The organism is Pantoea sp. CFSAN033090, assembly GCF_001264395.1.
Lineage (GTDB): Bacteria > Pseudomonadota > Gammaproteobacteria > Enterobacterales > Enterobacteriaceae > Pantoea > Pantoea agglomerans.
In genome coordinates this window covers 1-115,343 of the sequence record NZ_LGYX01000009.1, presented here as the reverse complement: position 1 = coordinate 115,343, position 115,343 = coordinate 1, and the positions used below count along the sequence as shown (strand labels likewise).

102 protein-coding genes and 1 pseudogene (1 of these 103 running past the window's edge) are annotated in these 115,343 nt (G+C 55.2%); 79 read left to right on the top strand and 24 right to left on the bottom strand.

All coding sequences use genetic code 11. The annotated features are described in order from the left end of the window. From AFL22_RS11045 to AFL22_RS24250, 12 genes and pseudogenes are all read left to right on the top strand, one after another. Window positions 1-367, top strand: the 3' portion of a protein-coding gene (locus tag AFL22_RS11045; protein ID WP_052271452.1) for a terminase small subunit. 134 nt of this gene lie to the left of the window's left edge; 367 of the gene's 501 nt are visible here — the last part of the coding sequence; its start codon lies beyond the left edge, outside the window; it ends in the stop codon at window positions 365-367. Between the two features lie 2 nt (window positions 368-369). Continuing rightward, entirely contained in the window at window positions 370-2,031 is a 1,662-nt protein-coding gene (locus AFL22_RS11040; protein WP_052271412.1) for a terminase large subunit, read from the top strand. Window positions 2,032-2,088: 57 nt separating this feature from the next. Beyond that, a pseudogene (locus tag AFL22_RS11035) lies at window positions 2,089-3,864 on the top strand (phage major capsid protein); the annotation flags it as partial. Then, the gene (locus tag AFL22_RS11030) at window positions 3,845-5,695 is read left to right on the top strand and encodes a hypothetical protein (protein WP_241773180.1); all 1,851 of its coding nucleotides are present in this window, start codon (window positions 3,845-3,847) and stop codon (window positions 5,693-5,695) included. The pseudogene AFL22_RS11035 and the gene AFL22_RS11030, both read left to right, overlap by 20 nt. 2 nt (window positions 5,696-5,697) lie before the next feature. After that, on the top strand, window positions 5,698-6,039 hold the full coding sequence (locus AFL22_RS11025) for a phage tail protein (protein ID WP_052271411.1): 342 nt from the start codon (window positions 5,698-5,700) through the stop codon (window positions 6,037-6,039). Window positions 6,040-6,091: 52 nt separating this feature from the next. Further along, window positions 6,092-6,829, top strand: coding sequence for a phage minor tail protein L (locus AFL22_RS11020; RefSeq protein ID WP_052271410.1), 738 nt, complete (start codon window positions 6,092-6,094; stop codon window positions 6,827-6,829). Between the two features lie 2 nt (window positions 6,830-6,831). Then, the gene (locus tag AFL22_RS11015) at window positions 6,832-7,551 is read left to right on the top strand and encodes a C40 family peptidase (RefSeq protein ID WP_052271409.1); all 720 of its coding nucleotides are present in this window, start codon (window positions 6,832-6,834) and stop codon (window positions 7,549-7,551) included. Further along, the gene (locus AFL22_RS11010; RefSeq protein WP_052271408.1) at window positions 7,544-8,167 is read left to right on the top strand and encodes a tail assembly protein; all 624 of its coding nucleotides are present in this window, start codon (window positions 7,544-7,546) and stop codon (window positions 8,165-8,167) included. Before AFL22_RS11015 ends, AFL22_RS11010 begins: the two co-directional genes overlap by 8 nt. A 55-nt stretch (window positions 8,168-8,222) precedes the next feature. Then, window positions 8,223-11,435: a host specificity protein J gene (locus tag AFL22_RS11005; RefSeq protein WP_052271407.1), complete on the top strand. Its 3,213-nt coding sequence runs from the start codon at window positions 8,223-8,225 to the stop codon at window positions 11,433-11,435. Then, complete coding sequence (locus AFL22_RS11000) at window positions 11,435-11,737, top strand: hypothetical protein (RefSeq protein ID WP_052271406.1); 303 nt, start codon at window positions 11,435-11,437, stop codon at window positions 11,735-11,737. Before AFL22_RS11005 ends, AFL22_RS11000 begins: the two co-directional genes overlap by 1 nt. 1 nt (window position 11,738) lies before the next feature. Then, a complete protein-coding gene (locus AFL22_RS10995; protein WP_052271405.1) occupies window positions 11,739-12,419 on the top strand; it encodes a hypothetical protein in 681 nt (226 codons plus the stop codon). A 372-nt stretch (window positions 12,420-12,791) separates the two neighbouring features. After that, window positions 12,792-14,204: a hypothetical protein gene (locus AFL22_RS24250; protein WP_052271403.1), complete on the top strand. Its 1,413-nt coding sequence runs from the start codon at window positions 12,792-12,794 to the stop codon at window positions 14,202-14,204. Between the two features lie 265 nt (window positions 14,205-14,469). Here the strand turns inward: AFL22_RS24250 and AFL22_RS10980 are convergent, their stop codons facing one another. Beyond that, entirely contained in the window at window positions 14,470-15,489 is a 1,020-nt protein-coding gene (locus AFL22_RS10980) for a ParA family protein (RefSeq protein ID WP_052271451.1), read from the bottom strand. Window positions 15,490-15,776: 287 nt separating this feature from the next. Here AFL22_RS10980 and AFL22_RS10975 point away from each other — a divergent pair, with 287 nt between their 5' ends. Then, window positions 15,777-16,016, top strand: a complete 240-nt coding sequence (locus AFL22_RS10975; RefSeq protein WP_052271402.1) for a hypothetical protein — start codon at window positions 15,777-15,779, stop codon at window positions 16,014-16,016. Window position 16,017: 1 nt separating this feature from the next. Next, window positions 16,018-16,341: a phage repressor protein gene (locus AFL22_RS10970; RefSeq protein WP_052271401.1), complete on the top strand. Its 324-nt coding sequence runs from the start codon at window positions 16,018-16,020 to the stop codon at window positions 16,339-16,341. A gap of 46 nt (window positions 16,342-16,387) precedes the next feature. Here the strand turns inward: AFL22_RS10970 and AFL22_RS10965 are convergent, their stop codons facing one another. From AFL22_RS10965 to AFL22_RS10955, 3 genes are all read right to left on the bottom strand, one after another. Further along, window positions 16,388-16,675 carry a type II toxin-antitoxin system HicA family toxin gene (locus tag AFL22_RS10965; protein ID WP_052271400.1) on the bottom strand — a complete coding sequence of 96 codons (288 nt, stop codon included), beginning with the start codon at window positions 16,673-16,675 and terminating at the stop codon, window positions 16,388-16,390. An 11-nt stretch (window positions 16,676-16,686) separates the two neighbouring features. Continuing rightward, the gene (locus AFL22_RS10960; protein ID WP_052271399.1) at window positions 16,687-16,986 is read right to left on the bottom strand and encodes a hypothetical protein; all 300 of its coding nucleotides are present in this window, start codon (window positions 16,984-16,986) and stop codon (window positions 16,687-16,689) included. 640 nt (window positions 16,987-17,626) lie between these two features. Then, complete coding sequence (locus tag AFL22_RS10955; protein WP_010671426.1) at window positions 17,627-18,562, bottom strand: formate/nitrite transporter family protein; 936 nt, start codon at window positions 18,560-18,562, stop codon at window positions 17,627-17,629. Window positions 18,563-18,804: 242 nt separating this feature from the next. Between AFL22_RS10955 and ccmA the strand changes: the two genes are divergently transcribed. The 10 genes from ccmA to mlaA all read left to right on the top strand — a co-directional run bounded on the left by ccmA (window position 18,805) and on the right by mlaA (window position 26,686). After that, window positions 18,805-19,422 carry a cytochrome c biogenesis heme-transporting ATPase CcmA gene (gene ccmA, locus AFL22_RS10950; protein ID WP_052271398.1) on the top strand — a complete coding sequence of 206 codons (618 nt, stop codon included), beginning with the start codon at window positions 18,805-18,807 and terminating at the stop codon, window positions 19,420-19,422. Continuing rightward, window positions 19,422-20,081, top strand: a complete 660-nt coding sequence (gene ccmB / locus AFL22_RS10945; RefSeq protein ID WP_010257910.1) for a heme exporter protein CcmB — start codon at window positions 19,422-19,424, stop codon at window positions 20,079-20,081. The genes ccmA and ccmB overlap by 1 nt, the downstream gene beginning before the upstream one ends. 68 nt (window positions 20,082-20,149) lie before the next feature. Continuing rightward, window positions 20,150-20,890 (top strand): heme ABC transporter permease, encoded by a 741-nt coding sequence (locus AFL22_RS10940; RefSeq protein ID WP_031590561.1) that lies wholly within the window; start codon window positions 20,150-20,152, stop codon window positions 20,888-20,890. Then, window positions 20,887-21,120 carry a heme exporter protein CcmD gene (ccmD, locus tag AFL22_RS10935; RefSeq protein WP_052271397.1) on the top strand — a complete coding sequence of 78 codons (234 nt, stop codon included), beginning with the start codon at window positions 20,887-20,889 and terminating at the stop codon, window positions 21,118-21,120. The genes AFL22_RS10940 and ccmD overlap by 4 nt, the downstream gene beginning before the upstream one ends. After that, window positions 21,117-21,602 carry a cytochrome c maturation protein CcmE gene (gene ccmE, locus AFL22_RS10930; protein ID WP_010671430.1) on the top strand — a complete coding sequence of 162 codons (486 nt, stop codon included), beginning with the start codon at window positions 21,117-21,119 and terminating at the stop codon, window positions 21,600-21,602. The genes ccmD and ccmE overlap by 4 nt, the downstream gene beginning before the upstream one ends. Continuing rightward, window positions 21,599-23,557 (top strand): heme lyase CcmF/NrfE family subunit, encoded by a 1,959-nt coding sequence (locus AFL22_RS10925; RefSeq protein ID WP_052271396.1) that lies wholly within the window; start codon window positions 21,599-21,601, stop codon window positions 23,555-23,557. Before ccmE ends, AFL22_RS10925 begins: the two co-directional genes overlap by 4 nt. Beyond that, the gene (locus tag AFL22_RS10920; RefSeq protein WP_052271395.1) at window positions 23,554-24,111 is read left to right on the top strand and encodes a DsbE family thiol:disulfide interchange protein; all 558 of its coding nucleotides are present in this window, start codon (window positions 23,554-23,556) and stop codon (window positions 24,109-24,111) included. Before AFL22_RS10925 ends, AFL22_RS10920 begins: the two co-directional genes overlap by 4 nt. After that, a complete protein-coding gene (locus tag AFL22_RS10915; RefSeq protein ID WP_022625093.1) occupies window positions 24,108-24,560 on the top strand; it encodes a cytochrome c-type biogenesis protein in 453 nt (150 codons plus the stop codon). The genes AFL22_RS10920 and AFL22_RS10915 overlap by 4 nt, the downstream gene beginning before the upstream one ends. After that, a complete protein-coding gene (gene ccmI / locus AFL22_RS10910; RefSeq protein ID WP_052271394.1) occupies window positions 24,560-25,771 on the top strand; it encodes a c-type cytochrome biogenesis protein CcmI in 1,212 nt (403 codons plus the stop codon). The genes AFL22_RS10915 and ccmI overlap by 1 nt, the downstream gene beginning before the upstream one ends. A gap of 150 nt (window positions 25,772-25,921) precedes the next feature. Then, window positions 25,922-26,686, top strand: coding sequence for a phospholipid-binding lipoprotein MlaA (gene mlaA, locus AFL22_RS10905; protein WP_010257927.1), 765 nt, complete (start codon window positions 25,922-25,924; stop codon window positions 26,684-26,686). A 136-nt stretch (window positions 26,687-26,822) separates the two neighbouring features. Here the strand turns inward: mlaA and fadL are convergent, their stop codons facing one another. Next, on the bottom strand, window positions 26,823-28,106 hold the full coding sequence (fadL, locus tag AFL22_RS10900; protein WP_010671434.1) for a long-chain fatty acid transporter FadL: 1,284 nt from the start codon (window positions 28,104-28,106) through the stop codon (window positions 26,823-26,825). 358 nt (window positions 28,107-28,464) lie between these two features. On the opposite strand from fadL, the gene AFL22_RS10895 reads away from it, so the two are divergent. The 4 genes from AFL22_RS10895 to sixA all read left to right on the top strand — a co-directional run bounded on the left by AFL22_RS10895 (window position 28,465) and on the right by sixA (window position 33,033). Continuing rightward, the gene (locus AFL22_RS10895) at window positions 28,465-28,761 is read left to right on the top strand and encodes a YfcZ/YiiS family protein (protein WP_010671435.1); all 297 of its coding nucleotides are present in this window, start codon (window positions 28,465-28,467) and stop codon (window positions 28,759-28,761) included. Between the two features lie 158 nt (window positions 28,762-28,919). Beyond that, window positions 28,920-30,230: an acetyl-CoA C-acyltransferase FadI gene (gene fadI / locus AFL22_RS10890; protein ID WP_052271393.1), complete on the top strand. Its 1,311-nt coding sequence runs from the start codon at window positions 28,920-28,922 to the stop codon at window positions 30,228-30,230. Further along, the gene (gene fadJ, locus AFL22_RS10885; protein WP_052271392.1) at window positions 30,230-32,326 is read left to right on the top strand and encodes a fatty acid oxidation complex subunit alpha FadJ; all 2,097 of its coding nucleotides are present in this window, start codon (window positions 30,230-30,232) and stop codon (window positions 32,324-32,326) included. Before fadI ends, fadJ begins: the two co-directional genes overlap by 1 nt. Window positions 32,327-32,550: 224 nt before the next feature. After that, entirely contained in the window at window positions 32,551-33,033 is a 483-nt protein-coding gene (gene sixA / locus AFL22_RS10880) for a phosphohistidine phosphatase SixA (RefSeq protein ID WP_010257941.1), read from the top strand. Window positions 33,034-33,062: 29 nt separating this feature from the next. Here sixA and smrB read toward each other — a convergent pair whose 3' ends face one another. Next, the gene (smrB, locus tag AFL22_RS10875) at window positions 33,063-33,611 is read right to left on the bottom strand and encodes an endonuclease SmrB (protein ID WP_052271391.1); all 549 of its coding nucleotides are present in this window, start codon (window positions 33,609-33,611) and stop codon (window positions 33,063-33,065) included. 159 nt (window positions 33,612-33,770) lie between these two features. Between smrB and prmB the strand changes: the two genes are divergently transcribed. The 6 genes from prmB to AFL22_RS10845 are packed head-to-tail and all read left to right on the top strand — an operon-like array spanning window position 33,771 to window position 38,357. Then, window positions 33,771-34,703 carry a 50S ribosomal protein L3 N(5)-glutamine methyltransferase gene (prmB, locus tag AFL22_RS10870; RefSeq protein WP_052271390.1) on the top strand — a complete coding sequence of 311 codons (933 nt, stop codon included), beginning with the start codon at window positions 33,771-33,773 and terminating at the stop codon, window positions 34,701-34,703. A gap of 45 nt (window positions 34,704-34,748) precedes the next feature. After that, entirely contained in the window at window positions 34,749-35,834 is a 1,086-nt protein-coding gene (gene aroC, locus AFL22_RS10865) for a chorismate synthase (protein ID WP_010257950.1), read from the top strand. 4 nt (window positions 35,835-35,838) lie between these two features. Beyond that, window positions 35,839-36,663 (top strand): penicillin-insensitive murein endopeptidase, encoded by an 825-nt coding sequence (mepA, locus tag AFL22_RS10860; RefSeq protein ID WP_010257953.1) that lies wholly within the window; start codon window positions 35,839-35,841, stop codon window positions 36,661-36,663. A gap of 8 nt (window positions 36,664-36,671) precedes the next feature. Continuing rightward, the gene (locus AFL22_RS10855) at window positions 36,672-37,475 is read left to right on the top strand and encodes a sulfite exporter TauE/SafE family protein (protein ID WP_010671439.1); all 804 of its coding nucleotides are present in this window, start codon (window positions 36,672-36,674) and stop codon (window positions 37,473-37,475) included. A gap of 19 nt (window positions 37,476-37,494) precedes the next feature. Next, window positions 37,495-38,040 (top strand): elongation factor P hydroxylase, encoded by a 546-nt coding sequence (locus AFL22_RS10850; RefSeq protein ID WP_003854284.1) that lies wholly within the window; start codon window positions 37,495-37,497, stop codon window positions 38,038-38,040. 32 nt (window positions 38,041-38,072) lie between these two features. Continuing rightward, window positions 38,073-38,357, top strand: coding sequence for a YfcL family protein (locus AFL22_RS10845; RefSeq protein ID WP_003854283.1), 285 nt, complete (start codon window positions 38,073-38,075; stop codon window positions 38,355-38,357). Between the two features lie 33 nt (window positions 38,358-38,390). On the opposite strand, the gene mnmC is transcribed toward AFL22_RS10845, so the two are convergent. Then, a complete protein-coding gene (gene mnmC, locus AFL22_RS10840) occupies window positions 38,391-40,397 on the bottom strand; it encodes a bifunctional tRNA (5-methylaminomethyl-2-thiouridine)(34)-methyltransferase MnmD/FAD-dependent 5-carboxymethylaminomethyl-2-thiouridine(34) oxidoreductase MnmC (protein ID WP_031292721.1) in 2,007 nt (668 codons plus the stop codon). 154 nt (window positions 40,398-40,551) lie between these two features. On the opposite strand from mnmC, the gene fabB reads away from it, so the two are divergent. Continuing rightward, complete coding sequence (gene fabB, locus AFL22_RS10835; RefSeq protein ID WP_010257968.1) at window positions 40,552-41,772, top strand: beta-ketoacyl-ACP synthase I; 1,221 nt, start codon at window positions 40,552-40,554, stop codon at window positions 41,770-41,772. An 85-nt stretch (window positions 41,773-41,857) separates the two neighbouring features. On the opposite strand, the gene AFL22_RS10830 is transcribed toward fabB, so the two are convergent. Then, window positions 41,858-43,282, bottom strand: coding sequence for a PLP-dependent aminotransferase family protein (locus AFL22_RS10830; protein ID WP_052271389.1), 1,425 nt, complete (start codon window positions 43,280-43,282; stop codon window positions 41,858-41,860). Window positions 43,283-43,369: 87 nt separating this feature from the next. On the opposite strand from AFL22_RS10830, the gene AFL22_RS10825 reads away from it, so the two are divergent. Beyond that, window positions 43,370-43,813, top strand: a complete 444-nt coding sequence (locus AFL22_RS10825; RefSeq protein ID WP_050679676.1) for a rhodanese-like domain-containing protein — start codon at window positions 43,370-43,372, stop codon at window positions 43,811-43,813. Between the two features lies 1 nt (window position 43,814). Here AFL22_RS10825 and flk read toward each other — a convergent pair whose 3' ends face one another. Together flk and AFL22_RS10815 are read right to left on the bottom strand one after the other, a co-directional pair. Continuing rightward, complete coding sequence (gene flk, locus AFL22_RS10820; RefSeq protein WP_052271388.1) at window positions 43,815-44,864, bottom strand: flagella biosynthesis regulator Flk; 1,050 nt, start codon at window positions 44,862-44,864, stop codon at window positions 43,815-43,817. Between the two features lie 203 nt (window positions 44,865-45,067). Further along, window positions 45,068-45,967, bottom strand: a complete 900-nt coding sequence (locus AFL22_RS10815; RefSeq protein ID WP_052271387.1) for a DMT family transporter — start codon at window positions 45,965-45,967, stop codon at window positions 45,068-45,070. 97 nt (window positions 45,968-46,064) lie between these two features. Between AFL22_RS10815 and AFL22_RS10810 the strand changes: the two genes are divergently transcribed. From AFL22_RS10810 to hisP, 15 genes are all read left to right on the top strand, one after another. Next, window positions 46,065-46,844 carry a helix-turn-helix transcriptional regulator gene (locus AFL22_RS10810; RefSeq protein WP_033772307.1) on the top strand — a complete coding sequence of 260 codons (780 nt, stop codon included), beginning with the start codon at window positions 46,065-46,067 and terminating at the stop codon, window positions 46,842-46,844. A gap of 55 nt (window positions 46,845-46,899) precedes the next feature. Beyond that, window positions 46,900-48,033: a 4-phosphoerythronate dehydrogenase PdxB gene (pdxB, locus tag AFL22_RS10805; protein WP_033778724.1), complete on the top strand. Its 1,134-nt coding sequence runs from the start codon at window positions 46,900-46,902 to the stop codon at window positions 48,031-48,033. 302 nt (window positions 48,034-48,335) lie between these two features. Next, the gene (locus AFL22_RS10800; protein WP_052271386.1) at window positions 48,336-49,343 is read left to right on the top strand and encodes an aspartate-semialdehyde dehydrogenase; all 1,008 of its coding nucleotides are present in this window, start codon (window positions 48,336-48,338) and stop codon (window positions 49,341-49,343) included. Between the two features lie 2 nt (window positions 49,344-49,345). Then, window positions 49,346-50,149, top strand: coding sequence for a tRNA pseudouridine(38-40) synthase TruA (truA, locus tag AFL22_RS10795; protein WP_008926481.1), 804 nt, complete (start codon window positions 49,346-49,348; stop codon window positions 50,147-50,149). A gap of 29 nt (window positions 50,150-50,178) precedes the next feature. After that, window positions 50,179-50,841, top strand: a complete 663-nt coding sequence (locus tag AFL22_RS10790) for a DedA family protein (RefSeq protein WP_052271385.1) — start codon at window positions 50,179-50,181, stop codon at window positions 50,839-50,841. A 144-nt stretch (window positions 50,842-50,985) separates the two neighbouring features. Further along, window positions 50,986-51,900, top strand: a complete 915-nt coding sequence (gene accD, locus AFL22_RS10785) for an acetyl-CoA carboxylase, carboxyltransferase subunit beta (protein ID WP_010257992.1) — start codon at window positions 50,986-50,988, stop codon at window positions 51,898-51,900. Between the two features lie 94 nt (window positions 51,901-51,994). Next, entirely contained in the window at window positions 51,995-53,263 is a 1,269-nt protein-coding gene (gene folC / locus AFL22_RS10780) for a bifunctional tetrahydrofolate synthase/dihydrofolate synthase (protein ID WP_052271384.1), read from the top strand. Then, window positions 53,253-54,035: a cell division protein DedD gene (gene dedD, locus AFL22_RS10775; protein WP_010257997.1), complete on the top strand. Its 783-nt coding sequence runs from the start codon at window positions 53,253-53,255 to the stop codon at window positions 54,033-54,035. Before folC ends, dedD begins: the two co-directional genes overlap by 11 nt. Before the next feature lie 265 nt (window positions 54,036-54,300). After that, window positions 54,301-54,786 (top strand): colicin V production protein, encoded by a 486-nt coding sequence (gene cvpA, locus AFL22_RS10770; RefSeq protein ID WP_003854265.1) that lies wholly within the window; start codon window positions 54,301-54,303, stop codon window positions 54,784-54,786. A gap of 37 nt (window positions 54,787-54,823) precedes the next feature. After that, entirely contained in the window at window positions 54,824-56,341 is a 1,518-nt protein-coding gene (gene purF / locus AFL22_RS10765) for an amidophosphoribosyltransferase (protein ID WP_010258001.1), read from the top strand. Window positions 56,342-56,453: 112 nt separating this feature from the next. After that, window positions 56,454-57,023, top strand: a complete 570-nt coding sequence (locus tag AFL22_RS10760; RefSeq protein ID WP_010258003.1) for a UbiX family flavin prenyltransferase — start codon at window positions 56,454-56,456, stop codon at window positions 57,021-57,023. A 259-nt stretch (window positions 57,024-57,282) separates the two neighbouring features. Further along, on the top strand, window positions 57,283-58,065 hold the full coding sequence (gene argT, locus AFL22_RS10755; RefSeq protein WP_010258004.1) for a lysine/arginine/ornithine ABC transporter substrate-binding protein ArgT: 783 nt from the start codon (window positions 57,283-57,285) through the stop codon (window positions 58,063-58,065). 179 nt (window positions 58,066-58,244) lie between these two features. Continuing rightward, entirely contained in the window at window positions 58,245-58,934 is a 690-nt protein-coding gene (locus AFL22_RS10750) for a histidine ABC transporter permease HisQ (RefSeq protein WP_010258006.1), read from the top strand. Further along, the gene (locus AFL22_RS10745) at window positions 58,927-59,643 is read left to right on the top strand and encodes an ABC transporter permease (protein WP_010258010.1); all 717 of its coding nucleotides are present in this window, start codon (window positions 58,927-58,929) and stop codon (window positions 59,641-59,643) included. Before AFL22_RS10750 ends, AFL22_RS10745 begins: the two co-directional genes overlap by 8 nt. An 8-nt stretch (window positions 59,644-59,651) precedes the next feature. Then, window positions 59,652-60,425 carry a histidine ABC transporter ATP-binding protein HisP gene (gene hisP, locus AFL22_RS10740; protein ID WP_052271383.1) on the top strand — a complete coding sequence of 258 codons (774 nt, stop codon included), beginning with the start codon at window positions 59,652-59,654 and terminating at the stop codon, window positions 60,423-60,425. 135 nt (window positions 60,426-60,560) lie between these two features. On the opposite strand, the gene AFL22_RS10735 is transcribed toward hisP, so the two are convergent. After that, the gene (locus AFL22_RS10735) at window positions 60,561-61,508 is read right to left on the bottom strand and encodes a sugar-binding transcriptional regulator (RefSeq protein ID WP_010258017.1); all 948 of its coding nucleotides are present in this window, start codon (window positions 61,506-61,508) and stop codon (window positions 60,561-60,563) included. A 196-nt stretch (window positions 61,509-61,704) separates the two neighbouring features. On the opposite strand from AFL22_RS10735, the gene dalD reads away from it, so the two are divergent. Genes dalD through AFL22_RS10720 form a run of 3 tightly spaced genes read left to right on the top strand, consistent with a single transcriptional unit; the run spans window position 61,705 to window position 65,873 of the window. Beyond that, entirely contained in the window at window positions 61,705-63,093 is a 1,389-nt protein-coding gene (gene dalD, locus AFL22_RS10730) for a D-arabinitol 4-dehydrogenase (protein ID WP_052271382.1), read from the top strand. 2 nt (window positions 63,094-63,095) lie between these two features. Next, on the top strand, window positions 63,096-64,565 hold the full coding sequence (gene xylB / locus AFL22_RS10725) for a xylulokinase (RefSeq protein WP_052271381.1): 1,470 nt from the start codon (window positions 63,096-63,098) through the stop codon (window positions 64,563-64,565). A 27-nt stretch (window positions 64,566-64,592) separates the two neighbouring features. Beyond that, window positions 64,593-65,873, top strand: a complete 1,281-nt coding sequence (locus tag AFL22_RS10720; RefSeq protein ID WP_010258025.1) for an MFS transporter — start codon at window positions 64,593-64,595, stop codon at window positions 65,871-65,873. Between the two features lie 33 nt (window positions 65,874-65,906). Here the strand turns inward: AFL22_RS10720 and AFL22_RS10715 are convergent, their stop codons facing one another. Then, entirely contained in the window at window positions 65,907-66,803 is an 897-nt protein-coding gene (locus AFL22_RS10715) for a TIGR01777 family oxidoreductase (protein ID WP_010258028.1), read from the bottom strand. Between the two features lie 182 nt (window positions 66,804-66,985). Here AFL22_RS10715 and yfcF point away from each other — a divergent pair, with 182 nt between their 5' ends. Both yfcF and yfcD read left to right on the top strand, forming a co-directional pair. Further along, window positions 66,986-67,627, top strand: a complete 642-nt coding sequence (gene yfcF, locus AFL22_RS10710) for a glutathione transferase (RefSeq protein ID WP_010258032.1) — start codon at window positions 66,986-66,988, stop codon at window positions 67,625-67,627. A gap of 108 nt (window positions 67,628-67,735) precedes the next feature. Continuing rightward, a complete protein-coding gene (gene yfcD, locus AFL22_RS10705; RefSeq protein WP_010258035.1) occupies window positions 67,736-68,260 on the top strand; it encodes an NUDIX hydrolase YfcD in 525 nt (174 codons plus the stop codon). Between the two features lie 108 nt (window positions 68,261-68,368). Here the strand turns inward: yfcD and pta are convergent, their stop codons facing one another. Both pta and ackA read right to left on the bottom strand, forming a co-directional pair. After that, entirely contained in the window at window positions 68,369-70,501 is a 2,133-nt protein-coding gene (gene pta, locus AFL22_RS10700; protein WP_031292718.1) for a phosphate acetyltransferase, read from the bottom strand. Between the two features lie 85 nt (window positions 70,502-70,586). After that, window positions 70,587-71,789, bottom strand: a complete 1,203-nt coding sequence (gene ackA, locus AFL22_RS10695; RefSeq protein ID WP_052271380.1) for an acetate kinase — start codon at window positions 71,787-71,789, stop codon at window positions 70,587-70,589. A 337-nt stretch (window positions 71,790-72,126) separates the two neighbouring features. Between ackA and yfbV the strand changes: the two genes are divergently transcribed. The 3 genes from yfbV (at window position 72,127) to AFL22_RS10680 (ending at window position 73,892) form a co-directional block, all read left to right on the top strand. Continuing rightward, the gene (gene yfbV / locus AFL22_RS10690) at window positions 72,127-72,579 is read left to right on the top strand and encodes a terminus macrodomain insulation protein YfbV (protein ID WP_010258042.1); all 453 of its coding nucleotides are present in this window, start codon (window positions 72,127-72,129) and stop codon (window positions 72,577-72,579) included. 145 nt (window positions 72,580-72,724) lie between these two features. Continuing rightward, the gene (locus AFL22_RS10685; protein ID WP_010671451.1) at window positions 72,725-73,219 is read left to right on the top strand and encodes a YfbU family protein; all 495 of its coding nucleotides are present in this window, start codon (window positions 72,725-72,727) and stop codon (window positions 73,217-73,219) included. A 13-nt stretch (window positions 73,220-73,232) separates the two neighbouring features. After that, window positions 73,233-73,892, top strand: a complete 660-nt coding sequence (locus AFL22_RS10680; protein WP_010258046.1) for a sugar phosphatase — start codon at window positions 73,233-73,235, stop codon at window positions 73,890-73,892. A 29-nt stretch (window positions 73,893-73,921) separates the two neighbouring features. Here the strand turns inward: AFL22_RS10680 and yfbR are convergent, their stop codons facing one another. Together yfbR and AFL22_RS10670 are read right to left on the bottom strand one after the other, a co-directional pair. After that, complete coding sequence (gene yfbR, locus AFL22_RS10675; protein WP_010258048.1) at window positions 73,922-74,521, bottom strand: 5'-deoxynucleotidase; 600 nt, start codon at window positions 74,519-74,521, stop codon at window positions 73,922-73,924. Window positions 74,522-74,596: 75 nt separating this feature from the next. Then, a complete protein-coding gene (locus AFL22_RS10670) occupies window positions 74,597-75,814 on the bottom strand; it encodes a pyridoxal phosphate-dependent aminotransferase (protein WP_010258051.1) in 1,218 nt (405 codons plus the stop codon). Window positions 75,815-76,774: 960 nt separating this feature from the next. On the opposite strand from AFL22_RS10670, the gene lrhA reads away from it, so the two are divergent. The 15 genes from lrhA (at window position 76,775) to AFL22_RS10595 (ending at window position 94,082) form a co-directional block, all read left to right on the top strand. After that, entirely contained in the window at window positions 76,775-77,698 is a 924-nt protein-coding gene (lrhA, locus tag AFL22_RS10665; protein WP_010258055.1) for a transcriptional regulator LrhA, read from the top strand. A gap of 639 nt (window positions 77,699-78,337) precedes the next feature. Then, the gene (locus tag AFL22_RS10660; RefSeq protein ID WP_010258058.1) at window positions 78,338-78,781 is read left to right on the top strand and encodes an NADH-quinone oxidoreductase subunit A; all 444 of its coding nucleotides are present in this window, start codon (window positions 78,338-78,340) and stop codon (window positions 78,779-78,781) included. A gap of 15 nt (window positions 78,782-78,796) precedes the next feature. Next, entirely contained in the window at window positions 78,797-79,474 is a 678-nt protein-coding gene (locus AFL22_RS10655) for an NADH-quinone oxidoreductase subunit B (protein ID WP_003854245.1), read from the top strand. A 113-nt stretch (window positions 79,475-79,587) separates the two neighbouring features. Continuing rightward, window positions 79,588-81,387: an NADH-quinone oxidoreductase subunit C/D gene (nuoC, locus tag AFL22_RS10650; RefSeq protein ID WP_010258063.1), complete on the top strand. Its 1,800-nt coding sequence runs from the start codon at window positions 79,588-79,590 to the stop codon at window positions 81,385-81,387. Window positions 81,388-81,389: 2 nt separating this feature from the next. After that, on the top strand, window positions 81,390-81,905 hold the full coding sequence (gene nuoE / locus AFL22_RS10645; protein WP_010258066.1) for an NADH-quinone oxidoreductase subunit NuoE: 516 nt from the start codon (window positions 81,390-81,392) through the stop codon (window positions 81,903-81,905). Between the two features lie 2 nt (window positions 81,906-81,907). Further along, on the top strand, window positions 81,908-83,248 hold the full coding sequence (gene nuoF, locus AFL22_RS10640) for an NADH-quinone oxidoreductase subunit NuoF (protein WP_029519446.1): 1,341 nt from the start codon (window positions 81,908-81,910) through the stop codon (window positions 83,246-83,248). Window positions 83,249-83,360: 112 nt separating this feature from the next. Beyond that, window positions 83,361-86,084 carry an NADH-quinone oxidoreductase subunit NuoG gene (gene nuoG, locus AFL22_RS10635; RefSeq protein ID WP_022625073.1) on the top strand — a complete coding sequence of 908 codons (2,724 nt, stop codon included), beginning with the start codon at window positions 83,361-83,363 and terminating at the stop codon, window positions 86,082-86,084. Continuing rightward, window positions 86,081-87,058, top strand: coding sequence for an NADH-quinone oxidoreductase subunit NuoH (gene nuoH / locus AFL22_RS10630; RefSeq protein WP_003854240.1), 978 nt, complete (start codon window positions 86,081-86,083; stop codon window positions 87,056-87,058). Before nuoG ends, nuoH begins: the two co-directional genes overlap by 4 nt. Before the next feature lie 11 nt (window positions 87,059-87,069). Then, the gene (gene nuoI, locus AFL22_RS10625; protein WP_003854239.1) at window positions 87,070-87,612 is read left to right on the top strand and encodes an NADH-quinone oxidoreductase subunit NuoI; all 543 of its coding nucleotides are present in this window, start codon (window positions 87,070-87,072) and stop codon (window positions 87,610-87,612) included. 10 nt (window positions 87,613-87,622) lie between these two features. Then, window positions 87,623-88,174: an NADH-quinone oxidoreductase subunit J gene (gene nuoJ, locus AFL22_RS10620; protein ID WP_052271379.1), complete on the top strand. Its 552-nt coding sequence runs from the start codon at window positions 87,623-87,625 to the stop codon at window positions 88,172-88,174. Then, entirely contained in the window at window positions 88,171-88,473 is a 303-nt protein-coding gene (gene nuoK, locus AFL22_RS10615; RefSeq protein ID WP_003854236.1) for an NADH-quinone oxidoreductase subunit NuoK, read from the top strand. Before nuoJ ends, nuoK begins: the two co-directional genes overlap by 4 nt. Continuing rightward, window positions 88,470-90,305 carry an NADH-quinone oxidoreductase subunit L gene (nuoL, locus tag AFL22_RS10610; protein WP_010258078.1) on the top strand — a complete coding sequence of 612 codons (1,836 nt, stop codon included), beginning with the start codon at window positions 88,470-88,472 and terminating at the stop codon, window positions 90,303-90,305. The genes nuoK and nuoL overlap by 4 nt, the downstream gene beginning before the upstream one ends. A gap of 210 nt (window positions 90,306-90,515) precedes the next feature. Further along, the gene (gene nuoM, locus AFL22_RS10605; RefSeq protein ID WP_010258081.1) at window positions 90,516-92,036 is read left to right on the top strand and encodes an NADH-quinone oxidoreductase subunit M; all 1,521 of its coding nucleotides are present in this window, start codon (window positions 90,516-90,518) and stop codon (window positions 92,034-92,036) included. Window positions 92,037-92,042: 6 nt separating this feature from the next. After that, window positions 92,043-93,500, top strand: coding sequence for an NADH-quinone oxidoreductase subunit NuoN (gene nuoN / locus AFL22_RS10600; protein ID WP_010258083.1), 1,458 nt, complete (start codon window positions 92,043-92,045; stop codon window positions 93,498-93,500). Between the two features lie 123 nt (window positions 93,501-93,623). Continuing rightward, the gene (locus tag AFL22_RS10595; protein ID WP_010258085.1) at window positions 93,624-94,082 is read left to right on the top strand and encodes a GNAT family N-acetyltransferase; all 459 of its coding nucleotides are present in this window, start codon (window positions 93,624-93,626) and stop codon (window positions 94,080-94,082) included. Window positions 94,083-94,115: 33 nt separating this feature from the next. Here the strand turns inward: AFL22_RS10595 and AFL22_RS10590 are convergent, their stop codons facing one another. Then, a complete protein-coding gene (locus tag AFL22_RS10590; protein ID WP_052271378.1) occupies window positions 94,116-95,774 on the bottom strand; it encodes a glucan biosynthesis protein in 1,659 nt (552 codons plus the stop codon). A gap of 335 nt (window positions 95,775-96,109) precedes the next feature. On the opposite strand from AFL22_RS10590, the gene elaB reads away from it, so the two are divergent. Both elaB and AFL22_RS10580 read left to right on the top strand, forming a co-directional pair. Further along, a complete protein-coding gene (gene elaB / locus AFL22_RS10585; protein WP_010258091.1) occupies window positions 96,110-96,421 on the top strand; it encodes a stress response protein ElaB in 312 nt (103 codons plus the stop codon). Between the two features lie 239 nt (window positions 96,422-96,660). Continuing rightward, window positions 96,661-97,857 (top strand): nicotinamide mononucleotide deamidase-related protein YfaY, encoded by a 1,197-nt coding sequence (locus tag AFL22_RS10580; RefSeq protein ID WP_052271377.1) that lies wholly within the window; start codon window positions 96,661-96,663, stop codon window positions 97,855-97,857. A 350-nt stretch (window positions 97,858-98,207) separates the two neighbouring features. Here the strand turns inward: AFL22_RS10580 and yfaE are convergent, their stop codons facing one another. The 4 genes from yfaE to ubiG form a co-directional block, all read right to left on the bottom strand. Beyond that, on the bottom strand, window positions 98,208-98,468 hold the full coding sequence (gene yfaE / locus AFL22_RS10575; protein ID WP_010258095.1) for a class I ribonucleotide reductase maintenance protein YfaE: 261 nt from the start codon (window positions 98,466-98,468) through the stop codon (window positions 98,208-98,210). Between the two features lie 2 nt (window positions 98,469-98,470). Next, window positions 98,471-99,601 carry a class Ia ribonucleoside-diphosphate reductase subunit beta gene (gene nrdB / locus AFL22_RS10570; RefSeq protein WP_010258096.1) on the bottom strand — a complete coding sequence of 377 codons (1,131 nt, stop codon included), beginning with the start codon at window positions 99,599-99,601 and terminating at the stop codon, window positions 98,471-98,473. Between the two features lie 72 nt (window positions 99,602-99,673). After that, complete coding sequence (gene nrdA, locus AFL22_RS10565; protein WP_010258098.1) at window positions 99,674-101,959, bottom strand: class 1a ribonucleoside-diphosphate reductase subunit alpha; 2,286 nt, start codon at window positions 101,957-101,959, stop codon at window positions 99,674-99,676. 526 nt (window positions 101,960-102,485) lie between these two features. Beyond that, window positions 102,486-103,211 carry a bifunctional 2-polyprenyl-6-hydroxyphenol methylase/3-demethylubiquinol 3-O-methyltransferase UbiG gene (gene ubiG, locus AFL22_RS10560; RefSeq protein WP_010671459.1) on the bottom strand — a complete coding sequence of 242 codons (726 nt, stop codon included), beginning with the start codon at window positions 103,209-103,211 and terminating at the stop codon, window positions 102,486-102,488. Between the two features lie 177 nt (window positions 103,212-103,388). On the opposite strand from ubiG, the gene gyrA reads away from it, so the two are divergent. After that, window positions 103,389-106,061, top strand: a complete 2,673-nt coding sequence (gene gyrA, locus AFL22_RS10555; RefSeq protein ID WP_022625068.1) for a DNA topoisomerase (ATP-hydrolyzing) subunit A — start codon at window positions 103,389-103,391, stop codon at window positions 106,059-106,061. Between the two features lie 693 nt (window positions 106,062-106,754). Beyond that, window positions 106,755-109,607: a two-component system sensor histidine kinase RcsC gene (rcsC, locus tag AFL22_RS10550; RefSeq protein WP_052271376.1), complete on the top strand. Its 2,853-nt coding sequence runs from the start codon at window positions 106,755-106,757 to the stop codon at window positions 109,605-109,607. A gap of 54 nt (window positions 109,608-109,661) precedes the next feature. Here rcsC and rcsB read toward each other — a convergent pair whose 3' ends face one another. The 3 genes from rcsB to AFL22_RS10535 are packed head-to-tail and all read right to left on the bottom strand — an operon-like array spanning window position 109,662 to window position 114,145. Next, window positions 109,662-110,312: a response regulator transcription factor RcsB gene (gene rcsB / locus AFL22_RS10545; RefSeq protein WP_009089068.1), complete on the bottom strand. Its 651-nt coding sequence runs from the start codon at window positions 110,310-110,312 to the stop codon at window positions 109,662-109,664. A gap of 1 nt (window position 110,313) precedes the next feature. Further along, on the bottom strand, window positions 110,314-112,971 hold the full coding sequence (rcsD, locus tag AFL22_RS10540) for a phosphotransferase RcsD (protein WP_010248389.1): 2,658 nt from the start codon (window positions 112,969-112,971) through the stop codon (window positions 110,314-110,316). Between the two features lie 19 nt (window positions 112,972-112,990). After that, window positions 112,991-114,145: an MFS transporter gene (locus tag AFL22_RS10535; protein WP_022625065.1), complete on the bottom strand. Its 1,155-nt coding sequence runs from the start codon at window positions 114,143-114,145 to the stop codon at window positions 112,991-112,993. A gap of 738 nt (window positions 114,146-114,883) precedes the next feature. On the opposite strand from AFL22_RS10535, the gene AFL22_RS10530 reads away from it, so the two are divergent. Next, window positions 114,884-115,343, top strand: a 460-nt coding sequence (locus tag AFL22_RS10530; RefSeq protein WP_156311592.1) for a BapA prefix-like domain-containing protein, incomplete at its 3' end; no start/stop codon positions are given.

The window sequence follows — 115,343 nt, the reverse complement described above, 5'->3', positions numbered from 1 at the left end:
AGTCATCGCTTTTATGAGCCGCAAAAAGAATGAAAAAGTTGAAGTTGACGACGTGCCAACGCATGGAAAAAAAGTTAATACCCCAGCGATAAACACGCCACTGAATCCTGATCCCGAGCCAGTGCCGGAAATTGTCCGGGCGGCTGGTGAGTATGATGACCCGCTTGAGTTTCTGAAGTCGGTTATGAATGACCGTGCTGAGGATATTGATACCCGCAAAGATGCCGCAAAGGCGATGCTCCCCTACCTACATAGCAAAAAAGGTGAGGGCGGCAAGAAGGATGCGAAGCAGGCTGCTGCTAAGGCGGTTGCCAGCAAGTTCATGGGCATGGCTCCGCCACAGCTGATTGTGAATAACGGGAGATAAAGATGCCTGAGTGGTCCACCGCATGCGCTGACTGGGCCAGCAGGCTCATTAACCGTGAGTCAATAATTCCGCCGCCTATTTTCAGAGATTCTGGTGAGCACGCACTGTCTATCTTTAAAGAACTCAGGGTAACTGACCTGCCTGGAAAGCCGACATTTGGCGAGTGTTCAGAACAGTGGGTGTTTGATTTTGTGCTGGCAATATTCGGCGGCTATGACCAGCAAACCGGCAATCAGATGATCCGGGAGTATGGTCTTCTCATCAGCAAGAAGAACACGAAATCAACTATTGCTGCCGGGATTATGCTGACCGCGCTGATTATCTGCTGGCGTGCTGATGAAGAGCATCTGATTCTGGCACCGACAAAAGAGGTTGCCGACAACTGCTTTAAACCCGCTGCCAGCATGGTCCGTGAAGATGAAGAGCTCTCAGCACTTTTTCACGTTCAGGATCACATTCGCACCATTACCCATCGGGTTAATCGTAACAGCCTGAAGGTCGTGGCTGCTGACAGCGATACGGTGTCGGGCAAAAAGGCCGGTCGAATTCTGGTGGAGGAATTGTGGCTGTTTGGCAAAAATGCCAAAGCGGATGCGATGTTTATTGAGGCGCTGGGCGGGCAGGTGTCGCGTAATGAAGGCTGGGTGATTTACCTGACCACGCAGAGCGATGAGCCGCCTGCAGGTGTCTTCAAAAAGAAACTGGATTACTGGCGTAACGTCCGTGACGGGATCATCAAGGATGGCAAAACGCTCGGCATCCTTTATGAGTTCCCGCCTGAAATGGTGGAAAATGAAGGTTTCCGCAACCCGGATAATTTTTATATCACCAACCCGAACATGGGCCGCTCTGTCAGTAAAGAGTGGCTTGATGATGAGTATCTTAAGCGGTCGCAGGAAGATGAAGGCAGCCTGAGAAAGTTTCTCGCCAAACATCTGAACGTTGAAATCGGCATGAATCTCCGTAACGACCGCTGGGCCGGTGCGGAGTTCTGGGAAACGCAGTCTGATCCGTCTGTGACATTCAAACAGATTTTAACCCGGTGCGAAGTTATCACTGTCGGCATCGACGGGGGCGGGCTGGATGACCTTCTGGGGCTTTCTGTGGCTGGTCGCGATAAGAAAACCCGCGACTGGCTCACCTGGTCTCATGCCTGGTGCCATGAAAAGATGCTGGAGCGCCGCAAAAGCGAAGAAAGCAAACTGCGTGACTTTGAAAAGCAGGGCGATCTTACCATCGTGAAAAGAGTTGGTGATGATGCGGATGAAGTTGCGATGTATGTATCGCAGATTTACGAAGCAGGCCTGCTGGATAAGGTAGGTATGGACCCGGCAGGGATCGGGGTGCTGTTGGATACGCTGATTGATGCAGGAATACCGCAGGATTCAGTTGTGGGTGTCAGTCAGGGCTGGCGGCTGGGCGGCGCATGTAAGACTACTGAGCGCAAACTGGCAGAGGGTGCTTTGAAGCATGCACCTCAGCCCCTGATGAACTGGTGCGTTGGTAACGCCAAAGTTGTCATCAGCGGCAATGCACCACTGGTAACCAAGGGTGCCAGCGGCGTCGGTAAAATCGACCCGCTGATGGCTCTCTTTAATGCCATATATCTGATGGCGCTGAATCCGGCTGCTACCAAAAAAGAATACAGCGTGTTTTTCATTTAGAAATTCCGCTTTCAACGACCCGCTCCGGCGGGTTTTTTCGTTTCTGGAGAAAGGGAAATGAAGAATCAGCACGCCGTCAGCCTTCTGAAGGTAAAGGCGGTCAATGAGGATACGCGGGAAATCACCGGCATCGCGACAACGCCGTCACCGGATCGGTATGGCGACATTGTGATGCCCGAGGGCGCAAAGTTTCAGTTACCCATCCCGCTGCTCTGGCAGCATGACCATCAGTCTCCCATCGGCCAGGTGACCAGCGCCAAGGTTACCGCTGAGGGTATCGAAATCAAAGCCACACTGGCGCAGGCAGATGCACCCAGTCAGCTCGCGGCACGACTTGAAGAAGCATGGCAGAGCATCCGGCTTGGCCTTGTAAAAGGATTGTCGATCGGCTTCCGGCCTATTGAATACGCCTACATCGACGAAGGCGGCATCCGGTTCACGAAGTGGGAGTGGTACGAACTCTCTGTCGTAACGGTGCCGGCCAATGCCGAAGGCACGATCCAGACCGTTAAATCCATCGATGAGAAGCTGCGGGCCGCGTCAGGCGTAGTGCAGAACGACTCGAAAAAAATAAAACCCGCTGGCGCTACAGCAGTTAAAAATTCTCAGACTAAAGGAACCAAGATGAACATTGCCGAGATGATTAAAACTTTCGAAACCAAGCGCGCTACGCTCGATGCTGAGCGTCAAAATGTTATGTCAAAAGCCTTCGATGAAGGCCGCACGCTTGATGCGGAAGAAGAAGATAAGTATGACGAAGTTAGTACGGAAATTAAATCCGTTGATGCGCACCTGGCTCGCCTTCGTGACATGGAATCGACTAAAGCCGCGACCGCTCAACCAGTTCAGAAAGCAGCAGGTGGTACGGTGGTAAACACTGTTGATAACCGCGCTCCTGCTGTGATCCATGTTGAGAAGCCACTGGAAAAAGGGATCGCTTTTGCGCGTTTCGCCAAGTCACTGGCCGCTGCAAATGGCAGCCGTACCGAAGCGCTGGAGATCGCAAAGCGTCAGTATCCGCGAGATGCCAAGCTTCACCACGTTCTGAAAGCTGCTGTAGGTGCAGGTACCACAACTGATCCGCAGTGGGCTGGCAGCCTGGTGGAGTATCAGGAGTACGCTCAGGACTTCGTCGAATTCCTGCGGCCACAGACCATTATCGGCCGCTTTGGTCAGGGGGATATTCCTGCACTGCGTCAGGTTCCATTCAACATCCGCATTCCGGCTCAGACTTCTGGCGGCTCTGCGAACTGGGTTGGTCAGGGTAAAGCTAAGCCCCTGACTAAATTCGATTTTGAATCAATCACCTTTGGCTTCTCCAAAGTCGCTGCCATTGCTGTGCTGACTGATGAGCTGATCCGCTTCTCTAATCCTGCCGCTGATGCACTGGTGCGCAACAGCCTGGCTGAAGCGGTAATCGCCCGACTGGATGCTGACTTTGTCAATCCGGCAAAAGCAGAAGTCGCTAATGTGTCTCCGGCCTCTATCACCAATGGCGCGCAGCAAATTCCAAGTGCAGGCAACCCTGACACCGACAGCACTAACGCATTTCAGGTGTTTATCGATGCGGGTCTGCAACCGACCGGTGGCGTATGGCTGATGTCAAGCACTACAGCGCTGGCGCTGTCAAAACGTAAAAATGCGCTGGGCCAGAGAGAGTATCCGGACATGACCATGTTTGGCGGTACTTTCGAAGGTCTGCCAGCCATCGTCTCTCAGTATGTAGGTAATCTTCTGGTGCTGGTTAACGCGCCGGATATCTACCTGGCAGATGATGGTGGCGTTGCGGTTGATATGTCCCGTGAGGCATCTCTTGAAATGGAGAGCGAACCTATCGCTCATCGGCGGTCCGGTTGGTGCGGCGATGCTTGCCGGTTCCGCGCTGCTTTATTTCCATGAGCAGGCAAAACAGGCGCGTCAGTCTGCACTCGATCTCAAAGGTGCTGTGGTTGAAACTACTGCCGCACTGATGCAGCTTTCGGACAAGCAGCTTTCCGTGAAGCAGCTCGACCTGCAGGACCAGTATGAAAATCAGGTCACGCAGAGAAACCAGCTGATTAAGGAAATTCAGGACGCTGACAGCCGTATGGACAGCCTGAAGGGGTTTGATCCCTTCGGTCAGCTTGCCGGTGTTGAGAAAGGGAAGACCCGCGCAGAAGCCGACCTTGAGTCCGTAAACGTCGGTCTGAAAACGCTTAAAGACAATATGGAGAACGTCGACAAAGCGCGGTTCCTGGTGAAAACGGGCATTGCTGATTCTGCTAAAAACCTCAAAAGCGATGTGCAGGCTGCAACAGCTGCAGCAGCTGAGGCCGGTAAAGTCGCATCGCCGTGGGGCGGAGAGGACCCGGCTAAGGCTGACAAGAAAGGCGCTCAGGCGCTGAAGCAGTTTACTGCGCTGCGTAACGAGATTGAGCAGGCGCACGCCTCAAGCCTGGAAAAAATCAACCTTCAGGAAAAGGTATCGCAGGAAAAAATTCTGAAGGATGCCAAAGCTGCTGGTGTGAGTCAGGCGGAGGTGCAGCGCGTACTGACCCTGAATGCGGCTAATTATCAGCGCCAGCGTCAGGAACTGGCCGAGCAGTACTCACCGGCTAAAGCCATTATCCGTCAGGAGTCCGAAGCCAGCCGCAACCTGAAAGAGCTGTATGACGCCCGCCTGGTCACTGAGCAGGAGTACCAGTCAGCCCGCATTACGCTGGCAAACGATTCTGCTCAGAAGATGATTCAGGCGCAGGCCAGCCAGGCTGCCGCGCCAAAGCTCAACATAGCCGGAGAAGTTGATCCGGTTGCGCAGCTTCAGAATCAGCTGGTGCAGCAGCAGAGCCTTTATACCGCTTACTATGAAAATAGCAGGCTGAATAAGGATCAGTATGAAGCGCTGATGCAGAAGTCATCACGCGATTCGGCAGACGCTCAGTATCAGGCTGCGCTCAATCTGTATGCCGGGCAGAGCACACTGAATAAAGGGATCGTGAGCCTGGCGGAAACGGCGGCGGAGAGAACGACTAACTCCCTGACCGGTTTGCTTACCGGCACGCAGTCTTTCCGGGAAAGCATTTCAAATCTGTTTGCCTCGCTGGCGCAGAGCGTTATCAAAAGCCTGATTGAAATGACCGCGCAGGCACTGCTGACTAAAACAGTGCTGTCATCCTTTATGAGTTTTGGCGGTGCTGCAGTCGGCGCTGCCGGAGCAGCGGGAGCGGGAGCGGGTGCCGCTGCTTCTGCCGGGAGTACCGGTGCAATAGGAATGAGTACCAGCTTTCAGGCATACGATGGCGGCGGATTCACCGGGACCGGTGGCAAATATGACCCGGCTGGTGTGGTTCACAAGGGTGAGTTCGTCTTTACCAAAGAGGCCACCGAGCGTATTGGCGTTGAAAATCTTTACGGGATGATGCGCGGATACGCCAGCGGCGGGCTGGTCGACACTCCCACGGAGCGACCCGCTGCGCTGCCCGCCAGTGGCCGCACGGGTGGCAATACCATTATTCAGGTAGATGCCCCGGTAACGATCATGCAGGAAAGCGGGGCCGGTGACGCATCCGCTACGGGAACCTCGGCGGCAGCCTCACAGCTCAAATCTATCGTTCAGCAGACGATAACGGACAGGCTGAAGAAGGAAATCTCACCGGGCGGAATTCTTTATAGCGGTCGGAGCTGATTATGGCGACAGATACATTTACCTGGGCGACGCGCATACAGGCGAGCGAACAGCTCAGCGTTTCCACCATTCAGGCGCAGTACGGCGATGGTTACAAACAGGTTGCTGGGAAAGGGATCAACGATGCTGCTGAAAGCTGGTCGCTGAGCTGTAACGGTCAGGTCCCCGTTATGGCGTCTGTCCGGGCGTTCCTGAAAACCCACGTCACCACCTCATTCTGGTGGACAAATCCATGGGGCGAGAAAAAAATGTATCGGGTGAAAGCAGATTCGATTAATCCGAAGTTTATCAACGGCGGATTTGCCGAGATCAGTTTTACCTTCGAACAGGCTTTCGCACCGTGACATGTCACGACAGCAACAGGGCGCTTATGCGCCCTTTTTTATTGGGTGAAAAATGAGCTTCAATCAGGACATTCAGGCGCTGGAGCCGGGGAGTCTGGTCCAGCTGATTGAGATTGACGGTACAGCTTTCGGGCTTGATACCGTGCTGCGCTTTCATGCGTATAACCTGCCGACCGAAGGCTGGCAGTCTTTTGCAGCGGAAAACCTGCCATCAATCATCTGGCAGGGCAATGAGTACGATCCGCACCCGTATGAGTTGACCGGCATGGAGATGAGCAGCACAGGGTCACAGCCGACGCCAAAGCTTTCAGTCGGCAACGTAGGCAACTATGTCACGGCGCTCTGCCTGCAGTTTGACGACATGGTGAAGGCGAAGGTGCGTATCCACACCACGCTGGCAAAGTATCTCGATGCGGCAAACTGGACGGCGGGCAACCCGAACGCTAATCCGCAGGAGGAACGCGTTCAACTGTTCTACGTGAACGCTAAAACGTCTGAAACGCGCACCCAGGTGGATTTTGAACTCTGTTCACCGTTTGACATTCAGAGCCTGCAACTGCCATCGCGCCAGATTACGCCGGTATGCACCTGGTGCATGCGTGGCTGGTATCGCACCGGCACCGGATGTGATTACGCGGGCAACCGGTACTTTGCGAAAGATGGCACGCCCACGAATGACCCGTCTAAAGATGTTTGTGGGGGCCGCCTGGCTGACTGTAAGGCCCGGTTTGGTGAAGACCAGCCGCTGCCATTCGGCGGGTTCCCGGCTGCAAACCTTCAGGGCAAATAACTATGCGTAAAAAAATTCTTGAGGCGATACGTGAACACGTCGCTGCTGAATACCCGAAAGAGGCCTGCGGTCTGGTCATTCAGTCTGGCCGGACCCAGACCTACGTCCCCTGCAGGAATATCGCTGAATCGCCGACTGAGCATTTCACGCTGTCGCCGGAGGATAAGCGGGCAGCGGAAGCGCAGGGTGACATTCTGATGGTCATCCATTCTCACCCGGACGTGCCGCAGCTTATCCCGTCAGAACGTGATCGGGTTCAGTGCGACTTTTCCGGCGTGGAGTGGGGGATCATGTCGTGGCCGGATGGCGACTTCTGCACTATCAGCCCGCGTACCGACCGCGACTATACAGGCCGCCCCTGGCTGATTGGCGGTAATGACTGCTGGACACTCATCATGGACTACTACCAGCGTGAGCACGGCATCATCCTGAAAAACTGGTCTGTTGATTATGAGTGGTGGGTGGACGGCAAAGAAAACCTGTATGACGACAACTGGCAGTCGGAGGGGTTTGTGGAGATTGAACCAGCGGAAATGCGTGAGGGCGACATGATCATGATGCGCATCAGCGCCCCGGTAACGAACCACGCCGCAATCTATCTGGGCAACAATATCATTCTTCATCATAACGCCGGGAGCCTGTCTACGCGGGTGCCTTATGGCGAATACTGGCGTAACCGTACCGTGCGCATCGTGCGCCGAAAGGAGCTGATGGATGCTTAAAACCATGCGACTTAAAGGCCGGATGGCAAAAATGTTTGGTCAGGTGCACCAGTTTCACGTCGGCGATTTGCGGGAGCTGCTGCGTGCGATGTGCTCACAGGTGCCGGGGTTCAAAAAGTATGTGTCGAATGCGCATCTTAACGGTGTTCGCTTTGCCTTCTTCAGCGGCAAAGACAACATTGGCCTGCAGGAATTTGATATGTCTTCAGCCGCGACTGAGTTTGAAATGGAGCCGGTTCTGGAGGGTTCGAAGCGGGGCGGCACGCTGCAGATCATCATCGGGGCCGTTGCGATTGTGGCCGCGTTCTTCACAGCGGGTGCGTCACTGGCTGCATATGGTGCTGCTATCGGTACCACGACCGCAGTTGGCCTGGCTACTACAGCACTGACCAGTATCGGTATCAGCATGCTGCTGGGCGGTGTCGTACAGATGCTGACGCCGCAACCCAAGCTCAACGTGGGTGCGTCATCCAGCACGGACAATAAGCCGAACTATGCGTTCGGTGCGCCGGTGAATACCGTTGCCATGGGGTATCCGGTTCCGGTTCTTTACGGGACGCGTGAAGTTGGCGGTGCGATCATCAGCGCAGGTAGCTTTACCAGCGATCAGCAGTAGCCAAACACAGTTAATTCAACAGGCCACCTTCGGGTGGCTTTTTTATGGGTGAAATATGCGACTTCTCGAAGGTGCCGTGATTCAGGGCAGTAAGGGTGGCGGCGGTGGCAGCGCTCATACTCCAGTTGAACAGCCAGACGATCTGCTGTCTATCGCAAAATTAAAAATGCTGCTGGCTATCTCAGAGGGTGAGATTCAGGGGGATTTAACCGCTCAGCAGATTTACCTGAACGATACCCAACTGGCGAACGAAGACGGCACCTACAACTTCACCGGCGTAGTATGGGACTGGCGTAAAGGTACGCAGGACCAGACCTATATTCAGGGCATGCCTGAAGTCGATAATGAGCTTTCTGTTGGTGTTACAGTAACTCAGGCTATTGCCTGGACCCGCCAGTTTTCCAATCTGACCCTTGATGCCATTCGCATTAAGCTGAGCCTGCCGGTGCAGTATCAGTACAAAGATAACGGTGACATGGTTGGTACCGTAACGCAGTATGCCATTGACCTGTCAACTGACGGCGGTTCATGGGTCACGGTGGTGGACGGAAGGTTTGACGGTAAAACCACGTCTGAATATCAGCGCGATCATCGCATCGACTTACCTAAAGCCACGTCCGGCTGGTCAGTCCGGGTGCGCCGCATTACCGCAGATTCCTCATCCTCAAAGCTGATTAACGCTTTCAAAGTATTTTCGTTCGCTGAGGTCATCGACAGCAAACTGCGCTACTCCAATACCGCGCTGCTGTATATCGAGGTTGATGCCAGTCAGTTCAGCGGTCAGGCACCTAAAGTAACGTGCAAGCCAAAAGGGCGGCTGGTTCGCGTTCCGACAACTTATGACCCGGTATCACGCACCTATGCCGGTACGTGGCAGGGTGATTTTAAATATGCCTACACCGATAACCCGGCATGGATTTTCTATGATCTGGTGCTGGATAAAATCTTTGGTATGGGGACGCGTGTCGATGCCACCATGATCGACAAGTGGGAACTCTACAGCATCGCACAGTACTGCGATCAGATGGTGCCTGACGGTGCTGGCGGCACGGAGCCGCGCTTTACCTGTAACGTCTTCATCCAGAGCCAGCAGGATGCTTATACGGTTCTGAAAGACATTGCGGCGATATTCCGTGGTATCACGTTCTGGGGCAACAGCCAGATTTTTGTGAATGCTGACGTGCCGCAGGTTGATTCAGAAGGCAACGTAGACGTTGATTTTGTTTACCATGCCGCGAACGTCATTGATGGTCTGTTCACCTATGCGGGGGGCAGCTATAAAAATCGGTATTCATCGTGCCAGGTAAGCTGGTCCGATCCGATTAATCACTACTCCGACACTGTCGAGGGTGTTTACGATTCTGAACTGGTGCAGCGATATGATGTGCGAGAGATGAGCCTCACGGCCATCGGCTGCACGTCACAGAGCGAGGCGCATCGGCGCGGGCGCTGGGCTATTCTCTCCAATGCCAAAGATGGCACCGTTTCATTTGGCGTCGGCCTGGATGGTTATATTCCGATCCCCGCTGAAATCATCGGTGTGGCTGACCCATTCAGGTCGGGCAAGCAGAATGGCGGCCGTATCAGTTCTGTCAACGGCCTGCGCGTTACTCTTGACCGTCCTGTTGATTACGCAGCCGGTGATCGTCTGGTGGTGAACCTGCCGGACGGTACCGCGCAGACCCGGACGATTGGCAGTATCAGCACTGATAAGAAAACGGTCAGCGTTAACACCTCATTCCGTATCACGCCGGTGGCGGGTGCGGTATGGGCTATCGACAGCAATAATCTGGCAATTCAGTATTTCCGTGTGACCTCCGTGGCCGGGAACGGTGACGGTACGTTTACCATTACCGGCGTGCAACACGACCCGAATAAGTACCGCTACATTGACGATGGCGTGCGCATTGAGCCAGCCCCAATTACGGTTACGCCTATCAGCGTTCTGAAAGCGCCGGCCAACATCAAGATCAGTGAAGTCAGCTTTGTTGAGCAGGGCCTTTCTGTGTCCTCGATGCAGGTTACATGGGATCGTGTTGAGGGTGCAATCAGCTACGTGGCTCAGTGGCGAAAAGACAAAGGCGACTGGGTCAACGTCAGCCAGACCAGCGCACAGGGTTTCAGCATTCAGGGTATCTATACCGGCGTTTATGATGTGCGGGTACGCGGCGTTAACGCGGCGGAGGTTTCCTCCCCGTGGGGTTATGCCGATTCAACCTCTCTCAGTGGCAAAGCAGGTAAGCCAGGCACGCCCGTTAACCTGAAAGCAACGGATAACGTGGTGTGGGCGATTGATGTGACGTGGGCCTTTCCGGATGGATCAGGCGATACCTCATATACAGAAATTCAGGTGGCCACTACGCCGGACGGACAGAATCCACAGTTTCTTGCCTATGTTCCTTATCCCGGCGTCAGCTATCAGCACGGCCCTATGCCCGCTGGTGTTCGTCGCTGGTATCGCGCCCGGCTGGTGGACCGTATCGGCAATACAGGCGACTGGACGACGTATGTTGAAGGCGCAAGCAGCGTAGATGCAACCGCGTTACTGGGCGACATTACCGAACAGGTTCTTAAAACTGATGCCGGTAAGCAGCTCATAGCCAAAGTTGATACCAACATCGATGCCATGCTTCAGAACGCGCTCAACCTCGACGCAACAGTTGATCACCAGATGGCTGAGTCTGGTAAAAACCGTGCTGATATCCTGACGGTCAAACAAACAATCGCCACAAACGATCAGGCTTATGCGCAGAAGTTTGAACAGGTGCAGGCCACAGTTGACCAGAATACTGCCGCAGTTCAGCAGACATCTACCGCGCTGGCCGATACCAACGGCAAGCTGTCAGCGCAGTACTCTGTCAAAGTGGCCGTGGATAGCAACGGGCGACAGTACGCTGCGGGGATGGGGATTGGAGTTGAAAACACACCTGCAGGCATGCAGACACAAGTTCTTTTCCTTGCTGATCGATTTGCTGTGATGTCTCAGGTAGGTGCTACACCGAAAACTTTCTTTGCTATTCAGAACGGCCAAACGATCATCAATCAGGCGTTTATCGGTGACGCGACTATTACGAGTGCAATGATTGCCGCCTATATCGAGTCCACAAACTACGTTGCGGGCGCTACGGGGTGGAGGCTCAGTAAAGACGGAACCTTTGAGAACAACGGCTATGAGCCTGGCAACGGACGAATGGTACAAACGAATAACCAGATTAGCGTTTACGACAGAAATGGAGTATTGCGCGTCAGAATGGGGAAACTCAGCTAATGGCATATGGCTTCGGAACATGGGATGCCAGCGGCCTCGATAATAATACCGGGCTCGTTAAGATAAACGCGCTCGGCGTTATGCCTATTGACGCCACCAGTAATTACAATCAGGCATTCTCATTACCTGCCGGTTATTCCCTTGATTACCTTTTTCAGGCCAGCGGCGACAGGAGCGGTAATGGCAGAAAGAAGATATATGTCAGCGGTTCAAACATTGTAGTAGGTCAGGTATCAGGTTCGGATTACTCGGCTGGAACCTTTCCCAACGTTCCGGGCAATATATTGGTGTTCGTGAGGTAATATGTCCTACGGAGCAATGCTCACAGACTCAGCAGGCGTGCCATTTCATATTGGCGATACAATGCCATTAACCCTTCTTGAAAAGCGCGTGCTTAGTGTACCTGCGTCGTCAGGGACTGGTACCGTTATAAATTTATTTAACAATGACGGGGTCATAAGGTTTATTTTTGTTAACAGCAATGGTGCCCAGGGAAACGCCCAAAGCACGTGTGAAACGCTGGAGTTATCTGGGGGGGTTTGGAGCTTACGATGCGCTGGCGCGACAAGAACAGTCAACGTTTATATTTTCGGCTATCAATTTCAGCCCATTCCTGCATGGGGAATTCAGATAAATGACCCGCAGGGCCGATGCATTCTGACAAATGAAACCAAGGTGTTACGTGATGTCCAGAAACTGGGAGATGAAGGATCTGACGCAGGGTCTGGATTCACCGCCAACTTTACCCTTAATGGAGAGTGGGCTGTAGCACCAGCATATACTGGAAGCTATGTTGGCACAGTAAGCCAGGGCGGGCAGGTTTATCCAGTAGTGGCTCAGTATGCAAGCAGTGCAAGGTTTAACGGTAGCACGACGCAAATCACCAGCGGTTATATAGGCAACCTTAATGCTGGAGGCGGGGGGACCGGCACTCTTACCAACTACAGAAACAGGCTGGTAGCTGTAAATGTTCAAAGGTATTAAGATTTTCGATCTTCATGATTGATAAATAAAGTTGATGATATTTTATGGTGCAGGTATAAGGGAATGAAACAGCCAAGGACGATGAAATGAAAAATACACTCTTAGTGGTAGCTGTAATGTTACTCGCCGGATGCCAGACGCTTCCTCATGTAAAATGCTATGCAACCGCCAGAATTGGCGGGCAGGATGTAGCGGTGCCTATCTATGGTGTTAAGACGGAAGCAAACCAGACTAAGTATTACGCGGGAAATCCTTTTGGATGGAAGTGGGTTTCTAAATCAAACTTCGACGAGAGCACTTGCGAAAAATAGTTAATAACTCAAATCAATGAACCCGGCCCCGCGCCGGGTTTTTTATTGCCCGGAGAAAGCTATGCCAGCAGGCACTATTGCACTAACCAATAACTCTACGACTGTTATCGGTACAGGTACTAATTTCACATCAGAGTTGAAGGCTAACGATTTCCTGGTAGCAATTGTTGGCGGCGTGACTTATACGCTCGGCGTGCAGTCAGTTAATTCGGCCACAGGCCTCACGCTGATCACTGCTTACAATGGACCTACAGCAACAGGTGTGGCGTGGACAGCCGTGCCTAATGCGGCGCTGGTTGGGATTACGGCTCAGGTTGCGGCTGACGTTGCCAAAGCCATTCGCGGGCTCAACCTTGATAAAGCTAACTGGCAGCAGGTCTACAGCGGCAGCGGTAATATCACCATTAACCTGCCTGATGGTAGCCAGTATAGCGGGCCATCATGGAATGCCGTCGCTAACTCCGTCACAGGTAAGATGGATAAAGCGAAAAACCTGGAGGACCTGACAGATAAATCTGCCGCTCGCACAAACCTTGGTTTTGTCGATGAGGTGCTTCCGGTCTCTTTGGGTGGTACTGGAGGTAATAATCAGTCAGCTGCCAGGTCAGGTCTGGGGCTTAAATCGGGCGCTACTACTGATGTTATAGGAAGTAGTGGTACAGCCTCAGCTGTTAACAAAGTGCCATTGATCGGGTCAACATATACCGTCACAAGCGGTGTGAGAGCATTCACATTTGCTTCAAACAACACACCTGCTTTTTCTGCTGCCAATGATGGGCAGTGGACACCACCGCTGGTGATCAGCAATGGTCAAAATAATTCAGCGGCCGCTGCAATGGTATTTATCAGAGACGGTAATTTCGCAAACTATTTTGGGCTCGACGCAGATAATCAATGGGCGCACGGGGGGTGGTCCACGCCGGGGGCTCGCTATCGATTCTGGTCAGAAAGAATTACTACAGTTGACGGTAACGGCTTTATCAAGCGAGCGTCGCCGATAGTGCGCGTTGCAGAGACGGGCGAGACCATGCCGGAAAATTTTGGTGAGGGTAACTTCATCGTCGGTGATTTATGTGCTGTGAACGACGAAGCGGAAGGGGTGACTGTAACCAAAACTGATACTGGAATTTACGAAATCGCAGGCACAAATGGACCGTATCCAGAGGGATGGACAATTGAAATTCCACAGGATGAGAACGGTAATCGTCTTTGCTTTGCTTCTGTGACTTATGAAAGCAAAAAGCTAATATTGAAGATTAATAAACGTAAGTTTGACATTGATACTGCAATGACAGTTGCTGGTGATCCAATGGATATTCCTGCAGGTCGCTGGGTCGATCTGAGGGTTTCTATGCCTGAGTACTCAGTATTCAACCAAAAGGCTGTTGCTGCAAAAGAAAGCTTGGGCAAACAGCTCGAAGGAGAACTAAAGGCTCAAGTAGAGATTGAAAATCCAGAATCTTCAGGTTCGTAAAAAAGCCCCGGCGACGGGGCAGACATGTACCGCGCCCATCTCAGTAGACTGCGGGGTTGGTCTGGTAAGCGTAGGTCAGCAGCTGAACAGGAGCCAAGCGGCAGACACAAAAAAGCCCGCACAGAGCGGGCTGAAGTTTTGCTGTGTTTCATCTTTTTGTTGTTGTCCGTCAGCTTACAGCCTCAGGTGAACATATTATCGGCAAATCCACAGCACACATGATGGTACAGACACTAAAAACCCGGCACGGTGGCCGGGATGATGATTAGAGCTTACTTACCATTCTATCCACTGCATCTAAGCATGACTGCTTATAAGGGCCGTTAACTTTTACCCTACGGTTCATTACTCGAACGCTGCCTGTTGGTAAGGTCGAGAAAGGGCAACCCTTAGCAAATGCTACGACTCCTGTGGTCTGGAAATCTTTAATGTTAACTACACCATCCTCTACCTGAGCGAAATCGAATATTTCCGGATTACTTATAAGCAATTGCTGGACGTCGTTATCAATGGAGTTAAGTACGGCAGCGTAGGCAGAGGCTGGACCCATGTACTGAGTGAGTCTGTTTTTAGCAATCATGTGCACTTTTGGGAGAGGCCTGTCCACAGCATTTAACTTATTCGCAAAAGCATACGAGGCATAAATATCTGATGGAAGCTTTAGCCCATATATCAAAGAGAATGCATTCTGTATTGCCCTGCGTGAAGAATCATCAGCCATTACCGGCAAAATGAGCTTATCCACAGCTGCAAGAGCAATTTGTGTGTAGATTGAGAAACTAGGGTTGCAGTCGATGAACAACACGTCGTACTCGCCATCAAGTCCGTCCACAAGATTGTTTATCCAGTCTATGATGCTAACCCACGCATTTGTCCCTGGAATTTGCTGATTTGCCAGTGTATTTATGGCGTTAGCCTGAAGCTCAAGAAGTGGATCCCCGCACACTAACGAAATGTTGGCAGGTATATTTTCATTGAATGTTCTGGGGTGAGTCAGATAGTCATGTGAGTCGAATGCTGGCTTCTGATACGGAGTTGGAAGGCGCATCTGGAAGTAACCACCTAGCGTGCACCGATTATTTATATCGTGCCGAGTGAGCAAGTTTACGCTGCCATTGCCAACTAGACCGCCGAGGAATAGTTCCGATAAATTTGCCTGCGGACAAACGTCCATGACCAATACGCGCTCAAGAGGTCGGGTTTCGGCATAACGACATATTGCTTGGAAGGAGAGGCTAGTTTTACCCGTGCCGCCCTTATTATTCCATATAGCATATTTTTTCATATCACACTCTCGGTTAACGATGTCACTGCTGGTAGTTGGTTTACCAATGATTACATCGTTAACCATTCAGGTCAATCTATAATGGTAACCTGTTTACCACAAGTGACATCGTTAACTAGTTGAAAACCGCCGCCCTGCATGATTTGCTGAGCATGTTTTTCATTACTCATACTAAAACCCATTCCAAATCAAACCCTTTACAAATCTCTCCACCGCTCCGCCTTGATCAAATCTACCGATCGATATTACTGTTTATCCATACAGTATTTATCAGAGGAGGCAAAATTATGCCGCGCGATTATGAAATTAAACATGCATTTATGAACGCTATGAGGCGAGAGCCGGGGCAAGGCGTTATTGTAACTACTCAGGAGTTTGTCCATCAGCTGGAGTTGCTTAACTGGCATTTCAGCCTGCGTGAGGCTAACCAGTGGATAAAGACAAATACGGTGACGTTCCGCGATGCATCAACGCAGGAGGGTGAGGCTAAGACCTACCGTCAGTTCAACCCGAACGGGGGTATCTGACATGGGATTTCCTTCACCGGCCAATGATTACATTGAGCAGCGCCTTAACCTGAATAACATCCTGATGCCGAACCCGGCCAACATGATTCGTGTTGATACACCAGAAGGATTCGTGCTTGTTGATCGCTCGTTAGCTGCTAAGCCTGGCGACACTGTCGCGTTCCAGTTTGATGACCACCCACAGATTGGGAAATTGTTCAGTTCAGGGGTTATTACTCAGGACGGTGAAACGATTGACGGAGAAGGGCTGGAAGGAATTGTCGTGCTAGGGAAGGTGACTGCTGAGGTTTTAACGGTTTATGAGCCATACAGGCCGATAATCTGAGGGTAAAATTAGATATGCGGTAAAAAGCAGTTCTAAAAACTGCTTTTTACTCAGAAGCAGGCACCACGACATCATCTAAGCTTGCAGTTCCCCTGCACAGAGCATGGAATTTACGGGCATCCATACCAGCTTGCCTCGCCATAGATTTAATCAAATCCCTTGAAAAGGGAGCATGGTGTTTATCTACGGTGACAACCCATTTTGTATTGTCACCGTATTTTATCCATTGCTCGTGGGACGTGCCTGTTTTGGGCTTCATTTCAAAGCCCAGCGCCTTTAAACCGGCTATGACTTCGCTGTATTTGAGGGGTGTTAACTTTTTAGCGAAGAGCATCAATGCAACCTCTAAACAGCAGCGTTACAAGGTTCATTGAAGAGAGTGGCCTGATCCTGCTTACGGAAAAACATGATCGCAGCGATGTACCAATATTTTAACCATAAGGAAACTGGTGCCTTACGGTTTAGCAAAAGTTGTCTTGCGTACTTCGGTTCGGCTTTTGCTTCTTCAATCAAAGCTTCCATATGCTCTTCAAGCTTAACTTTCGCTTCTTCAAGAGTGTCGCCCTGCGCCGCTAAAGACCAATCAAGACAAATGGCAACGAATACGCCATCCTGCCTGTAAGCCATGCAACGTAAAGTTTTCATCTCTAATCTCCTTTCTGACCCACATGTGGGAGTCGGACCGCAATTGTACCGGAACGAAACAACTACGCAAGCGTCTGAACATCAAATGCGACAATTCGCAAAAGCTTCGGTACCTTTAATGTGGGTACCGAGATACATATCGGCGCGCTTCCTTAAAACATTAGCTCAAAATTTCCTGCAAAGCTCAATCCAGCCAGCCATTTGGAAATAATAATTATTATGGAGGATTTTATGTGTACAAGATTGGGTACAATTTTATTGGGATTTATTGAAATAATTTCAGTAAAAAGAGTTAATTATTCCTTTTGGTATCTTAGTCCATTTAACTAAGAGGACAGCGGCGCGCAGTATAGCGCAAACAGGCCGTGAGATTCACTACGTCGCCGTCCGTTTGCTCATTCCGCCAGCAATTCCGGTTTTCTGCACGCGCTAACGTTACGTGCAGAAAGCGGAAACAGCTGTACTGAAGTCCGGGATGTCATCCAGACTGAAGCGGCACCCCGACTCTTAAATCTTCACTCCCTCTTTACAGCAGCCACTTCCAGTAAACGTTTTTCAGACGCCCGCCTGGCAAATCGCCTTCAGCAAACAGACCAGAAAGGCAGACAGAGCGGTTCAATCTGCTCTGCCTGCCCTGGATTTACTCAGCCTTTTCCTGCTCTTCGCGCTGGCGACGTTTCTCCTGCTTCTTCTTCTCAGCCTTGGCTTTAGCCACGGCCGCTTCGCTCATGTCGTTGCGGATCTGCGCGTGGCTGATCAGGGCAAAAATCAGCGTGCCGCCGGTAATGTTGCCGAGCAGCGTCGGCAGGGCAAACGGCCAGAAGAATTCATACCAGCTGATGCTGCCATTAAAGACCAGATAGAGCACTTCCACCGATCCCACCACGATATGCGCCAGATCACCCAGCGCAACCAGCCAGGTCATCATCACAATCACCAGCAGTTTGGCACCCCCCGCCGAGGGGAACATCCAGACCATGGTGGCGATAATCCAGCCGGAGATCACTGCATTGGCAAACATCTCGCCGGGCGTATTTTCCATCACCTTCATACTGATGTTGGTAAACGCCTGACGGGTAGCTTCGTCAAATATCGGCATCTCATTAAACGCCAGCGCACCCAGTGCCGTCCCGATCAGGTTACCCAGCAAGACGATGCCCCATAAACGTAATAGCAGGGCGCCATTACTCCAGGTCGGTTTGTGCATCACCGGCAGGACTGCCGTGACGGTATTTTCGGTAAACAGCTGCTGACGCGCCATGATGACGATAACAAAACCAAAGGTATAACCCAGGTTTTCAAGCAGAAACGCCCCTGGTACGCCATCCAGATGCACCTGAAATATCCCCTTCGCCATCAGCGAGGCGCCCATGGATAAGCCCGCCGCAATGGCTGACCAGAGCAGCGCCATACCATCGCGCTCCAGCTCCTTCTCCCCATCCTGGCGGATCTCTTCATGGATGGCGGCGGCGCGGGAGGGTAAAGCCTCCTCATCGACTTCGATGTCAGTGCCCTTATCCTTCTCTTCACTCTCGACGTCGTTAGGACCCTGTTCATTACCTGATGAAGGCTTCATATTTTCTCCTGGTGATAGTGCTGTCGCGTAATAAGCGTAGCCGTTTTTTATTTGCCGATAATGTAACGATCGATGCGAATAAGCGTAACAACGTTTTTCGGAACTGCATTTTTATTCAGACTGCGGGTGATACCGCACGAATAAACCCATGGCATCGAAACTGAGCGGTGGCTCACACTTCGGCCCACAGCAACATTGTGGTAATATCCCGGCCACTTTTGGCTGGTGCGATTCCCCCCTCGATGTTGGAAATCATTACGCTCACTTGTGCATACGACGAACGTGCGCTGTTCCGGCAGCTCTCATTTCGCGTCTCTGCAGGCGACATTGTGCAGATTGAAGGCCCAAATGGTGCCGGTAAGACCTCACTCTTGCGGCTGCTGGCTGGCCTGAGCCGTCCTGAACAGGGTGAAATACGCTGGCAGCAGCGGCCAATCCTGCGGCAGCGCGAAGCCTGGCATCAGGCGATGCTCTATCTGGGCCATCATCCCGGTGTCAAAGGCGTGCTTACACCGCTGGAAAATCTGCGTTTCTACCATCCTGATTGCAGTGATGCGCAGATCTTTGCTGCGCTGGAAAGCGTCGATCTCACGGGCGACGAAGAGGTGCCGGTTAGCCGGTTATCGGCGGGCCAGCAGCGGCGGGGAGCGCTGGCGCGTCTGTGGCTCAGCCAGGCCCGCATATGGATTCTCGACGAGCCGCTGACCGCCATCGACAAAGCGGGTGTTAAAAAATTAATGGCGAAATTCGCCCGGCATGCCGATAACGGTGGCGCAGTGATCCTGACAACCCATCAGGATTTGCCCGCGGATGCTGCGCGGGTGCGTAAAATTCGCCTCGGCGACGGGGAGGAAGGCTGATGCTGTTTCGCCTCATCCAGCGTGAATTACGCATCGCCTTTCGCAGCGGGGCTGATGTGATCAATCCGCTCTGGTTTTTCCTGATTGTTATTACCCTGTTTCCGCTGGGCATCGGACCTGACCCGCAACAGCTGGCGCGCATTGCACCGGGCGTAGCCTGGGTTGCCGCGCTGCTGGCGTCGCTGCTGGCGCTGGAGCGGCTGTTTCGCGATGACTTCAGCGACGGTTCGCTGGAGCAACTGGTACTGCTGCCGACGCCGCTCCCGGTAACGGTTATCGGTAAAGTAGTGGCGCACTGGCTGGTCACAGGTGTGCCGCTGATTATCCTGTCGCCGCTGGCCGCGCTGCTGCTGTCACTGGATTTTAATGGCTGGCGGGCGATGGCCCTGACGCTGCTGCTCGGCACGCCAACCCTGAGTTTTCTCGGTGCCATTGGTGTAGGTCTCACGGTGGGTTTACGGCGCGGTGGCGTATTGCTTAGCCTGCTGGTGCTGCCGCTGGCCATTCCGGTCTTGATCTTCGCCAGTGCGGCGATGGAGGCGGCTAGTCAGGGGTTGCCGATTAATGGCTATCTGGCGATTCTCGGCGCGATGCTGCTGGGCAGCGCCACGCTCTCCCCGTTTGCCACGGCGGCAGCGCTAAGAATTACTTTGCAATAACAGCCGTTGAAATAACCGCGCGTAAAAGACGCGGCAACACTCTTTTATCGTTAATGTGAGCATTTGATATGTGGAAAGCGTTACATCAGCTGGCCAGGCCCGAACGGCTCTATCAGTTTTCGGGGCGACTGGTGCCGTGGTTCGCCATCTCAGGGCTGGCGACGTTGCTGCTGGGCTGGGCCTGGGGCTTTGGATTTGCTCCCGCTGACTATCAGCAGGGCGACAGTTTCCGCATCATGTACATTCATGTGCCCGCCGCGATGTGGTCGATGGGCATTTATGCCTCGATGGCCATCGCCGCCTTTATCGGCCTTGTGTGGCAGATGAAAATGGCCGATCTGGTTTCCGCCGCCATGGCACCGGTGGGCGCGGTCTTTACCTTTATTGCGCTGGTCACCGGATCCGCATGGGGTAAGCCGATGTGGGGGACCTGGTGGATCTGGGATGCGCGCCTCACTTCGGAGCTGGTGCTGCTGTTCCTCTATATGGGCGTGATTGCGCTCTGGCACGCTTTTGATGACCGCCGCACCGCAGGCCGGGCCGCGGGTGTTCTCATCCTGGTCGGCGTAGTTAATCTGCCGATCATTCACTTCTCAGTGCAGTGGTGGAATACCCTGCATCAGGGCTCGTCGGGCATTCTCCAGCAGGCGATTGCGCCGGTGATGCGAACGCCGCTGCGCTGGGCAATCATCGGTTATCTGCTGGTGTTTATCACGCTGACCCTGATGCGGCTGCGCAACCTGATTCTGTTAACCGAACGTCACCGTCCCTGGGCGATTGATGTGGCGAAGCGGGGAGAGCAGGCATGACACCCGCCTTTTCCTCCTGGCACGCCTTCTTTGAGATGGGGGGCTACGCCTTCTATGTCTGGCTGGCAGTTGCCTGCACGCTGATTCCGCTTGTCGGGCTGACGCTGCATACCCTGTTGCTGCGCCGCCGCCTGCTGGCTGAGATCCGCCAGCGCGACGCGCGGGAATGCCGCATCCGGGCAGCGAAATCTAAAAAAGCCGCGGCTGAAGCGGCAGGAGAGACATTGTGAATACCCGTCGACGCAACCGCCTCTATGCGGCAGTGGCGATTCTGCTCGGCCTCGGCCTGGCCACCGCGCTGGTGATGTATGCGCTGCGCTCAAACATCGATCTGTTCTATACCCCAGGTGAAATCCTTTACGGCAAAGGCGAGGCGCACGAGAAGCCCGAAGCGGGTCAGCGGCTGCGCGTCGGCGGCATGGTGATGCCCGGCAGTGTCCGGCGCGATCCGAATACGCTTGCCGTGTCGTTCAAACTTTATGATGCCCGCGGCGTGGTCAGCGTCAGTTTTGAAGGCATCCTGCCGGATCTGTTCCGTGAAGGGCAGGGCGTCGTCGCACAGGGCGTGCTGGCGGCGGGCAACCAGGTAATCGCCAAAGAAGTGCTGGCGAAACATGATGAGAAATATACGCCGCCGGAGATTGAAGACGCGATGAAGAGTAATCACACCGGCCCGCAGTCGCTGTATCAGGCGGGAAATAAATCATCATGATGCCCGAGATTGGTACTTTTCTGCTCTGTCTGGCGCTGGGGCTCTCCCTGCTGCTGAGCAGCTATCCGCTGTGGGGCGCAGTGCGGCAGGATGCCCGTCTGATGGCGATGGCGCGTCCGCTGGCCTGCGGTCTGTTTATCTGCATCGCGGCGGCTTTTGCGCTGCTGGTCTGGGCCTTTATCAGCAACGATTTTACCGTCGCCTATGTCGTTACAAACTCCAACAGCCTGCTGCCGGTTTACTATCGCATCGCCGCCACCTGGGGCGCGCATGAAGGATCGCTGCTGCTGTGGGTGTTGCTGCTCAGCACCTGGACATTGGCGGTGGCGATATTCAGTCGCGGTATGCCGCAGGATGCGCTGGCACGCGTGCTGGCGGTCATGGGGATGATCAATCTCGGCTTCCTGCTGTTTATCCTGCTGACCTCGAATCCATTTGGCCGCACGCTGCCGGACTTTCCGATAGACGGGCACGACCTGAATCCGATGCTGCAGGATATCGGCCTGATCTTCCATCCGCCGCTGCTCTATATGGGCTATGTCGGCTTTTCGGTGGCGTTTGCTTTTGCTATCGCCTCGCTGATGGCCGGACGGCTGGATACGGCCTGGGCGCGCTGGTCGCGTCCCTGGACCACGGCGGCCTGGGTCTTTCTGACGATTGGTATTGTCCTTGGATCGGCCTGGGCCTATTACGAACTGGGCTGGGGCGGCTGGTGGTTCTGGGACCCGGTTGAAAATGCGTCGTTTATGCCGTGGCTGGCAGGCACCGCCCTGATGCACTCGCTGGCGGTCACGGAAAAGCGAGGCACCTTTAAGGCCTGGACCGTGCTGCTGGCGATTACCGCGTTTTCGCTGAGCCTGCTGGGGACGTTCCTGGTGCGATCCGGGGTGCTGGTGTCGGTGCATTCCTTCGCCTCGGATCCGGCGCGCGGGATGTTTATCCTCGCGTTTCTGGTGATTGTTATCGGCAGTTCGCTCCTGCTCTACGCGATTAAAGGCGGGCAGGTACGTGGTCGGGTGCAGAATGAAACCTGGTCGCGCGAATCGTTTTTGCTGGGTAATAACGTGCTGCTGATTGCCGCGATGCTGGTGGTTCTGCTCGGCACATTGTTGCCGCTGGTGCACAAGCAACTGGGCCTGGGCAGCATTTCGGTCGGTGAGCCGTTCTTCAACACCATGTTCAGCTGGCTGATGGCGCCGTTTGCGCTACTGATGGGGATCGGGCCACTGGTGCGCTGGCGTCGCGATGAGCCGCAGAAGCTGGCAAAGCGGCTGGCGCTGGCACTGATCACGACCCTGGCCTGTTCCGTCATCATTCCCTGGTGGCTGCAGGATCGCATTGAGGCGATGACCGTGGTTGGCCTGCTGATGTCACTCTGGATTATCGTGCTGACGCTGCTGGAACTGCATGAGCGCGCCACTCACCGTCATCCGTTCTTTGCCGGTTTACGTCACCTGTCGCGCAGTCACTGGGGCATGGTACTGGGCCATCTTGGGGTAGGGGTGACGGTGATCGGTATTGCATTCAGCACCCAGTACAGCGTGGAACGCGATGTGCGGATGAAGGCGGGTGATAGCATCGATATTCATCACTATCACTTTGTCTTCCGCGGCGTGCAGAATCTGCAGGGGCCTAACTACAGCGGTGGCATGGGCATCATCGATGTCACGCGCAACGGCAAACATGAAGCGACGCTGCAGGCAGAGAAACGCTTTTATACGGCCGCCCGCACCATGATGACCGAAGCGGCGATTGATGGGGGTTTCAGCCGCGATCTCTATGCGGCGCTGGGCGAAGAGCTGGAGGATGGCGGCTGGGCCGTGCGCATCTACTACAAACCCTTTGTCCGCTGGATCTGGTTCGGTGGCGCGCTGATGGCGCTGGGTGGGCTGTTCTGCCTGTTTGATCCCCGTTATCGTTCGCGCAAAAAAGCGGGAATTGAGGAGCGGACATGAACAAGAAAATCCTGTTTATTCCCCTGATGCTGTTTCTGTTGCTGGCGGCGGCGCTGCTGTGGCAGCTGACACGTAATGCCGATGGCGACGATCCGACCCGTCTCGAATCCGCTCTGATCGGTAAGCCGGTGCCGCTGTTCCGGCTGGAAGCTCTCGACCAGCCAGGCAAAACCTACGACCAGCGCGTGCTGACGGATGGTAAACCGATACTGCTGAACGTCTGGGCGACCTGGTGTCCGACCTGTCGCGCCGAGCATCAGTATCTGAATACGCTGGCGGAGCAGGGCATTCGCGTCGTCGGGCTGAACTACAAAGACGATCGTCATAAGGCGGTTAACTGGCTGAATACGCTGGGCAACCCCTACGCGCTGAGCCTCTATGATGGCAACGGCATGCTGGGACTGGATCTCGGCGTCTATGGCGCGCCGGAAACTTTTCTGATCGACGGTAAAGGGATCATCCGTTATCGCCACGCGGGCGATCTCAATGCGCGCGTCTGGGATCAGGAAGTGAAACCCTTGTGGGTGAAATACAGTGCGGAGGCGGGATTATGAGAACGCTGTTACTGCTGTGCGGCCTGCTGTTCAGCATCAACCTGTGGGCAAGCATCGACACGCTGCAATTTGACTCGGTGGCCCAGGAAGAACAATACCGCGACCTGACCGCTTCACTACGCTGTCCGAAGTGTCAGAACAACAGCATCGCCGACTCAAACGCCATGATTGCCGCCGATATGCGGCTGAAAGTCTATCAGCTGATGAAGCAGGGTCAGAGTCGCCAGCAGATCATCGACTATATGGTGGCGCGTTACGGCAATTTCGTCAGCTATTCGCCACCGGTCACGCCCTCAACCCTGGTTTTGTGGGCTGGTCCGGCGCTGTTTGCGCTGCTGGGCGGCGCGGTGATTATCCTGCGCAGCCGTCAGCGCAAAACCCGCAGTGAGCTGGATGAAGATGAGCAACAGCGTCTTAATGCGCTACTGAAGTCAGACAGGAAGCCGTAATGAGTGCATTTTGGATCACCCTTTTTCTGTTACTGCTGGCGGCCTGTACGCTGTTTCTGGCGGCGGGCTGGCGGCAACGTCAGGCCAGCACAGGCGATCGCGATCGCCTTAATCAGCGCTTCTACCATCAGCGGATAGATGAGCTGGCACAGGATGAAGATCAGGGCGTCGTCACTGAGCGTCCACTGATGGAGCGGGAGTTACAGCAGACACTGCTGGCGGATATTCCACCGGCACAGACGATGAAATCACACAGCAGCAGTCGCTGGATTTTGCTGCCAGGCCTGATCGTGCTGATTGGGGTATCGCTGGGGACTTACCTGAAAACCGGTGGCCTGGCACAACTCACGGGCTGGAAGCAGGTGCAGCAGGCGTATCCTGAGCTGCGTGCCCGACTGATGGACCCTGGCGCTAAACCGCTGAGCATGGAGGAGCTGGCGCGTTTACAGCTCGGATTGCGTACCGCGTTGCAAACGGAACCGGATAATCTTGCTGACTGGACGATGCTGGGACGGCTCGGCATGGTGCTGAATAATGCCGACATCGCCAGCCAGGCATTTGAGCATGCGCTACAGCTTGCTCCCAACGATCTGGCGCTAAAACAGGATTATGCCGAAGTCCTGACGCGATCCCCCGACCCGCAGGATAACCGTCAGGCGTCACTGCTGCTGCAGGCATTGCTTAAAGCGGATCCGCAAAACCTGCGTACGCTGAGCCTGCTGGCATTTAATGCTTACGGACAGCAGCAATATGATCAGGCTATCGACGCATGGCAGACCCTGCTGGGTCTGTTGCCGGCCGGTGATTCGCGACAGGCGATGATCGCCCGCAGCATCGAAAAGGCCAGAAGTGCCGCCGGGCAACAGAGTCGTCAACTGGCACTGACCGTGACGCTGGCACCTAAGGCAGAAAAAATGTTACCGCAGGACGGAGTGTTGTATATTTCGGTTTCTGACGGTGCTTCACCGGTGCCGGTGGCTGTTAAGCGGATGCCGCTCAGTCACTTCCCGCTGTCGCTGACGCTGGATGACAGCAACGCCATGATGCCGGATCGCCTGCTTTCGGCGCAGCATCAGGTCGAGGTCCGGGTGCGTATCTCCCGCGACGGCAGCGCCAATCCCCGGCCGGGTGACTGGCTGGGCCTGAGCGCAGTGACGCCCTGGGATGGGCATCAGCCGATCGCGGTAGAGATTAATCAGCAGCTTCCCTGAACGCATCAACTGACCGCGTTCAGGATGATGCGTGCCATTGCCTGCTGCCTCTGGCACAAAGTCAGCTATGCTCATCGGGTAAGTCGATACGATACCGGGCTGTGACCTGAACGATGGGTAGACCTTTTTCATCCGCACAGGGAGATTGGAATGAATTATCGCCTGACCAGCCTGGCTGTCGCCAGCGTCCTTCTGGTAGGTTGTGCCAGTTCAAAGCCGGCGAATAGCGATCCTGCTCAGCGCAGCGATCCGTTCGAAGGCTTTAACCGCACGATGTTTAACTTTAACTACAACGTGCTGGATCCGTATGTATTGCGTCCGGTCGCTGTGGCCTGGCGTGATTATGTGCCGGTGCCGGCACGTACCGGCCTGAGCAATTTCCTCGGCAACCTGGAAGAACCTGCCAGCATGGTCAACGCCATCCTGATCGGTAACGGACGTGATGCAGGTATTCACTTCACCCGTTTCTTCCTGAACAGCGTGCTGGGACTGGGCGGCTTCATTGACGTTGCCGGTAAAGCGAATCCGGAACTGGCGCGTGAAGAGCCGCACCGTTTCGGTACCACGCTGGGTCACTATGGCGTCGGCTACGGGCCTTACGTTGAGTTGCCTGCTTACGGCAGCTTCACGGTGCGTCAGGATGGCGGCGACTACGTTGATACGCTTTATCCGATCCTTGGCTGGCTGACCTGGCCAATGTCGATTGGTAAATGGACGCTTGAAGGGATTGAGACCCGCGCGCAGCTGCTGGACTCTGATGCAATCCTGAAACAGCAGAGCGATCCGTACGCCTTCATCCGTAACGCTTACTTCCAGCGTCACGACTTCCTGGCGCGCGGCGGCAAGCTCAAGCCGGAAGATAATCCTAACGCAGCCGCGATTCAGGATGACCTGAAGGATATTGACGCCGAGTAATCGCCCGCGATGCGCCGCCAGAGATGGCGGTTTTTGCCTCTTTGCGCAGGGCGTATGCTCCCTGAGCCATTAAGCGATCCACGTCCACAAAAAAGGGCGACTCACCAGAGTCGCCCTTTTTGATCGTAACATCCGGTCAGAACTTGTAGTTAAAGTTCGCGCCGTAGAGCCAGGCCTTGCCTTCAGAGGTAAAGGTATAAGGACCTTCTTTCACCGTCACTTTCTGTCCGTGCATATAAGAGATGCCTAAATCAACTGAGGCATCATCGTTAAAGGCGTAAGAAGTACCGGCACTCAGCCATAAACGATCCTGGTCCGGGATGGAGATAGAGCGCTTATCGGCCGGAACCGGGCTGTCATCAAACGCAATACCGGTACGGAACGTCCAGTTCTTGTCGTAGGAATAGGTCGTACCCAGTGCAATGCGGTAGGCATCGTGGAAGCTTTCATCTTTATAGAACAGTGTCTGGCCGTTAGAGCCAGTGGCTTTCAGCTCCTGGAACTGGCTCCAGCTGGTGTAAGCCATGCTGTAGTGAACCGCCCACTGCGGTGCCACTTTATGCCAGCCCGACACTTCCCACATCTCTGGCAGATTCAGCGTTAACGCGCCTGGAACGGTGGTGCCGTTGGTGCCAAAAGGTACGCCTGACACTTCCGGATTATTCACCGCATTCAGCCGGGATGAGAGATTACTTTTGTAATCGCCATCAAAATCAACTTTCACTTCTGAACGATAGGTAAAGCCGAAGCGGTTATTTTCATCCACTTCATACAGGATGCCAGCATTCCAGCCGTAGCCCCACTCATCGCCTTTCAGATGGGCCACCTGCGTATCAGCCGGAACCCCCAGCCGCGCGCCTGACTCACCGGCATAACGCTCAATTTTGGCTTTAGCGTAAACCGCATCAAAACCGATGCCTGCACTAAAATGTTCATTAAACCGATAAGCGGTGCTGAGATTTAAATTGCCGGTCATCAGGTCAGTTTTACCGCCGTAACCGCCAGCGGTGTAGCCATTATTAAACTCTGTTGCTAAGCCGTAGTTTGAGGTTGCAGATGCGCCAATCCACCACTGATCGTTGATGGGCTGGACGTAGTGAATATTGGGTACCCACTGATTAGGGGCAATATTATTCGCATCCAGGCTGCGGCCACTGGGACTGCGACCACTGATATTTACATCCGGCGCAATATAGACAGCCCCGATAGAAAATTCCGGGCGATCCATTAACGCCATTGTCGCCGGGTTACGGCTGGCAGACGCCGCGGTATCACCCATTGCCCCTTCGCCTGAATATGCGCGACCTAAACCAATCGAAGAGAATTCATTTAACTGAAACCCAGCAGCGTAAACGTGGGAAGAGACAAGCGCCACTGCAGCCGCCACGGCTGACTTTGCAAACAGGTTTTTATGGTTCATGACCACAACCTCATGTGAATTATTATTTAACGCTATAACGTCGCGTAACAAAGGACGGCGGATTGTAGGGACTGATGTAAAGCGCACATATCAGACCAGTGCGGAGAGTATAGGTCCGACCTGTGTGCATGTTGCAATATTGTTTTTAAAATATTTCAGGTTTGATCGCTTAAAATTCGATCTGCATAACAAAAAGCCCCTGATCCTGGACAGCATAACCATTCCAGTTTGTTCTGGATCAATTTTTATTGTGATATTCGTCACTTAGCAACAGGTGCGTGGCGCATCTTTCAGCGAGCAGGTAAGATTTCGTCCATAAAATCGCTCAACCTATGCAATTGCTGGTCTGGAGAATGAAATGACTGATGCCATTAAAAAATGCAGTGCGACCGAAACCGCAGCCTGTTGTTGTGTTGATGTCGGCACGGTAATGGATAACACCGATTGCACCGCCAGCTGGTCAGAATGGTTTGCGCAGCGTGCCGATGCGGAAGCGAAATTAGCGCAACTGACCGAACGTGCCCGCGAGGTTGAATCAGAACCCTGTCTGATTGAATCGCGCTTCAGCGAAGTGGATCAGGGAGTGCAGCTGGATATCGATTTCACCTTCAGTTGCCAGGCTGAAACCATGATTTTTCAGCTCGGTTTGCGTTAAGTCCCATTACGCCGCGTCACTGCGGCGTTTTTCATTTTCGTGTTTCCCTTCGCACTTTTTCCCTTCCGATATTGGCGGCTCACCCGCTTGTGGTTAACACTGATCAGGTCAGACCTCTTCAGGCAATGATGCCACAGTCCCAGCCACAGGTGAGAACAATGAGCAAAGCGCAGCCGCTGCTGACGCGTGATGGTGAACGCATCGCAATAACCCACGGATTACGCACCCCTTTCTTACGCCAGGCGACCGGCTTCCATGGCATTCCCGCCATTGAGCTGGGACGTATGGTGGTCAGCGAATTAATGGCGCGCAGTGAACTGCCGGCTGAGGTGATCGAGCAACTGGTCTTTGGGCAGGTGGTGCAGATGCCGGAAGCGCCGAACATTGCGCGTGAAATTGTATTAAGCAGCGGGCTGAGTGTGCATACCGATGCCTACAGCGTCAGCCGTGCCTGCGCCACCAGCTTTCAGGCGGTAGCGAATGTGGCAGAAAGTCTGCTGGCGGGCACCATCTCTGCTGGTATCGCCGGTGGCGCAGACTCTTCGTCGGTGTTGCCGATTGGGGTCAGTAAAACGCTGGCCCGCGCGCTGGTGGATCTCAATAAAGCCCGCAGCTTCGGTCAAAAACTGCACATCCTGCGGCGTCTGCGTCCGCGTGATCTGCTGCCGGTCCCGCCCGCAGTGGCGGAGTATTCGACCGGCCTGCGCATGGGCGACACTGCGGAGCAGATGGCTAAGAGTCACGGCATCACGCGCGAAGCACAGGATGCGCTGGCGCTGCGATCCCATCAGCATGCCGCAAGGGCCTGGCAATCCGGGGTACTGAATCAGGAAGTCATGGCAGCCTTTGTGCCGCCGTGGAAAAGCGCCATCGATCAGGACAATAACGTGCGGATGAACGCCAAAGCGGAGGATTACGCCCGACTGCGTCCGGCATTTGATCGCCAGCACGGCAGCGTCACCGCGGCCAACAGCACGCCTCTCACCGACGGCGCGGCGGCAGTGATTCTGATGCGCGAGGGCCGCGCCCGTGAACTGGGCATCAGGCCGCTGGGCTATCTGCGCAGCTACGCCTTTACCGCCATTGGTGTGCAGCAGGATATGCTGCTGGGCCCGGCTTACGCTTCACCACTGGCACTGGATCGCGCCGGCATAGCCCTGGCCGATCTGACGCTGATCGATATGCATGAAGCTTTTGCTGCCCAGACGCTGAGCAACCTGCACATGTTTCGCGACGAGCGCTTTGCCCGTGAGGTGCTGAATCGGCCACATGCGCTAGGCGAAGTGAATGAAGAGCGCTTTAACGTGCTGGGCGGATCGATCGCCTATGGTCATCCTTTTGCCGCCACGGGTGCGCGCATGATCACCCAGACGCTGAATGAATTACGCCGTCGCGGTGGCGGGTTAGGACTGGTCACGGCCTGCGCGGCAGGCGGCCTGGGTGCGGCAATGATTCTGGAGGCCGAATAATGGAGCAGAATGCGTTTCATCTGAAGATGCGACTGGATCACGTCGGCATCATTACGATCGATGTCCCTGGTGAGAAGATGAACACCCTGAAAGCGGAATTTGCCGGGCAGATCACCGCCATCATTGCGGAAGCGCGACGCGATCCGCAACTGGCTGGCCTGGTGCTGATTTCCGGCAAAGCGGACAACTTCATCGCGGGCGCAGACATCAGCATGATTGACCGCTGTAAGAGCGCGCAGGAAGCCGAAGCGCTGGCAAAACAGGGCCAGGAAGTAATGGCTGCGCTCGACGCGCTGCCGTTCCCGGTGGTCGCGGCAATCCACGGCGCCTGCCTCGGTGGCGGGCTGGAACTGGCGCTGGCCTGTGATGCCCGTATCTGCTCGCTGGATGATAAAACCCGCCTCGGTTTGCCGGAAGTGCAACTCGGCTTACTGCCAGGCTCTGGCGGCACTCAGCGGCTGCCACGCTTAATCGGCGTGCAGCAGGCGCTGCCACTGATTCTGACTGGCAAAGCCCTGCGGGCGAAACAGGCCCGTAAGCTGGGCGTGGTCGATGACGCGGTGCCGCAGGCGATTCTGCTGGAGACCGCCATTGCCCGGGTGAAAAAGGGCAAGATTAGTGGACGAACGCTGCCGCTGCGCGATCGTCTGCTGCATGGTCCGGTTGGCCGTCAGGCGCTGTTTGCGCTGGCGACCCGACAGACCGCAGCCAAAACGCAGGGTAACTATCCGGCGGCAAAACGCATTATTGAGGTGGTGCGCATCGGGCTGGAGCAGGGAAGTCGGGCCGGACATGAGGCTGAAGCACGCGCTTTTGGTGAGCTGGCGATGACGCCAGAATCTGTTGCGCTGCGCGGGATCTTTTTCGCGACTACGGCCATGAAAAAGGAGCGGGGCGGTGAAGCGGAACCCGGCACCGTTAAGCGTGTTGGTATCCTCGGCGGCGGCCTGATGGGCGGCGGCATCGCCAGCGTCACCGCAATCAATGCCGGGTTGCCGGTACGCATTAAAGATATCAGCCTGGAAGGGGTGAACCATGCGCTGAAAACCAGCTGGGAACTGCTGAGCAAAAAGGTTAAACGCCGCCAGCTCTCTCCGGCACAGCGTCAGCAGCAGATGGCACGTATCACGGGCGGCATCGATTATCAGGGCTTCTCACAGCGCGACGTGGTAATTGAAGCCGTATTCGAAGATTTAGCCCTGAAGCAGCAGATGGTCAGCGAAGTGGAGGCACACTGTCAGCCGCATACGCTGTTTGCCTCAAATACCTCTTCGCTGCCGATTGAGGCGATCGCCGCCGGCGCCCAGCGTCCTGAGAACGTCATCGGGCTGCACTATTTCAGTCCGGTAGAGAAAATGCCGCTGGTGGAGGTGATTCCTCATCTGAATACCTCTACCGCGACGCTGGTGACGATTGTGGCGCTGGCGCGCAGCCAGGGTAAAACTCCGATTGTGGTGGCGGACAAGCCTGGCTTCTATGTTAACCGCATCCTGACGCCCTATATAAATGAAGCGATGCGCTGCCTGCTGGAGGGCGAACCGATTGACCATATTGATCGGGCGCTGGTGAAGTTTGGTTTCCCGGTCGGCCCGATTCAGCTGCTGGATGAGGTCGGTATCGACGTTGGCAGCAAAATCAGCCCCATCCTGTATCAGGCTTATGGTGAACGCTTTGCCGCGCCAGCCGCTTTTGATGCGGTGCTGAAAGATGGCCGCAAGGGACGTAAAAACAGCAAAGGCTTTTATCGCTATGACCAGCCGCGCTGGCAGCGTAAAAAACCGGACGCTTCGCTGTATACGTTGCTGAAAGTCTCGCCGCAGGCCAGGCAGAGTGAAGCGCAGATTGCTGAACGCTGCGTGATGATGATGCTGAACGAAGCGGCACGCTGTCTTGATGAGCAGGTGGTTCGCTGCGCCCGCGATGGGGATATCGGTGCGGTGTTTGGCATCGGCTTTCCGCCTTTCTTAGGCGGCCCGTTCCACTACATGGACAAACTGGGCGCGGCGGAAGTGGTCAACAGATTAACCCGGCTTGCGCAGCAGCATGGCGAACGATTCACACCCTGTGAGGCGCTGATTCAGGCGGCTGCAAAATAGACGAAATTTTACATTTCTGCTGAAAATGGAATAACCAATCCGATTCAGCGGCTTAGAAAAGCGCCGCCAGAGTGTGCGGCGCAGCATGATTCTGAGAAGTGCTTATTTAATAAACAACCGGTTGACTATACTAAAGCCATTAGGGTAAAACACAGCGTTCATTCGCAGAGTGAAGAGTCAGGCGCTACGCGTCGGGCGATGTCGACAAACAACAGCGGTGCTTTATGCAAGTTTTTATCATGCGTCACGGCGATGCGGCTCTGGAAGCAGCAAGTGATTCAGTCAGGCCTTTAACCTTATGTGGCTGCAATGAATCACGTCAGATGGCCAACTGGCTTAACAGCCAGACGCCGGACATTGAGCGTGTCCTGGTGAGTCCCTATTTACGCGCGCAGCAAACGCTCGCGACCGTGCGTGAAGCCTTTCCCCTGCCGGAAAGCCAGGACGTTCTGCCGGAATTAACGCCGGGCGGCGATCCGGAGATGGTCGGGTGTTATCTGCAGGCCCTGGCGAATGAAGGCGTGAAATCGGCTCTGGTGATCTCACATTTACCGTTGGTGGGGTATTTAGTCTCTGAACTGTGCCCGCAGGAAGCACCGCCAATGTTTGCCACTTCCGCTATTGCCTGCGTGGAATTCGATCCCGCGGCGAGTGCCGGTAAACTGCTGTGGCAGGTCAGTCCCAAAAAGCTGGCTAAAGCAATCTGACGTCTGTGGGCCGATCATTCCGGCCCCTCTCAGGGCAATTCAGGCGGTTGCCACTCCTCAATCTCAATCAAAACCAGCAGCGCGGCGTCACCGCCGAACATTTTGGGTGCCTGATGAAAAGCCATCACCCACGGATGCTGGGCCAGCCACAGCGGCGTCTGCTGCTTCAGAATATGCTTTCCATGACCGGTCATGACGCTGGCGCAGAACAGATGTTCACGGCGACAGGCGGCGATCAGTGCACCCAGTTCCTGCTTGGCCTGCTGCTGCGTTAAGCCGTGCAGATCGAGGAAAATCTCTGGCGTATAGTCGCCACGACGTAATTTTTTCAGCTCAAAATGGCTGACATCGGCGCGCACATAACGGGTGGCACCTTCCGTTGAGAGCAGTGGCTGAAACTCATCCGAAAAGTAATGACTGTTGTCCGCCTGCTCTGAAAGCAGACGCTTTACCGGAATGTGGCGGGTTTTAACCGGCGCTTTGTGGACAAACGTGTCCTGTTTTAACTGGCGTGTACCCGTCATTAACTGGCGAAACAGCGCCTGGTCATCCGGGCTTAGTGGTATTTTTTTACTCATGGCAGGTCAGTCATATCAGAAAAGGCTGTCACACAGCAGAGCCGATACCTTACCGTTAAGCGTCATTAAATGTCAGCTTTTTCACCTCGCTGCGCTGAATTCTCCCCGGCTTCATGGCACACTACTGGCCGATTTAGCAAAAGGCCTGCGGAGGGCTACGTGGACAAAATTTTCGTCGATGAGGCAGTGAACGAACTGCACACCATTCAGGACATGCTGCGCTGGGCGGTCAGCCGCTTTTCCGCTGCCGGAATCTGGTACGGACATGGCACAGACAATCCCTGGGACGAAGCCGTTCAACTGGTCCTGCCGTCACTCTGGCTGCCGCTGGATATTCCTGAAGATATGCGCAATGCGCGTCTGACCGCCAGCGAACGTCTTCTGATCGTTGAGCGCGTCATTCGTCGCGTTAACGAGCGCATTCCGGTCGCCTATCTGACCAATAAAGCCTGGTTCTGCGGCCACGAGTTCTTTGTTGATGAGCGCGTGCTGGTGCCGCGTTCACCGATTGGCGAACTGATTGAGAACCGCTTTGCCGGTCTGGTCAGCACGCCACCCCATCATATTCTGGATATGTGTACCGGCAGCGGCTGCATCGCGATTGCCTGCGCCTATGCCTTCCCGGAAGCGGAAGTGGACGCGGTGGATATCTCCACCGGTGCGCTGGCGGTTGCCGAGCAGAACATTGAAGAACATGGCCTGATTCATCAGGTTACGCCGATTCGCGCTGACCTGTTCCGCGAATTGCCACCGCTGAAATATGATCTGATCGTCACCAATCCGCCGTATGTTGATGCGGAAGATATGGATGATCTGCCGAACGAATATCGCCACGAACCGGAGCTGGGGCTGGCGGCAGGCAGCGACGGCCTGAAGCTGGTACGCCGCATTCTGGCCTGTGCACCGGATTATCTCAGCGAGCAGGGCGTCCTGGTCTGCGAAGTGGGCAACAGCATGGTGCACATGATCGAGCAGTATCCCGACGTGCCCTTTACCTGGCTGGAATTCGACAACGGCGGTGATGGCGTCTTTACGCTGACGCGCCAGCAGATTGTCGACGCAAAACAGCATTTCTCTTTTTACAAAGACTAAAAGTGGGGCGAAGCATCGCCCGCCGAACCCTGAGAAGGAAACAGCATGGCCGGAAACAGCATCGGACAATTTTTTCGAGTAACGACCTTTGGCGAGTCCCATGGGCTTGCGCTGGGCTGTATCGTTGATGGTGTGCCGCCAGGTATTCCGCTGACCGAAGCGGATATTCAGCATGATCTTGATCGCCGCCGTCCTGGCACATCGCGCTATACCACGCAGCGCCGCGAGCCGGATCAGGTGAAAATTTTGTCCGGTGTCTTTGAGGGTGTGACTACCGGTACTTCGATTGGCCTGCTGATTGAAAATACCGATCAGCGTTCGCAGGATTACGGCGCTATCAAAGATCTCTTCCGTCCGGGCCATGCTGATTACACCTACGAGCAGAAATATGGTCAGCGCGACTACCGTGGCGGTGGACGCTCGTCGGCGCGCGAAACCGCGATGCGCGTGGCGGCCGGTGCGATTGCCAAGAAATACCTGCAGATGAAACACGGTGTCGTGGTGCGCGGCTATCTGTCACAGATTGGTGACATCGCCTGTGAGCTGAAAGACTGGAGCATCGTGGAAGAGAATCCGTTCTTCTGCCCGGATGCGGACAAGCTGGAGGCGCTGGATGAACTGATGCGCGGCCTGAAAAAAGAGGGCGACTCCATTGGCGCTAAAGTCACGGTCATGGCAGATCACGTGCCGCCAGGCCTGGGCGAGCCGGTATTTGACCGGCTGGATGCCGATCTGGCACATGCGCTGATGAGCATCAATGCCGTTAAAGGCGTTGAAATCGGCGACGGCTTTGCGGTGGTTAACCAGCGCGGCAGCCAGCATCGCGACGAGATCCGCCACGATGGTTTCCAGAGCAACCACGCCGGGGGGATTCTGGGCGGCATCAGCAGCGGCCAGACCATCAGCGCCAATCTGGCGATGAAACCAACCTCCAGCATCACCGTGCCGGGTAAAACCATTACCCGCGACGGCGAAGAAGTGGAGATGATCACCAAAGGCCGCCACGATCCCTGCGTCGGGATCCGCGCAGTGCCGATCGCCGAGGCGATGATGGCGATCGTCCTGATGGATCATCTGCTGCGCCAGCGGGCGCAGAACGGTGACGTTAACAGCTCCGTACCGCGCTGGTGATGCCATGAAGGCTCTTCTGCTTACCCTGAGTGCGCTGTTGATCAGCGCCTCCAGCCTGGCGGCGACGCCGTGGCAACGCATCCAGCAGCCGATTACCGGTGCACCGCAGTCAATCGGCGGCTTTGCCAACGGCTGTATTGTTGGCGCCGAGGCGCTGCCGCTGAATTCACCGCACTATCAGGTGATGCGTCAGGATCAGCGGCGCTACTTTGGTCATCCCGATCTGATTCAGTTTATTCAGCGTCTCAGTACGCAGGTGCATAACCTGCAACTGGGCAACGTGCTGATAGGCGACATGGGCATGGCAGCAGGCGGACGTTTCAGCAGCGGTCACGCCAGCCATCAGACCGGACTGGATGTCGATATCTGGCTGCAACTGCCAAAAACCCGCTGGAGCGCCCAGCAACTGCTGAAGCCGCAGCCGCTCGATCTGGTCGGGCCGGGTGACAAAAATGTGATTGCGCGCCACTGGCAGCCAGAAATTGATAGCCTGATTAAACTGGCCGCCAAAGATGATGATGTGACACGGATCTTCGTCAATCCGGCGATTAAAAAGCAGCTTTGTGCCGATGCGGGTAACGATCGTGACTGGCTGCGTAAAGTGCGCCCGTGGTTTGCTCACCGTGCCCATATGCATGTGCGCCTGCGCTGCCCGGCGGGCAGTATCGGCTGTGAAGATCAGCCTGCACCGCCTGCTGGCGATGGCTGTGGCGCAGAGCTGCAGAGCTGGTTCCTGCCAAAACAGCCTGGCTCGGGCGCGCCGGTGAAACGTGAGCCGCCGCCATTACCGCCTGCCTGTCAGGCCCTGCTGGATAAACATCTACTGTAAGGGATTCCATGGATTGGTTTGTGGTCAGCCCGCTGCTCGTCGGGCTGCTGTTTTTAATCGCCATGCTCGCCGGTTTTATTGATTCAATCGCGGGTGGCGGGGGATTACTTACGGTACCTTCGTTGCTGGCGGCGGGCCTCTCTCCGGCCCAGGCGCTGGCGACCAATAAACTGCAATCGGTCGGCGGATCGTTTTCCGCCAGTCTCTACTTTATCCGGCGTGGTGCGGTCAATCTGAATGAACAGTGGCTGAACATTGCCATGACGCTGCTGGGTTCCGTGCTGGGCGCGATACTGATTCAGCGCCTGCAGGCGGATTTCCTGCGCCAGATGCTGCCGCTGTTTTTAATCGCTATCGGTCTGTGGTTCCTGCTGATGCCGCGACTCGGCGAAGTGGATCGCGCGCGCCGTCTGCAGGGTCTGGCCTTTGCCCTGGTCGGCGGCGGGGCTGTGGGGTTCTATGACGGATTTTTCGGACCGGGCGCAGGCTCTTTTTATGCGCTGGCTTTCGTCACGCTCTGTGGCTACAACCTTGCCAAAGCGACCGCCCATGCCAAGGTCCTCAACTTCACCTCGAACCTCGGCAGCCTGCTGTTCTTTATGTTCGGCGGCAAAGTGGTGTGGGGAACCGGCCTGATCATGATGCTCGGCGCTTTCTGCGGCGCGCGTCTGGGCGCAAGACTGGTGCTAAGCCGCGGACAGAAGCTGATCCGCCCGATGGTGGTGATTGTGTCTGCCGTCATGAGCATTAAATTACTGTGGGACAGCCATGGCAGCGCCGTTATGGCCTGGCTTGCCACGCTGCAATCGTAACCTAAAACCTGATACCGTCATGAACCCGACTCATCATTATGAACAGCTGATCACGCTGTTTGATCGCTGTTTCAGCGATGAATTTCAGACCCGTCTAATTAAAGGCGATGATGAACCGATCTATCTTCCTGCTGATGCCGAATCGCCGTGGAACCGTGTGGTCTTTGCTCACGGCTTCTACGCCAGCGCCCTGCATGAGATCTCTCACTGGTGCATCGCCGGTGAAGCGCGCCGCAAACTGGTCGATTTTGGCTACTGGTACTGTCCGGATGGCCGCGATGCGCTGACCCAGAGTCAGTTTGAAGCGGTGGAAGTGAAGCCACAGGCGCTGGAGTGGATGTTTTGTACGGCGGCAGGCTTTCCCTTCAACGTGAGTTGTGACAATCTCGACGGGGATTGTGAACCGGATCGCATTGCGTTCCAGCGTAAAGTGCATGCTCAGGTCATGAGCTATCTGACGTCGGGCATTCCCGACCGTCCCGCGCGTTTTATTACCGCCCTGGCGGAATTTTATGGCAGGCCTTCATTAACAGCATCGCAGTTTCCCTGGCCGGACGATCTGTGATGCAGAAAGGCATTATTAAAAGAGGAATTGAGATGATCGCAGAATTTGAAGCGCGTATTCTGGCCCTGATTGACGACATGGTCGAGCATGCCAGTGACGATGAGCTGTTCGCCAGCGGTTATCTGCGCGGGCATCTGACACTGGCGGTCGCTGAAGTGGAGCAACTGGGCGAACATACGCCAGAAGCGCTGCAGATTCAGGTGAGCCGCAGTCTGCAAAATGCCATTGCTGCCGGAGAACTCTCGCCGCGCGATCAGGCATTAGTGGTCGGGATGTGGGATAACCTGTTTGTTCAGGCACGCCAGCTCTCCGCGTAATGGTGCAGGGCGGCATGCCGCCCTTAGCGTCCGCTAAACGGCTTTTCCCTTCAGTAATTTCCTCACCCAGTAACGATTCGGATTGAGTGCTGCCAGGGTACTGGCATCCAGAGGCTGCGGCTCGCCCGCCAGCTGAGCTGCCAGTACTTCGGCCGCCAGCGGCGCACTGCACAGGCCGCGCGATCCCAGCGCCCCAAACAGATACAAGCCCGCAAGATCGGGTGCGTCAGCGATATCGCTGCCTGCCGCCTGCTGTGCCGGTAAATCAGCATACTGCGCCAGCGTAGCAGCATAATCCGGCACGCCGCCCACCATCGGCAGGTGATCCCGGGTGGCGCAGCGCACCCCCATTCTTGCCTCTCCGTCACTGACATCCACCGTTTCGGCCCAGCTGCTGTCAGGCAGGCAGTGCAGCAGGCGGCTGCGGTTCTCCTGCTGATCCTCCTCCCGATACGCGGTTGCGGTATCGCCACGGTGATAGCTGGCCCCGATACAGTGCGTACCAAACTGCGGGCTGACAGGCGTCAGATAGCCGTCGTAACAGAGCACCGTTTGCAGCGCGTTGAGGCCCGGCGTGGAGGGAACATGGCTTACCTGACCGGCCACCGGATAGGTCGGCAGCGGGGCGCTTTGCGCAAAGTCAGCAATCGCATGACCGTTTGCCAGTACGACGGTCGGATGACGTACCGCCGGACGATCGCTGAACGTCAGCATCCAGTGATCATCCTCACGGGAAAGCGCGCTCACCCGGTGCAGCCAGTGAATGCGCAATCCCTGGGTTTCGCCATGCGCCAGCATCGCGGTGGTCAGCTCTGCCGGTGAGAGCCAGCCGCCTTGCGGATAGAAAATGCCGCCACAGCCATGTTCAACATTTGCCCGTTTTTCAGCTTCTGCCACATCGACGCCACAGGCGATGATTTCAGGCAGGTCCATCGCCAGCATCTGATCGATCTTCTTACGGCTTTTCTCATCCCAGCCCAGCTGCAGCACACCGCTCCAGTGATGCTCATAGGTGACGGTTAATTGATCATAGAGCCGCCGGGCAAAGCTGAAGGCCGAGGGGAAAAAAGTGGCAAGTGCCGGGTCGTGCTGATTGAGCAGCGGATAGAGCGCTCCCTGACGGTTGCCGGATGCGCCCAGCGCGGGCGCCTCATCGGCGCAATAAAGCGTTACCCGCCAGCCGCGACGCAGCAGCGCCAGCGCCAGGGTGGCACTGGCGACGCCGCCGCCAATCAGGGCTACATCACGCTGCTCCGCAGCCTGACGATGATACCAGGGCTGTGCGGCGGGCAGCGGAGGCGCATCCTGCAACGGCCCGCATAGCATTTCGCGCTTCGGACCAAATCCTTTGCGGCGGATGACCGCAAAGCCCGCCTGCTGCAGACCGCGCCGGACAATGCCTGCGGCGGTAAAGGTCGCGAAGGTCCCCTGCGGCCGCGCCAGTTTTGCCATCATGCCGAACAGCTCCGGCGTCCACATATCCGGGTTCTTTGAGGGCGCGAACCCATCCAGGAACCAGGCATCTACCTGACGATTCAGGCTCTCATCCAGCTGGCCCATCAGCAGGTTAATATCGCCCAGCCACAGGTCGAGCGTGATGCGGCCGCCATCAAACAGCAGACGCTGACAGCCGGGCAGGGCAGCGGGCCACTGCGCCTGCAGCGCCTCCGCCCAGGGGGCCAGTTCGGGCCAGTGCTGCTGCGCCGCAGTTAAATCTTCACGGGTTAACGGAAATTTCTCAAAGCTGATGAAATGCAGACGTTTTAAAGTGGCGTCGGGCTGTTCGCGCTGAAACGCATCGAACGCCTGCCACAGCGTCAGGAAATTAAGACCGGTGCCAAAACCGCTCTCCGCCACGATCAGCAGATCGCGCGGATGCTCAGTAAAACGCTGGGGAAAACCGTTGCCGCCAAGGAAGACATAGCGTGTCTCTTCCAGACCGTTGTCATTAGAGAAATAGACATCGCCAAACGCTCGGGAAACAGGTGTACCCTGTTCATTCCAGTTTAGCTTTGCATGTTCAACCGGGGTCAATTTCACGGTAAAGGCTCGTTTTTCAGGCAGTGGCGCGATTCTAGCGACCCGCGTGACATGACGCAAATTTACAAAAGGAAATAGCTGATCGGACTTGTTCGGCGTACAAGTGTACGCTAGAGTGCATGCCAATTAAGAAGAAGTGGATGAGGAAGATTGAATGAAACGTGCTGTGATTACTGGCTTAGGGATCGTTTCCAGTATTGGTAATAACCAGCAGGAGGTGCTGTCATCTCTGCGTGAAGGACGCTCTGGCATCACCTTTTCTGAAGAGATGAAAGATTCCGGCATGCGTAGTCACGTCTGGGGTAACGTTAAATTAGATACCACCGGCCTCATCGATCGCAAAGTTGTGCGCTTTATGAGTGATGCGTCCATCTATGCTTATCTTTCCATGGAAGAAGCGATTAAAGATTCTGGCCTTAGCGCTGAAGCGTATCAGAGCAACCCACGTGTGGGTCTGATTGCGGGTTCAGGCGGCGGCTCCCCACGTTTCCAGGTATTTGGTGCTGACGCAATGCGCAGCCCACGCGGCCTGAAAGCGGTTGGCCCTTATGTTGTCACCAAAGCGATGGCCTCTGGCGTCTCTGCCTGCCTCGCAACGCCATTCAAAATTCATGGCGTAAACTACTCGATTAGCTCCGCCTGTGCCACCTCTGCGCACTGTATCGGTAACGCCGTTGAGCAGATCCAGCTTGGCAAACAGGATATCGTTTTTGCGGGCGGCGGCGAAGAGCTGTGCTGGGAAATGGCCTGTGAGTTCGACGCCATGGGCGCGCTCTCTACCCGTTACAACGACACGCCAGAAAAAGCGTCACGCACTTATGACAATGAGCGCGACGGCTTTGTTATCGCCGGTGGCGGTGGCATGGTCGTCGTTGAAGAACTGGAGCATGCGCTGGCACGTGGTGCGCATATCTATGCCGAAATCGTCGGTTATGGTGCCACTTCAGACGGTGCAGACATGGTTGCTCCATCAGGTGAAGGCGCAGTGCGCTGCATGAAGATGGCGATGCACGGTGTCGATACCCCAATTGACTATCTGAACAGCCACGGAACCTCTACCCCGGTGGGTGATGTGAAAGAGCTGGGCGCGATTCGTGAAGTGTTTGGCGATAACACGCCATACATCTCAGCAACGAAAGCGATGACCGGCCACTCTCTGGGTGCGGCTGGCGTGCAGGAAGCGATCTACTCGCTGCTGATGCTGGAGCATGGCTTTATCGCGCCAAGCATCAACATCACCTCGCTTGACGCGGCAGCAACCGGTATGAACATCGTCACTGAGCCGATGGAAAAAGAGCTGACTACCGTGATGTCTAACAGCTTTGGTTTTGGCGGTACCAACGCCACATTGACCATGCGTAAATATCAGGCGTAATTATTACGTCAGCACTCTGAAGGGCCGGCTTGCCGGCCCTTTTTGTTTTACAGCCCATCCGCTTTACCTCGTTCAACCCTCCGTTTTAGCCCTCCCGCTGCAGCAGCCGCAGCAATGTATCGCATCCTGCCACAATCTCGTCAGGCGTCAGTGCGGCAAAGCCCAGCATCCAGCCTTGCTGAGATGAAGGCCCGGCATAGAGCGGACTCAGACGCGGCAGCAGCAAACCCTGTTGAGCCGCCAATGCGCTTAATCGCGCTTCATCCTGTTGCAGTCTGACAGTTACCTGTAATCCGCCGCTGCTGACAATCGGCGTGATCCACGGCGACAGTTGCTGAGCGATTAGCGTCAGCAGCAGATCGCGACGGTTGTGATAGAGCTGACGCATCAGCCGCAGATGGCTGGCGAAATGTCCCTGTTGCAGAAAGGCGGCTGTGACAGCCTGCGGCAGCAGGGCGCTGTGTCCATCCAGCACGCTGCGTGCCTGGCCTATGGGGGTAATCAGCGCGGGCGGGACCACCATCCAGGCCAGCCGCAGGGAGGGAAACAGCGACTTCGAGAAGGTGCCCAGCGTAATCACCCGCTGATGGCGATCCAGTCCCTGTAGCGCAGGGATAGGACGTTCGTCGTAGTGAAATTCGCTGTCATAATCGTCTTCAATCAGCCAGCACCGGTTGCGCTGCGCCCAGTCCAGCCACGCCAGGCGTCGCGTCAGGCTCAGCGTCACGCCGGTAGGGTAATGATGCGATGGCGTCAGATACATCAGTTTTGCACTGCCGCTGGCGGGGATGGCACCTTCGGCATCGACCTCAATCCCGCGCACCTGTGCGCCGGCAGCCAGAAAGGCGTTACGCGCACCAGGATAGCCCGGCTCCTCCATCCATACCTCATCACCGGGATCGACGAACATCAAAGCCAGTAACTGCAGTGCCTGTTGTGAACTGGTCAGAATGATCACCTGTTCCGGCTGGCATGCCACGCCCCGGGAAAGTGCCAGATAATCCGCGAGTGCGCTGCGTAACGGCAGGTAGCCGCAGGGATCGCCGTATCCCATTGCGGCACTGCCCAGTGAACGCTGCACGCTGCTGCCGAGGCGTCGCCACGTGTCATGGGGAAAAGCGCGTAACTCCGGTGAACCGGCGGCGAATGCATGGGGAAAAGGGGGATCCTGACAGCCACCGGTTGCCAGTACCTGCTGGCCCCGCGCCGAGAAACGGACGGGCTGAGGCCGGGCCGGAAATGATGATGAGTGGGTGGGGATGATGATGGCAACAAAAGTACCGCGACCGGTCTCGCGTCGCAGATAGCCTTCACTTTCCAGCTGTCCGTAGGCCGCTTCCACCGTCACACGTGACAGACGCAGATCCTGCGCCAGCTGCCGACTGGACGGCAACTGCTGACCAGCATGCAGATGGTGCCGGTTGATCGCCAGTCGCAGGGTAGAGCAGAGCCGCTCGCGCACGCCGCCACTGGTCTGATGCTGAAAAAGTTGTAATAACGGTGAAGACATATGGGTCTTATACCTGATGGGGAATGGGTATCAGTAAGCAGTCCACTTTGCCGTAAACTGCAGACTCACCACAACAGGAGAATCGCTATGTCATCGGTTTTACGAATTCCGGCCGCCACCCCGCAGCAAAGCCTCGACTATCTGCAGGCAAAACTCGCTTTTTACACCGACGCCTGGGATCTGGCGGAAGATCTGGAACGGCAAATCCCGGATATCGTGGTAATCGATGCTCGCGCGCCGGAGGCTTATCGCGCCGGGCATATTTGCGGCGCGATCAACTTTCCGCATCGCGAGATGGATACCACTACGACGGCCCGGCTTGATCGCAGTAAAGTTTATGTCACGTATTGTGACGGCATTGGCTGTAACGGCTCGACGAAAGCGGCCTGGAAACTGGCCTCGCTGGGATTTCAGGTGAAGGAGTTGATTGGCGGGCTGGATTTCTGGAAACGTGACGGTCATCCGCTGACCTGGGGTGATGCACCGGGCGAATGGCCAGTCGCCGCGCCCAAAGCATTCTGTGGCTGTTAACTCAGAGGACCAGCCAGAGCAAAAGGGTGATGACAACCAGAGCGACAAAGAAACCCAGCAGGGGGCGCTCTGCCAGAGGCTGAATCGCGGGCGGCAGCGACGCAACAAAGGGCGACCAGATCGGCTGCGGTTTAATCTCGCTGGCAGACAGCGGCTGTTCGAGAAGTTTTTCTGCCCGGTCGGCGCGACGGCTGAACAGGAAGTTCAGCAGATCCTGGGTCTGCGTTACGGTGAGCACCGTCTGCGGTGTCGCCTGAAAACGCTGCTGGCTGTAGTCCTCCAGTTGCTGCCGCTCCTGCTGATCAAGCGGCTGTTTCAGGGACGCTTCCAGCAATTGCAGCGTCGGTGCACTGTGCTGACTCAGCGTCTGGCGCACCTGCAGATACTGGGTCAGCAGCGGGAAGTGGCGCGACGGGATGGGATCACCGCTGGTCAGATTGACCAGTTTCAGCGCAGCCGTCCACAGCTTACCGGTGGATTCGCCAGTGGCAGCGGCCAGGCGTACCACCTGCTGATTCAGCGTATGGTGCTCGGCAGGCAGCAGCGTGCGATCGCTGACGCGGATCTGCTGCGGCTGAGGAATCGTCATCTGCCCGTTCTGCAGCATCGTCAGCACCTGGCGCAGCTGATCCTGGCTCAGCGCGCTCAGTACGGTCTGACCAAATTGCTGACGGATAAAGTCGCTGACGGCCTGACGGTTATTCCCTTTCGGCAGCAGATCGGTGAGCTGGGTCATCAGCTGGCGTGTGGCATGCCCATTTTGCGTCTGCGTAAGGCGGCCATTAAGGTACTGTTCCGCTGCCGGAAAATGACGCGACTGTAATTCCGCTTCACTCTTTACGCCCACTTCATGGCGTACGCCCGCCCACAGTTCAGGCGCTTTAAGATTACTGAGCGATGAGATACGCACGATCAGGCGTTCTAACGTTGTGCGCTGCGCAGGGGAGAGGGGCTGTTCACCGGCCACTGAACCGTGACGCGTTACGCCAGTTTGCGGATTGACAGATGAACGATCGCCGACCGGCACACCGGGGCCGCTGAGTGGTTGCATGGCGGATTCCTTGGGAAAACAGAACAGCGTGGGGTGCGCCGGAAAATGAATAGGCCATGATAGCAAAAGCCCCCGGGAAATCCCACGGGGGACATGCGTTTCGGCACGAGATTTACGCTTCAGCCGTAGCCTTTCTTCACTGCCATCCTCAACAGCGCCCTCACTCGCCGCAGCCGCTACCCGTAATCTGCCGACCGCGCTATTCAGGGCTGAGGGTGACTCACCGGTTTACGGCGGGATAAGGGGGTACGCAGCCGCTGCGCCAGTATCACACCGCCAAGCGTCAGACCGCCGCCAATCCAGTGGTAACTGTGTAATTGCTCATGCAGGAAAATCACCGCGATCACCGCGGTAAATACCGGGATCAGATTCATAAAGATACTGGTGGTGCTGGCACCCAGACGCTGCACACCGTGGATCCACAGGAACGGCGCGATGATCGAAGCAAACAGACCGGCAAAGGCCACCAGCGGCAGGTTGTGCCGGTTAAGCGCCACCTCGGGGGCCAGCAGAAAACCAGGCAACAGCAGCACGACACCAAATAAAATCTGCACATACAGGCTTTGCCAGATCGGCAGCGGCAGTGCCCAGCGTCGTGTCAGCACGCCATACAGCGCATAGGCGGCGGAGGCGGCCAGCATCAGCAGTTCACCTTTGCCCAGGCCATGATTCAGCAGCTGCATCACATTACCCTCACTGACCAGCCACACCAGACCGCTAAAGGAGATGATGCTGCCGAGCAGGATGCCGAGCGTCGGCGCAATCCGCAGGATCACCACGCTCAGCAGCACGGTGAGCAGGGGGATGAGGGCGCCGATAATGCCCATAAAGAGTGCGCTGACACTTTGTGCTGCGTAGTAGGCGAGACTCTGATAGAGCACCATGCCGAGCAGGCCAAGGATCGCCAGCCGCCAGAGGTGCGGTTTAATGACCTGTCGCGTGCGCCAGACGCCGGGCAGCACGAAGGGCGTCAGCACCAGCAGGGCCAGTAACCAGCGGTAGAATGAGATCGCCGCCGGATCGATCGCATCCGCCGAGAGTTTGCTGACAATTGAGTTGATCGACCAGATTATTACCGCAAAGAGCGGGTACAGGAAAAACATGCTGACTCTCCACACGCCATAATGAGGCGCAGTGTACGCTTGTCCGGATTTATTCAGATAGTTAATATCGGACAAAATTAGTTGTGGAGCGGACATAATGACCCTGAAAGTGATCTACCAGCCGCCCCTTGACGCGCCGCAACTGCGCTACTTTATGCGTTATGAGCAGGCCAATGCCCGCACCGAATATCTGCCGCATGCGCATGCCTGGGGTCAGCTCATTATGGTGAAAAGCCACGTACTGGAGATGCAGGTCGAGGGTGAGCGATTGCTGACACCGGCAGATATTCCGGTCTGGATCCCACCGGGTCAGCTTCACAGTAGCTATAACCATCGTCAGGCACAGTTCCGTACTTTTAATCTGGCGGCTCCGTTATGCGCCGATCTGCCCCGGCGCGCCTGCCTGCTGCTGGTCGATCCCATTGCACATGCCATTTTGGATGAGTTTGCTGAGCAGCAAATCGAGCAACCCGAAACGGATGCGCAGTGGCGGCTGTGCGAGGTGCTGCGCGATCGCCTGCAGCTGGCTCAGGTACAGGAGAGTTATCTGCCCACCTCTGACGATAAATTTCTGGCGCCGGTGTTACATGCGCTGGAAGCGCATCCGGGCGATAACACCACGCTGGCAGGCTGGGCGGCGCGGGTCTTTACCACCGAACGGACGCTGGCGCGTCGCTGCCAGCAGCAGCTTCATATGACCTTTGGCGAGTGGCGGCAGCGGCTGCGGTTTCTGCGCGCCATTGTGCTGCTGGAGCAGGGGGAAAGCGTGCAGAGCATCGCCCATGAGCTGGGGTACAGTTCAGCTTCGGCGCTGATTGTGATGTTCCAGCAACAGGCGGGAACCACGCCCGAACGCTACCGTGCGCGGTTAGGCTAACGCGTCGCTTTGTGCCAGAATAATTGCCTGATATGTAACTGACAGGAAAGCCGTGGTGAAAATTCTGGTCGATGAAAATATGCCTTATGCCCGTGAGCTATTCAGCCGTACCGGCGACGTGGTCGCGGTGCCGGGGCGTCCGCTGCCGGTGGCTGAACTGGCCGATGCCGATGGCCTGATGGTGCGCTCAGTCACCCAGGTTAATGAGGCCCTGCTGGCAGGAAAGCCGGTGAAATTTGTCGGAACCGCCACGGCGGGCACCGATCATATCGACGAGAACTGGCTGCAGCAGGCGGGCATTGCGTTCTCTGCCGCACCCGGCTGTAACGCCATTGCGGTGGTGGAGTATGTTTTTTCTGCGCTGTTGCTGCTGGCGGAACGCGATGGTTTCCAGCTGCGTGACCGCACTGTCGGCATCGTTGGCGTCGGTAACGTCGGTGGGCGACTGCAAAAGCGTCTTGAGGCCTGGGGCATCAAAACCCTGCTGTGCGATCCGCCGCGCGCCGATCGCGGTGATGAGGGGGATTTCCTGTCGCTGGAGGCTGTGACAGAGCAGGCTGATATTCTGACGTTCCATACGCCGCTGTTTAAAGAGGGCCCGTATAAAAGCTGGCATCTGGCGGATGCGGCGCTGCTGATGGCGCTAAAGCCTAATACTATTCTGATCAACGCCTGTCGCGGCCCGGTGGTGGACAACAGCGCGCTGCTGGAGGTGCTGAAAATGCGGCACGATCTTAGCGTCGTGCTGGATGTCTGGGAGCCGGAGCCGGATCTGTCGCTGGCGCTGCTGGATAAGGTCGATATCGCCACGCCGCACATCGCGGGCTACACGCTGGAAGGCAAAGCGCGCGGCACCACCCAGGTGTTTGAAGCCTGGTGCGACTTTATTGGTCAGCCGCAGCAGGTGCCGCTCAGCACCTTACTGCCGGTGCCGGAATTCAGTGAAATCACCCTGAATGGCCCGCTGGATCAGCCAACGCTGAAACGCCTGGCGCATCTGGTGTATGATGTGCGCCGCGATGATGCCCCCCTGCGTAAAGTGGCGGCGAAACCCGGCGAGTTTGATCGCCTGCGCAAGCAGTATCAGGAGCGCCGCGAGTGGTCATCGCTGCAGGTGAACTGCGATGACGCCACAACCGCTGAGCTGCTGAACCAGCTGGGCTTTAACGCAATCATTTCCCCGGAATAGCGGGCGCTGCAGGTCAGGCGCCCTGGCGCGATTTCTGCACTGAATTAATCAGTGAACGGAAGGCGCGCGCTGCTGGCATGTCTGCATGACGGCGGGTTCTGGGGGGATATACCCAATGGATTTCGGGTTGCATTGAGGCGGCAAGAGAACGAATCCCGATGAGCTTACTCAGGTAAGTGATTCGGGTGAGTGAACGCAGCCAACAAAGATGCAACGTGAAAGACGACGGGGATAAATCTGAATCCCTGGGCGATGAATATCACCGCCTTCTGTTTTTATGTCATTGTCTGGAGTAAACCAACATGTCTGACGGCTGGAATATTGCGCTACTTGGCGCGACAGGCGCAGTAGGGAACGCTGTACTGGAACTGCTGGCGGAACGCCAGTTCCCGGTTGGTGAATTATATTTGCTGGCCAGCGAAAACAGCGCGGGCGAAATCAAACGTTTCGAAGGCCGCTCGGTGCGGGTCGAAAATGCGGAGACGTTCGACTGGTCACAGGCGCAGCTGGCCTTTTTCGTGGCGGGACGTGACGCCTCGGCGCGCTTTGCCGATGAAGCGGCCAATGCCGGTTGTCTGGTGATCGACAGCAGCGAGCTGTTTGCGCTGGAACCCGATGTGCCGCTGGTGGTGCCAGATGTGAATCCGCAGGTGCTGGCAGATTATCGCAATCGCAACATCATCAGCGTGGCGGACAACCTGGTAAGCCAGCTGCTGACCGCAATTAAACCGCTGGTGGATGCGGCCGGATTGAGTCGTTTACAGGTGACTAACCTGATCTCAGTCTCCAGCTACGGCAAAGTGGCTGTCGATGCGCTGGCCGGGGAAAGTGCCCGCCTGCTGAACGGTCTTCCGGCCGATGAATACCATTTTGGTCGTCAGCTGGCGTTTAACCTGATGCCACAACAGGCCGACGCAGAAGGCAGCGTGGAGAGTGAGCGTCGCCTGATTGATCAGGTGCGTAAGGTATTGCAGGACGAAGGCTTACCGATTGCGGTCAGCAGCGTACAGGCTCCGGTGTTCTACGGTAATGCGCAGATTGTGCATATCGAAAACCTGCGCCCGCTCTCTGCGGAAGAAGCGCGTGCCGAACTGGCGCTGGCGTCAGATATTCGTCTGAGCGAAGAGGATGAAGTGCCGACGCCGGTCACGGATGCCTCAGGCAACGGCGAACTGAGCATCGGCGCTGTGCGCAACGACTACGGTATCCCGGAGCTGCTGCAGTTCTGGTCAGTAGCGGACAACATTCGTTTTGGCGGCGCGCTGATGGCGGTGAAAACCGCTGAGAAACTGGTTCAGGAGTATCTGTAACCATGTCCGATGGTCAGACGCAAAAACTGGCGCTCGGCATCGAGTATGACGGTAGCCGTTACTACGGCTGGCAGCGTCAGAATGAAGTCCGCAGCGTGCAGGAGAAGGTAGAACGCGCGCTGTCGAAAGTCGCCGATCATCCGGTCAGCATTTTTTGTGCTGGCCGCACCGATGCAGGCGTACACGGGACGGGGCAGGTGGTCCATTTCGAGACCACCTCGCAGCGGCCTGATGGCGCCTGGACGCTGGGCGTCAACGCTAATCTGCCGCCGGATATTGCGGTGCGCTGGGTGAAAGCGGTGCCGGATGAATTTCATGCCCGCTTCAGCGCCACGGCCCGACGCTATCGCTACCTGATCTACAATCAGCGTCTGCGTCCGGCGGTGCTGGCGCAGGGCGTGACGCACTTTTACCATCCTCTGGATGCAGAGAAGATGCAGCGCGCCGGGCAGTGTTTGTTAGGCGAGAATGATTTCACCTCATTCCGAGCCGTGCAGTGCCAGTCGCGTACACCGTGGCGCAACGTGATTCACCTCAACGTGACGCGTCAGGGTCCCTACGTGATTGTGGATATCAAAGCCAATGCCTTTGTGCATCACATGGTGCGCAATATCGTGGGCAGCCTGATGGAGATAGGCTGCGGCAATAAGCCGGAGTCATGGATGGCAACGCTGCTGGCGGCGAAGGATCGGACATTAGCCGCAGCCACAGCCCGGGCAGAGGGGTTGTATCTGGTGGCGGTGGATTACCCATCCCACTTTGCGTTACCACAGCCGTCGATGGGACCGTTGTTCCTCGCGGATTAATTCACTTTCAGGACTTAAAAGGGCGCGCCATGGAGTTTCTCCATTTTCTGGTTGATTTTATTCTGCACATTGATGTGCATCTTGCCGAACTGGTTGCACAGTACGGTATCTGGATTTACGCTATTTTGTTCCTGATTTTGTTCTGCGAAACCGGTCTGGTGGTGACGCCCTTCCTGCCGGGTGACTCGTTGCTGTTTGTGGCGGGCGCACTGGCGGCGTTGCCGGGTAACGATCTTAATGTGCATGTGATGGTGGCATTATTAGTGGTGGCCGCGGTTCTGGGCGACGCAGTGAACTACACCATTGGCAGCCTGTTTGGCGAAAGGTTGTTCAGTAACCCGAACTCGAAGATTTTCCGTCGCAGCCATCTGGATAAAACCCATGTGTTTTATGCCCGTCATGGTGGAAAAACCATTATCCTGGCGCGCTTCGTGCCGATCGTGCGAACCTTTGCGCCGTTTGTTGCCGGTATGGGCCATATGTCCTATCGCCACTTCGCGCTGTTCAACGTAACGGGTGCGCTGCTCTGGGTGCTGCTGTTCTCCTATGCCGGCTACCTGTTTGGCGATCTGCCGGTGGTGCAGGAAAACCTGAAGCTGCTGATTGTGGGCATTATCCTGGTCTCGATTCTGCCAGGTGTGATTGAAGTCTGGCGTCATCGCCGTCAGGCTAAGCAGCAGAAGCAGCCGTAAGGCTGCGCTCAGGGGTAAGACCAGATTTTTATCCACAGTCTGAACAGGTTGTGGTTTAATGAGCGACATTTACCGTCTGCTGAAGCGGTTTTCAGCAGTATCAAGACGACTGGACCAGGTCAGTTTTAAACAGAAAGGTCATCAATGAGCTGGATTGAACGCATTCTTAATAAAAGCACCGGAACGCCTGTGCGCAAAGCCAGTATCCCGGAAGGGGTCTGGACCAAGTGTGACAGCTGTGGTCAGGTGCTCTACCGCGCCGAGCTGGAGCGTAATCTTGAGGTCTGCCCGAAGTGTGACCATCACATGCGGATGCACGCCCGTGAGCGCCTCGGCAGTGTCCTCGATCAGGGCACGATGGTTGAGCTGGGTAGTGAACTTGAACCTAAAGATCTGCTCAAGTTCCGTGACTCCAAAAAGTACAAAGATCGTCTGATCGCGGCCCAGAAAGACACCGGTGAGAAAGATGCGCTGGTGGTCATGAAAGGTCAGCTGCACGGCATGCCGGTTGTTGCGGCAGCCTTTGAATTTGCCTTTATGGGCGGTTCAATGGGCTCTGTGGTCGGTGCGCGTTTTGTACGTGCGGTTGAGCAGGCGTTAGAAGATAACTGCCCGCTGATCTGCTTCTCCGCCAGTGGCGGGGCGCGTATGCAGGAAGCGCTGCAGTCGCTGATGCAGATGGCGAAAACCAGTGCGGCACTGGCAAAAATGCGTGAGCGCGGTCTGCCTTATATTTCCGTGCTGACTGACCCGACTATGGGTGGTGTTTCGGCCAGTTTTGCCATGCTGGGCGACCTCAATATCGCGGAACCTAAAGCACTGATCGGCTTTGCCGGCCCACGCGTTATTGAGCAGACCGTGCGTGAAAAACTGCCGCCGGGCTTCCAGCGCAGTGAGTTCCTGATTGAAAAGGGCGCGATTGATATGATCATTCGCCGTCCGGAAATGCGCTACAAACTGGCAAGCCTGCTGGCAAAAATGATGAACCTGCCGGCACCGCTGCATGATGGTGAACAGTCCGCTCCGGCGACGACTGAATCGGAAAGCAACGAGGCCTGACAGGAGATAGAGAGGTGCGTCCAAAGCACCTCTTACCAATGCACCGTATACCGCAGCAGCAGCCTGCCTGGTATAAATAAGCAAAACGGGACATATGGACAATCTTCACCTTCCCCAAGCCACGTCGCCTTTGGCCACGTGGCTTTATTATCTTGAGCACCTGCATACTCAGGCCATTGAACTGGGTCTGGACCGTATTCGTCAGGTAGCGCTTCGTCTCGACCTGCTGAAACCCGCTCCTTTTGTCTTTACCGTGGCCGGTACTAATGGCAAAGGCACCACCTGTCGCACCCTGGAAACGCTGCTGATCGCCGCGGGTTACCGCGTTGGCGTGTACAGCTCACCGCATCTGGTGCGCTATACCGAGCGCGTTCGGGTTCAGGGAGAGGAGCTGAGTGAAGCGCAGCACTGCGCCAGTTTTGCGGAGATTGAAGCCGGACGTGCAGATATTTCGCTGACCTATTTTGAATTTGGCACGCTCTCTGCGTTGAATCTGTTCCGCCAGGCGCAGCTGGATGTCGTGATCCTCGAAGTCGGCCTCGGCGGACGGCTGGATGCGACAAACATCGTGGATGCCGATGTCGCGGTGGTCACCAGCATTGCACTCGATCACACCGACTGGCTTGGCCCGGATCGCGAAAGCATCGGGCGTGAAAAAGCCGGTGTGTTCCGGGCGGGGAAACCTGCGGTAGTGGGTGAACCGGATATGCCGCAGAGTATTGCCGTGGTCGCACAGGAAAAAGGTGCGCAGCTGTTGCAGCGCAACCGTGACTGGTCGTGGCATGCGCAGGCAGAAAGCTGGTCACTGTGTGATGCGACGGGTGAGCTGAACGATCTGCCGCTGCCGCAGGTGCCGCTGCCTAACGCGGCGACCGCACTGGTGGCGCTGCGGGTCTCCGGGCTTGAGGTCAGTGAGGCGCAGATTCGCGCCAGCCTGCCGCTGGCGATGCTGCCAGGCCGTTTTCAGACCCTCAGCGAATCACCGCGCGTTATTCTGGATGTCGCCCATAACCCGCATGCGGCAGCGTATCTGGCGTCGCAGCTGGCGTCACTGCCGAAACGCGGCAAAGTGCATGCCGTGGTGGGTATGCTGCATGATAAAGATATCGCCGGTACGCTGGCGGCGCTGGCACCGGTGGTCGATACCTGGTACTGCGCGCCCCTCGAGGGCCCGCGTGGCGCCAGTGCTGAGCAACTGCTGAACAACCTGTCGCAGGGCGAGGCTTTTAGTTCGGTTGAGCTGGCCTGGCAGCAGGCACGCCAGCGGGCAGCGCCGCAGGACATTGTGCTGGTCTGTGGTTCATTCCACACCGTTGCACAGGTCATGGAATCGATTGAAACGGAGAAAGGACGTGGCAAGTAAGTTTCAGAACCGTTTAGTCGGCACCGTTATTCTGGTCGCCGTTGGCGTGATTGTGCTGCCAGGGCTGCTGGATGGTCAGAAAAAGCATTACAAAGAGGAGTTCGCCGCCATTCCGCTGGTGCCGAAACCTGACGATCAGCAGGACAGCGAAATGGTGCCGCCGGTAACCCAGTCGCTGCCGGCACAGCCGCCGGAAGGCGCGGGCAATGCGGTCAGCAGCAGCAATGGCAACGGTAAAACCAACGCTACGGCAGAGCAGGGTCGGACTCAACCGGAAGACGAGAGCGATCCGGTAGTGGTCTCGCCGCCGCCGGTCCATCAGTCTGTGCCCGCACAGACGGTGACGAAGCCGAAGGTCGTTGAGCAGCAGAAACCGAAAGTAACAGAGCAGCCTAAGCAGAAGCCGGTCGAACAGCAGAAGCCAAAAGTCGTGGAGCAGCCTAAACCTAAACCGGTTGAACAGCCTAAAGTGGTCGAACAGCCGAAGCAGGAAGAGCCGCCGAAAACGGCAGAGACGACAGCGCCGGCAGGGCAGGCTTATGTGGTGCAGTTAGGTGCGCTGAAAAACGCCAGCAAAGTGAATGAGATTGTCGCGCAGCTGCGGCTGTCGGGCTATCGCGCCTTTACCGTTCCTTCAACGCCGGTACAGGGTCAGATCACCCGCATTTACGTTGGGCCTGATGCGTCGAAAGCCAAAATGCAGAGTGCGGTTGGCGAGCTGAAAAGTATCTCAGGACTGGGCGGTGTCGTGAAACCCTACAGCGCCCGCTAAAACGGGCGATTGGCGCTGCCGATAGCAGTAACAGGCAGCGTCTTTTACCCCTCAGGCAGCGCGTTTAATGCGCGCTGCCGCGAAAAAAATTGACGATTTTCAACGGCCTGTCCGGCTGAGAATCACCCGGGCGATAGCGTTTTTTTTCATCGCCTTTTTTATGGATGCAGAAAAAGAAAACCGCTACGCAAACGTTTTCTTTTTCTGTTAGAATGCGCCCCGAACTGGATGCAGGGGTGCAATTGCACTGGCGCTGGAAGAGTTCATGATCTGGATTGATTACGTCATTATTGCGGTAGTTGGTTTTTCGGCTCTGGTCAGCCTGGTCCGTGGGTTTGTCCGTGAAGCCTTATCTCTTGTTACCTGGGGATGCGCGTTTTTTGTCGCCAGTCATTACTACGCCTACCTTGCAGTCTGGTTTACAGGTTTTGACGACGAACTGGTTCGTAACGGTATCGCCATCGGTGTGCTGTTTGTGGCGACCCTAATTGTGGGGGCCATTGTGAACTACGTTATCGGCACGCTGGTGGAAAAAACCGGCCTGTCGGGAACCGACCGGGTGTTGGGCGTCTGTTTCGGGGCATTGCGTGGTGTGCTGATCGTAGCCGCTTTGCTGTTCTTCCTCGATACATTCACTGGCTTTTCCAAAAGTCCGGACTGGCAACAGTCTCAACTCATTCCCGAGTTCAGTTATATAATCAGGTGGTTTTTTGATTACCTGAAAAGCACGTCGAGTTTTTTACCCCGGTGATGTGACCGGGAGTGCGGCTTAATGAGGAAATGACAACATGTGCGGTATTGTCGGTATCACCGGTTTCATGCCGGTCAACCAGTCGATCTATGACGCGTTAACGGTGCTCCAGCACCGCGGGCAGGATGCCGCAGGCATTTGTACTATCGATGCGCTGAAATGTTTTCGCCTGCGAAAGGCAAACGGCCTGGTCAGCGACGTTTTCGAAGCACGCCACATGCAGCGTCTGCAGGGCAATATGGGGATCGGTCACGCGCGTTATCCAACCGCGGGAAGCTCCAGTGCCTCTGAAGCGCAGCCATTCTATGTAAACTCCCCGTATGGCATCACCCTGGCGCACAACGGTAACCTGACCAACGCCCACGTGCTGCGTAAGCACCTGTTTGAAAAGGGCCGCCGTCACGTTAATACCACCTCAGATTCTGAAATCCTGCTGAACATCTTTGCGCAGGAGTTAGATCGTTTTCAAAACGATCCGCTGACAGCCGACAACATCTTTGCTGCGGTTGCTGCCGTGCATCAGCAGGTGCGCGGAGCCTATGCGGTGGTGTCGATGATTATCGGCCACGGCATGGTGGCCTTCCGTGATCCTAACGGTATCCGTCCGCTGGTGCTGGGCAAGCGCGTTATCGCTGATGGCCGCACCGAATATATGGTCGCCTCCGAGAGCGTGGCGCTGGATACGCTGGGCTTTGAGTTCATCCGTGACGTTGCACCGGGTGAAGCGGTTTATGTGACTGAGGCGGGCCAGCTGTCTACCCGCCAGTGCGCTGAAAATCCGAAAAGCAATCCGTGCCTGTTCGAGTATGTCTATTTTGCGCGTCCCGACTCCTTCCTCGACAAAATCTCGGTCTACAGCGCCCGTGTCCGTATGGGCACCAAGCTGGGTGAGAAAATTGCGCGCGAGTGGGAAGATCTCGATATCGACGTCGTGATTCCGATTCCTGAAACCTCCACCGATATCGCGCTGGAAATTGCACGTATTCTCGACAAACCCTATCGCCAGGGCTTCGTGAAGAACCGGTACGTTGGCCGTACTTTTATCATGCCGGGCCAGCAGTTACGCCGCAGCGCGGTGCGCCGCAAGCTCAACGCTAACCGCGCCGAATTCCGTGATAAAAATGTGCTGCTGGTGGATGACTCTATTGTTCGCGGTACCACCTCAGAGCAGATCATTGAGATGGCGCGTGAAGCGGGCGCAAAACGGGTTTATCTGGCGTCAGCGGCGCCGGAAATTCGTTTCCCGAACGTCTACGGTATCGATATGCCCAGCGCCACGGAACTGATTGCGCATGGCCGTGAAGTGGAAGAGATTCGCCAGCTGATTAAAGCCGATGCGCTGATCTTCCAGGATCTGGACGATCTGATCGAAGCGGTTCGCGAAGAGAATCCGGACATTGCACAATTTGAGTGCTCGGTGTTCAACGGCATTTACGTGACGAAAGATGTCGATCAGCAATATCTGGAGTATCTCGAGTCGCTGCGTAATGATGATGCCAAAGCGCTTCAGCGGCAGAACGAAGTCGAAAACCTCGAGCTGCACAACGAAGGCTGATACCTTCAGCAGGCGGGCAGCATAAAACAGGGCGGGAGCAATCCCGCCCTGTTTGTTTTCAGAAACCCGCAGGCCGCGTATGATGGCCCATTGGCTGACATAAGGTTGGAATATGAAACGACTCATCATTGGCATCTCTGGCGCAAGCGGGGTGATCTATGGCGTGCGCATGCTGCAGGTGTTGCAGCAGGTGGAAGAAGTAGAAACGCATCTGGTCATGAGTCAGGCGGCGCGTCAGACGCTGGGACTGGAGAGCGATTATTCGCTGCGTGACGTGCAGGCGCTGGCCGATGTGGTGCATGACGTGCGCGATATTGCAGCAAACATCTCATCTGGATCATTTAAAACGCTGGGCATGGCGATTTTACCCTGCTCAATGAAAACGCTCTCTGGCATCGTCCACAGTTACAGTGACTCGTTGCTGACCCGTGCGGCTGACGTGGTGTTAAAAGAGCAGCGTAAGCTGGTGCTGTGCGTGCGCGAAACCCCGCTGCATGTTGGGCATCTGCGAATGATGACCACCGCCGCAGAGCTGGGCGCCATTATCATGCCACCCGTGCCGGCATTTTATCATCGGCCTGAAACGATCGATCAGCTGATCGATCAGACCGTTAACCGGGTTATCGACCAGTTTGATATCGAATTATCGGAAGATCTCTTCACGCGCTGGCAGGGTGCATAAAGTTCCGCTGGCGCACTTATTTAGTGCATAAGCGCGCCTCGGATCACTCTTCGTGCATTTGACGCACCAAAAGTTAACAACGTCGCTTTTTCTCTTTTACTTCACTGCTATATTCCCCTCACAAACACAGCGTTTTCGCCTGTCTGACATCACGCTAACAGCGTGGTTAACTTGCAGAACTGGCATGAAACATGCAAATTACTTTGCGCAAACACATCACGAACCACATAACAAAAAGCACTTCACTTGAGGGTAATCTATGAAAAAGCGTGTTCTGGCTCTTTCCCTGATGCTGGGCTTATCCAGTGCTGCCAGCGTTTTCGCGGCGGTTCCGGGTTCAATCCGTATCGGCACAGATCCAACTTACCCACCGTTTGAGTCTAAAAACGCGCAAGGCAAGTTAGTGGGCTTCGATATCGACCTCGCTAACGAAATCTGTAAACGTATTCATACCCAATGTACCTATGTTGAGAGCGACTTTGATGCGCTGATCCCTTCGCTGAAAGCGAAGAAAATTGATGCCATCATCTCCTCACTTTCCATCACAGCGAAACGTCAGGAAGAGATCGCCTTCTCGGAAAAACTCTACGCCGCGAACGCGCGTTTAGTCGCGCCGAAGGGATCGAAAATTGAGCCGACCATTGAGTCCCTGAAAGGCAAAAACATCGGTCTGCTGCAGGGCACCACCCAGGAAACTTACGCCAATCAGAACTGGCGGCCAAAAGGGGTGAACGTCACGCCTTATGCAAACCAGGATCTGGTCTATCAGGATCTGAATGCCGGTCGTATTGATGCTGCCTTCCAGGATGAAGTGCAGGCCAGCGAAGGGTTCCTGAAGCAGCCGGTCGGTAAAAATTACGCCTTCGCCGGTCCGGCCGTGAAAGATGACAAGATTTTTGGCGTCGGTACCGGCATGGGACTGCGTAAAGATGACAGCGAACTGAAAGCCGCCATCGACAAAGCCTTTGCTGACATGCGTAAAGATGGCACCTACGACAAGATTGCGAAGAAATACTTCGATTTCAACGTGTACGGCGACTAACCATCCTGTCGCTTTACCCTCTGTGTCCGTTTTGCCGGGTCTGAGCCGGTTCTGCCAGGTGCAGAATCGGGTTCTTTTCCGCTAATGGCGGATGGCATCTGCAACAGAGAGGTAAAGCTAAACTGCCCGTCTCGCTTGCGGGCAGCGTTTCGTTTTCACCCCACGACAGGACCCTCTCGATGCTGTATGGCTATTCTGATGTAATTCTTCGGGGCACGCTGGTGACGCTGGAACTGGCGCTCACTTCCGTCGTGCTGGCAGTGCTGCTGGGCCTGATTGGCGCAGGCGCGAAACTGTCGCGCAGCCGGCCACTGGCGATGATTTTTGAAGGCTACACCACGCTGATTCGTGGCGTGCCAGACCTTGTACTGATGCTGCTGATCTTCTACGGTCTGCAGATTGTCCTCAACCAGATAACCGATGCGCTGGGCATGGCGCAGTTTGATATCGACCCGATGGTCGCCGGTATCATCACGCTCGGCTTTATCTATGGTGCCTACTTCACCGAAACGTTCCGCGGCGCCTTTATGGCCGTGCCTCAGGGGCAGATTGAAGCAGCAACCGCGTTTGGCTTTACCGGCGCGCAGGTGTTCCGCCGCATTCTGTTTCCGGCCATGATGCGCTACGCGCTGCCAGGCATCGGCAACAACTGGCAGGTGATTCTGAAAGCCACTGCGCTGGTCTCGCTGCTGGGGCTGGAAGATGTGGTGAAGGCGACGCAGCTGGCAGGAAAAAGTACCTGGCAGCCGTTCTACTTCGCCATTGTGGCCGGTGTGATTTATCTGGTATTTACCACGCTGTCAAACGGTGTGCTGTGGTGGCTCAACCGGCGCTATACGGTAGGTGTAAAGAGGGCGAGTTATGATTGATATTATTCAGGAATACTGGAAATCGCTGCTCTGGACTGACGGTTATCGTTTTACCGGTGTAGCTATCACCCTGTGGCTGCTGATCCTCTCGGTCACCATTGGCGGATGTCTGGCAATCCTGCTGGCGATAGCGCGGGTTTCCCCTAACCGGTTTATCAGCTTTCCGGTCTGGCTCTTCACCTACGTCTTTCGCGGCACGCCGCTCTATGTGCAGCTGCTGGTGTTCTACTCCGGCATGTACACGCTGGAGATTGTGAAAGGCACTGAATTGCTGAATGCCTTTTTCCGCAGTGGTCTGAACTGTACGCTGCTCGCCTTCACCCTCAATACCTGCGCATACACCACGGAAATTTTTGCTGGTGCGATTCGCTCGGTGCCACACGGTGAAATTGAGGCGGCACGGGCATACGGCTTCTCCACCTTTAAACTCTATCGCTGCATTATCCTGCCATCGGCGCTGCGTACGGCACTGCCGGCCTACAGCAACGAAGTGATTCTGATGCTGCACTCCACGGCGCTGGCCTTCACCGCCACCGTGCCGGATCTGCTGAAAATCGCGCGGGATATTAACTCGGCGACCTATCAGCCGTTTACCGCCTTTGGTCTGGCGGCTGTGTTGTACCTGATTATCTCTTACGTGTTGATCAGCCTGTTCCGCCTGGCGGAACGTCGCTGGCTGGCCCACGTGAAACCCTCTTCATCGCATTGAGTAGAACTATGGCTGACAATAAATTAAGCGTCACCGAATTGTATAAGCGTTACGGTGAACATGAAGTGCTGAAAGGGGTCTCGTTAACTGCTAAAGCGGGCGATGTGATCAGTATCATTGGATCGTCCGGCTCAGGGAAAAGTACCTTTTTACGCTGCATCAACTTCCTCGAAAAACCGAGTGAAGGCAGCATCATGGTGAATAACCAACAAATCACCTTAGTCCGTGACAAAGATGGTCAGCTCAAAGTGGCTGACAAAGAGCAACTGCGCGCGTTACGTACCAGCCTGACCATGGTGTTCCAGCACTTTAATCTGTGGAGTCACATGACCGTGCTGGAAAACGTGATGGAAGCGCCGATTCAGGTGCTGGGGTTGAGTAAAGCGGCGGCGCGTGAGCGTGCCATCAAATACCTCGATAAAGTCGGAATTGATGCGCGGGCACAGGCAAAATATCCGGTTCACCTCTCCGGCGGTCAGCAGCAGCGTGTGTCGATTGCGCGCGCGCTGGCGATGGAGCCAGAGGTGTTGCTGTTTGACGAACCCACTTCGGCGCTTGATCCGGAGCTGGTCGGGGAAGTACTGCGCATCATGCAGAAGCTGGCTGAGGAGGGCAAAACCATGGTGGTCGTGACCCACGAGATGGAGTTTGCCCGTCACGTCTCCAGCCATGTCATTTTCCTGCATCAGGGTAAAATCGAAGAGCAGGGACCGCCTGCGGAACTGTTCGGCAGCCCGAAAAGCCCGCGTTTACAGCAGTTCCTCAAGGGATCGCTGAAGTAACGGTTAGATGTTAGTTAAGGCGAGGGAATCAGGGCACCGGCGTAACGTGCCCTGCGCAGAATAAGTGCGAGCCGCGTTTGAGATTTTGCGTCATCTCTGCGTTCTGCCCTCGCACTCTGCATCCATGCTGAGATATCACTTTTGCAGTAGCTTCAGCGCCGTATCCTCATCGGTCACCAGTCCCGATACCCAGCCGCCCTGTAATGCGGCACGGATTGCTGGATACTTGCGCTCGCTACCCGCAAAGCCAATAATTTTACGCTGAGTCCGGCTTTCCAGTCGCACGCTGGTCAGTAGCTCATCCGTTTCGCCCCATACCCGCTCACCCTGCTGATTGAAAAAGTGACCGAGCATTTCGCCCACCACGCCGCGCCCATTTAGCGCCTCGACCTGCGCATCTGTGATGAATCCCTCGGCATTCAAAGGACAGCCCGGCATCACTTCGCCAATACCCACAAAAGCCACGTCCGCCTGTAATGCGCGATCAATGACGCGCTGGTAAACCTTATGCTGAACCCACATCGCTTTATCCTCTGGGGTGTCGGCGTATAAGGGCGCTGGGATAAAGAAATACTTACCTTGCATCTTTTCGGCCATCTTCAACGGTACGTCATAGCGAGTACCGGAATCATCCCGCGCGATGGCACCAATCATGGAAACGCAATGATGCTGCGGGCGATCAACCCAGGGTAGCGCATCAATCATTGAGCGCAGGGTTTTACCGGAACCAATACCGAACACCTGAGGCGTTTCCTCATTGATGAATTGTGTCATCACCGCCGCGCCTTCAACTGCCAGCATTTGTTGAATAGCCTCATCATTCAGACTGGCAGATGGCACAACGCGGCACAAATCCAGACCAAACTTCGCCTGTACCTCACGCGCCAGCTGCAGACAGTGTGTGACGGGATGATCAATTTTTACGTTCACCATGCCCATTTCACGTGCACTGGATACCAGCCGCTGCGCTACCTGTCGTGACAATCCCAATGCCTGCGCAATCTCCTGCTGTGTCACGCCTGCGACGTAATACATCCATGCAGCACGTGCGGCCAGCTCCTGCTTTTTTTCTTCTCTGCTCATCACGATGTTCCGTCGAATTTGAGGGGACATCTTAACGCCGTGCGGATCGAAAAGCACTAACTGAGCAAAAGCCCAGGATGGGAGCAAAAGTATTATTTGTGACTCGGCTCGCAGAAGGCTCTTCGTAATAGGCACTATGCTACAGGTCATCGGGCAAATGCCCTTAGGTGTGGCAAATGTTTAAATTGAGGCGATTATGAACAACCAATCAGTGTGGATGCACATCGGCGCGGGATCTTTTCATCGGGCACATCAGGCGTGGTATCTGCATAAACTGCGTGAGCAGGGTGATGAAAGCTGGAGCATCGCGCTCGGCAATATCCGTAATGACGCAGTGCCGCTGCTCAATCAGCTCGCGGCGCAGCAGGGAGAATATGTGCTGGAAACCGTGACGCCTGCAGGTAAGCGCGACTACGAAACCATCACTTCGCTGCGCAAAATTTTGCCCTGGGACAGTCATATCAGTGCGTTGATCGAGCAGGGGGCCAGTGCGGAAACGCGTGTGATTAGCTTTACCGTGACCGAAGCGGGTTACTACCTGACGCCCGCGTTTACCCTGGATCTCAATCAGGCAGATGTGAAGGCCGATCTGGGTGGCGATATCCGCACCCTTTACGGTGCACTCAGCCATATTCTGACACAGCGTGTTGCGCAAGGCGGTCCGCCGGTTACGCTGCTGAACTGCGACAATCTGCGGCACAATGGTGAGCGTTTCCGTGACGCCTTCCTGGCGTTTCTTACGGCCAAAGGCGATACCGCGCTGGCCGACTGGGTGCGCACGCAAACCCGTTCACCGAATACCATGGTTGATCGCATTACACCCCGTCCTACTCCGGAGGTGGCAGAACGCGTGCAGGCGGCGACCGGCAAACAGGATGGCGCAGCAGTAATGGCCGAATCTTTTATTCAGTGGGTCATTGAGGATGATTTTATTGCCGGGCGCCCGGCGCTGGAAAAGGTCGGTGTTGAACTGGTGGAATCGGTACTGCCGTGGGAAGAGGCGAAAATTCGCATCCTCAATGCGACACATGCTGCGATTGCCTGGGCGGGCACACTGATTGGTCTGAACTATATCGATGAGAGCACCAGCCATCCGGCGATTTATCAACTGGCTCACGACTATGTGACCCAGGATGTCATTCCTTCTCTGTCTCCCAGCCCGCTTGATTTAGCGGATTATCGTGACATGGTGCTGGCCCGCTTCAGTAATCCTTACATTAAAGATACCAATCAGCGCGTCGGTGCCGATGGTTTATCCAAAATTCCCGGCATGGTGACGCCAACCCTGCAACAGTGCTACCAGCGCGGTGCGCAGCCCACCGCAACGGCGGTGATTCCGGCACTGTTCTTCCTGTTTATGCAGCGATGGGCCGATGACAATTTACCCTATTGCTATCAGGACGGTGCGCTACAGGTCGATACGCTGCGTAAGCAGTTCGCCAGCGCCGATCCGCTCCATGCGTACCTGAGTGATAGCGCGCTGTTTGCGGAACTGGCATCTGATAAGGCGTTTCATGAGTTAGTCACCCGCCGTGTTGCGAGTTTGCAGCAGTGGCTGAAACAGCCTGAACTGGCGGCGGTGTAATTATGTATCTCGGCATTGATATTGGTACCTCAGAGCTTAAAGCGCTGATCATTAATACGCACGGTGAGATTGTGGCGGCTCAGCACGCCACGCTGAGCGTGCAGCGTCCCCATCCCCACTGGGCTGAACAGGATCCTGAATGCTGGTGGCAAGCCTGCAGCGAGGTTCTGGCGGGATTACGTCATCAGTTTCCTCTGGCATGGGCCGCGATTCGCGCTATTGGATTATCGGGACAGATGCACGGGGCCGTGTTGCTGGATGCCGGGGGGAAGGTGCTGCGTCCGTGTATCCTCTGGAACGACACGCGCAGTGCACCGCAGTGTGAAAGGCTACGGAAGAGCAATCCCCGGATAATGGAAATTAGCGGCAATATGATTATGCCCGGCTTCACTTTGCCGAAACTGCACTGGGTCGCGGAAAATGAGCCAGAAATTTTCAGCCGCATCGATAAGGTCCTGCTGCCGAAAGATTACCTGCGCTGGCGTCTTACCGGGCGCTTTGTCAGTGAGCCTTCGGATGCTGCCGGAACGCTGTGGCTCGATGTCTCCCGGCGTGACTGGTCGGAAGAACTGCTGGCCATCACCGGACTGAAGCGTGCCCAAATGCCTGAACTGGTAGAAGGCAGTGCCATAAGTGGACGCCTGCAGCCGACGCTGGCGAGCGAGTGGGGTTTATCTACTGCGGTTACTGTCGCGGGTGGCGGCGGTGACAATGCCGCATCGGCAGTCGGTGTGGGGGCGGTGAATCCCGGTGATGCGTTTATCTCATTGGGTACCTCCGGTGTGATTTTTGTCGTAAACGACCGCTTACGGGCTGACCCTCACTGCGGGGTGCACGCCTTTTGCCATGCGTTACCGGGCCGCTGGCACCAGATGAGTGTGATGCTTAGCGCCGCCAGTTGTCTGCGCTGGTTGTGCAATCTGCTGTCGGTCAGTGAAAGCCAGCTGATGGAGGAGATGGTCCAGCTCAGTGATGAGCAAGTGCGTAGCGCCCCGGTTTTCCTGCCCTATCTGTCTGGTGAACGCACACCACATAACGATCCTGACGCATCCGGTTCTTTCTTCAATCTGCGCCATGAAACCCCGCGCGCCTTGCTGGGCTATGCGGTGGTTGAAGGCGTGGCATTTGGGCTGGCTGATGGGTTGAGTGTGCTCGGCGATGCCAGGCATCACATTCAGCAGTGCAGCCTGACCGGTGGTGGCGCACGTAGCACATTGTGGGCTCAATTGATTGCCGATGTGCTGCAACTGCCCATTGTTACCCATCCCGCCAGCGCATCTGGCGCGCTGGGTGCGGCACGTTTAGCGTGGCTGGCTGATGGCGGCCTTGAGCATGAGGTGTGTCTGAAGCCGGCTGTGCAGGCGTGCTACCAACCGGACGAGACGCGCGGTGCCGTGCTGCAAAAGCGGCTATGTCTGTTCCGGGAACTCTACGTCCAGCAACAACAGGTGCGCAGTTTGCTGCCTGCATAACGACTAACCAGACAGAAGGTAATTGTGATGCAATCGAACGAATACTGGTTTGGCTTACCGAAAAAGATGTTCTGGGGTTTCCTCGCTATCGCAATCTTTATGGCGGGTGATGGCTTTGAAATGGCGTTTCTGTCGCGCCATATCACCGATATGGGATTTACGCCCGCGCAGTCTGCAGTCGTATTCACCTTCTATGGCTTAGCGGCAGCCCTGGCGGCCTGGGCATCTGGCGTGGTAGCCGAGTTGATCACACCGCAGCGCGCGATGATGATTGGCTTTGTGTTATGGATCGTGATGCATACGCTGTTTATGTCGCTGGGGCTTGGCCTGCGCAACTATCCGCTGATGGTGCTGTTCTACGGCATTCGCGGGCTGGCTTATCCGCTGTTTATCTACTCTTTCATGATGATGCTGGTGCAGGTCTTACCGCGCGAAAAACTGGCGGCGGCGACCGGCTGGTTCTGGGCGATGTATTCTGTCGGCATCGGGGTGATTGGCAGTTATCTGCCAAGTCTCACCATCCCGATGCTGGGGGAAACCGGAACGCTATGGCTGGCTATTATCTGGGTGGCTTGTGGTGGGATCCTCGCATACTTCAGCCTGCGCAAGGTACCGGTGGATCGCTCTCGTGTGAATTTGCCGATGCGTGACAAGATGACAGAGATGGCGCGTGCCGTGACCATCCTGTTCACCAATCAGAATGTGTTTTATGCCTGCCTGATTCGCATCATCAACACGCTGTCGCTGTTTGGTTTCGCCATTATCATGCCACTGCTGTTTGTCGATCGTCTCGGCTTTACCATCTCTGAATGGCTACAAATCTGGGCGGTGTTCTTCTTTGTCACTATATTTACGAATATCTTCTGGGGCCTCACGGGAGAGAAGCTGGGCTGGATCCGTCAGGTGCGCTGGTTTGGTTGCCTGGGGATGGCCATCTCCAGTCTGACCTTTTATTATCTGCCGCTGTATGCGGGTCATAACTTCTGGGTCGCATTAATCCCTGCGGTAATGCTGGGCATTTTTGTCGCCGCGTTTGTACCGATGACCGCTGTATTTCCCACGCTGGAACCGCATCATAAAGGCGCTGCGGTCTCTATTTACAACCTCTCCGCAGGACTCAGTAACTTTGTGGCACCAGCTATCGCCTCAGTCATGCTGCCGTTCTTCGACATTGTCGGTGTGGTATGGGCCTATACCGGGCTATACGTGTTCGCTGGCGTGCTGACCTTTATTATTCGTGTGCCACAACCGGGGCATACGCGTGAAGAGAAGGTAGTGAAGTCGCGTGTAGCAGAGCAGCGTAACTAACGAAACATACGGCGGCCCAGGGCCGCCGTATGTTTATCCTGCGACATCCTGCAGCGCTTCCTGCAAATCGTACCAGCGGAAGCCAAAGCCTGAGGCTTCCAGCCGTTTTGGCAGCACATGCTGTCCTCCCAGCACCAGCACCGACGATTCGCCCATCATCAGTTTAATGGCGCTGGCAGGCGTGCGCATAAAGGCCGGACGATGCATCACCCGGCCCAGCGTGGCGGCAAACTGCTCGTTACGCACCGCGTAGGGAGCGACCATATTGAACGGACCCCGCAGATCGTCATGCTCCAGCAGCCAGATAATGGCGTTTAGCATGTCATCAATGTGAATCCACGGCATGTACTGTTTACCACTGCCAATCGGCCCGCCGATGCCGAGTTTAAAGGGCAGCTTCATTTTGCTGAGTGCGCCGCCCTCAGACGCCAGCACCACGCCGGTTCGCAGCAGGCAGACGCGGGTGCGTTCGCTTTCAGCCGCGAGCGCCAGCTGCTCCCAGCGGGCGCAGAGCTGATGAGTAAACTCATCCTGACCCTGATCCTCTTCAGTCAGTACCAGATCGCCGGTGTTACCATAAAAGCCGGTTGCCGAACCTGAGATCAACACGGACGGTGGTGTGGCGCTGGCGTTGATCAGTGAGACGATCTGCTCGGTTATCTGCCAGCGGCTTTCACACAGCTGCTGTTTATGCGGCTCCGTCCAGCGTTTGTCGGCAATAGGTTCTCCCGCCAGATTAATGACCGCATCGATCGTATCCAGGTTCGACTGTTGCGCCAGCCCTGACCAGAGCGCGACCTCTTCGCCCAGTTTTTCACGTGCGCTGACCACGTCACGCGTCACCACACTGATCTGATGCCCCAGCTGTTGCAGGCGCGGAATCAGGTGACGGCCAATCAGTCCCGTGCCACCGGTAATAAGAATGTGCATGTTGCGGCTCCCTTGATGTTTTTGTTATTTGCATCTTTCAGCATAGAAGAGTCGAGCCACTCTATCGTGAGTCGCGTCGCGCTTTCTTATTCCGGAGGCAGAGATCGGATCAGCTCAGCGTTGCCTTCCCAAATAAAAATCGGTAAACATGATGCAACCCTGACAGCCAATTGAGGTAACCGATGAATTATCCGTCCATCACCCTGTGGTCAGATTCATCATTTTTCAGTCCTTACGCCATGTCGGCCTATGTTGCTCTTACCGAAAAAGGGATCCCTTTCCAGCTGAAGCGCGTCGATTTGTCGCAGAATCAGCAATACGCCGCGGCTTACCGCGAGCTGTCGCTGACCTGCCGGGTCCCGACCCTGCAGATTGATGCGTTCCTGTTAAGCGAATCCTCGGCGATTACCGAATATCTTGAAGAGCGCTTTCCGGCGCCCGAATTTGAGCGCCTCTATCCCCGCGACCGCGAGAAGCGTGCCCGCGCCAGAGAGATCCAGGCCTGGCTGCGCAGTGACTTCCTGTGGATACGTCAGGAGCGTCCCACAGAAGTGCTGTTTGCCGGTGAGCGCTTTGCGCCGCTGACCGCATCAGCGCAGCAGGCGGTGGATAAACTGGTTATGGCCGTCGATCGCCTGCTGCCGGACGGGCAACAGAACCTGTTTGGCGAGTGGTCAATTGCGGATACCGATCTGGCGGTGATGCTTAACCGGCTGGTATTGCATGGCGATCCTTTGCCCGCGCGTCTGCGGGATTATGCTGAGTTTCAGTGGCAGCGAGCCTCAGTACAGCTGTGGTTAGCAGAAAGTGGTAAAAATCGGTAACAGCCAGGGCTTGCTCAGGCTGCCGGAAGTGATTACCTTACGCCACATAAAAATAAAGACGTGGCAAACTGCGTACCCAAGTGTACGCCAAACAGGAAAGGGTTACGGATGGTGGATCAAACTGCGGGTGACGGCATCGAGTGGGTCGATATCGTAAACGAAGAGAATGAAGTTGTTGCTCAGGCAACACGTGCGCAGATGCGCGCTGAGTGCCTGCGTCACCGCGCTACCTATATTGTGGTTCATGACGGTATGGGCAAGATTCTGGTGCAGCGTCGTACTGAGATAAAAGATTTTATGCCGGGCAAACTGGACGCAACCGCAGGCGGCGTGGTGCAGAGCGGTGAAGATATGTTGGAGTCTGCGCGACGTGAAGCGGAAGAGGAGTTAGGGATTGCCGCGGTGCCGTTTGCTGAGCATGGCAAATTCTACTTCGAAGATCAGCACTGTCGCGTCTGGGGCGGACTGTTCAGTTGTGTGTCACACGGGCCATTCGCCATGCAGGAATCGGAAGTCGATGAGATTATCTGGATGACGCCCGATGAGATCACCGCACGTTGTGATGAGTTCACTGACGATTCGCTTAAAGCGCTCTCTCTGTGGATGAGCCGTAACGGCGATAACCGGGCCTGAAAACGGGCGCTTTAACGCGTCTCAGCGATCCGCATTAAAGCCTCCGGCTCTGTTACCGGCGAAAAAAAGGCATGCCCTGGGCATGCCTTTTTCGTTCTTACCTGACACTTAGCCTTGTTCAGCCTGCTGAGACTGAATGGCGGTTAAGGCGATGGTATAGACGATGTCATCAACCAGCGCACCGCGCGACAGGTCGTTAACCGGCTTACGCATACCCTGCAGCATCGGCCCGATTGAGATCAGATCGGCTGAACGCTGTACCGCTTTATACGTGGTGTTACCGGTGTTCAGATCCGGGAAGATAAAGACGGTGGCGCGACCGGCAACCTGTGAATCTGGCGCTTTCGACTTCGCCACATCTTCCATGATCGCGGCGTCATACTGCAGCGGACCATCAATAACCAGATCAGGACGTTTTTCCTGCGCGATACGCGTTGCTTCACGCACTTTTTCAACGTCGCTGCCTGCACCTGACGTGCCGGTAGAGTAGGAGATCATCGCAACACGTGGATCGATTCCAAAGGCTTTAGCAGAGTCGGCTGACTGAATTGCGATCTCAGCCAGCTGCTCAGCGGTGGGATCCGGGTTAATCGCGCAGTCACCGTAAACCAGCACCTGCTCCGGCAGCAGCATAAAGAACACCGATGAAACCAGTGAGCTGTTAGGCGCTGTTTTGATCAGCTGCAGAGGCGGACGAATGGTGTTGGCGGTGGTGTGAACCGCACCTGAAACCAGGCCATCCACTTCGCCACTTTCCAGCATCATGGTGCCCAGCACCACGTTATCTTCCAGTTGTTCCTGGGCGACCACTTCGGTCATCCCTTTGCTCTTACGCAGCTCAACCAGACGCGGCACGTAGTTTTCACGCACCTGTTCCGGATCAACAATCTCAACCCCTTTGCCCAGTTCGACACCCTGAGCCGCAGCAACACGCTGAATCTCATCCGGGTTGCCTAACAGTACGCAGGTGGCGATACCGCGTTCAGCACAGATAGCGGCCGCTTTAACCGTACGCGGCTCGTCACCCTCTGGCAGCACGACGCGTTTGCCCGCTTTACGCGCCAGCTCAGTCAGCTGATAGCGGAAGGCCGGTGGCGACAGGCGACGGCTGCGCTCTGACGTGGCGGTCAGTGACTCAATCCAGTCGGCATTAATGTAGCTGGCAACATATTCCTGCACTTTCTCGATGCGCTGCGTATCATCAGCGGGCACTTCAAGATTAAAGCTCTGCAGGCTCAGAGAGGTCTGCCAGGTATTGGTTTTCACCATGAACACCGGCAGGCCGGTCTGGAAGGCACGGTCACAGAGGCGCGCGATACGATCGTCAATCTCGTAGTTACCGGTCAGCAGGATAGCGCCAATCTCAATGCCGTTCATGGCGGCCAGACAGGCGGCGACCAGTACATCCGGGCGGTCTGCGGAAGTCACCAGCAGTGAGCCTGGACGGAAATGCTCCAGCATGTGCGGGATACTACGGGCGCAGAAGGTGACCGATTTAACCCGGCGGGTCTGAATCTCACCTTCGTTGATGATGCGCGCATCCAGGTGGCGGCACATATCGATTGCGCGGGTGGCGATCAGATCAAAGCTCCACGGCACGCAGCCCAGCACCGGCAGCGGGCTGTCTGAGAACAGCTGCTTAGGATCGATATTGGCGATGCTGGCTTTTGACGAGTCATCAAAAATTTCTGACAGGTCAGGGCGGGTACGCCCCTGATCATCGACCGGCGCGTTGAGTTTATTGATGATCACGCCAGTGATATTTTTATTCTTCTGACCGCCGAAGCTGCTCTGCGTCAGTTCAATGCGCTCTTTCAGCTGTGCCGGAGAGTCATTGCCCAGCGCCATCACGAAGACGATTTCCGCATTCAGGGTTTTCGCGATTTCATAGTTCAGCGCGTTGGCGAACTGATGCTTACGGGTAGGGACCAGACCTTCAACCAGCACCACTTCCGCATTCTGCGTGTTGGCATGGTAACGGGAGATGATCTCTTCCATCAGCACATCCTGCTGGTTCGATCCCAGCAGTGATTCAACACGTGACATCTGCAGCGGTTCAGCGGCAGGAATCGAAGAGTTCTTACGGATAATAGTGGTGGTTTGATCCGGCGTATCGCCGCCGGTACGCGGCTGAGCAATCGGCTTAAAGACGCTAAGTCGAACGCCTTTGCGTTCCATGGCGCGGATAACGCCGAGGCTGACGCTGGTCAGGCCGACGCTGGTGCCGGTCGGAATGAGCATAATTGTACGTGACACGTTTGAACCTCTCAGTAATGGCAGGGTGTCAAAAACAACTCCGTCAGCCTGAGCTGACGGAGAGAAGTGTTTACGCAGTCAGACGCGCGGCGTCCTGGGCGATGACCAGCTCTTCGTTGGTCGGGATCACCAGCGCCGGGCGGGTGCCTTCTTTATTGATGTAACCAGATTTACCGAAACGGGCCGCCAGGTTGCGATCGTGATCGACGTCAAAGCCCAGCAGCGCCAGTTTTTTCAGTGAGAGTTCACGAACCATCGCGGCGTTTTCACCGATGCCGCCAGTAAATACTACGGCATCAAGGCGGCCATCCATCAGCGCGGTGTAGCTGCCGATATATTTCGCCAGGCGATGACAGAAGACATCCATTGCGCGCTTCGCATCTTCTTTGGTGGTGTAGTTTTCTTCTACGTAGCGGCAGTCGCTGGTGACTTCGGTCAGACCTAACAGGCCAGACTCTTTGGTCAGCAGTTTATTGATGGCATCGACGCTCATACCCAGCGTATCGTGCAGGAAGAAGATAATTGCCGGGTCGATGTCGCCACTGCGGGTACCCATCACCAGGCCTTCCAGTGGGGTCAGGCCCATTGAGGTGTCCACACACTCGCCGTTGCGAATGGCAGAGACAGAACCGCCGTTACCGAGGTGGCAGGTAATAATATTCAGTGACTCAAGCGGCTTGTTGAGCATTTTGGCCGCTTCGTGGGTCACATAGAAGTGGCTGGTACCATGCGCGCCATAGCGACGAACGCCATGCTCTTTATACAATTTGTACGGCAGCGCATAGAGATAAGACTCTTCCGGCATTGTCTGATGGAAAGCGGTGTCAAATACCGCGACATTCTTATCTGACAGGTGAGGGAAGTTTTTCATCGCTTCATCAATACCGATCAGATGAGCCGGATTGTGCAGCGGTGCAAAAGAAGAGGCGTCTTTGATGCCCTGTACCACTTCTTCAGTGATGATGACTGACTGAGTCAGCTTCTCGCCGCCATGAACGATACGATGGCCGATTGCAGCAATTTGTGCCGAAAGCTCAGGTTTTTGTGCCAGAATGGTTTTAACGATAAAGTTCAGCGCTTCACTATGCGCTGCGCCAGCACCCAGAGGCGCTTCCTGTTTTTCGCCTTCCAGCTTCCATTTGATGCGGGCTTCAGGAAGGTGGAAACATTCCGCCAGGCCAGACAGGAATTCTTCACCGCTGGCAGGGTTGAGGATGGCAAACTTAAGGGAAGAGCTGCCACAGTTCAGAACCAGAACTAACTTACTCGACATGGAAGTACCTATTTTTTGAGAGTGGCTAAATAAAACGCAATCAGACTAACAGCGTAGCCCATGAAAGCTGGTAGATTAATGACAAACATCATGCGGTAGACAGAATTCTGCATTTCCGCAAAAAATTTCGGCAATCTTACGCGAAAATTTGAAGATTGCCTCGTCTGAACCTGGCTCAGGCCTCTTCCCAAAAGCGCAATCCGCTTCCGGAAAGGGGGTAAAACGGCGTCAGAATAGCCGGAGTCACCTTTAAAGACAAAAATAATTGAAGGATGTCACGTAAAGTTGTGTAGTTATAACTATTTTTTAATTTTTACAGCATTAGTTGAGGTGAGCCATGGCGAATGAATCTGGCAGTACCAATTGGTTTCGGATGTTTCAGCGCGGCCAACACTATATGAAGACCTGGCCGGCTGATAAGCGCCTGGCACCTATGTTCCCGGAAAACCGTGTTTCATCGGCAACGCGTTTTGCTATTCGCTTTATGCCCCCTTTGGCGATTTTTACGCTGACCTGGCAGATCGCGATGGGCGGTCAGTTAGGCCCGGCCGTGGCGACCGCGCTGTTTGCCTGTACCCTGCCGATGCAGGGATTATGGTGGCTGGGAAAGCGTTCTGTGACGCCGCTGCCGCCGACGCTGCTTAACTGGTTTCATGAAGTTCGTGCCCGGCTGGAAGAAGCGGGGCAGGCGACAGCGCCAGTAGAAGGCAAGCCGACCTATCAGGCGCTTGCCGATCTGCTAAAGCGGGCGTTCAAACAACTCGACCGCACTTTCCTCGACGATCTCTGACCCATCCCCGGCTGGCGGTAAAATATTTACCGCTAACCTGCGGCCAAATCAAAGAATGGTGATACGGCGATTTCCGTGTCGCTAACGCTGTGCAATGATTTCTCCATTGTCGATTAACTGAGCGGTCTCTGACCGGGAGTAAATGATGGAAATGACCCATGCACAGCGTTTGATTCTCACTAATCAGTACAAAATGATGGCCATGCTTGAGCCGGAAAATGCGGAGCGTTTTCGTCGTTACCAGACTATCATCGAACGCGGTTATGCGCTGCAGATGCGGGAGCTGGACAAAGAGTTTGGCGAACTCAGCGAAGCGATCTGCCGGACGGTGATCGATATTATGGAAATGCATCACGCTCTCCACGTCTCCTGGTCGAACCTTAAAGAGAAAGGTGAGCTTGAAGAGCGGCGTCTGGCCTTTCTGGGCTTCGATGCGGCAACGGAAGCGCGCCTGCTGGGTTATGTCCGTTTTATGGTCAATACAGAAGGGCGCTATACCCACTTCGATTCCGGCACCCATGGTTTTAATGCGCAGACCCCGATGTGGGAAAAGTATCAACGGATGTTAGCTTTGTGGCAGACTTGTCCGCGCCAGTACCATTTAAGTGCAAACGAAATTGCGCAAGTGATTAATGCCTGATGAGGAGTAGCGCGTGACCTACAGAGGTTTTCTATTTGATTTAGACGGCACGCTGGTGGATTCACTGCCAGCGGTTGAACGAGCCTGGAGCCAGTGGGGTGCCCGTCATGGCATCGCGGCTGATGAGATTCTGGATTTCATTCATGGCAAACAGGCGATCACCTCTCTGCGTCATTTCATGGCAGGCCAGTCGGAAGAGGCTATTCAGGCGGAGTTTGTTGCGCTGGAGCAGGCTGAAGCGGCGGACACCGACGGTGTGCAGGCGCTGCCAGGGGCCAACGCGTTGCTGAACCGGCTGAACGAACTGCAGATTCCCTGGGCGATTGTCACTTCCGGTTCAGTGCCGGTCGCACATGCACGTCATAAAGCCGCAGGCTTACCTAAGCCTGCCGTGTTTATTACCGCTGAACAGGTGGCTAAAGGTAAACCGGAGCCCGATCCCTACCTGCTTGGTGCGGAGAAGCTGGGATTAGCGGCGACATCGTGCGTGGTTGCAGAAGATGCACCTGCCGGAATCTTATCCGGCCTGAATGCTGGCTGTGCGGTGATTGCCATCAATGCGCCGGCGGAGACACCCCGGCTGGATGAGGTAGCGCTTCAGCTCGACTCACTGGCGTCACTGGTGATAACCCGCGAGTCTGACGGCAGCTTTACCTTCCGTCAGCAGGCTTAAGGGCTGGCCCGGCGGCCAGACCGCCGGGCTTAGAGTGGCGTATCCTGCGAGATTTCATCCAGTGACAGGCTGAAGCTCGGAATAAACACCTCAACGAAGTAATCCATCTCCGGTGAACGCCGAAGTGCCAGGGTCTTTTCCAGCCGCGCTTTGGCCAGTAAAAATTCATTGTTCCCGGCAGACAACTCCTCAAGACATTTTACATATGCACAGAGCGCATCCGCCTGTTTCACAACCGCCTGCTCCTCTTCGCTGTGCAGATGCTCATCGATCAGCGGGCGATAGATCGCCTGAAACTCTTCAGGCAGCATCTCAATCAGCTTCTGCTGAGCAATCTTCTCGATTTTCTTATATTCGTGGGCGATCTGCGCGTTGTAATACTTTACCGGAGTCGGTAAATCGCCGGTGAGCACTTCGCTGGCATCGTGGTAAAGCGCCAGCATGGCAATGTGATCGGCATTAAGTGAGCCGTTGAATTTGAGGTTTTTGATCACGGCCAGGGCATGCGCCACCATGGCGACCTGCAGGCTGTGTTCGGAGACATTTTCGGTGCGCACATTGCGCATCAGCGGCCAGCGATTGATCAGCTTAAGACGGGAGAGATGAGCAAAGAAGTGGCTTTGTGTCATGAGCGTTCCTGTTGGCTGGCGGGGGAGAGACAGACTCTGGCTCTCCCCAAATAGCGTCAGTATACGCGGGCCTGATTATTGACGATAGCCTTGCAGGAAGCGGCCAAATTTATTGATCGCCATCTCAAGATCATCCACACGAGGCAGCGTAACAATGCGCAGGTGATCGGGCCATGGCCAGTTAAAGGCACTGCCCTGAACCAGTAGCACCTTCTCCTGTAACAGAAAATCCAGCACCATCTTCTGATCGTCGAAAATGTTGAATTTTTTGGCATCGATTTTCGGGAACATATAAAGCGCGCCCTGTGGCTTCACACAGCTGACGCCTGGGATGTCATTAATCAGCTCCCAGGCGCGCTGCCGCTGCTCGTAGAGACGACCACCCGGCATGATAAATTCGCTAATGCTCTGGTAACCGCCCAGCGCCGTCTGAATCGCATGCTGCGCCGGTACGTTGGCACACAGGCGCATCGAGGCGAGCATCTCCAGCCCTTCTATATAGCCTTTAGCATGTTTCTTCGGCCCGTTCAGTACCATCCAGCCCTGACGGAAACCGGCAACGCGATAGGTTTTAGAAAGGCCATTAAAGGTGACAGTGAGCAGATCGGGTGCCAGCGCTGCGATGCAGTGATGCTGTGCATCGTCATAGAGGATCTTGTCGTAGATCTCGTCGGCAAAAATAATCAGGTTATGCTGACGCGCAATTTCAACCACCTCTAACAGCAGCTCTTTGCTGTAGACCGCGCCAGTGGGGTTATTCGGGTTGATAATCACGATGCCGCGGGTACGAGGCGTTATCTTGCTGCGGATATCATCGAGGTCAGGGAACCAGCCTGCTGATTCGTCACAGAGATAGTGCACTGCTTTACCGCTGGAGAGGGAAACCGCAGCCGTCCATAACGGATAGTCGGGGGCCGGCACCAGCATTTCGTCGCCGCTGTTCAGTAACGCCTGCATCGCCTGCACGATGAGTTCTGAAACACCGTTGCCAATGTAGATATCTTCTACGGTGACATCGCGCATGTCGCGCGCCTGGTAGTGCTGCATGATCGCTTTACGGGCGGAATAGAGACCCTTGGAGTCACAATAGCCCTGAGAGCTGGGAAGGTTACGAATAACATCGACCAGTATCTCATCCGGTGCTTCAAAACCAAACGGCGCCGGATTGCCAATGTTCAGCTTCAGTACTTTGTTACCTTCTTCTTCGAGGCGCTTAGCCTCTTTCAGTACCGGGCCACGGATGTCATAGCAGACGTTATCGAGTTTTCCGGATTTATCAATTTGAAAAGTCATTGTTACCGCCTTAATGGGCAGAATCCTTTTGGCTGCCACAGAAATCCAACCAGCACAATGTACTCTCCTGACAGTCACAAAAGAAGGGTGCCGCCCCGTTTTGGCGGGTTCAACAACTTTTTGCCCGGTGCGCAGCGTAAAAAATATTTGTTGTCGCGTAAACTGGTTAATAAAACCATAAATTGGCATTAATGCAGGATTTTAACTTGTCCAAAGCGCTGCTGAACCGACATATGGCTTTAGCATCATGAACGCTATCTGGAAGTTATTGAAATGGAACTTTTCTTTGCACCTGAAATATACACTTAGAGAAATAGTTAAAGGATATTTTATAAATGTTCAAATTATGGACGATTTTAGAACGTGCCTAAAGATTACGCCTTAACGCTGCTTAAGAGTGGCGCGTTTAAGGCCTTGTGTTCGCCGGAAAAGTGCCAAAAGCAGAGCTTCATATGGCACCTTTATTGCAGGATTGTGAGCCGTACTTAACACTTCCTCACTAAATTTCAGAACGCTGAAGGCTTAAAAAGTGATCAATAATGTGGCATAAGGGTCTGGAAATGCCTTTAGCACAAAATTTACAGCGCTTTTCACAAAATCATTTCCATTTTGAAGTCAAAAATGATTAAGTATAATTTATTATTTAGTGCACTTTGCCGCTTCGCTTTGATAGCCCGTAAAGTGCGCTTTCTATCCCGCATGATTCTTTCTGGTGGGAATAAGACAACTACGCAGCTTCCTGCATTTGCGCACCCAGCGCCATCGGTTCAGAAGTTGTATCTGTCTTGAATAGCACTATGACCCTTCAGAGGAGTCAACAGTGCAGGATCCACATAAACTTTTTTTGTGTCAGTCTTCACACAGGACTGTCATTGAGCACCATTACTGCTTATCACTTTGATAAGCTTGTGATAACACCAGGGTAGTAGTTCGTAAAAATCTTATAAGTGAAGAAAAAACATGACTAATGCAAATCGTCCGATACTGAATCTCGACCTCGATCTGCTGAGAACCTTCGTTGCCGTTGCGGATTTGAATACCTTTGCAGCAGCCGCTGCAGCGGTCTGCAGAACCCAGTCAGCAGTCAGTCAGCAGATGCAGCGTCTGGAACAATTGGTAGGTAAAGAGCTGTTTGCCAGACATGGACGTAATAAGCTTCTGACAGAGCACGGTATCCAGCTTTTAGGCTATGCGAGAAAAATTCTTCGTTTTAACGACGAAGCCTGCACATCTCTGATGTACAGCAACATTCAGGGCGTGCTGACTATAGGCGCCTCTGATGACACCTCTGACACTATTCTGCCGTTCCTGCTAAACCGGGTGACCTCGGTGTATCCGAAACTGGCAATCGATGTGCGGGTTAAACGTAATCCGTTTATGATGGAAATGCTCAATCAGGGTGAAGTGGACCTGGTTGTGACCACTTCCAGCCCGGGCAATTTTACCTATCAGGTACTGCGTACTTCACCTACCTTGTGGTACTGCGCAGCGGATTATATCTTCCAGCGTGGCGAAGCCATTCCACTGGTATTGCTGGATGAGCCAAGTCCTTATCGTGATATGGCTATCGATCATCTCAACGAAGCGGGCATCCCGTGGCGTATCTCTTATGTCGCTTCCACACTGGCTGCTGTTCGCGCTGCGGTGAAAGCGGGACTGGGTGTGACGGCACGTCCGGTCGAGATGATGAGCCCGGAACTGCGTGTTATGGGTGCAGCTGAAGGACTGCCGGTACTGCCGGATACGCAATATCTGCTGTGCCGTAATCCTGACAGCGATAATGAACTGGCGCTGGCTATCTTCAATGCCATGCAGTCCACCAATGATCCTTATAACCTGAGCAATAATCCCGACGGTTCACTGTTGCTGGATGACGAAGAGTAATTTCGCTAACGTGTTGTACTCAATACCTGCGTGATTGCCTTAATAAACGCTTATAAATAAGCCTCTCCTTCCCTGAAAAGAACGAGAGGCTTTTTTGTGCCTGACCCCCGCCCGATGCTCCTTACTGACTCATCTGCCTCTTCTGACCCGACTAAAAAAATTTCACCATCTACTGAATTGAAACATCCAGACCAAAAAACCGAACGCTTTGTTCCGAATCACCGTTTCAGGTGGGGAAAATTAACGCATAAAGGGCAAAAGTGTGTTCTGGATCAAAAAAATAGCCCTGGAAAGGGGAGGGAAAATTCAGTGATACCTGTCAAAATATGTTTGTTAAATGCACGATCCATGCATGTGAATACCCGCTACACTAAAATTAACCCTACAGACTGAAGCGATTTAGCTGGAAAGCGGGGCATCATTTGTTAATAATATGATGCAGGTGTGAAATAATGTTTGGATACTTTTGTCAAAGTTGACAAAAGGTTATAGAAAGGAGTAAAAAACCCCATAAAATAGCTGCTTATTACGTAATAACAGCGACATTTGAAAGGTTTTTATCCTTCCCTTGAATCGATGTGGTCAGTTTGCTGCGGGAAACGCGTGCAGGATGCCAGCGCCACTTTTGATGAGTAAGCAATGAGTATGTCAACTACCACCGAAATCATCGCTCAGCACTGGGCGTTTATCGTATTTATCGTTATTGCCTTTGGCCTGTGTGCTTTCATGCTGACCGGAGGATGGCTGCTTGGCGGCAGAGCGCGCGCCCGCTACAAAGACACGCCATTCGAATCGGGCATTGAATCCGTTGGTGATACCCATATCCGCCTGTCGGCGAAATTTTATCTGGTTGCGATGTTTTTCGTCATCTTCGACGTCGAAGCCCTCTTTTTATACGCATGGGCGACTTCAATCCGTGAAAGCGGTTGGATCGGCTTTGTGGAAGCCGCAATTTTCATTTTGGTGCTCCTGGCGGGTCTGGTCTATCTGGTACGCATTGGCGCACTGGACTGGGCTCCAGCTCGCCGTCGCGTGGTGGTCAAAACCACTACGGTCAGCCACACCAATCCTCATAAGCAGTAAAAGAGAGGCAATAAGATGGACTATACGCTCACCCGCATAGACCCGAACGGTGGTGAGAACGACCGTTATCCTCTGCAAAAGCAGGAAATCGTCAGCGATCCGCTGGAGCAGCACGTTCATCGCAGCGTTTATATGGGCAAGCTCGAAAATGCCCTGCATGACATGGTGAACTGGGGGCGTAAAAACTCCCTCTGGCCTTATAACTTTGGCCTGTCCTGTTGTTACGTTGAGATGACAACGTCATTCACCGCGGTCCACGACGTGGCACGTTTTGGCGCCGAAGTTATGCGCGCTTCGCCACGTCAGGCCGATTTCATGGTCATTGCCGGTACGCCGTTCACCAAAATGGCCCCGGTTATTCAGCGTTTGTACGATCAGATGCTGGAACCCAAATGGGTGATTTCCATGGGTGCCTGCGCCAACTCTGGCGGCATGTATGACATCTATTCCGTGGTGCAGGGTGTCGATAAATTCCTGCCGGTCGATGTTTATATTCCTGGCTGTCCGCCACGTCCTGAAGCGTATATGCAGGCACTGCTGCTGTTGCAGGAGTCGATCGGCAAAGAGCGCCGTCCGCTCTCGTGGGTGGTTGGCGATCAGGGCGTTTATCGCGCCAACATGCCATCTGAGCGTGAAAGAAAACGCGGCGAGCGCATCGCAGTCACAAACCTGCGCAGCCCGGACGAAGTTTAAAACCGTATGGATGGAAAACAGCGCCTGCAGCAGAACATCACAATTTAATGCATGGCCCCATCCTGACGCCTTCATTTGAGTGCCTGAGACCAGGCCGGAATGGTGAGTAACGTATGACAGATTTGACCACGCAAGATCTCGCTCAGCCTTCATGGCAAACCCGTGATCACCTTGATGACCCGGTGATCGGCGAGTTGCGTAACCGTTTTGGGCCGGATGCCTTCACTGTTCAGCCAACCCGTACCGGTATTCCGGTGGTGTGGGTGAAGCGTGAACAGATACTGGAAATTATCGAGTTCCTGCGTAAATTACCCAAGCCTTACGTCATGCTGTATGACCTGCATGGCGTGGATGAGCGTTTACGTACCCACCGTGCAGGCCTGCCTGCGGCGGATTTTTCCGTTTTCTACCACCTGCTGTCGATTGAACGCAACCGCGACATCATGCTCAAGGTGGCACTCTCTGAAAACGATATGCATCTGCCGACCATCACCCGCCTTTTCCCGAATGCCAACTGGTATGAGCGTGAAACCTGGGAGATGTTTGGTATCACCTTTGATGGTCACCCGCATCTGACGCGCATCATGATGCCGTCGACCTGGGAAGGCCATCCGCTGCGTAAAGATTACCCGGCGCGCGCCACCGAATTCGATCCGTTTACGCTGACCAAACAGAAAGAAGATCTGGAGATGGAAGCGCTGACCTTTAAGCCTGAAGACTGGGGCATGAAGCGCAGCACCACCAACGAAGACTTCATGTTCCTGAACCTCGGGCCTAACCACCCGTCGGCGCACGGTGCGTTCCGCATCATTCTGCAGCTGGATGGTGAAGAGATTGTCGACTGCGTGCCTGACATCGGCTATCACCATCGTGGTGCCGAAAAGATGGGCGAGCGTCAGTCGTGGCACAGCTACATTCCTTACACTGACCGCATCGAGTACCTCGGCGGCTGCGTAAATGAAATGCCGTACGTACTGGCGGTGGAGAAACTGGCCGGTATCGTGGTGCCCGATCGCGTTAATGTGATCCGCGTGATGCTCTCTGAGCTGTTCCGCATCAACAGCCACCTGCTCTATATCTCCACCTTTATTCAGGACGTCGGAGCCATGACGCCGGTGTTCTTTGCCTTTACCGACCGTCAGAAAATCTATGACGTGGTTGAGGCGATTACCGGTTTCCGTATGCACCCGGCGTGGTTCCGCATCGGTGGCGTCGCGCATGACCTGCCGCGAGGCTGGGAACGTCTGCTGCGTGACTTCCTCGACTGGATGCCAAAACGTCTTAAAGAGTATGACAAAGCGGCACTGCGCAACAGCGTACTGATTGGCCGTTCCAAAGGCGTTGCTGCTTACAACATGGAAGAGGCGCTGGCGTGGGGCACTACCGGTGCCGGTCTGCGTGCTACCGGTCTCGACTTTGACGTACGTAAATGGCGTCCCTACTCCGGCTACGAAAACTTCGATTTTGAAATCCCGGTCGGCGACGGCATCAGCGATGCTTACAGCCGCGTCATGCTGAAAATGGAAGAGATGTGGCAGTCGCTGCGCATTCTTGAGCAGTGTCTCAACAACATGCCAGAGGGTCCGTTTAAAGCGGATCATCCGCTGACCACGCCGCCACCGAAAGAGCGCACGCTGCAGCACATTGAAACGCTGATCACGCACTTCCTGCAGGTTTCGTGGGGGCCGGTGATGCCAGCCAATGAGTCGTTCCAGATGATTGAAGCGACGAAAGGGATCAACAGCTACTACCTGACCAGCGATGGCAGCACCATGAGCTACCGCACCCGCGTGCGTACGCCGAGCTTCCCGCATCTGCAGCAGATTCCTTCAGTAATCCGTGGCAGCCTGGTATCCGACCTGATCGTATATCTGGGTAGTATCGATTTTGTTATGTCAGACGTGGACCGCTAATTATGCACGATCAACACATTGCCATTAAAACGATCGACCCTAACGAGGTCTTCGTGCTGAGCGCGGAAGAGCATCACGCCATTGAGCACGAAAAACACCACTACGAAGATGCGCGTGCAGCCTCGATTGAAGCGCTGAAGATCGTGCAGAAACAGCGCGGATGGGTGCCGGACGGCGCTATCAATGCGATTGCCGAGGTTCTGGGTATCCCGGCGAGTGATGTTGAAGGTGTGGCGACATTTTACAGCCAGATCTTCCGTCAGCCGGTTGGCCGTCATGTGATCCGTTACTGTGACAGCGTGGTCTGTCATATCACCGGTTATCAGGGCATCCAGTCAGCACTGGAACAGCAACTGAATATCAAACCGGGTCAGACCACTGCCGATGGCCGCTTTACACTGCTGCCAACCTGCTGTCTGGGTAACTGCGATAAGGGGCCAACGATGATGGTGGATGAAGACACGCATGTGCATCTGACGCCGGAAGGCATCCCTGGTTTGCTGGAGCAGTATCAATGACAATTAAACAGATCATTCGCACTGCAGAAACGCATCCGCTGACCTGGCGGATGCGTGACGACAAGCAACCTGTCTGGCTTGACGAATATCGCAGTAAAAACGGCTATGCCGGTGCGGAAAAAGCGCTGAAAAGCATGTCGCAGGATGAAATCGTTGCGGCAGTCAAAGATTCAGGCCTGAAAGGGCGCGGCGGTGCGGGCTTCTCCACCGGGCTGAAGTGGAGCCTGATGCCGAAAGATGAGTCGATGAATATCCGTTACCTGCTGTGTAACGCCGATGAGATGGAGCCGGGCACCTATAAAGACCGCCTGCTGATGGAGCAGATGCCTCACCAGCTGGTGGAAGGAATGCTGATCAGCGCCTTTGCGCTGAAGGCTTACCGTGGCTATATCTTCTTACGTGGCGAATACATTGAAGCCGCGGTGCATCTGCGTCGTGCGATTGCTGAAGCGACGGAAGCGGGCTATATCGGTAAAAATATTCTCGGTACCGGCTTTGATTTTGAGTTGATTGTCCACACCGGCGCAGGTCGTTATATCTGCGGCGAAGAGACGGCACTGATTAACTCACTGGAAGGCCGTCGTGCTAATCCGCGTTCGAAACCGCCATTCCCGGCGAGTGCGGGCGCGTGGGGCAAACCGACCTGCGTGAACAACGTGGAAACTCTCTCCAACGTTCCGGCGATTCTGGCCAACGGCGTGGAGTGGTACAAAAACATCTCTAAAAGCGAAGATGCCGGTACCAAAATGATGGGCTTCTCCGGACGGGTTAAAAATCCCGGCGTCTGGGAGCTGCCATTTGGTATCACCGCACGTGAAATCCTTGAGGATTATGCGGGCGGTATGCGTGACGGACTGAAGTTCAAAGCCTGGCAGCCCGGCGGGGCAGGGACTGACTTCCTGACCGACCAGCACCTGGATCTGCCCATGGAATTTGCCAGCATCGGCAAAGCGGGCAGCCGTCTGGGTACGGCGCTGGCGATGGCGGTCGATCACGAGATCAACATGGTCTCGCTGGTGCGTAACCTGGAAGAGTTCTTTGCCCGTGAGTCGTGCGGCTGGTGTACACCGTGTCGCGATGGCCTGCCGTGGAGCGTCAAAATTCTGCGCGCGCTGGAGCAGAAGCAGGGTCAGCCAGGCGATATCGAAACCTTACTGCAACTCTGCCGTCAGCTTGGCCCGGGTAAAACCTTCTGTGCGCATGCGCCGGGTGCGGTTGAGCCCCTGCAGAGTGCGATTAAATATTTCCGTGAAGAGTTTGAAGCCGGCATGGCACCGCAGGTGTTTGGCAATACCCGCGCCATTGGCGGGATCCAGCCAAACCTGCTGAAAGCGCGCTGGTAATTCGCCGAAGAACACGGAACAGGCCTGGTGCCGCCGCCCCGACAATGTCGTGCGTCGGGGCAAGAATATGATTAACGCTCGTCTCTGACGAGCCTTACGGAAGCATGTCACTATGGCTACAATTCATGTAGACGGTAAAGAGTATGATGTGAACGGAGCGGACAACCTGCTACAGGCATGTCTCTCTCTGGGCCTTGATATTCCTTACTTTTGCTGGCATCCGGCGCTGGGAAGCGTTGGGGCCTGCCGCCAGTGTGCGGTAAAGCAATTCCAGAATGCCGAAGATACCCGCGGCCGTCTTGTCATGTCCTGCATGACGCCGGCCTCTGACGGCACATTCATCTCCATCGATGATGGCGAAGCGAAAGAGTTCCGCGAAAGCGTGGTGGAGTGGCTGATGACCAACCACCCGCACGACTGTCCGGTGTGTGAAGAGGGCGGTAACTGTCACCTGCAGGATATGACAGTAATGACCGGCCACAGCTTCCGCCGCTATCGCTTCACCAAACGTACCCACCGTAATCAGGATCTCGGCCCGTTCATCTCCCATGAGATGAACCGCTGTATCGCCTGTTACCGCTGCGTGCGTTACTACAAAGATTATGCCGATGGCAAGGATCTGGGTGTCTACGGCGCACACGACAACGTCTACTTCGGTCGTCCGGAAGATGGCACGCTGGAGAGCGAATTCTCCGGTAACCTGGTTGAAATCTGCCCGACCGGCGTCTTCACCGATAAAACGCACTCCGAACGCTATAACCGTAAATGGGATATGCAGTTTGCGCCGAGCATCTGCCAGCAGTGCAGTGTGGGCTGTAACACCAGCCCGGGTGAGCGTTATGGTGAGTTACGCCGTATCGAAAACCGTTATAACGGCACCGTAAACCACTATTTCCTGTGTGACCGTGGCCGCTTTGGCTATGGCTACGTGAACCGTAAAGATCGCCCACGCCAGCCGATGCTGCTGCGCGGCAACGACTGGGTGACGCTGAACGCAGAGCAGGCGGTCAATGCCGGTGCAGATTTGCTGCGTCAGGCGAAAAAAGTGATCGGTATCGGCTCGCCGCGCGCCAGCATTGAAAGTAACTTCGCGCTGCGTGAACTGGTCGGTGCAGAGAACTTCTCTACCGGCATGCCAGCGGGCGAGCAGGCCCGGCTTGAACTGATGCTGAAAATTCTGCGTGAGGGCGGTATCTATACGCCATCGCTGCGTGAAATTGAAAGCTACGATGCGGTGCTGGTGCTGGGCGAAGATCTGACCCAGGTTGGCGCACGCGTGGCGCTGTCAGTGCGTCAGGCCGTGAAAGGCAAAGCGCGCGACATGGCTGCCGCTCAGAAAGTAGCAGACTGGCAGATCGCCGCGATCCTGAACATCGGACAGAATGCGAAACATCCGCTGTTTATCACCAACGTCGATGAAACCCGTCTGGATGATATCGCGGCATGGAGCTATCGCGCACCGGTTGAAGATCAGGCGCGTCTCGGTTTCGCTATCGCCAGTGCGCTGGATGAAACCGCTCCGGCGGTGACCGATTTCGACAGCAAACTGAACGGCAAAATGGATGTCATCGTGCAGGCGCTGGCCGGCGCGAAAAAACCGTTAATTATTTCCGGGACCCATTCCGGCAGCAGCGCGATGATCGAAGCGGCTGCCAACGTGGCCAAAGCGCTCAAAGCGCGCGGTGCCGACGTCGGGATTACGCTGCTGGCGGGACACGCCAACAGCGTGGGTCTTGGCCTGATGGGCGGCAATCCTCTGGAAAGCGCGCTGGAGCAACTGAGCAACGGTGAAGCCGATGCGCTGGTGGTACTGGAAAATGACCTCTATCGCCATGCACCGAAAGCGCTGGTTGATGCGGCGCTGGCCCAGACCACTAACGTGATTGTGGTTGATCATCAGCGCACCGCGACGCTTGAGAAAGCGGGTCTGGTGTTATCAACCGCCAGCTTCGCCGAAAGTGATGGCACCTCGATCAACCATGAAGGCCGCGCACAGCGTTTCTTCCAGGTTTACGATCCTTCTTACTATGACAACAACGTAGTGATGCTGGAGAGCTGGCGCTGGCTGCATTCGCTGCACAGCACGCTGGAAAGCCGTCACGTCGACTGGACGCAGCTGGACCACGTGATCGATGCGGTGGTCAGTCATCTGCCACAGCTGGCCGGAATCAAGGATGCGGCACCGGATGCCAGCTTCCGTATTCGTGGACAGAAACTGTCGCGTTCACCGCACCGTGCCAGTGGCCGTACCGCGGCGCGCGCCAATATCAGCGTGCACGAACCGCGTCAGCCGCAGGATCAGGACACGATGTTCGCCTTCTCAATGGAAGGGAACAACCAGCCAGGCGCACCGCGTTCGCAGATTCCGTTTGCCTGGGCACCGGGCTGGAACTCACCGCAGGCGTGGAACAAGTTCCAGGTTGAAGTGGGCGGCAAACTGCGTAATGGCGATCCGGGTGTACGGCTGTTTGAAGCCAGCGCAGCCAGTCTGCCCTGGTTCAGCAACGTTCCGGCGGCATTCGTCAGTGAAGCGCAGTGGCGCGTGGCCCCTCTCTACCAGCTGTTTGGTAGCGAAGAGATGTCACAGCGTTCACCGGTCTTCCAGCAGCGTATGGCACCGCCTGCACTGGTGATTAACCCGGAAGATGCAGCGAAGCTGGGCGTCAACAATGGCGCGGCGGTTGAGTTCATCTGTGCCGGTGAGACAGTGCGTCTGCCGGTCCGTTTCTCGGCGTCACTGCAGGCGGGACAGATTGGTCTGCCGCTGGGCATGCCGGGCGTTCCGCCATTCCTGGCGAACGGTAAAATCGACACTCTGCAGGAGGCGGCGCAATGAGCTGGTTAACACCGGACGTTATCGACATTCTGCTGGCCATTGTTAAAGCCATCGTGATTCTGCTGGTGGTTGTGGCCTGCGGCGCGTTCATGAGCTTCGCCGAGCGTCGTCTGCTCGGCCTGTTCCAGAACCGTTACGGACCAAACCGCGTAGGCTGGGGCGGCTCGCTCCAGCTGGTAGCGGACATGATCAAAATGTTCTTTAAAGAGGACTGGGTTCCGCCGTTTACCGACCGCTTTATCTTTACCCTTGCGCCGGTTATCGCCTTTGTTTCACTGCTGCTGGCCTTTGCTATCGTGCCGGTTTCGCCAACCTGGATGGTGACAGACCTGAATATCGGTCTGCTGTTCTTCCTGATGATGGCGGGCCTTGCGGTCTACGCGGTGCTGTTTGCCGGCTGGTCGAGTAATAATAAATACTCGCTGCTGGGCGCGATGCGCGCCTCGGCGCAGACCCTGAGCTACGAAGTGTTCCTGGGTCTGTCGCTGATGGGTGTGGTAGCGCAGGCGGGCTCGTTCAATATGAACGATATCGTCAACAGCCAGACGCACCTGTGGAACATCATTCCGCAGTTCTTCGGTTTCGTAACCTTCTGTATTGCTGGCGTGGCGGTGTGTCACCGTCATCCGTTTGACCAGCCAGAAGCGGAGCAGGAACTGGCGGACGGTTATCACATCGAATATGCCGGTATGAAGTTCGGCCTGTTCTTTGTCGGCGAATATGTGGCGATCACCACCGTTTCAGCGCTGATTGTAACGCTGTTCTTTGGTGGCTGGCACGGCCCATTCCTGCCGCCGTTCATCTGGTTCGCCCTGAAAACGGCGTTCTTTATGATGATGTTCATCCTGATTCGTGCTGCGCTTCCGCGTCCGCGCTACGACCAGGTGCTGTCATTCGGCTGGAAAGTGTGTCTGCCGTTGACGCTGTTGAACCTGCTGGCGACTGCCGCAGTGATTCTCTACACAGCGCCGTAAGGGGTTAACAAATGACTTTGAAAGATATTGTCGTAGGCTTTGGCACGACAGTTCGCAGTATCTGGCTGATCGGGCTGCACGCCTTCGCCAAACGTGAAACTCAGATGTATCCGGAAGAGCCGGTTTATCTGCCACCACGCTATCGTGGCCGTATCGTGTTAACCCGCGATCCGGATGGTCAGGAGCGTTGCGTCGCCTGTAACCTGTGTGCGGTTGCCTGCCCGGTTGGCTGTATCTCGCTGCAGAAAGCCGAAACCAAAGATGGCCGCTGGTACCCGGAGTTCTTCCGTATCAACTTCTCACGCTGCATCTTCTGCGGCATGTGTGAGGAAGCCTGTCCAACCACGGCGATTCAGCTGACCCCCGATTTCGAACTGGGTGAGTTTAAGCGTCAGGATCTGGTGTATGAGAAGGACGATCTGCTGATTTCGGGGCCGGGTAAATATCCGGAGTACAACTTCTACCGCATGGCAGGTATGGCGATTGACGGTAAAGATAAGGGCGAAGCAGAAAACGAAGCGAAGCCTATCGACGTCAAAGGCTTATTACCTTAAGGAGCAAGGCATGGAATTTGCGTTTTATCTTTGCGGGCTGGTGGCGGTGCTGACGACGTTGCGCGTCATTACCCACACTAATCCGGTACATGCGTTGCTGTACCTGATCGTTTCGCTGTTATCGATCGCGGGCGTCTTCTTCTCTATGGGAGCCTATTTTGCCGGTGCGCTGGAGATCATCGTCTACGCCGGTGCCATTATGGTGCTGTTCGTCTTCGTGGTCATGATGCTGAACTTAGGCAAGCAGACCGAGAAGCAGGAGCGTGAGTGGCTCAGCCCGTCACTGTGGATTGGCCCGGGTATCGTCTCGTTGCTGCTGCTGGTCGTAATGGTCTACGCCATTCTGACTGCCAACGATCAGGGCATCGATGGCACCATCATCGACGCCAAAGCGGTCGGCATCAGCCTGTTTGGTCCTTACGTACTGGCGGTTGAACTGGCCTCAATGCTGCTGCTGGCGGGTCTGGTCGTGGCGTTCCATATCGGTCGCGAAGAGCGTCAGGGCGAAGTCCTGAGTAACCGTAATGCTGACGCCGCTCAGGTGAAAAAGGAGAGCGCATGATCCCGTTACAACATGGATTGATTCTTGCTGCCGTGCTGTTTGTCCTTGGACTGACGTCGCTGGTAATACGCCGCAATCTGCTGTTTATGCTGATCGGCCTTGAAATCATGATCAACGCCGCCGCCTTAGCCCTGGTGGTTGCCGGGAGCTATTGGGGTCAGGCCGATGGACAGGTGATGTATATCCTGGCGATCAGCCTGGCGGCAGCGGAAGCCAGTATTGGTCTGGCACTGCTGCTTCAGCTCTATCGTCGTCGTCAGACGCTGAACATTGATACTGTGAGCGAGATGCGCGGATGAATCTTCTCTATTTAACTGTCTTGTTTCCGCTGATCGGCTTTCTGCTGTTAGCGTTTTCGCGCGGTCGCTGGTCAGAGAACCTGTCGGCCACGATTGGTATGGGATCCGTGGGTCTGGCGGCCCTGACCACGGCGATGGTCGGTTTTGACTTCTTCGCCAACGGTCAGCAAGCCTACACGCAGGCGCTCTGGACCTGGATGCATGTCGGCAACTTCGACATGAAGGTGAACCTGACGCTGGATGGCCTGTCGCTGACCATGCTGTCTGTCGTGACCGGTGTCGGTTTCTTCATTCACATGTTCGCCTCCTGGTACATGCGTGGAGAAGAGGGCTACTCCCGCTTCTTCGCCTACACCAACCTGTTTATCGCCAGCATGGTTGTTCTGGTGCTGGCCGATAACCTGATGCTGATGTATCTGGGCTGGGAAGGGGTAGGCCTCTGCTCTTATCTGCTGATCGGTTTCTACTACAGCAATCCGGAAAACGGCAAAGCGGCGATGAAAGCGTTCATCATTACCCGCGTGGGCGACGTCTTCCTGGCATTTGGTCTGTTCATTCTCTACAACGAGCTGGGCACGCTGAACTTCCGCGAGATGATGGAGCTGGCTCCTGCGCACTTTGCCGCAGATAACCATATGCTGCAGTGGGCAACGCTGATGCTGCTGGGTGGCGCGGTCGGTAAATCGGCACAGCTGCCGTTACAGACGTGGCTGGCAGATGCGATGGCCGGTCCGACACCGGTTTCGGCACTGATCCACGCCGCGACCATGGTGACAGCAGGTGTCTACCTGATTGCCCGTAGCCACGGTCTCTTCCTGCTGACGCCGGAAGTGCTGCATCTGGTCGGGATTATCGGGGCGATTACCCTGGTGCTGGCAGGCTTTGCCGCGCTGGTACAGACCGACATCAAACGTGTTCTCGCTTACTCCACCATGAGCCAGATTGGCTACATGTTCCTGGCGCTGGGTGTTCAGGCGTGGGATGCGGCGATTTTCCATCTGATGACGCACGCCTTCTTTAAAGCGTTGCTGTTCCTCTCTTCGGGTTCAGTGATTCTGGCCTGCCATCACGAGCAGAACATTTTCAAAATGGGTGGCCTGCGTAAGAGCATTCCGCTGGTCTACACCTGCTTCCTGGTGGGCGGCGCGGCGCTGGCGGCACTGCCGCTGATTACGGCGGGCTTCTACAGTAAAGATGAGATCCTGTTTGGCGCACTGGCTAACGGTCACATCAACCTGATGGTTGCGGGTCTGGTGGGGGCGTTCCTGACCTCTATCTATACCTTCCGCATGATCTTCATCGTGTTCCACGGCGAAGAGAAAATTCATGCGCACGCCGGTAAGGGTATTACCCATCATCTGCCGCTGATTGTGCTGCTGCTGCTCTCCACCTTTATTGGTGCGCTGATCACGCCGCCGCTGGCAGGTGTACTGCCAGCCAATGAATTCGGTGAAGCGGGCAAAGTGGGACTTGAAATCACCTCGGGCGTCGTAGCGATTGTCGGCATTCTGATCGCTGCCGCGCTGTGGCTGGGCAAACGTGAGCTGGTTACCCGTATCGCAAACAGTGCACCAGGCCGTTTCTTCGGCACCTGGTGGTTTGCGGCCTGGGGCTTCGACTGGCTCTACGATAAAGTGTTCGTCAAACCTTATCTGGGTATTGCGTGGCTGCTGAAGCGCGACCCACTGAATGGCCTGATGAACCTGCCTGCGCTGCTGTCACGTATTGCCAACAAAGGCCTGGTAGTCAGTGAGAATGGCTACCTGCGCTGGTACGTTGCGTCAATGAGCGTGGGCGCCGTGCTGGTGCTTGCTCTGCTGCTGGTGATTTAAAGATTGATGAGCGGGGCAGGTTAGCTAATCTGCCCATTGAGAATGTCAAAAATTGTCCTGAGCAAGGGCGTTATCGTCGCGGCCAGTTTGGTTACCGCCAGCGCACAGCAACCGGAGCATACCGAGGTATGTGAGGATTGCGAGCACTGCCGGGAGCCAAAATGGCAAGTAAGATAGCCCGAACTAAGACAAAGAAAAGGGAAGTGTGCCGTGTTATTACCTTGGCTAATTATCATACCCTTCGTCGGTGGTCTGATCTGCTGGCTCACTGAGCGCCTCGGCGCGAAGGTGCCACGCTGGATCGCACTGATCACTATGGGGCTGACGTTGGCGCTTTCACTGCAACTCTGGTTGCAGGGAGGCTATTCACTGACGCAGGCAGCGGGCATTCCGCAGTGGCAGTCAAGTTTCTCCGTTCCGTGGATCCCACGCTTCGGTATCAGCTTCCATTTAGCCATTGATGGTCTGTCGCTGCTGATGGTGGTGCTGACCGGCCTGCTCGGTCTGATGGCGGTGCTCTGTTCATGGAATGAGATTTCAAAGTATCAGGGCTTCTTCCACCTGAACCTGATGTGGATCCTGGGCGGCGTAATCGGTGTGTTCCTCTCCATCGACCTGTTCCTGTTCTTCTTCTTCTGGGAAATGATGCTGGTGCCGATGTACTTCCTCATCGCGCTCTGGGGTCATAAAGCATCGGACGGCAAAACCCGTATTTCCGCCGCGACCAAATTCTTCATCTACACCCAGGCCTCAGGTCTGGTGATGCTGATTGCGATTCTGGGCCTGGTGTTTGTCCACTACAATGCGACTGGCGTCTGGACATTCAACTATGAACAGCTGCTGCAGACGCCAATGTCGAGCGGTGTTGAATATCTGCTGATGCTGGGCTTCTTTATCGCCTTTGCGGTGAAGATGCCGGTGGTACCGTTGCACGGCTGGCTGCCGGATGCGCACAGTCAGGCGCCAACGGCCGGTTCTGTCGACCTGGCGGGTATCCTGCTGAAAACCGCAGCTTACGGTTTACTGCGTTTCAGTCTGCCGCTGTTCCCGAATGCGTCAGCCGAGTTTGCGCCAATCGCCATGTGGTTAGGCATCATCGGTATCTTCTACGGTGCCTGGATGGCCTTCTCGCAGACTGATATCAAACGTCTGATTGCTTACACCTCGATTTCGCACATGGGCTTTGTGCTGATTGCCATCTACACCGGCAGCCAGCTGGCGCTGCAGGGCGCGGTGATTCAGATGATTGCGCACGGTCTCTCCGCTGCAGCACTCTTCATTCTGTGTGGTCAGCTGTATGAGCGTCTGCATACTCGTGATATGCGTCAGATGGGTGGCCTGTGGTCGCGCATCAAATGGATTCCGGGTCTGTCGCTGTTCTTTGCTGTTGCCAACCTCGGTATGCCCGGCACCGGTAACTTCGTCGGCGAATTTATGATTCTGACCGGCAGCTTCCAGGTGGTGCCGATGATTATCATCATCGCGACTTTTGGTCTGGTGTTTGCCTCGATTTACTCGCTGGTGATGATGCAGCGCGCTTATTACGGCGAAGCGAAATCGAAAGATCCGCTGCCAGGCATGTCACCGCGTGAGTTTATGACCATCGGTGTTCTGGTGGTGCTGCTGGTGCTGCTGGGCGTCTATCCACAGCCGATTCTGGATACTTCGCACGCTGCCATGAGCAATATTCAGCAGTGGTTTACCGCTTCAATTTCAACTACAAGGCCGTAATTCGCCATGACAATAACTCCTCACCAATTGATTGCGTTGCTACCGCTGTTAATCGTCGGATTGACGGTGGTGGTTGTGATGCTGTCCATTGCCTGGCGACGCAACCACTTCGTTAACGCCACGCTAACGGTAGTTGGCCTGAACCTGGCGCTGCTCTCGCTCTACTTTGTCGGTCAGGTCGGGGCGATGGATGTCACGCCGCTGCTGCGCGTCGATGGCTATTCGATGTTTTATACCGCGCTGGTTATGCTGGCGAGTCTGGCGACCTGCACCTTTGCCTATCCATGGCTGGCGGGCTTCCCGGACAACAAAGATGAGTTCTACCTGCTGGTGCTGATTGCGGCACTCGGTGGCATCGTGCTGGCCAGTGCTAACCATCTGGCTTCGCTGTTCATCGGCATTGAGCTGCTTTCGCTGCCGCTGTTTGGTCTGATTGGTTACGCCTTCCGCCAGAAACGTTCACTGGAAGCCGCGCTGAAGTACACCATTCTTTCGGCGGCGGCCTCGTCGTTCCTGCTGTTTGGTATTGCGCTGATCTACGCCGACTCCGGTAACCTGAGCTTTGTGGCGCTGGGCCAGAGCCTGACTGACAGCATGATCCACGAGCCACTGCTGCTGGTGGGTCTGGGTATGATGATCATCGGTCTGGGCTTTAAACTCTCACTGGTTCCGTTCCACCTATGGACCCCCGATGTTTATCAGGGTGCGCCTGCGCCGGTTTCAACCTTCCTGGCCACCGCCAGCAAGATTGCAATCTTCGGTGTCATCATGCGTCTGTTTATGTATGCGCCGGTGACTGACAGCGAAGCGGTGCGCACAGTGCTGGCCATGATCGCCTTCGTGTCGATTCTGTTCGGTAACCTGATGGCGATTTCGCAGAGCAACATCAAGCGTCTGCTGGGTTATTCCTCTATCGCCCACCTCGGTTATCTGCTGGTGGCGCTGATTGCGGTGAAAGATCATCAGCTGTCGCTGGAAACGTCGGGCGTTTACCTGGCCGGTTATCTGTTCAGCAGCCTGGGTGCCTTTGGTGTGGTAAGTCTGATGTCCAGCCCGTATCGTGGCCCGGATGCTGACTCGCTCTACTCCTACCGCGGTCTGTTCTGGCATCGTCCTATTCTGTCAGCGGTGATGACGGTGATGATGCTGTCACTGGCGGGTATCCCGATGACGCTGGGCTTTATCGGTAAATTTTACGTTATCGCTTCAGGCGTCAGTGCGCACCTGTGGTGGCTGACCGGTGCTGTAGTCGCGGGTAGTGCGATTGGCCTCTACTACTATCTGCGCGTGACGGTGAGTCTCTACCTCAGCCCGCCAGAACTGCATACCCGTGATACCCCGGCTAACTGGGCATTTACGGCCGGTGGTGTGGTAGTACTGATTTCTGCCATTCTGGTGCTGCTGTTAGGGGTTTACCCGCAGCCGCTGATCAGACTGGTGCAGATGGCTCAGCCGCTGATGTAAGCGCGTTGCTGCGACTGACGAATCAGGCCTCCGGGCCTGATTTTTTTTGCCTGTAAGATAGTGTCACCAGCAGGTGCTGGCGACACCGCGCTGATGTAGAGTGTGTGGTTTAAAGGAGAGACCATGGACATTAACTGGCAGGATAAACACCATAGCGAACTGACCCCCTCACAGCTCTATGCACTGCTGGCGTTGCGCAGTGCCGTGTTTGTGGTGGAACAGCAGTGCGCTTACCTTGATGTGGATGGCAAAGATTTGCAGGCGGAAAACCGGCATCTGCTGGGAATGGCGGATGACCAACTAGTGGCCTATGCGCGACTGCTCTCTCCGGAGGATGAGACCAGCCCGGTGAAAATCGGACGGGTGATTGTTTCAGATCGGGTTCGTGGTGCGCGGCTGGGGAATCGTCTGATGGAGCAGGCAATCAACAGTTGTCAGCAGCACTGGCCGGGCCGCGATCTGTTTCTCTCTGCGCAGGCGCATCTGGAAAGTTTCTATGGGCAGCATGGCTTTGTCGCGGTGGGGGAGAACTACCTGGAAGATGGGATCCCTCACGTCGATATGCTGAAGAACGCGCCATAAAAAAGGCGAGGCCTGAGCCTCGCCTTTTTTACATCAACCCACCGTCATCTGGCGGTCATCGACATATTTACGCTGATCCGGCGCAGGCGGGAAATATTGATAGAGCCAGGTTTCACTCAGCGTCTCATCTTTGCTGCGCAGGAACAGACGCATCTCTACCGGCTCGGTGGAATCGCTATTCGGATACCAGTCAAACAGGATGCGATAGCCCTTAAGCGGATCGACATACAGAATCTCAACCTGCTTCACGCTACCGGATGAAACGGTAATCACCGGCTCAATCCCTTTCGGCGCAGCAGCCTGCAGATCGCCACCAATAAAATCAATGGCGAAGCGGCGGCACCAGGTTTCCGGGAAGTGTTCGCCAGGCGCCCAGCCTTCCGGGAAACCACCGATACCGGTACGGGTTGCATCCACGCGCGCCAGACCGCTACGCACCGGCGGCAGACCACTCCAGTAAAGCTTGTAGGAGAAGTTCAGCTCGCTGCCCGCTTTGACCGGCTCAGCCGGTTGCCAGAAGCAGACCACGTTATCCAGCGTTTCACCCGTGGTCGGGATCTCCATCAGGTTGATCGCGCCTTTGCCCCACTTACCGATCGGCTCAACCCACAGGCTGGGACGTTTGTCATACCAGCCAATCACATCCTGATAATCTTTGAAGTCGTGATTAAGCTGCAGCAGGCCAAACCCACGCGGATTCTCATCTTCATAGGCGTTGAACTGCAGACGCTGAGGATTATTCAGCGGGCGGGCAATCCATTCGCCTTTACCGGTCCACATCGCCAGGCGATCGGAGTCATGGATCTGCGGATGGTAAGTGTTGCACATGCGGCGTTCGTTGGTGCCGCAGCTGAACATGCTGGTCATTGGCGAGATGCCAATCTGACGGATCTCTTTACGGGCAAACAGGTGGTTTTCCACCTCCATCACCACGCGTTTCTCTTCGCAATGGATGATGAATTTATAAGCACCGGTGACGCTGGCACCATCCAGCAGGGCGTAGCAGGTAAAGGTGGTATCTTCCGCTTTTGGCGTTTCAAACCAGAAGGCGGTGAAATCGGGAAACTCCTCCTGGCCATTGCTGAAGGTGTTGATCGCTACGCCACGCGCCGAGAGGCCGTACTGGAAAGTATCGTCAACGGCACGGAAGTAGCTTGCGCCAAGGAAGGAGACGATGTCGCGACGGGCCAGTTCCGGTTTTTTAAAGGCGCGGAAACCGGCGAAGCCGAGGTCAGTTTTGCCCTCCAGCTGCTTCGTATCAACTTTGGCGTCGTTGTAGTTGAACAATTCGGGACGGAAGTGAATTTCGCGTGCTTCGCGACTCTCACCGTCAACAGAGAACATGCGGATGCGCCGCTTGAAGCCCATACCGACATGGAAGAACTGAACGTCCAGTTGACGATCGGGCAGGTTGTTCCAGAGTGAGTGGTTGGCGTCATACTGAATTTCGTTGTACGCCTGCGGGGTCAGTGTGGCCAGCGTCTCCGGCAGCGCGCCCGGTGCTCCGCCCCAGGGTTTTTTCGCCAGCGCAGCCGCGTTTTTCTTCAATACGTCGAAATCGAAGCGTACGGCGGTTCCGTCAGCAATGCCATCTTCTGCCCATGCGGATTGCGCAAACAGCGTTGACAGGCCGGTCATGCCGCTGACGGCGGAGAAGGCCATTGACGCTTTCATAAACATTCTTCGATTCATGCCAGAGATTATTCCTTAGCTGTTCGAGGGTGTCGTGACTGTCGTGCAAAATGCACTTTCATGGCCCGATAATCACAGGCAACAGAGGGGTACGACAGTAGGGTTACTGGAAAATTCAGTCACGACAAAATTTATCAGATTAATCAAAGAAGCGAAGCGAAATTCCGCGGTTGCCGCTGCGTCTTACACTTCTTTGCGTAGCGAAACGGCGCACAGCCTGCACTGAACAAGATTAACAGATGAAAAATCAGGTGATTCCTGGAGCAGGAAATCAGCAGAGCGCCAGATTATGACTATAGTTAATGAACTGCTTTGCAATTCACACGGAGGAAACGATGGTTAATCAGACAAATCAATTCGAAACGGGCCTCGATGACGATATTGCGTTACTGACTGAAACGCTGGAAGAAGTCCTTAAGGCATCAGGCGATCCGGCCGATCAGAAGTACATTGAGCTTAAAAGCAAAGCCGAACAGGCGCTGAACGATGTGAAATCCCGTGTCAGCCAGGCGTCCGATAGCTACTACTATCGCGCTAAACAAGCGGCTTACCGTGCAGACGACTACGTGCACGAAAAACCGTGGCAGGGTGTCGGTATCGGTGCAACAGCCGGTCTGGTACTTGGTCTGCTGCTGGCGCGTCGTTAATCGCGATTCGCTGACTCAGTTGTAGCAGACAACAGTAGTAAAAAAGCGGCGGGGCAATCCCGCCGTTTTTATTGGTTTTTAACTCTCTGAACACCTTCACCACCCTTGATCCTGCTTCACCCTCGCTATCTTTATGCGCAACGTGCCTGAGACGCAATGGTCACAATCCCTGGTGATGCCGATTGTGTCTGGCGGGAGGAGTTCGTACAGTAAAGCAAACGTGAAAAGGAGAACTCAACGTGATTAGAGTAGAGATGCTGTCGACCGGGGATGAGGTGCTGCATGGCCAAATCGTCGATACCAACGCAGCCTGGCTGGCGGATATGTTGTTCCAGCAAGGGTTGCCTATGACCAGCCGTACCACGGTAGGAGATTCACTCGAATCGCTAATCGCCACGCTACAGGCGCGCAGCCATGAGGCAGATGTGCTGATTGTGAATGGCGGTCTGGGGCCGACCAGTGACGATCTCAGTGCGCTGGCAGCAGCCAGAGCCTGTGGCGTTGAGCTTGAGGTGCAGCAGGAGTGGCTGGAACAGATGGAAGCCTGGTTCGCCAGCCGGGGACGCGTGATGGCGGCCAGCAATCGCAAGCAGGCGGAAATCCCGGCCAATGCGGAACTGATTGATAATCCGGTCGGTACCGCCTGTGGCTTTGCCCTGCAACTCAATCGATGCTGGATGTTCTTCACGCCTGGTGTGCCGTCTGAATTTAAAGTGATGGTGGAGCAGCAGATCATCCCCCGTCTGAAAGCGAAATTTTCACCGCCCGAGCCACCGATTTGTCTGCGGCTGACCACCTTTGGTCGCGGTGAAAGCGATATTGCCGCCGAACTGGAGCCGCTGGCGCTGCCGGAAGGCGTGGTCATGGGATATCGCTCGTCCATGCCGATCATTGAGATCAAGCTCACCGGCCCGGCCAGTCAGCGGGTGGCGATGGAGCAGGTGTGGCAGCAGGTGCGCCTGCAACTGGCGGAGTGCACCATTTTCGAAGGCACCGAAGGCTTACCGGCGCTGCTGGCACGTGAGCTGGAGCAGCGCGGTGAGCAGCTGGCAGTCAGTGAGCAATACACCGCCGGACTGCTCTACTGGCAGTTGGCTGGTGCCAGCGTGCCGCTGCGTGGGGCTGACATCCTGCCATCCGGGCAGGAGACGCTGGAGCAGCAGGTGATCCGCACCCGCGAACTTGCTGCACAGCAGCAGGCCGCGCTGGCGCTCTCTGTTGGCAGCCTGGAGCAGGAAGAGATTTCGGTGGTGCTGCATACGCCGGATGGCAGCTTTGGTCAGCGCGTGAAGTTCAGTACCGGTCGCCATAATCTGGAGACGCGGCAGAAGGTGGTGGCAATGATGGCGATGAACATGCTGCGCCGCTGGTTACACGGCAGCGAAGTGAGCACCGGTTACGGCTGGATTGATGTGGTCGAAACTGTCAGACAGTAATATCAGTGAAAATAAAACGGGCGCCTGAGGCGCCCGTTTTATTTCAGAATGCTGACCAACTTAGCCCAGGTGGCTTTTAGATCGAGCCTGCGAAGGGAACACGGTCAGATCGGAAAGACGCAAAAGCGTCATCCCTGACTGCTCGGCCCGCGCGATTACGCACCTCATCCCTGAGGTGCGCCCTTAGCCGGGCCAACGCTTTGCGTTGTTCAAAAACGCTCCCGGCGTTTTTATCCGGGCGGCGGGACGCTTTCCTCTTCTGACCGTGTTCCCTGCGCTTCTGGCTGATCAATTGCTGTCAGGTTTACCCGTATTTAACTTGGGCAGCAATCTGACAAACGCCACCTCAGTTATAACTCCAGCTCAATCTCGCCTTTGGCTTTGCAGCAGCAGGGCAGGATCTCATCCTGCTGCACAAAGGCCAGCGGCCGCTGTGGGTAATGCACTTCGCCTTTCAGCAGCCGCATCCGGCAGGAGCCGCAGTAACCTTCGCGGCACTGAAACTCCACGCAGAGATTGTTGGCTTCCAGCAGCGTCAGCAGATTGGTATGCTCGTCTGTGCATTCCAGCCGGGTGCCGGAACTGCGCAGAATAACAACGTCGCGGCTCATAATTAAAGCTGGAAGTCGTCGAAGTCGTTAGCGCCTACTTCAGAATCGATCTGACCCACCAGATAGGAGCTCACTTCCACTTCCTGCGGCGCAACCTGAACGTTGTCAGAGACCAGCCAGGAGTTAATCCATGGGATTGGGTTTGAGCGCGTCTGGAACGGCAAATCAAGGCCAACAGCCTGCATACGGATATTGGTGATGTACTCAATGTACTGGCAGAGAATATCTTTGTTCAGGCCGATCATTGAGCCGCCGCTGAACAGATATTCTGCCCACTCTTTCTCCTGCAGCGCTGCTTTCTTAAACAGCTCGAAGCACTCTTCACGGCACTCTGCCGCAATCTCTTTCATCTCCGGATCGTCTTCACCGCTGCGCAGCAGATTCAGCATGTGCTGGGTGCCGGTCAGGTGCAGCGCTTCATCGCGGGCAATCAGCTTGATGATTTTGGCATTGCCTTCCATCAGCTCGCGCTCGGCGAACGCGAATGAACAGGCGAAGCTGACATAGAAACGGATCGCTTCCAGCGCATTGACGCTCATCAGGCAGATATAGAGCTGCTTCTTCAGGGCGCGCAGGCTGACGACAACCGGTTTGCCGTTGACCTGATGCGTGCCTTCACCCAGCTGATGCCAGTAGTTGGTCATCTCAATCAGATCGTCGTAATAGCGTGAGATATCCTGAGCACGCGCCAGAATCTGCTCATTGGTGACTATATCGTCAAACACCACTGCCGGATCGTTAACGATATTACGGATGATGTGGGTGTAAGAACGGGAGTGAATCGTCTCTGAGAACGCCCAGGTTTCAATCCAGGTTTCCAGTTCAGGAATCGAGATCAGCGGCAGCAGCGCGACGTTCGGGCTGCGGCCCTGAATAGAATCCAGCAGCGTCTGATATTTCAGGTTGCTGATAAAGATATGTTTTTCGTGGTCCGGCAGCGCCTGGTAATCGATACGATCGCGTGAAACGTCGACCTCTTCCGGACGCCAGAAGAAGGAGAGCTGCTTTTCGATCAGCTTTTCAAAGATGTCATATTTTTGCTGGTCGAAGCGCGCCACGTTTACGGACTGACCGAAAAACATCGGCTCTTTCAGCTGATCATTTTTGTTCTGTGAGAAAGTGGAGTAAGCCATAAAAGTTGTCCAAAAGTAGACGAAGCCAGGCCTCGTGAAATGAATGAGGCGGGAGATTCTCCCGCCTGACCATTAGATCTTACAGGCGCCGCTCTCGCAGCCATCATCCTGGATAGAAGGTGCCAGGTCATCCTGCGCATCTTCAGCACCGTCACGGGTGTTTTGATAGTAGAGCGTTTTCACGCCGAACTTATACGCCGTCAGCAGATCTTTCAGCAGCTGTTTCATCGGCACTTTACCGTTGGTGAAGCGCGACGGATCGTAGTTGGTGTTGGACGAAATCGCCTGGTCGATGAATTTCTGCATCAGACCCACCAGTTGCAGGTAGCCATCGTTGTTCGGCATTTCCCACAGCAGTTCGTACTGATCTTTCAGACGCTCATACTCCGGCACGACCTGACGCAGGATGCCATCTTTTGACGCTTTGATGCTGATGTGACCGCGCGGAGGCTCAATACCGTTGGTGGCATTGGAGATCTGCGACGAGGTTTCAGACGGCATCAGCGCAGACAGGGTCGAGTTGCGCAGGCCGTGCGTTTTAATCTCTTCACGCAGGCTTTCCCAGTCGAGATGCAGCGGTTCGTTGCTGATCGCATCCAGATCTTTCTTGTAGGTGTCGATAGGCAGAATGCCCTGCGCATAGGTGGTTTCATTGAACCACGGGCAGGCACCTTGCTCTTTCGCCAGCTCGTTTGAGGCTTTCAGCAGGTAATACTGAATCGCTTCAAAGGTTTTGTGCGTCAGGCCATTGGCGCTGCCATCGGAGTAGCGCACACCATGCTTCGCCAGATAGTAGGCGTAGTTAATGACGCCAATACCCAGGGTACGACGACCCATCGCGCCACGCTGGGCAGCAGGGATTGGGTAATCCTGATAGTCGAGCAGCGCATCAAGCGCACGTACGGCCAGGGTAGCCAGCTCTTCCAGATCGTCGAGGCTTTCGATGGCGCCGAGGTTGAACGCAGAGAGCGTACACAGGGCAATCTCACCGTTTTCGTCGTTAACATCTTCCAGCGGTTTGGTCGGCAGGGCGATTTCCAGGCAGAGGTTAGACTGGCGAACCGGCGCGATGCTCGGGTCAAACGGGCTGTGGGTGTTGCAGTGATCGACGTTCTGAATGTAGATACGGCCAGTAGAGGCGCGTTCCTGCATCATCAGTGAGAAGAGATCGACCGCTTTAACACGCTGCTTGCGGATGCTCTGATCCTGCTCATATTTGGTATAGAGGCGCTCAAACTCATCCTGATTGGCGAAGAATGCGTCATACAGGCCAGGCACGTCAGACGGGCTGAACAGGGTGATATCTTCGCCCTTCAGCAGGCGCTGATACATCAGCTTGTTGAGCTGTACACCATAGTCCATGTGACGCACGCGGTTGCCTTCAACACCACGGTTGTTCTTCAGCACCAGCAGGCTTTCGATTTCCAGATGCCACATCGGGTAGAACAGGGTGGCTGCGCCGCCACGAACGCCGCCCTGAGAACAGGACTTCACCGCGGTCTGGAAATGCTTGTAGAACGGGATACAGCCGGTATGGAACGCTTCACCGCCGCGAATCGGGCTGCCCAACGCACGGATACGACCGGCGTTGATACCGATGCCGGCACGCTGAGAGACATATTTCACAATCGCGCTGGAGGTGGCGTTGATGGAGTCCAGGCTGTCGCCGCACTCGATCAGCACACAGGAGCTGAACTGACGTGTTGGGGTGCGTACGCCAGACATGATTGGCGTCGGCAGGGAAATTTTAAACGTCGAGATCGCATCATAGAAACGCTTGATGTAATCCATACGCGTGTCGCGCGGGTAGCCGGAGAAGAGGCAGGCGGCGACCAGAATGTAGAGGAACTGCGCGCTTTCGTAGATTTCACCCGAAACGCGGTTCTGCACCAGATATTTGCCTTCCAGCTGCTTCACAGCGGCATAGGAGAAGTTCATGTCACGCCAGTGGTCGAGGAACTCGTCCATCTGCGCAAACTCTTCCTGGCTGTAATCTTCCAGCAGGTGACGATCATATTTGCCCATGTCGACCATCTTAACGACCTGGTCATAGAGCTTTGGCGGCTCAAACTGACCATACGCTTTTTTGCGCAGGTGGAAGATCGCCAGGCGGGCAGCCAGGTACTGATAGTCAGGGGCATCGCGGGAGATGAGGTCTGCTGCGGCCTTGATGATGGTCTCATGAATGTCAGAGGTTCTGATGCCATCATAGAACTGAATGTGAGAGCGCAGCTCAACCTGTGAAACTGAGACGTTGTTCAGCCCTTCAGCTGCCCAGTCCAGCACACGGTGAATTTTGTCGAGATCAATGCGCTCCTGGCGGCCATCGCGTTTAGTAACGAGCAGACTCTGGTTCATGTCGCGTTTTTACCTTTGCGTGAGTATCCAAAAATTAAAAGAAATCCCGGTTTATACACAGCCTATTCATTGTGAATAATGTGTGGATAAACACTACATCTAGGGGGTGATGGGAAAAGCCATAACTACATGGGGGCATATTTTAGTATTTTACGGCCGCTTAACAAGAGCAAAAAATGATGGCTGGAGGGGTTGTAATTCTTGCGAAATTTCTTAGCCCACGCCTTGTAAGGCCTGGCATCATGTCAACCAGATCACACTTTTTTTTCTTATTATGATCGGGCGCGTGTTTCTTATTCAATCCTCAGGATTCAGCAGGAAAAGGGATGAAAAATGGCTAAAAGCCGCTAGCGGGTTGCTGGTCAGCAGAGAATCGGATGCGGTAACGCTGAAGAGGATGGAACCGGGCTGATGTAACCTATTGGCAGACATCAGAATGCCTCTGGCGCGGTGAGTGCTGTGACCGGCACAGGGAGAACGGGCGCAGAAGAGGAAATGCCCGCCCTGATTCAGGCGGGCGGGTCACTCAGACGGCGCGGTGGGTGTGCACCATATAATTCACGTCAGTGCCGGGAGCCAGTTTGAATCGGTTAGTCACCGGGTTGTAATGCAGGCCAATGATGTGGCGTTCACGCAGGGCCGTTTCATCGACCCAGCCCAGTAGTTCGGAAGGACGGATAAATTTCTTCACGTCGTGAGTGCCGCGCGGCAGCATGCGCAACACATATTCCGCACCAAATATCGCCAGCAGCCAGGCTTTTGGATTGCGGTTCAGCGTAGAGAAAAAGACTTCGCCGCCGGGTTTGACCAGCTTCGCACAGGCGTGAACGACTGAGCGCGGATCCGGCACGTGCTCCAGCATCTCCATGCAGGTCACCACATCATATTTTCCGGCGTGCTGCTCCGCATGCTCTTCGACGGTCTGCTGCACGTAGTCCAGCGTCACTCCGCTCTCCAGAGCATGCAGGCGCGCCACGGCCAGCGGTTCCGCGCCCATGTCCAGACCCGTGACCACGGCACCTTCACGCGCCATGCTTTCGGCTAAGATGCCGCCGCCGCATCCGACGTCGAGCACGGTTTTACCGAATAAGCCGTTGCTGTGCTGCGCGATATAGCCCAGGCGCAGCGGGTTAATGCGGTGCAACGGTTTAAATTCACCCTCCAGATCCCACCAGCGCGAGGCAACGGCCTCAAACTTGGCAATTTCCTGCGCATCGACGTTCTGCTGATGATTCTGCGGTTGTGCATTCATTGAATCGTAACTCCTGACAAAATGTGCCCACAGTATAAACGCTTAACCGCAGATGGCACACCTTTCAGGCGCAAGGAAAAGCGGGTGAAATCGGTGGTTAGCGTTCACCAGAGCATTGCAGTGTGATATACTTTCGCACCTTTAAAATCCGGGATTAAGTAGAGGGATAGCGGCTCCATGAGCGACCTTGCGAGAGAAATTACACCGGTCAATATCGAAGAAGAATTAAAAAATTCTTACCTCGGTTACGCCATGTCGGTCATCGTTGGCCGAGCTTTACCCGATGTGCGTGATGGCCTGAAGCCGGTTCATCGTCGCGTACTTTTTGCGATGAGTGTACTGGGAAACGACTGGAACAAACCCTATAAAAAATCTGCCCGCGTCGTCGGTGACGTTATCGGTAAATATCACCCGCATGGTGATTCCGCCGTTTACGACACCATTGTACGTATGGCCCAGCCTTTCTCCCTGCGTTACATGCTGGTGGACGGACAAGGCAACTTCGGTTCCATCGACGGCGACTCCGCCGCGGCGATGCGTTATACCGAAATTCGCATGTCGAAAATCGCCCACGACCTGTTAGCTGACCTGGAAAAAGATACCGTCGATTTCGTACCGAACTACGACGGCACTGAGCAGATCCCTGAAGTTCTGCCGACCAAAATCCCTAACCTGCTGGTGAACGGCTCTTCCGGTATCGCCGTAGGTATGGCAACCAACATTCCGCCGCATAACCTGCGTGAAGTGATTAACGGCTGCCTGGCTTACATTGAAAATGAAGACATCAGCATTGAAGAGCTGATGGAGCACATTCCGGGGCCTGATTTCCCGACCGCCGCTATCATCAATGGTCGCCGTGGCATCGAAGAAGCGTACCGCACCGGACGCGGTAAAATTTATATTCGTGCGCGTGGCGAAGTGGAAGCCGATGCTAAAACGGGCCGCGAGACCATCATCATTCATGAGCTGCCGTATCAGGTTAACAAGGCACGCCTGATTGAGAAGATTGCGGAGCTGGTGAAAGAGAAGCGTGTCGAAGGCATCAGCGCACTGCGCGATGAGTCTGATAAAGACGGCATGCGTATCGTGATTGAGATCAAGCGCGATGCGGTCGGCGAAGTCGTGCTGAATAATCTCTATTCACTGACCCAGTTGCAGACCTCGTTTGGTATCAACATGGTCGCCCTGCATCAGGGTCAGCCGAAGATCATGGCGCTGAAGGAGATTCTGGACGCCTTTGTTCGCCATCGTCGTGAAGTTGTGACGCGTCGTACTATCTTTGAACTGCGTAAAGCACGCGATCGTGCGCATATCCTGGAAGGTCTGGCGATTGCGCTGGCGAATATCGATCCTATCATCGAGCTGATTCGTCGTGCACCAAACCCGGCAGAAGCGAAAGCGGGTCTGATTGCGCAGTCGTGGGATCTCGGTAACGTGTCAGCGATGCTGGAGCGTGCCGGTGATGACGCCGCCCGTCCGGAGTGGCTGGATCCACAATATGGCATCCGTGATGGTCAATACTATCTGACCGAGCAGCAGGCTCAGGCGATTCTGGATCTGCGTCTGCAGAAACTGACCGGTCTTGAGCACGAGAAGCTGCTGGATGAGTATAAAGCGCTGCTGGAGCAGATCGCTGAGTTGCTGCGCATTCTGTCGAACGCGGACCGTCTGATGGAAGTGATCCGCGAAGAGCTGGAGCTGATGCGTGATCAGTTCGGTGATGAGCGTCGCACAGAGATTACCGCCAACACGGCTGACATTAATATCGAAGACCTGATTAATCAGGAAGATGTTGTGGTGACATTGTCGCATCAGGGCTATGTGAAGTATCAGCCGCTGACCGACTATGAAGCGCAGCGTCGTGGTGGTAAGGGCAAGTCAGCCGCACGTATCAAAGAAGAGGACTTCATTGATCGTCTGCTGGTCGCCAATACGCATGACACGATTCTTTGCTTCTCCAGCCGTGGCCGTCTCTACTGGATGAAGGTTTACCAGCTGCCGGAAGCAAGCCGTGGCGCACGTGGACGTCCAATCGTCAACCTGCTGCCGCTGGAAGCCAACGAGCGTATTACGGCGATTCTGCCGGTACGTGAGTATACCGAAGGCTTTAATATCTTTATGGCGACCGCGCTCGGTACCGTGAAGAAGACCGCACTGAAAGAGTTCAGCCGTCCACGCAGCGCGGGCATTATTGCCGTGAATCTGCGTGACGACGATGAGCTGATCGGTGTGGCGCTGACCAACGGTAACGATGAAGCGATGCTGTTCTCAGCGGCCGGTAAAGTGGTGCGCTTTGCAGAAACCGCAGTCCGTGCGATGGGTCGTACCGCCTCTGGCGTACGCGGCATCAGACTGGCTGAAGGCGATCGCGTTGTGTCATTGATTGTGCCGCGTGAAGAGGGTGCAATTATGACCGTGACGCAGAATGGTTACGGCAAGCGTACGGCCAACAGCGAATACCCGACCAAGTCGCGTGCGACTCAGGGTGTTATTTCAATCAAAGTGACCGAACGTAATGGTCCGGTGATTGGCGCCGTTCAGGTCGTTGATGGCGATCAGATTATGATGATCACCGATGCCGGTACGCTGGTGCGTACCCGCGTTTCAGAAGTCAGCGTCGTGGGTCGTAATACCCAGGGTGTGATTCTGATTCGTACCGCAGAGGATGAGAACGTCGTAGGTCTGCAGCGTGTTGCCGAGCCGGTTGAAGAAGAAGAGCTGGATTCAATCGACGGTAGCGTGGCGGAAGGCGAGGAAGATATCGCGCCGGAAGCAGAGAACGACGATGAAGAGATTGCGCCGGAAGCGGATGCAGAAGACGAAGACGACGCGGCTGAAGACGAAGAGTAATTTGTCTGGCGTGAGCTGAGGTTCGTTGCAGAAACGGCAGGTCAGGGGAAACCCGGCCTGCCGTTTTTTTTGTGTGATGGGGAAGGAGCAGGGAGCTTAGGGCTGGTTGCTGGTGGCTGGTGGCTGGTGGCTGGTGGCTGGTGGCTGTGAGTTGGGAGCCGCCGAAAGGCCCACTATGCCCGATCGCAAAGGATTCCCGCATCCATGCGGATCGGCCACGCCATCGCGGGCCAGACGCTTTGCTCTTCGGGCATAGCAGGCCTTTCTTGTTGGGGTTGTGATGTCGCTTTGATGGGATGGGCGTGTTGTTTGAGGTCTTAGAGGCGGGTCGGGAAAATGGCTGATGGCTGTGAGTCGGGAGCTGCCGAAAGGCCTGCTGTGCCCGATCGCAAAGGATTCCCGCATCCATGCGGATCGGCCACGCCATCGCGGGCCAGACGCTTTGCTCTTCGGGCACAGCAGGCCTTTCTTGTTGGGGTTGTGGTGTCGCTTTAAGGAGATGTGTGCGTGCATTTGTTTGAGGGGGAGAGGCGGCGACTTCTTCCTAAGATAAAGATGTTGCTTTGGCTATCTTAAAAGATTCCCAAACCGCCCGCTAAGCCTGCGGCTGGCTGGCTTTTTACGCCCGATAAAGCTAGTGTATGGGCATTAAAAATCGATGATGCGACTAACCTTGCCAACTGCGAGTTACCTTTGAAATATCCTGTCTCTTTCCGCACTACGCTTCGCATCTCGCGCTATCTTTTCCGCGCGCTGGCGCTGCTAATCTGGACGCTGGGCGCCGTTCTTACTGCGTTTTACATTATCAGCGTGCTGCACAATAAAGAGACGCAGGTTCGGCAGGAGTTTGCCAGCAACTACGGCACGATACAGTGGTATGTGCGCCATTCGGCGGACATGATGCGTGAGCTGAAATATATCACCGAGAACCGCTTAACCAACGCCAGCAGCGGTCTGGATGTGCTGACCGGTATGATGCCAGGCAAAACATCTCAGCCGCAGTTTACGCCCCTGTTTTCGGATGGCGACTGTACCTCGATGAGCAATACCTGGCGCAACTCGCTCGATTCACTCAGTTACTACATCAATTACTGGAAAAGTAACTTCGCCTCATCGTATGAGCTGAATCGGGTGTTCTTTATCGGTGGCGAGAGTCAGTGTCTGGCCGACTTCACGATTGGCAGCAGCAATGCTGACCGGGAACGCAGCCTGAAATCGCTGCGTGAGAATGTGCTGCGCTATCGCAATAGCAGCGAAGAAGATCGCCGCAATCCGATGTACTGGATTAACAGCAGTGCTCAGCCAGGCGTCGGAACCTTCTTTATGGTGGTGCCCGTCTACGTTGCTAATAAGTTACAGGCGCTGCTGGGCGTCGAACAGAATATCCGGCTGGATGAGTTTATTCAGCCGGGCAGCCTGCCGATTATCGCGTCCATTACCGATGAAAATTATCGTCCACTGCTAAATTCGCGGCGCGGCGGGCTGGGCTTCTCGCTCGATAGTCTTCCTGATGATAAAACCTGGTTCGGATACCTGAATGGTTATCGTCAGCTGGTTCTGAAAAAGCCGCTGCCGCCTTCCGATCTTAACGTGGTGTGGTCGATATCTACCGACGTGATGGTGGATCAGCTCAAGCTGATGATCATTAATGCGCTGCTGCTCAATATTTTCAGCGCTGTCATTCTGTTTACCCTCGCCTGGCTGTTTGAGCGCCGGATGTTCCTGCCGGCGGAGGAGAACGCGCACCGGCTGGAAGAGCACGAGCAGTTTAACCGTAAGATTGTCGCCTCTGCGCCGGTCGGGATCTGTATTTTACGCACCAGCGACGGCACCAATATTCTGAGTAACGAGCTGGCGCACAATTATCTGACGTTGCTGACGCAGGAAGATCGCCTGCGGCTGAATGAGATTATTGGCGGGCAGCAGGTCAACTTTGTCGATGTGCTCACCGGCAGTAATACCAATTTGCAAATCAGCTTCGTGCATTCACGCTATCGTAATGAGAACGTGGCGATTTGCGTGCTGGTCGACGTCTCGGCGCGCGTGCGGATGGAGCAGTCGCTGCAGGAGATGGCCCACGCGGCAGAGCAGGCGAGCCAGTCAAAATCGATGTTCCTTGCCACAGTCAGTCACGAACTGCGCACGCCGCTTTATGGCATTATCGGGAATCTCGATCTGCTGCAGACCAAAGAGCTGCCCAGCGGTATCGACTCGCTGGTGACGGCGATGAACAACTCCTCCAGCCTGCTGCTGAAAATCATCAGCGATATTCTCGACTTCTCAAAAATCGAGTCAGAGCAGCTGAAAATTGAGCCGCGTCCGTTTGCACCTCGTGAAATCGTGACCCACATCGTCGGCAACTATCTGTCGCTGGTGGTGAAGAAGCGGCTTACGCTCTACTGCTTTATTGAACATGACGTTCCGCAGGTGCTGGACGGCGATCCGCTGCGTCTGCAGCAGGTGATCTCTAACCTGCTGAATAACGCGATTAAGTTCACGCATACGGGCTGTATTATCCTCCACGCTTACGTTGCGCAGGGCTATCTGGCATTCCGCGTCCGTGATACTGGCGTCGGCATTCCGGCAAAAGAGCTGCCACGCCTGTTCGATCCCTTCTTCCAGGTGGGAAATGGCGTGCAGCGTAATTTCCAGGGCACCGGGCTGGGACTGGCGATCTGTGAAAAGCTGATCAATATGATGGATGGCGACATCGAGGTCGACTCAGAGCCAGGCATGGGCAGCCAGTTTATTGTGCGTATTCCAATCTACAAAGGCCAGAAGCCGTCACTGATGCTGCTGGAGGATTTACAGGATAAGAAAATCTGGCTGGCGATGCGTAACGAGTACCTCGCGGAATTTATTACGCGTCAGATTCAGCAGCAGGACATTCAGGTCGCGGAGTATAACGGTAAGCCTGGCCATGACGATGTGGTGATGACCGATTACGAACTGGATATTGATGTTCCGCTGCGGGCACTGGTCACTTTCGATGGATCGCATGTGGATATGCCGCGTGAACGTCAGCCTGGCCGCTGGATCCACTCTACCGCCACGCTGCATGAGGTTCCGGCGCTGCTGGCGCGCATCTATCGAATCGCACTGGGCAACGACGCCGCAGATGCGCTGTTGCTGGCCGCGCCGGTAGAAGAGAAAGTGCATAACGATGACATCATGGTGCTGATTGTCGATGACCATCCGATTAACCGCATGCTGCTGTCGGAACAGCTCGGCACGCTGGGCTATCAGGTGAAGACTGCGCAGGATGGCGTTGATGCACTTAATGTACTGAGTCGTAACGAGATTGATATCGTACTCACCGACGTGAACATGCCGAATATGGATGGTTATCGCCTGACGCAGCGGTTGCGTCAGCTGGGCCATCTCTTCCCGGTGGTTGGCGTGACGGCGAATGCGCTGGCGGAAGAGAAACAGCGTTGCATGGATGCGGGCATGGATAACTGCCTGTCGAAACCGGTGACGTTAGATGTGCTGAAAGTGACGCTGGCAATCTATGCTGATCGGGTACGTAAAACGCGGATGGGGTAGGGCAGGAAAGGGCAGAGGCGAGGCGGTGCAGGCTGCACCGCCTCAGGAAGTAACTTAGTCTCTTTCGACCTGAGTCTGGCTGACAGACGACAGGTAGTTCAGCAGTGCGATATCGTTATCCACGCCCAGTTTCATCATCGCTGATTTCTTCTGGCTACTGATGGTTTTGATACTGCGGTTCAGCTTCTTGGCAATCTCGGTGACCAGGAAACCTTCTGCAAACAGACGCAGCACTTCGCTCTCTTTCGGTGACAGGCGTTTGTCGCCATAACCACCCGCGCTGATTTTCTCCAGCAGTTTCGCAACGCTTTCCGGCGTATATTTCTTGCCTTTCTGCAGTGCAGCCAGTGCCTTTGGCAAATCGGTAGGCGCGCCCTGTTTCAGTACAATCCCTTCGATATCGAGATCAAGCACTGAACTCAGAATCGCCGGGTTATTGTTCATGGTCAGAACAATAATCGAGAGATCCGGGTAGTGGCGTTTAATATATTTAATCAGCGTAATACCATCGCCATACTTCTCACCTGGCATAGAGAGGTCGGTGATCAGGACGTTGGCGTCAAGCTTGGACAGATTATTGATCAGTGCTGTTGAGTCTTCGAACTCACCTACAACGTTAACCCATTCAATTTGTTCCAGAGATTTTCGGATACCGAAAAGGACAATTGGATGGTCATCGGCAATAATTACGTTTAAGTTATTCATCTTATTGGTTACCTTGCTGCAGCAGTTGATTGACGTAAGCGTCAATATCACTGGTGGTATTTGTAATGTTTGAATCGTCACACGCTTTAATGTGGTGTTCTAACTCTTCACAAAGCTGTTTGCCGGGAGTCAGATTGAGCATGGCAAACACGCCCTTTAGGCGATGCGCTGTCTGAGCAAGCGAGGCGTAGTCCTTTTCCGCCGACTCAGTATACAGCCTCTTCACATCAACCGGTACTGTCTCCGTAAACAGCTGGAAATAGCCGCCGCTCATCAATGGCGTGGCCGCGTCGTCTTCCGTGTCGTTATCCATCACATCATGCGACAGTTGCTTCTCTATCAGTGCCAGCAATGCATCCAGCAGCGCATTACTGAGATTGAAATTGACCCGATACTGCTGGTCGTTCAGTGCATGATGCCCCAGTTCATCTTCCGCCAGCAGCAGTGCCCAGCCGCTAAGCTTTGATGGATCGTCGGTCACCAGCACATCGTGATCCTGACCGGAAATGCGCTCGTCGGGTGTCAGACAACGCGCTCCCCAGTTTTCCAGATGGCGGCAGACAATTTTATGCACGTCCTCCACGGTGATCTCCACCAGCGCGGTAACGCCATCCAGAATTTTTTCCTCTTCTTCTTCGCGCTTCTGCTCCAGCACCAGCGGCAACTGCATGTTGTAGCGCGTGCCGATATCCGCTTTTGCCACGATATCCAGGCTGCCACCCATCTGCTTGCAGAGCTGCTTACAGAGGAAGAACGCCATGCCAGAAGCCTGTCCGTAGCGATCCTGACTGGTATCACCCAGGAACGGGAAGTCGACATTGGCCAGTTCATCCACCGTCAGGCCCGCACCGGTATCCACCAGTTCGATAATCAATCTATCGGCCTGCTTGTCCGCAGCCTTAACTTCCAGGGTGATTTTCCCCCAGCGGGTGGTGGTCAGGGCGTAGTGCATCAGCGTGGTCAGCACCTTACGCAGGGCGCGACGGTCGCCAAAGCGCGTCTCATCATTAGCCAGGTGATTATTCACCACCAGCGACAGCCCTTTGCGGCGCATCAGCGGCAGGCTTTCCAGCGCGATCTCATCCAGCAGTTCCTGCAGGTTAAAGACGGTCGCATCGGGTGACCAGTCGTGCGCCTCAAGCCGGTTCAGCAGCACGATATCATCCACCAGCCGCGCCAGCCCCTGACTCTCATCGAGCAGATCCAGCACGGTCTCATCGGCATCACGCTGGCTGAGCTGTACCAGCTGCGTCACCATCTTCTCCAGGGGTTGATTCAGCGCATGGCCCAGATTGTGCAGCAGCTGCTGTCGCATCTGATGGTTACGATCCAGCACCTGCTGCGCTTTTTGCAGCTTCTTATTCACCAGCAGCTCGCGATCCTGGTCACGCATCATAAACAGCTGGGTATGCGGCGACAGCACGCTGCGGGCGTGGCGAATCTCATACACTTCGTTATTAATGGTGGCCTGCAGCACGCCCTGATGCTGGTCGGACATATTAATGATCTTCTGCAGATTGAGGTGAGGCAAAAGATGTTCAGCAATCTTATTGCTCAGCAGGGTGCGGTTGCTGGCAAAGTCATACACCAGCAGACCGACCGGCAGACTGGCCACTATCTCTTCATTCAATACCCGCAGCGAATCGAGTTCAGCGCTCTGGTTCTCGCTGGGACGCAGCGACTGCTGGCGCAGCAGTACGATACCCGCCAGTGAAAGCAGGAACAGCAGCAGGTTAATCAGCAGCGGCCAGAGCAGATTATGCAGGGTGTCGATAATCAGACGGCCAATCGGCACCTGATAAACCAGCTGCAGCGAGGTACTGGGCAGGGTGGCCGTAATCTCGATATTGGGATTAACCAGTGAGATGCGGGTATTTTCCACCTCCTGCTGTTCACTGCTGCTGGCAGGCATTGAGCTGTCCTGACGCAGCTGGAAATTTTCCAGCGGCATGTTCTGCGGAACAATATCGTTAACCGGCAGATCAAAGGCGACCACCGTGGCCAGATGGCCTGGCTGGTTAAAGGTGGTACGCAGCGTGAAATAGTGATCGTTCTGGAAGGCGAGGTGGCGCAGCGGTGAGAAACTCTCGCGCTCATCGAGCGCATTCGCCTGCTGCAACATCTCAGCACGACGACCATCGACCATTGAACTGATGGCGCTCTCTTTATAGCGCGTCGCCATATCTTTCAGCGGCAGGGTCGAGATCATAATCAGGCTATTGTCCTGACCATTTAAAAAGTACATCGACCAGGTGGGATTTTCTGCGCCCCACAGCGTGTCGAGATAGTTCGACATCCGCATGGTCATGTCCAGCGTGCTGCTGTCATGTGAGCCGAAAATCAGCGCTTCCGTTTTACGCCGGGTTTTTTCCAGGTAGTAGACGTCAGGACGCAGTCGCGTCTCCTGCAGGTTACTGCCGGGTGTTGCACCTGCCGCACTGGTAGAGAGGTTTTCATAGATCTGCCAGGTGGCAAAGCGATAGGCATCAATGCGCTTCTGAACGTCACGAGCCAGATCGTCCATGGCATAGCGCTTCCCGGTCAGCCAGGCATTCACCGAGTTATGCACCATAAAGCCCAGCGCCAGCAGGAGCACCAGATTGAAAACCACAAAAAAGCGGGTGACGTTGCCGGAGGTCAGTGGAAACTTATACAACATAGCGTGTCAGGTACCTGAATTATTGCGCAACTTTTCGCGCACTGGCGGCTACCGCTAACAGCAACAGGGCGATCGCTAAAAATGCGCCGCTGAGGCTGATCCATTGCGAAATGAATCCGATTAAAGCCGGACCTGAGAGAATACCCGCATATCCCAGCGTTGTCATGGCAGAAATCGCCAGGTTCGCAGGCATATCCTGTTGATTCCCGGCAGCATTGAACAACATCGGCACCGTGTTAGATAAACCAAAGCCGACCAGCAGGAAAGCCAGCAGGGCGATCTCCGGCCACGGCAGCCAGACGGCCAGACTCATGCCCGCGGCGGCGGTCAGCGCGCCGGTCAGCATCACCGGGTAGCGACCAAAACGCTGGATGATCTTATCGCCGCTAAAACGGCCCAGCGTCATCGCCACGGAAAAGACCGCATAGCCCAGTCCGGCCCAGGCGGGTGACATCTCCGGGTTCTGCAGCAACAGCAGCGCGCCCCAGTCCAGCACGGCCCCTTCCGCCAGGAACAGGATAAAGCAGAGCAGGCCAAGAAACGCGACCCAGCCGCGTGGGATCACCAGCCAGGGTTGATCGGGCTGATGCAGGCGTTCATTCATTAAGACCGGCAGTCGCCACAGCAACAGCAACAACATCACTGCCATTACCACCAGCGTGGCGGCCAGTGGTGAAAAAGACTGGCTCAGCAACAGGCTGACCGTGCCCGCACCCAGAATCCCACCAAGACTAAAGAAGCCATGGAAGCCGGACATCATCGGTTTATCCGCCGCCTGCTCAACCTGAACCGCCTGATAATTCATCGCCACATCCAGCATGCCCAGCCCGGCGCCAAACAGCATCAGCGCAGCCGCCATGACCAGATGAGAGTCAGCCGTGGCCAGCAGCGGCATCATCATCAGCACTAACAGGGTAGAGAAGCACATCACCCGACGGCAGCCAAACCGCGCCACCAGTGTGCCGGTCACCGGCATCGCGGCCAGCGAACCAATACCCAGACAGAGCAGTAACGCGCCCAGTGATGCACCGCTGAGCTGCAGACGATCGCGGGCAAACGGCACCAGTGGAGCCCAGGCTGACATTCCTAAGCCATTGATCAAAAAGATGGTGCGTGTGCCCCAGTTCAGGCGGCTCTGATGTTTGTTTTGTTGTGCAGCGTCCAGTGCGGTCATAGGTCAGATTCATCAATGGTAAAGCGGAAAAGTGTAGCACTGGCCGTGAGTCAGTGGTCGTTGCGCCTCTTATCAGGAAGGGGGCAGCAACATGGCATAAATGACAAAACCGGGAGTTTACCGACTTTTGTCGCGCTGCGAATTTTTTCCAGAACTTTCCTGGCATGACCACCGCCCCGCAGAATGACTTAACTCAAATTTCACTGTCGTTTTTCAACGACTTGCTGCTGAAAAATCGGATCAGGGCCACTGATAAATGATGGCTGAATCGCTTAATGAACAAATTTTTTTTACTGCCCTGATGTTCCGGTAGTGGTGGTTTTTTAACCTTTTCGCATCATTTCCGGAAACAGTCAGCAATAAATTGACATGTAAAAACAAAGGCAAAGCGGATTTTATGAAAACCTTTTTTCAAGTGAGGCTTATGTAATGAAGATTAAACCATAATGAAATCTGTACATTGAAATTGTTTTTTAACACGGCTACGCTAAAAGTTAATCTGTCAGAAACGTTACATTTTGCGTGAGTCTGTACAAGTAAAACTAACAATAATAGCGTCACTCGCCACTCTTATTAGGGACGCGTGACCAGCTTTGGCTTTGCCGTTTCGACATACACCAGGTTAAGACATCTTCTGATCTTCAGAAGGTGAAACTATGTGTGAACACTGTAAGCATAAAATAATTTTATGTTTATAGATTCAGTATATTAGCTAATCTGGTGGAGTAGAGGTTACAAATGGCAGAACTCACGCAAGGCCGTGTAGACATTATCTCGCGCGAAAACGGCACACTCATCTCGCAGTCCGTCAGCGGTTCGTCACAATCCATTAACCTCACCGAGCCCAGCGTCGTGCGCATCAGCGGCACCCGCGACATGGTGACGCAGTATGAGCGCCAGGGTAACGATCTGGTGCTGCATATGCGCGACGGCAAGACTGTCCGCTATCAGAAATTCTTCCTCGACGACGCCGATGGCCAGCACAGCGAACTGGTGTTCGATGATGGCGTCAACCCACCGGAACACGCGCTCTTTCCGCAGACCGCAGAAGGGGCTGAACTCGCTTCCACGTCGGTCACGCCAACCTATGAATCACTTGACAGCGTAGAGCCGCTGCTGCTGGCAGATAACGCCAACACCTCGATGGGTGTGATAACGGCGGGCGGTCTGGGTGGTGCTCTCTTTTTCCCGTCTGGCC

What these genes read in the sequence shown, in the direction of transcription:
- AFL22_RS10715 (WP_010258028.1), bottom strand. Translation starts at nt 66,803, where the DNA reads ATGCACATTCTTATTACCGGTGGCACGGGACTGATTGGCCGTCACCTG.
- fadI (WP_052271393.1), top strand. Translation starts at nt 28,920, where the DNA reads ATGAGCAAAGCGCAGCCGCTGCTGACGCGTGATGGTGAACGCATCGCA.
- fadJ (WP_052271392.1), top strand. Translation starts at nt 30,230, where the DNA reads ATGGAGCAGAATGCGTTTCATCTGAAGATGCGACTGGATCACGTCGGC.
- accD (WP_010257992.1), top strand. Translation starts at nt 50,986, where the DNA reads ATGAGCTGGATTGAACGCATTCTTAATAAAAGCACCGGAACGCCTGTG.
- nuoG (WP_022625073.1), top strand. Translation starts at nt 83,361, where the DNA reads ATGGCTACAATTCATGTAGACGGTAAAGAGTATGATGTGAACGGAGCG.
- xylB (WP_052271381.1), top strand. Translation starts at nt 63,096, where the DNA reads ATGTATCTCGGCATTGATATTGGTACCTCAGAGCTTAAAGCGCTGATC.
- mepA (WP_010257953.1), top strand. Translation starts at nt 35,839, where the DNA reads ATGAAGGCTCTTCTGCTTACCCTGAGTGCGCTGTTGATCAGCGCCTCC.
- ccmA (WP_052271398.1), top strand. Translation starts at nt 18,805, where the DNA reads ATGTTGGAAATCATTACGCTCACTTGTGCATACGACGAACGTGCGCTG.
- AFL22_RS10915 (WP_022625093.1), top strand. Translation starts at nt 24,108, where the DNA reads ATGAGAACGCTGTTACTGCTGTGCGGCCTGCTGTTCAGCATCAACCTG.
- AFL22_RS10895 (WP_010671435.1), top strand. Translation starts at nt 28,465, where the DNA reads ATGACTGATGCCATTAAAAAATGCAGTGCGACCGAAACCGCAGCCTGT.
- nuoE (WP_010258066.1), top strand. Translation starts at nt 81,390, where the DNA reads ATGCACGATCAACACATTGCCATTAAAACGATCGACCCTAACGAGGTC.
- ubiG (WP_010671459.1), bottom strand. Translation starts at nt 103,211, where the DNA reads ATGAATGCACAACCGCAGAATCATCAGCAGAACGTCGATGCGCAGGAA.
- rcsB (WP_009089068.1), bottom strand. Translation starts at nt 110,312, where the DNA reads ATGAATAACTTAAACGTAATTATTGCCGATGACCATCCAATTGTCCTT.
- AFL22_RS10850 (WP_003854284.1), top strand. Translation starts at nt 37,495, where the DNA reads ATGAACCCGACTCATCATTATGAACAGCTGATCACGCTGTTTGATCGC.
- aroC (WP_010257950.1), top strand. Translation starts at nt 34,749, where the DNA reads ATGGCCGGAAACAGCATCGGACAATTTTTTCGAGTAACGACCTTTGGC.
- AFL22_RS10960 (WP_052271399.1), bottom strand. Translation starts at nt 16,986, where the DNA reads ATGAAAACTTTACGTTGCATGGCTTACAGGCAGGATGGCGTATTCGTT.
- nuoC (WP_010258063.1), top strand. Translation starts at nt 79,588, where the DNA reads ATGACAGATTTGACCACGCAAGATCTCGCTCAGCCTTCATGGCAAACC.
- rcsD (WP_010248389.1), bottom strand. Translation starts at nt 112,971, where the DNA reads ATGTTGTATAAGTTTCCACTGACCTCCGGCAACGTCACCCGCTTTTTT.
- truA (WP_008926481.1), top strand. Translation starts at nt 49,346, where the DNA reads ATGTCCGATGGTCAGACGCAAAAACTGGCGCTCGGCATCGAGTATGAC.
- ccmB (WP_010257910.1), top strand. Translation starts at nt 19,422, where the DNA reads ATGCTGTTTCGCCTCATCCAGCGTGAATTACGCATCGCCTTTCGCAGC.
- AFL22_RS10750 (WP_010258006.1), top strand. Translation starts at nt 58,245, where the DNA reads ATGCTGTATGGCTATTCTGATGTAATTCTTCGGGGCACGCTGGTGACG.
- nuoJ (WP_052271379.1), top strand. Translation starts at nt 87,623, where the DNA reads ATGGAATTTGCGTTTTATCTTTGCGGGCTGGTGGCGGTGCTGACGACG.
- hisP (WP_052271383.1), top strand. Translation starts at nt 59,652, where the DNA reads ATGGCTGACAATAAATTAAGCGTCACCGAATTGTATAAGCGTTACGGT.
- AFL22_RS24250 (WP_052271403.1), top strand. Translation starts at nt 12,792, where the DNA reads ATGCCAGCAGGCACTATTGCACTAACCAATAACTCTACGACTGTTATC.
- AFL22_RS10595 (WP_010258085.1), top strand. Translation starts at nt 93,624, where the DNA reads ATGGACATTAACTGGCAGGATAAACACCATAGCGAACTGACCCCCTCA.
- dalD (WP_052271382.1), top strand. Translation starts at nt 61,705, where the DNA reads ATGAACAACCAATCAGTGTGGATGCACATCGGCGCGGGATCTTTTCAT.
- yfcF (WP_010258032.1), top strand. Translation starts at nt 66,986, where the DNA reads ATGAATTATCCGTCCATCACCCTGTGGTCAGATTCATCATTTTTCAGT.
- yfbV (WP_010258042.1), top strand. Translation starts at nt 72,127, where the DNA reads ATGGCGAATGAATCTGGCAGTACCAATTGGTTTCGGATGTTTCAGCGC.
- nrdB (WP_010258096.1), bottom strand. Translation starts at nt 99,601, where the DNA reads ATGGCTTACTCCACTTTCTCACAGAACAAAAATGATCAGCTGAAAGAG.
- AFL22_RS10745 (WP_010258010.1), top strand. Translation starts at nt 58,927, where the DNA reads ATGATTGATATTATTCAGGAATACTGGAAATCGCTGCTCTGGACTGAC.
- AFL22_RS10845 (WP_003854283.1), top strand. Translation starts at nt 38,073, where the DNA reads ATGATCGCAGAATTTGAAGCGCGTATTCTGGCCCTGATTGACGACATG.
- AFL22_RS10825 (WP_050679676.1), top strand. Translation starts at nt 43,370, where the DNA reads ATGTCATCGGTTTTACGAATTCCGGCCGCCACCCCGCAGCAAAGCCTC.
- elaB (WP_010258091.1), top strand. Translation starts at nt 96,110, where the DNA reads ATGGTTAATCAGACAAATCAATTCGAAACGGGCCTCGATGACGATATT.
- AFL22_RS11040 (WP_052271412.1), top strand. Translation starts at nt 370, where the DNA reads ATGCCTGAGTGGTCCACCGCATGCGCTGACTGGGCCAGCAGGCTCATT.
- nuoK (WP_003854236.1), top strand. Translation starts at nt 88,171, where the DNA reads ATGATCCCGTTACAACATGGATTGATTCTTGCTGCCGTGCTGTTTGTC.
- sixA (WP_010257941.1), top strand. Translation starts at nt 32,551, where the DNA reads ATGCAAGTTTTTATCATGCGTCACGGCGATGCGGCTCTGGAAGCAGCA.
- AFL22_RS11015 (WP_052271409.1), top strand. Translation starts at nt 6,832, where the DNA reads ATGCGTAAAAAAATTCTTGAGGCGATACGTGAACACGTCGCTGCTGAA.
- ccmI (WP_052271394.1), top strand. Translation starts at nt 24,560, where the DNA reads ATGAGTGCATTTTGGATCACCCTTTTTCTGTTACTGCTGGCGGCCTGT.
- AFL22_RS10940 (WP_031590561.1), top strand. Translation starts at nt 20,150, where the DNA reads ATGTGGAAAGCGTTACATCAGCTGGCCAGGCCCGAACGGCTCTATCAG.
- flk (WP_052271388.1), bottom strand. Translation starts at nt 44,864, where the DNA reads ATGCAACCACTCAGCGGCCCCGGTGTGCCGGTCGGCGATCGTTCATCT.
- AFL22_RS10925 (WP_052271396.1), top strand. Translation starts at nt 21,599, where the DNA reads ATGATGCCCGAGATTGGTACTTTTCTGCTCTGTCTGGCGCTGGGGCTC.
- AFL22_RS10995 (WP_052271405.1), top strand. Translation starts at nt 11,739, where the DNA reads ATGTCCTACGGAGCAATGCTCACAGACTCAGCAGGCGTGCCATTTCAT.
- yfbR (WP_010258048.1), bottom strand. Translation starts at nt 74,521, where the DNA reads ATGACACAAAGCCACTTCTTTGCTCATCTCTCCCGTCTTAAGCTGATC.
- AFL22_RS10790 (WP_052271385.1), top strand. Translation starts at nt 50,179, where the DNA reads ATGGAGTTTCTCCATTTTCTGGTTGATTTTATTCTGCACATTGATGTG.
- argT (WP_010258004.1), top strand. Translation starts at nt 57,283, where the DNA reads ATGAAAAAGCGTGTTCTGGCTCTTTCCCTGATGCTGGGCTTATCCAGT.
- nuoH (WP_003854240.1), top strand. Translation starts at nt 86,081, where the DNA reads ATGAGCTGGTTAACACCGGACGTTATCGACATTCTGCTGGCCATTGTT.
- AFL22_RS10970 (WP_052271401.1), top strand. Translation starts at nt 16,018, where the DNA reads ATGGGATTTCCTTCACCGGCCAATGATTACATTGAGCAGCGCCTTAAC.
- AFL22_RS11010 (WP_052271408.1), top strand. Translation starts at nt 7,544, where the DNA reads ATGCTTAAAACCATGCGACTTAAAGGCCGGATGGCAAAAATGTTTGGT.
- fabB (WP_010257968.1), top strand. Translation starts at nt 40,552, where the DNA reads ATGAAACGTGCTGTGATTACTGGCTTAGGGATCGTTTCCAGTATTGGT.
- AFL22_RS10955 (WP_010671426.1), bottom strand. Translation starts at nt 18,562, where the DNA reads ATGAAGCCTTCATCAGGTAATGAACAGGGTCCTAACGACGTCGAGAGT.
- AFL22_RS10685 (WP_010671451.1), top strand. Translation starts at nt 72,725, where the DNA reads ATGGAAATGACCCATGCACAGCGTTTGATTCTCACTAATCAGTACAAA.
- purF (WP_010258001.1), top strand. Translation starts at nt 54,824, where the DNA reads ATGTGCGGTATTGTCGGTATCACCGGTTTCATGCCGGTCAACCAGTCG.
- AFL22_RS11020 (WP_052271410.1), top strand. Translation starts at nt 6,092, where the DNA reads ATGAGCTTCAATCAGGACATTCAGGCGCTGGAGCCGGGGAGTCTGGTC.
- folC (WP_052271384.1), top strand. Translation starts at nt 51,995, where the DNA reads ATGGACAATCTTCACCTTCCCCAAGCCACGTCGCCTTTGGCCACGTGG.
- gyrA (WP_022625068.1), top strand. Translation starts at nt 103,389, where the DNA reads ATGAGCGACCTTGCGAGAGAAATTACACCGGTCAATATCGAAGAAGAA.
- pta (WP_031292718.1), bottom strand. Translation starts at nt 70,501, where the DNA reads ATGCTCATTCCGACCGGCACCAGCGTCGGCCTGACCAGCGTCAGCCTC.
- AFL22_RS10975 (WP_052271402.1), top strand. Translation starts at nt 15,777, where the DNA reads ATGCCGCGCGATTATGAAATTAAACATGCATTTATGAACGCTATGAGG.
- ccmD (WP_052271397.1), top strand. Translation starts at nt 20,887, where the DNA reads ATGACACCCGCCTTTTCCTCCTGGCACGCCTTCTTTGAGATGGGGGGC.
- nuoN (WP_010258083.1), top strand. Translation starts at nt 92,043, where the DNA reads ATGACAATAACTCCTCACCAATTGATTGCGTTGCTACCGCTGTTAATC.
- AFL22_RS10670 (WP_010258051.1), bottom strand. Translation starts at nt 75,814, where the DNA reads ATGACTTTTCAAATTGATAAATCCGGAAAACTCGATAACGTCTGCTAT.
- smrB (WP_052271391.1), bottom strand. Translation starts at nt 33,611, where the DNA reads ATGAGTAAAAAAATACCACTAAGCCCGGATGACCAGGCGCTGTTTCGC.
- AFL22_RS10830 (WP_052271389.1), bottom strand. Translation starts at nt 43,282, where the DNA reads ATGTCTTCACCGTTATTACAACTTTTTCAGCATCAGACCAGTGGCGGC.
- AFL22_RS10720 (WP_010258025.1), top strand. Translation starts at nt 64,593, where the DNA reads ATGCAATCGAACGAATACTGGTTTGGCTTACCGAAAAAGATGTTCTGG.
- AFL22_RS10810 (WP_033772307.1), top strand. Translation starts at nt 46,065, where the DNA reads ATGACCCTGAAAGTGATCTACCAGCCGCCCCTTGACGCGCCGCAACTG.
- ackA (WP_052271380.1), bottom strand. Translation starts at nt 71,789, where the DNA reads ATGTCGAGTAAGTTAGTTCTGGTTCTGAACTGTGGCAGCTCTTCCCTT.
- AFL22_RS10800 (WP_052271386.1), top strand. Translation starts at nt 48,336, where the DNA reads ATGTCTGACGGCTGGAATATTGCGCTACTTGGCGCGACAGGCGCAGTA.
- nuoL (WP_010258078.1), top strand. Translation starts at nt 88,470, where the DNA reads ATGAATCTTCTCTATTTAACTGTCTTGTTTCCGCTGATCGGCTTTCTG.
- mlaA (WP_010257927.1), top strand. Translation starts at nt 25,922, where the DNA reads ATGAATTATCGCCTGACCAGCCTGGCTGTCGCCAGCGTCCTTCTGGTA.
- AFL22_RS10980 (WP_052271451.1), bottom strand. Translation starts at nt 15,489, where the DNA reads ATGAAAAAATATGCTATATGGAATAATAAGGGCGGCACGGGTAAAACT.
- AFL22_RS11025 (WP_052271411.1), top strand. Translation starts at nt 5,698, where the DNA reads ATGGCGACAGATACATTTACCTGGGCGACGCGCATACAGGCGAGCGAA.
- yfaE (WP_010258095.1), bottom strand. Translation starts at nt 98,468, where the DNA reads ATGAGCCGCGACGTTGTTATTCTGCGCAGTTCCGGCACCCGGCTGGAA.
- nuoI (WP_003854239.1), top strand. Translation starts at nt 87,070, where the DNA reads ATGACTTTGAAAGATATTGTCGTAGGCTTTGGCACGACAGTTCGCAGT.
- nrdA (WP_010258098.1), bottom strand. Translation starts at nt 101,959, where the DNA reads ATGAACCAGAGTCTGCTCGTTACTAAACGCGATGGCCGCCAGGAGCGC.
- AFL22_RS10655 (WP_003854245.1), top strand. Translation starts at nt 78,797, where the DNA reads ATGGACTATACGCTCACCCGCATAGACCCGAACGGTGGTGAGAACGAC.
- AFL22_RS11000 (WP_052271406.1), top strand. Translation starts at nt 11,435, where the DNA reads ATGGCATATGGCTTCGGAACATGGGATGCCAGCGGCCTCGATAATAAT.
- AFL22_RS10815 (WP_052271387.1), bottom strand. Translation starts at nt 45,967, where the DNA reads ATGTTTTTCCTGTACCCGCTCTTTGCGGTAATAATCTGGTCGATCAAC.
- AFL22_RS10855 (WP_010671439.1), top strand. Translation starts at nt 36,672, where the DNA reads ATGGATTGGTTTGTGGTCAGCCCGCTGCTCGTCGGGCTGCTGTTTTTA.
- AFL22_RS10965 (WP_052271400.1), bottom strand. Translation starts at nt 16,675, where the DNA reads ATGCTCTTCGCTAAAAAGTTAACACCCCTCAAATACAGCGAAGTCATA.
- lrhA (WP_010258055.1), top strand. Translation starts at nt 76,775, where the DNA reads ATGACTAATGCAAATCGTCCGATACTGAATCTCGACCTCGATCTGCTG.
- AFL22_RS10920 (WP_052271395.1), top strand. Translation starts at nt 23,554, where the DNA reads ATGAACAAGAAAATCCTGTTTATTCCCCTGATGCTGTTTCTGTTGCTG.
- cvpA (WP_003854265.1), top strand. Translation starts at nt 54,301, where the DNA reads ATGATCTGGATTGATTACGTCATTATTGCGGTAGTTGGTTTTTCGGCT.
- AFL22_RS10535 (WP_022625065.1), bottom strand. Translation starts at nt 114,145, where the DNA reads ATGACCGCACTGGACGCTGCACAACAAAACAAACATCAGAGCCGCCTG.
- AFL22_RS11005 (WP_052271407.1), top strand. Translation starts at nt 8,223, where the DNA reads ATGCGACTTCTCGAAGGTGCCGTGATTCAGGGCAGTAAGGGTGGCGGC.
- AFL22_RS10760 (WP_010258003.1), top strand. Translation starts at nt 56,454, where the DNA reads ATGAAACGACTCATCATTGGCATCTCTGGCGCAAGCGGGGTGATCTAT.
- fadL (WP_010671434.1), bottom strand. Translation starts at nt 28,106, where the DNA reads ATGAACCATAAAAACCTGTTTGCAAAGTCAGCCGTGGCGGCTGCAGTG.
- AFL22_RS10590 (WP_052271378.1), bottom strand. Translation starts at nt 95,774, where the DNA reads ATGAATCGAAGAATGTTTATGAAAGCGTCAATGGCCTTCTCCGCCGTC.
- AFL22_RS10735 (WP_010258017.1), bottom strand. Translation starts at nt 61,508, where the DNA reads ATGAGCAGAGAAGAAAAAAAGCAGGAGCTGGCCGCACGTGCTGCATGG.
- yfcD (WP_010258035.1), top strand. Translation starts at nt 67,736, where the DNA reads ATGGTGGATCAAACTGCGGGTGACGGCATCGAGTGGGTCGATATCGTA.
- AFL22_RS10660 (WP_010258058.1), top strand. Translation starts at nt 78,338, where the DNA reads ATGAGTATGTCAACTACCACCGAAATCATCGCTCAGCACTGGGCGTTT.